The following is a 115343-nucleotide window of genomic DNA, read 5'->3' as shown; positions in this document are numbered from 1 at the left end:
CCAATTCATATATGATCCTAACGGATTCAGGAGGCGTGCAGGAGGAAGCCCCATCATTAGGGAAACCAGTGTTAGTGCTTAGGGATACAACAGAACGTCCAGAAGGGATTGCAGCTGGAACATTAAAGCTAGCAGGAACAGAAGAGGAAACAATTTATGCCTTAGCTAAAGAGTTACTAACAGATAAAAACGCCTACGAAGCAATGGCAAAAGCATCAAATCCTTATGGGGATGGACATGCATCTAAGCGTATTGTAGAGGCATTGCTAGGATTTTTACTAAAAACTAATTAATGTACTAATTTTTATTGTGAAAAATAAGTCTAATGTACCTATTGGAATGGGTAAGCTAATTTACGAGCATAATCATGTCGTAAATTAGCTTTTTTAATGCGTCAAGAAAATAGGAGGTTTTGAAACTATGAAATTTCATACACAAATTTGTCAACAATTTGACAAGAGTATAGAGGCTGTGAAGTTTTTCTCCTTTACCAATTGACTTCAAATATCACCTATTGTATGCTTACAAAGGGTAAGAATGATAAGGGTTTCTGTTCATAAATAGGACGTTGAAACACTTGTTATATCAACTTTCTACTAAATTGACAGTTCAAAATAAAACTGTCGATTTGCAACGTTTTGTGCGTTTCGGTTTTTACCGAGTCGGTAAGGGGTGTAAGTTATTTTTGGGCATTTACACCTGTAATTGAAATGACTCTCCCATTACTATTCCGCTGTGAGTAGTGCTTTTCACTGCTCTTTTCTGATTTCACATAGTGGTCAGCAAACGTTTTCATTACTCGAAAAAATGATTCAGGAGATTACAACCAATGCTAGATTTGCATCACATTTTTGCTGTGCAGAAGAGGGCGTTATTTTTTTTGCTTGCACTCTGCGCATTAGGCTGGGGATTCACTCCCTATCAAACTGTTTTTGCGGGCATCGCAGTAGGTGCATTTTTTGGTACGTATAATTTTTGGATTTTAGTTCGCCGGATGGAAAAGTTTGATCGATCCATTAGTGAAGGGAAGAAAATAGGCTCACTTGGTACAGCGCTTCGCTTTGGATCAGGTGTTGCGGCAGTCGCAATAGCCATTTCGTTGCCAAACTATTTTCACTTAATTAGCACGGTTATAGGGCTAATGATTCCGTACGTTTTTCTCTTTGTCGAGAGAATTGTGTCACATGTAAGGAACCGCTAATGTGCTTTAAATTAGAAAGAGAGGTGAAAAATAACAATGAATCACGGAGCTCCGTTACTAGAAGTCGGTTTTTTAACATTTAACTTATCGACAGTTATGATGTTACTAGTTGCCGCAATTATCGTATTTTTAATTGCTTTTATCTCAACTAGAAGCCTAAAGTTAAAACCTACTGGTATGCAAAACTTTATGGAATGGATTATGGATTTCGTTAAGAATATCATTAAAAGCAACATGGACTGGAAAACTGGTGGTCGATTCCACGTTTTAGGTATTACGCTAATTATGTTTATCGCAGTATCTAACTTACTAGGTCTTCCATTCTCAATCGTATTTGATCATGAGCTATGGTGGAAATCACCAACAGCTGACCCAACAGTAACGATGACGTTGGCAGCAATGATTTTAGTCTTAACGCATTTCTATGGTGTTAAAATGAAGGGTACAGGTCATTATGTTGGTACATTCTTCAAACCAATGTCATTCATGTTCCCACTTAAAATAGTAGAAGAATTTGCAAACACATTAACATTAGGTTTACGTCTTTACGGTAACATTTACGCGGGTGAGATTTTACTTGGCTTACTTGCAGGATTAGCATCATCAGGTGCCGTGGGATTCATCGGAGCAATCGTTCCTATGATGGCATGGCAAGGTTTCTCAATTTTCATCGGCTTCATCCAAGCCTTTATCTTCACAATGTTAACAATGGTTTACATGGCTCATAAAGTGAGCGATGACCATTAATATAAAGCATATATCCTATGCTTGAACCACAAAAAAACAAACAATTCCAAGGAGGAAATTTTCAAATGACAGGTTCATTAGGTTTATTAGCAGCAGCAATCGCAATCGGTTTAGGTGCACTTGGTGCAGGTATCGGTAACGGTCTTATCGTTTCAAAAACAGTAGAAGGTATCGCTCGTCAACCAGAAGCTCGTGGCGTTCTTCAAACTACTATGTTCATCGGGGTTGCATTAGTTGAGGCCCTACCGATCATCGCAGTAGTAGTAGCATTCATCGTAATGAACAAATAATTCAGTTGAACACTGAATTTTACTAGTGGCGAAGCAGGATTCTCCAGATGAAACTTCGCCCTTCATTTTGGAACTGATAAAAGCTATGTGTAAATATAGCTTTTTAAAATAGGTAGTTTTTTAGTTAATAAATTATGTTGAAGTTAAAGCTCTTGAAGGGAGTGAAACAATCGTGTTTTTAGATAATCTTGTACTAGGTGCAGGCGCTGGATTTAATAGCGGAGACATCATCGCAACATTAGTTATCTTCTTAGTATTAATGTTCTTACTTAAGAAAGTAGCTTGGGGTCCACTTATGGGCATCATGCAACAACGTGAAGAATTAGTAGCGAGTGAAATCGAAGCAGCTGAAAAAGCGCGCAAAGAATCGCACCAATTTTTAGAAGAACAAAAGAGCCTTCTTAAAGAAGCTCGTACGGAAGCACAATCGATTGTTGAAGGCGCTAAGAAGCAGGGCGAACTACAGAAAGAAGAAATTCTTACTGCAGCTCGTAATGAAGCAAACCGCTTAAAAGAATCAGCTTTACGTGAAATTGAGTCTGAAAAAGAAAAAGCTATTGCAGCTGTACGTGATGAAGTCGTTTCATTATCAGTACTTGCAGCATCTAAAGTCCTTAGCAAAGAGATTTCTGAGGCAGACAACCGTGCTCTAATTGAAGAGACGATTGCGAAGGCAGGGGAAGCTCGATGAGTAATTCAACTGTAGCAAAACGTTACGCTCAAGCGCTTTTTGAATTAGCGCAACAAAAAAACATGCTTACTGAAGTTGGAGCAGACTTAAGCGAACTAACAAAAGTTATTAAAGAATCGCCTGATTTTTTAACGCTTTTAAATGCGCCTAAGTTCTCCATCGAACGTAAAAAACAAATGGTAGCTGAAATCTTTGCTGGTGCAACACCAGAAGTTTTACACACAGTTCAACTTTTAGTTGAGAAAAAACGTGTAAACGAGATCAAGCTCATTGCTAATGCATATGCTGAACTTGCTGCACAGGCACAAGGCACTGCAGATGCAACAGTATTTTCAACACGTGCACTTTCCCCAGAAGAAAGCGCTAATATTTCGGCAGCGTTCGCGAAACTTGTTGGAAAACAATCATTAAACATTACAAACGAAATCGATCCATCTTTACTTGGTGGTATTCGTGTTCAAATCGGTAACCATATTTATGATAGCTCAGTCGCAAATAAACTTGAGCGTCTAAAACGTGAATTAATCGGTTAATAATTTAGAAATGTGAGAGGTGACATACATGGGCATCAAGGCTGAAGAAATCAGCAGTCTGATTAAACAACAGATTGAGAATTATGAATCTGAACTTAAAGTAAGCGAAGTTGGTACAGTTATCCGTATTGGTGACGGTATCGCTCTTGCTCATGGCCTCGACAACGCCATGGCTGGAGAGCTTTTAGAGTTCTCTAATGGTGTTATGGGTATGGCTCAAAACCTAGAAGAAGGTAACGTTGGTATCGTAATCTTAGGTCCATACACTGACATCAAAGAAGGCGATGAAGTTCGTCGTACAGGTCGTATCATGGAAGTACCAGTTGGTGAAGAACTAATTGGTCGTGTTGTAAACCCACTTGGTCAACCAGTGGATGGACAAGGTCCAATCAACACTACAAAATCTCGTCCAATCGAAAGTCCAGCTTTCGGTGTAATGGCTCGTAAATCAGTACACGAACCACTACAAACTGGTATTAAAGCGATTGACGCATTAGTACCAATCGGTCGTGGTCAACGTGAGTTAATCATTGGTGACCGTCAAACTGGTAAAACATCTGTAGCTATCGATACAATTCTTAACCAAAATGACCAAAACATGATTTGTATCTATGTAGCAATCGGTCAAAAAGAATCTACAGTACGTGGAGTTGTAGAAACTCTTCGTAAACATGGCGCTTTAGATTACACAATCGTTGTGACAGCTTCTGCTTCTCAACCAGCTCCATTACTATTCTTAGCACCATTTGCTGGTGTTTCTATGGCAGAGGAATTCATGTTACAAGGTAAACACGTTTTAATCGTGTACGATGATCTTTCTAAACAAGCATCAGCTTACCGTGAACTTTCACTTCTTCTACGCCGTCCTCCAGGTCGTGAAGCTTACCCTGGTGACGTTTTCTACTTACACAGCCGCTTACTTGAACGTGCTGCGAAGTTAAACGAAACATATCAAAATGGTTCGATTACAGCTCTTCCATTCGTTGAGACACAAGCTGGGGATATCTCTGCATACATCCCAACTAACGTAATCTCAATTACTGATGGACAAATTTTCTTACAATCTGACTTATTCAACTCAGGTGTACGTCCAGCGATCAACGCCGGTCTTTCTGTATCACGTGTAGGTGGATCTGCTCAAATTAAAGCGATGAAAAAAGTTGCAGGTACACTACGTCTTGACTTAGCTGCATTCCGTGAGCTTGAATCATTCGCACAATTTGGTTCAGATTTAGATAAAGCAACACTTGCTAAACTTGAGCGTGGTAAACGTACGGTTGAAGTTCTTAAACAAGACCTAAACAAACCACTAAAAGTTGAAAAACAAGTTGCGATCCTTTATGCATTAACTAAAGGTCATTTAGATGATATTCCAGTACAAGATATCGTTCGCTTTGAATCTGAATTCTTAAGCTGGTTAGATTCAAACCACACAAACGTTTTAGATCATGTTCGTACTACTAAAGAGCTTGCTCCTGATGCGGATTATGAAGCAGCAATTAATGCATTCAAAAAAACTTTCGCTAAATCAGAATAAGTTCAACGAGTCACTTGATTAAAAAACAGAAGGTGGTGAAATACCAGTGGTAAACTTACGCGAAATAAAAGGTCGTATTACTTCAACAAAGAGTACGAAGCAAATTACAAAAGCGATGCAGATGGTTTCTTCTTCCAAGTTACGTCGTGCAGAGCAAAATGCTAAAGCTTACGTTCCATACATGGAAAAAATCCAGGACGTAGTAGGCGCAATCGCTTCAGGGACAAAAGACAGTGGACATCCAATGTTAACTGCTCGTCCTGTTAAGAAAACGGCTTACTTAGTCATTGGTTCTGACCGTGGTCTTGCGGGTGCTTACAACTCAAGTATCCTACGTCAAGTACAACGTACAATTAACGAGCGTCATAAATCAAAAGACGAATACGTTATTTTAGCAGTAGGTCGTGTTGTTCGTGACTACTTTGTGAAACGTGATCATAATGTCATCAGTGATGTTGTCGGTCTTCCTGACCAACCAACATTTGCTGATATTAAAGAAATCGCTCGTAATGCTGTTGGTATGTTCATTGATGGTACGTATGACGAACTTTATATGTACTATAATCACTTTGTCAGCGCTATTGCTAGTGAAGTGACAGAGAAAAAACTTCTTCCATTAACAGATATTGCCCCTGCAAGCGGTAATGCTTCTTACGAATTTGAACCATCTGGTGAAGCAATTCTAGAAGTGTTACTTCCACAATATGCGGAAAGCTTAGTTTATGGCGCATTATTAGATGGAAAAGCAAGTGAACATGCTTCTCGTATGACGGCTATGAAAAATGCAACAGATAATGCAACTGATCTTATTTCAGACCTTTCTTTGCAATATAACCGTGCACGTCAAGCGGCGATTACACAAGAAATTACAGAAATCGTTGGTGGAGCTGCAGCCTTAGAATAGGCAAGCAGCTTCCCAATGTCGTATAAGAATACGATAGGAGGGTACACAGTAATGAATAAAGGACATGTTATTCAAGTAATGGGTCCTGTTGTTGACGTAAAATTCGACAATGGCCAATTACCAGCAATCTATAACGCATTAACAGTTAAGATTGAACGTCCTAATGAAGAACCAACAATTCTTGCATTAGAAGTTGCGCTTCATTTAGGTGATGATTCTGTTCGTACAATTGCGATGTCATCTACTGATGGCTTACAACGTGGAGCAGAAGTAACAGACTCAGGAAAAGCTATCTCAGTACCAGTTGGTGAAGTTACACTAGGTCGTGTATTCAACGTACTTGGAGAAGTAATTGACTTAGGTGAAGAGATTCCAGCTGACGCACGTCGTGATTCAATTCACCGTGAAGCACCAACTTTCGAGAACCTTTCAACTTCAGTTGAAATTCTTGAAACAGGTATCAAAGTAGTAGACTTACTTGCACCATATATTAAAGGTGGTAAAATCGGTCTATTCGGTGGTGCCGGTGTAGGTAAAACTGTATTAATCCAAGAATTAATCAACAACATCGCACAAGAGCACTCAGGTATCTCTGTATTCGCTGGTGTAGGTGAGCGTACTCGTGAAGGGAACGACTTATTCTTCGAGATGAGCGATTCAGGCGTTATCAAGCAAACAGCGATGGTATTCGGTCAAATGAACGAGCCACCTGGTGCACGTATGCGTGTAGCTCTAACTGGTCTTACAATGGCAGAATACTTCCGTGATGAGCAAGGCCAAGACGTGCTTTTATTCATCGACAACATCTTCCGTTTCACACAAGCAGGTTCTGAGGTTTCTGCCCTATTAGGTCGTATGCCTTCTGCGGTAGGTTACCAACCAACACTTGCAACTGAAATGGGTAAACTACAAGAGCGTATCACATCTACGAACAAAGGATCTGTAACTTCTATCCAAGCGATCTATGTACCAGCCGATGACTATACTGACCCGGCTCCAGCTACAACTTTCGCCCACTTAGATGCAACTACTAACCTTGAGCGTAAATTATCAGAAATGGGTATTTACCCTGCGGTTGACCCACTAGCTTCGACTTCTCGTGCATTATCACCTGAAATCGTAGGCGCTGAGCACTACGCAATTGCTACTGGTGTACAACGTACAATCCAACGTTACCGCGAATTACAAGATATCATTGCGATTTTAGGTATGGATGAGTTATCTGATGAAGATAAACAAACAGTAGAACGTGCTCGTCGTATTCAATTCTTCTTATCACAAAACTTCCACGTAGCGGAACAATTCACTGGTCAAAAAGGTTCTTATGTACCTGTAAAAGAAACTGTTCGCTCATTCAAGGAAATCCTTGATGGCAAATGGGATCACCTACCAGAAGATGCTTTCCGTCTAGTTGGTTCAATTGATGAAGTAGTTGAAAAAGCGAAAAGCATGGGCGTAGAGGTTTAATACTAGGGACGAGGAGGAAAAAATATGAAGACAGTTCTAGTCAATATTGTCACTCCCGACGGCCCAGTATACGATTCTGAAGTATCAATGGTAATCGCTAAAACAACTTCAGGAGAAATCGGTGTTCTTGCAGGCCATATTCCAATGGTTGCTCCACTTGCTATTGGTGCAGTGAAGCTTAAAAAAGAAAACGGTTCGACTGATATTGTTGCTGTAAGCGGTGGTTTCATTGAAGTTCGTCCAGAAAAAATCTCAATTTTAGCGCCGTCTGCTGAAATTGCTGAAAATATCGATGTTCAACGTGCTAAAGAAGCCGTTAAACGTGCTGAAGGACGTCTTCAAGGTAAACAAGACAACATTGATTTCAAACGTGCTGACCTAGCATTAAAACGTGCGTTGAATCGTATCAACGTTCATGAGGGTAATATCTAATTCATTTTTAACGGGCAGATATAGCATCTGCCCGTTTTTTAAGGTGACCTAGGAGAAATGGAGGAGGAAACATGGAAGTATATGAAGCGATAGGACAAGAAGCTTTGTTAGGTATTTTATCTCATATCTTTTTTATCGCAATTACTTTTTATGCATTACAGGCTTTTATGTTAGAGAAAATATTTAAGAAGAATCGAGTTTTTCAAATTCAGCTTATTTATATTTTATTAAGTATTGCAATCGGTACAACCGTATCCAATTTCTTTCTTCAACTATCTAATTGGTCTGGCAAACTTCCCTACTTATTTTAAAGCAGTGAACCGTCTATATTAATGAAGATGGTTTACTCTACATGTTTCAAAGGACTTTATAACCCGATTTGTGTGGCCCTTTGAACTATGTAATAAACGTGTTCAACGTTAATTGGGCTTGCCCAAACCGTTTAAAATTACCTGGTATTTGCTATAATCATCGCCCATTCTAAAAAAAAGTGAGAAAAGTTGTTTTTTATTCATTTATCTTGGGGTATGTATTAGAAGCGAACTGGTTATTGGTCATTCACAAAAAAAAATTGGTAGCGTACAATAAATAAATAGCAAAATATCTAATAATGGCTTAAAATAGTGATTTGGACGCTTGAACGAGCGTTAGAAAAGTTGTACTATAGAGTTGTTTGTTTACTGATTATGACATTATACTTCTTTTTAAAATAAAAATTCGATAGGTTAATAGATTGAATTCGGAGGGACATAGGGTGGATAAAATAATAGTGACTGGCGGCCAAAAACTACAGGGAAAAGTACGTGTAGAGGGCGCAAAAAATGCAGTGTTACCAATCCTTGCGGCAGCTTTACTTGCTTCAAAAGGAGAAAACGTAATTAAGGAAGTCCCTAATTTAGCAGACGTCTTTACAATAAACGAAGTACTTAAAAGTTTAAACGCAGCAGTTACATATATACCTGAAGATAATGCCGTGTATATAGATGCATCAAAAGAACTTTCAAGTGAAGCTCAATTTGAATTTGTTAGTAAAATGCGTGCATCCATTTTAGTAATGGGCTCTTTACTTGCTCGTAATGGATATGCTCGTGTTGCTCTACCAGGAGGCTGTGCAATCGGTTCTCGCCCGATTGAATTACACTTAAAAGGCTTTGAAGCAATGGGTGCAAAAATCTCATTTGGTCATGGTTATGTAGAGGCGAAAACAGAAGGTCGCTTAAAGGGGGCTAATGTATATTTAGACTTCCCAAGTGTCGGTGCAACAGAAAATATTATGACAGCTGCATCTCTAGCAGAAGGGACAACTGTCATTGAAAATGCAGCGAAAGAGCCTGAAATAGTAGATCTTGCAAACTTCATTAATAGTATGGGAGGCCGTGTAATCGGTGCAGGTACCAATACAATTCGTATCGAAGGAGTCGATACATTATATGGAGTAGAGCATCATATTATTCCCGACCGTATTGAAGCTGGTACATTTATGGTAGCAGCAGCTATTACTAAGGGAGATGTAGTGATTGAAAATGCAGTACCAGAGCATATGACAGCTTTGATTGCTAAGATGCGTGAGATGGGTGTAGAAATTACAGAGTTGGATGAAGGAATTCGTGTACGTGTTCCACATACATTAAAAGCTGTTGATATTAAAACGATGCCACACCCTGGTTTCCCAACAGATATGCAATCACAAATGATGGCTTTAATGCTAACTGCTGAAGGTACGAGTATTATTACAGAAACGGTATTTGAAAATCGTTTTATGCATGTTGAGGAGTTCCGTCGCATGAATGCTGGTGCTAAAATAGAGGGACGCTCTGTGTTTATCGAGGGGCCAGTTAAACTTCAGGGAGCTGAAGTGATGGCAACGGATTTACGAGCTGCGGCTGCACTAATTTTAGCAGGACTTGTATCTGAAGGAGTAACACGAGTTACAAAGCTTCATCATTTAGATCGTGGTTATGTAGATTTCCATGGCAAATTAGCCGCTCTTGGTGCTAATATTGAACGTATTACTGAAGAAGTTGAAACAATTGAAGAAATTACGGTTGAATTACCTACAAACTAAGCTCATTTCTAAACCCTTTGCTGTTTAAGCAGAGGGTTTTTTGTTTTCTCATAACTAAATGGAGTCTAGCATATTATTCCTTATGAAAAAATGGATGATTAGTATAGGTGTCCTTTGTTTATTGGGAGTATTATATATGCTTCCTGTAGTAGGGTTGAGTGAAAGAAGAGAGGCAGTGAAACCTCCAACTAGTGATGAAAATGCCTGTGAAATATTTATAGAAGTGGAGGGACAAAAGGAAAAAATCCCTTTGGAGACGTATATTACAGGTGTTGTTGCAGCCGAAATGCCTGTTTCCTTTAAAAAAGAGGCATTGAAAGCACAGGCGATTGCTGCACGCACCTATGCATTGAAAACGACAAATTACGGTAAAACAGCCATTGCTCCAACTGTAGCAAGACAGGTTTTTTACGATGAAGAGCAAAGAAAGGCGAATTGGGCTAGCAATTTCCTGGGAAATGAAAAGAAAATTGTCGAAGCCATCAATGAAACGAAAGGACAAGTTCTTCTATATAATAATGAACTAATTACAGCTATGTTCCATTCGACGAGCAATGGGAAAACAGAAAGTGCTTACGGTTATAGTGGTAATAATGTTCCATATTTACAAAGTGTTGCAAGTGTATCAGATCAAGATTCACCAAAGTTTACTGCTGAGCAGGAATGGACATTAGCACAATGGAATAAGCTTTGGCCCGTTCAATGGCAAGCTAGTGATTTTAATCGTGTCCAGCTATTTTACAATGACTCGGGGCGAGTAGATCGTTTGCAGTTAGGGAATAATGTTTGGACGGGAAGAGAGGTACGAACAATACTCGGCATTCCATCTACTGATTTTACAATTAACTATAATAACACGACAAGAAAGGTTCGTGTAAAAACTCAAGGCTATGGGCATGGAGTGGGAATGAGTCAGTATGGAGCAGAAGCAATGGCGAATGAAGGGAAAACCGCAGCTGAAATTTTACACTATTATTATCAAGATATTGAAATAAAAAAAATAGATGCATGTTTAAAATAGCTTCTAGTTGTTCACACTGCAACTAGAGGTGATGAAAATGAGAGAGGATAAAAATAATAAAGCTTCTCAAAACCAAAATCCAAATCAAAAGGAAAATGGTCAATTACAAAAGAAACCTTGGTTTTGGCCAGTAGTTTACACAGGTGGTGCACTGGTTCTAGCAGGATTGTTATTTGGTTACAATAGTCTCGTATCAAAAGTAGAAGAGGCGCCGTTACCAGATTTAGCTGAAGTAGATCCAGGTCCTGTAGTGGAAACAAATGCACTTACGGAAAACATGAAGTATCCATTCAAAGAAGAGAGTTTTAGTAAAGTACAAGTTTTACAAGAATTTTACGAGTTAGAGGCAAATGAAGAGTCTCGCGAAAATGCACTAATGGTATTTAATCAAACATTTACTACTTCTTCTGGTATCTCTATTGCTATGAATGGTGAAGAATTTGAAGTACTAGCTGCTATGAGTGGTAAAGTACTAGAGGTAAAACTAGACGCATTTACGGGTAATAAGATTGTGATTGAGCATCCAAATGGTATGCAAACACATTATAGCTCTGTAAAGGATATCGCTGTGAAAGAAGGCGATGAGGTTACACAAGGTCAGACATTAGGAAAAGCGACTGACAACGAGTGGAATCAAGCGGCTGGCGTCCACATGCATTTCGAAGTTCTTGAAAACGGAAAATATATTAATCCGAAAAAATTACTAGCTTTTTAAGACAAAAAGCTAGTAACGCATAAAAAATCAGCATTTTATCAGGAAAATGCAAAACGTGTTCTGAATAGCTTTGTCCTTACATAAGGTGAAGAAATGCGCAAATGTGCATCTGATTGCCAAAGCATTTTGTGAAATTGTGTGGAAAGGACGAAGAACGTGCATGAGCACATTCGGAAGCGCTGCATACGCCTCGGTGAATTACTGATTGAGACGCGTGAGACTGTGCGTGTCCTCGCGAAAATGACTGGTTATTCAAAAAGTACGGTGCACAAGGATTTAACAGAGCGATTGCCAACAATTCATGAAGGATTAGCTGACCAAGTGAAAGAAATACTCGCCTACCATAAGGCCGTACGTCATATTCGCGGAGGAGAAGCAACGAAAAACAAGTGGAAAGAAAGAGCGAGTCAAGAATGATTCGTTCTTTTTTGCTGTTTGGACAAGCTTAATAGGCAATTTATAAGGATAGTAAAACTATATTATAGCCGTTCACAACCTAAAAAGAAAACAGTCTTATTCACTAAATTTAGGTGAAATTACCAATAGTATATGATAAAATATTCTAGATAAAGAGATAAAATGAACGTTATGTAGTTGGAACTGGCGGGAAGGAGAAATTATAGAATGTTTTCGAAAGATATTGGCATTGACTTAGGAACTGCGAACGTATTAATCCACGTTAAAGGTAAAGGAATCGTCCTAAATGAACCATCTGTGGTGGCGATTGATAAAAAGACAAACAAAGTATTAGCGGTAGGGGAAGAAGCTCGCCAAATGGTAGGGAGAACGCCAGGTAATATCACAGCAATTCGCCCACTAAGAGATGGAGTCATTGCAGATTTTGATGTGACAGAGGCTATGTTAAGACATTTCATCAATAAGCTAAACGTTAAAGGATTTTTGGCAAAGCCGCGAATTTTAATTTGCTGTCCAACGAACATTACAAGTGTTGAGCAAAAAGCAATTCGTGAAGCAGCAGAAAAATCTGGCGGTAAAAAAGTATATTTAGAGGAAGAGCCAAAAGTAGCTGCAATCGGTGCAGGTATGGATATCTTCCAACCAAGCGGCAATATGGTAGTCGACATCGGTGGCGGGACTACAGATATAGCAGTCCTATCAATGGGTGATATTGTAACAAGTGAATCCATTAAAGTAGCAGGAGATGTGTTTGATAACGATATTTTGCAATATATTAAAAAAGAATATAAATTGCTAATTGGTGAACGTACTGCAGAAGCAATCAAGATAACAATCGGTACTGTTTTCAAAGGTAGCCGTGATGATACGATGGATATTCGTGGTCGTGACATGGTAACAGGCTTACCACGTACCATTTCAATTCATTCTGAGGAAATCGAACGTGCTTTACATGAATCAGTAGCAATGATTGTCCAATCAGCAAAAAATGTTTTAGAAAAAACACCACCTGAGCTATCAGCTGATATTATTGATCGTGGAGTGATTATTACTGGTGGCGGTGCATTATTACACGGAATGGATCAGCTATTAACAGAAGAGTTAAAGGTACCTGTCTTTATTGCAGAGCGACCTATGGACTGTGTGGCTATTGGAACAGGTATAATGCTAGAAAATATTGATCGAGTGCCAGCTTCCTTATAAAAATAAATTGAGGTGATTTCTTTGTTTAAAGGGTTTTATACAGTTGCAACAGGTATGATCACGCAACAAAGAAGAACAGAATTATTAACTAATAATTTATCCAATGCGAATACACCAGGATTTAAGGCAGACCAATCCACAATCCGCTCGTTTCCAGACATGTTGATGTCTAGCATTGGAAAAACAAATGCTCCTGCCAATCAACAAGCAGGCGCCGAATATATGAGTCAAGTAGGAGCTTTAAATACAGGGACATATTTACAAGAAACATTGCCAAATTACATACAGGGCCAAATCTATAGCACTGATTTTACAACGGATATGGCGTTGATTGATGGGAACTTACCACAAAATGAAGATGGTGTGTCGGGCTCAATTTTCTTCCGATTAGAACATCCAGCTGGTGGCGAGGCCTATACACGTAATGGTAATTTCACATTAGATGGTCAAGGCTATTTAGTAAATGGTCAAGGTTTATACGTACTTAATGATGCGGGACAGCGTATCCAGCTACCAAATGACGATTTTCGCCTTGCTGAAAATGGAGCCATTTTTGTAAATGATCAGCAAGTAGCACGGGTTGGCGTATCATATGCTGCTAATCCGAACATGCTACTTAAACAGGATAATGGCCTTATTCGTACAGAAAATGGCGAAAACTTACCAACAGCTTATGGAGCAAATGGTGTTTCCTTTACACTTCGTCAAAACTTTTTAGAAGGTTCGAACGTAGATTCTGGTCGCACAATGACAGATTTAATGACAGCCTATCGAGCATTTGAAGCCAATCAAAAAGTATTACAGGCTTATGATCGCAGTATGGAGAAAGCTGTTAACGAAATCGGGAAAATCTAATGAGCGAACAGGAGGCGTTTTATAATGCTACGTACAATGATTACGGCAACGAACACAATGGGTCAATTACAAAATAAAATGGATACGATTAGTAATAATATTGCTAATAGCAATACAACAGGATTTAAAGCAAAGGAAGCATCCTTCAATGAATTACTTTATCAGCAATTCAATAATGATAAGCAGGATCGTGCTGAGCGTCAAACACCTGTTGGTATTCGCTATGGAGCGGGAGCAATGCTTGGACAAATCAAGTCCAATGAAAAGCAAGGTTCATTACAAACAACTAATCGAGATTTAGACTTAGCTTTTACAAAAGCTAAACAATATTTCAATATTTTAATGCCAAATGGTGAAAATGGTACCGAAACAGTGTATACTCGACAAGGTGACTTTTATTTATCTCCGTTAAACAACGGAACAGTGATGTTAGTAACAGCTGATGGTTATCCTGTAGCCGATGCGGCAGGACAAGCCATTACTTTACCAGATACTGTTCAAAAGTTTGCCGTTCGAGATGGTGGTGTATTAGAGGCATCTTATCCAAATGGCGATATTATTCGTACGGATTTAGCTGTAACAGAATTCCAAAAGCCACAGTTAATGGAGCATATAGCTGGTTCTTATATAGGATTGCCAGACAACCTAGCTGAACTTGGCTTTACACAGGCAGAGGTTCTAACAGAGCTAGTTGGTGCCAACCGTCAGCAAATTGGAATGCAAAGTGGTACATTAGAAATGTCCAATGTAAACCTCTCAAAGGAAATGACAGAACTAATACAAACACAACGTTCTTATCAATTTAATGCAAGAGCGGTTACATTAGCAGATCAAATGCTCGGACTAATTAACGGCATTCGATAAAAAGTCATCCAAAACACTTAGTAAGGAATGAAGAGGAGTACAATCTATGACAAACGATTCACGTCGACGTTCTGTGCCGACACAAGAAACCGATACGCAACCAGAAAAGAAAGAACGCCGCTCAAACGATGAGCAACGCGAAGTTCGATGGGTGCAAATCCGACTGATTCCGATTTGGCTACGCATTGTAATTGTTCTCATCTTAGTCGTTGTTGCCGCAGCAGTAGGCGCAATGTTTGGCTTCAGTGTTATTGGAGAAGGCAATGCTATGGATATTTTCAAAAGAGAAACATGGCAACATATATTTGATATTATGAATGGTAAAGAATAAATTTTATTCTTTACCTTACTTTGTGTATACATACTAATTTTGAGGGGGAAATGACATGTTAACAGCAGAACAAATTCAAGCTATTTTACCGCATCGCTATCCTTTTTTATTCGTAGATCGCATTGTTGAATTAGAAGAAGGGAAACGTGCAGTAGGGTTAAAAAATGTTTCGATTAACGAAGACTTTTTTAATGGGCACTTCCCAGGTTATCCTGTGATGCCGGGTGTATTAATTGTAGAAGCATTAGCACAAGTTGGTGGAGTTGCTTTATTAAATGCAGAAGAATTTAAGGGGCGATTAGCATTTCTAACAGGTGTAGATAATTGTCGTTTCAAACGCCAAGTAGTACCTGGCGACCAGCTTAAACTAGAAGTAGAATTCGTAAAACTTCGTGGTGCGATGGGTAAAGGACATGGTATCGCAACAGTTGATGGAGAACTGGTATGTGAAGCCGATATTTTATTTGCGATTGGACCAGAGCAGCCTAAACAAGCTTAATTTGCATTTGTAGACCAAAAGATATAAAATAGATAAAGTCAAGTCTAAAATTGATTAGTAGGTTCTTAAATTGCGATGGCGAAAGTAAAGCGATTGTAAATTAAAATAGATATATGTAATTTTTAGGTTTTACAAACGTAGGAGGATTATTAAGATGTATAAGGAATTGTCTTCAGGTATTAAAATTAGCATTACTCGTTCGATTTCGACATCTTTTGAAACATACTTAGCAAGTATCGGTTGGGATGAAGAGCGCTTTTCCATGGAAGACTTCATTGCAAGCTGGCAAACCTATTTCCAGGAGAATGCCGCATGGATCGAAAAAATCCCTGCTGATACATTGATGAGTGCACAGTTTCATGAAGAGATGGCACAAAAAATCGATGAGGTTATTGCCAAAATTTTAAATGAAGAACCAACAGAGCAGCAAATTGAAACAATCGAAGCATTGCAAAAGGAGCTAGGCACAAACTATAGCTATGACTGCAAAGCAGAGGCAGCATACATTGAACAAGTATTAAAAGAAAAACAAAAATAGTTTGTACAAAAATCGGATAGTTCCCTCCTTTCTCGGGCAATCTATGATGGATCACAAATACACACGATGTATTTGATGACATAGACCTAAGAAAGGAGGTTTTTTACTATGTGGAAAATGTCATTTTTAGCCATTATCCTTGCAACTGTATTCCTTGGAGGATGTAACTGGGGAAATAATGCAGTAGAAGATCACCCTGTAAGAGACGTCGAAAATGACGTTCGTCGTGGTGTAGACGATGTTGAGGATGCATTAACTCCAAATGATCGCGACGACAATGCATACGATCGTAATAATGTGAATGGAAATGGTGTTGATCGAGGTACTGTCAATGATAATACAACATTGCCAGAAGCAACAACACCAGGGTCAAACGCCGATATCAACAGCACAAACGGCTTTGATAACACACCAAATGCAAATGGAGTAAACGGTGTTGAACGTAATGACAACATAAACAGCAACAATAATAATGATGTTGTCGACGATAAAGTCAACGACACTGAAAAGTATCGTGACGGCATGAACAACCGATAATATAAAAAAGAGTGTTTCCTTAACGGAAAACACTCTTTTTTCGTTTACTTTAGGTGAGTAGAGCGGAGTCGGAGTGAATACCCGCGGAAGGAGAGTGAATACCCGCGGAAGGAGAGCGAATCGCCGCGGAAGAAGGAGGAATACCCGCGAAGAGAAGTGAACACCCGCGGAAGGAGAGTGAATACCCACGGAAGGAGAGTGAATACCCGCGGAAGGAGGAGGAATACCCGCGAAGAGAAGTGAACACCCGCGGAAGGAGAGTGAACACCCGCGGAAGGAGAGTGAATACCCTCGGAAGGAGAGTGAATACCCGCGGAAGGAGAGTGAATACCCGCGGAAGGAGAGTGAATACCCGCGGAAGGAGAGTGAATACCCGCGGAAGGAGAGTGAATACCCGCGGAAGGAGAGTGAATACCCGCGGAAGAAAGGGGAATACCCGCGGGAGAGGAGTGAATACCCTGAAAGCAGAAAAAGTTCCCTGAGCAGAACCCTTAAAATCAATAAAACCTTTCCATATGATCCAATAAATTTTCAGGTAAATGATAAACTCGATTTCTATAGGTACCTGTATAAGGAAACTGAAATTTCCGAAGTAATCGTGTGGCTGTATCACTAGAATGAATACCGAAAAATGTCCTTAACTGTTGGTTTGTAATGTTATGACTAACTAATAAACGATAATTTAATAAGGCTTCAGCGAAAATTTTTATACTACTATAATGACAATATGAACATTTCCATGTACCACACTGGAAAGACATCGCATGTTGATAGGAACATTTTGGACACAAAACACCGTGTCGAATTCGTGATGGGGCAATTGATGTTTGCATTCTGGGAGCTGTTTGCTTGGAAAGAAGCATCTGAACCAATTGAGTCAATTGATCCTCAGTTATTATTTTTTGAGGGTATTTTTTGAAAAGCAACTGAAGATGTTTATGAAGACCTGATACATGAAAAATAGGTAAAGCATTAGATGGGTTGATAATGATTGCTGAAGGATTTGCTATAACAACGGCACCTTCAATAGGGAGGGGGTAATTTGCAATTAGACTTTTCAAAAATCGAATATGACGCTCAGTTTGAGTAAGTGCATTCGGAAAGCCTTCAACAGTGCCATCTATTTTTGTACGTGTGCATTGATGTGTGAGTTGATCAAATTCAAGACGGCCATGAATGTTTTTGATCTCTAAAACGAATATAAATTGAGGGCAAATAAAGAGTGTATCCAGCTGATGAATATGCTCAGCAGCATTTTTAAAATGTAAATTATGTAATACATAAAAGGTATTTGGACATATTAATTCATGCCATTCACGATCAACTTTTTGCTCACCAGCAAAACCCGCATCTAACCGTCGATATTGCTCTTGAAAATAATGAAATTCAACATCATCCTTTAAAAGACGCCTCATTAAAGCTTCAAGCCATAATAACTTTAAAGGTTTTTCTCTACTTGCAATAAACACAATAGATTCCTCCTTTTTTAAATTGTATTTTACATAATAACAATCACTTGTCCAATAAAAAACGATGCGAATTTTCGCATCGTTAGTCATTTTTTAATTTTGGTCGCTGCTTCATATCTTTCGTAAAACGTTCAAGTAAATTTTCTAGGGAAACACCTTCAGCAAGGAGCTCTGAAAGCAATTGTTCAGCATATTTAGAGCGTTTAATTTTGAGAGTGCCTTTTAACAGGACAGAAACATGATCACCGATTTCTTGAACAGTATGTACAATTACCTGGAAAGGAGCGGGTTCATTATCTGGGAATGAAATAACCGCGCGTACATTGAAGACAGTATTATTCGCTAATAGCTCATCAAAGGTTGAGCGATATTGTTTAGCTAGAAACAATTCAAGTATCCAAGATTGATGGCTGTTCTCCTGATTAATAATGATGCCATCGACTAAAGGGAATGGTTGCACGCCATCTTTCGTGACAAGGTCAAAGGAAAGCATTTTAAATGTTTTCATTATGTATATTCCTCCTAAGTCTGTCATTCTTTTAGTATAACACATGAAGTAACGGTTGTTTGTTATGCGCACCTGTTACGTTTTTTTTAAACTGCGAAATTGTCGATTTCATGAAATAGCATTTGCCATTACAGTCTAAAGCATTCGGCTAGAAAATTAATAAAAATTACCAAAAATAAAAATGTTAATTTACCCAATTTATGCTTTAAAACTTATGGAAATTAACAACTTCAAATTTTGTCATAACTAGGATCGTTTTGTAAGATAAGAGCAATCAAAAGCAAAGGAGGTGAATACATGAATCAAGTCGGATTGGTTGGAAGGTTTACGAAAGATCCAGTGTTACGTTACTTATCAGGAGATCGAGTACAGACTCACTTTTCACTCGCCATTAATCGCAACTTTAAAAACAGTCGTGGAGAAGTAGATGCCGACTTTATTTTCTGTACAGCTTGGGGAAGGCTTGCAGAGCATATCGTCAAATATTGCGGTAAAGGCTCATTAATTGGTGCAAACGGCCGAATTCAAACAAGGTCTTTTGTTAATGAAGAAAGCACTAAGATTTTTATGACAGAGGTAGTGGTAGAAGATGTTCGATTTTATCAGCTTAAACAAAGGGATAGTGACGAAACAACTCTTATACCGCCACAACCACCGAATGGACAGGAAAACTTAAAAGACTTTGTATTACCATAGCAAGTTTAGCTTTACATACGGGGCAAGAGAAAAAATCATTACCTGAGTCCGCCATTCTCCTTATATCCTTGCACCGTAGCAACAGAAAGGAATGATGTCTACACAAATTATTAAAGCGTTGCTGAAGACCGCACAGCAATGGGGTTTCAATACAACTAAATAAGAGTTATGAAGTAAGTAGGGAAAAGAAGTAACAAGATTCACTAAAAGAGCGCCAAGAACAATTTTGCTCTTGGCGCATCTAATTAGTATATATCTAGTGTTATTAAATCACGAAGTTCTTGGTCTTCCAATTCTGTTAACCACTGGCTTGATTGAATAAGTTCTTCGGATAATGCAGATTTCTGCACAAGCATTTTGTCTATTTTTTCTTCAATTGTGCCGATTGTTACAAATTTATGGACTTGCACAAATTGTGTTTGCCCAATGCGATAAGCACGGTCTGTCGCTTGATTTTCGACAGCTGGATTCCACCAACGATCAGCATGTAATACATGACTAGCTGCTGTTAAATTTAGTCCGGTACCACCAGCTTTTAAAGAGAGAATAAATATAGGGAAATCTCCTGCCTGAAAAGCCTCCACTAAGCGGTCACGCTGCTGCTTAGGCATGGCACCGGTTAAAAACGGTGCGTCAACATTGATTAATTCACTTAAGCAATGCTGTAGCAATTGTCCCATTCCGATATATTGTGTAAAGATGAGACATTGCTCCCCATTGTCCACAATTTCAGCTGCCATTTGTACAATGCGTTCTAGCTTGGTTGAACGTGCAAGCATTGTTTCGGCATCCTCGAAAGGTTCCTTTAAATATAAGGCAGGATGATTACATAGTTGCTTTAATTTACTAAGCATCTTTAAGACGCGTCCCTTTTTCTGAAAGCCTGTTAACTGCTCTAGCTGATCAAGCGTCTCTAAAATATAGCCTTCATAGAGAGAAGCTTGCTCAGCGGTTAATGGGCAATACTCGTTTGTTTCTAGCTTATCTGGTAAGTTCAGCTGTAAATGTGGATCGCGTTTTGTACGTCGTAATAAGAATGGCTGAATTTTAGCTCGTAGCTTTTGCTTATGAGATTCAGATTCATCTCGTTCAATAGGCAAAATAAATTCCTCATTGAAGCGACCAAAGCTACCTAAATAACCCTTATGAATAAAGTCAAATATAGCCCATAGCTCAGATAAACGGTTTTCTACAGGTGTTCCAGTTAAAGCAATGTGATGGTCTCCGAGTAACTTACGAATGGCTTTTGATTGTAATGTCTGCATATTTTTTATATTTTGAGCTTCATCGAGTACAACCGTTGCCCAATCAATATTTTGTAAAAACTCAGTATCCTGTGACACCGTACCATAGGTTGATAAAATCACATGTGGCTTTTCTATTGCCACTAATTGTGTAAAATCTTCATCCTTTGCTCGATTGGTCTGATAATGCGTATGCACATTTAGGGAAGGTGCAAATCGGGCGAGCTCTTTTTGCCAGTTACCAAGCACGGATGTTGGACAAATAATAATGGACGGCTTTTTGTAATCATCTGCTTCCTCATAAATATGAAGTAAGTAGGTAATTAATTGGACCGTTTTACCAAGACCCATATCATCTGCTAGACACGCCCCAAAACCTTGTTGGCGCATAAAGACTAACCATTCAAAGCCTTCTAGTTGATAGGGGCGTAATTCGGTTTGTAAAGAAGATGGAATCGGTACAGCGGGCAAACCTTTCTTCTCCAAAAGCTGTTCCATATACGCTTTTAATGATTGTTGTATTTCCAAGGCGAAGATAGGATCGTCTCTCATGGCATCATCAGCATCTTCCTCTTCAAGAGGTGTAGTCAAGTCCTCTGGCAATTCTCTAAATAACAATTCTCGTACAGTCCAACTTTCATCTTCTGCCTGCTGCATTAATGTACGCATTTCTTGCATCCAATGGGCGTCAACTCGGAACCATTCAGTACCAATGCGAATAAATTCACGTTTCTCATCCACTAGCTTTTTAAATTGCTCAGCAGAAATTGTTTGACCGTTCATAGAGAATTGCCATTTAAATGTTAAAATATCATCTAATCCAGCCACTTTTTTCGTTGAGACATTGCTAGTTGCTACACGGACACGTATTTTGGATTGCTTTAGGTCCTTTAACCAGGCAGGTAGGACAACATCGAAACCAAGTGCCTGTAATCTAGCGAGGTCTTCGCGTAAAAATAATCGCACTTCTGGATCTTCTAGGGTCACCCGTATAAAAGTATCACTGCTGATATCATCGTTAGAAAGTAAATCTGCTATTTGCTGTTGTTGCTGCTGAATTTCAGTTGCAAACATTCGCCATTTTGCAGGAAGTGCATCCTCTATAGGTAAGAATTGCTTACGAATAGCAGGGGTCCAGTAGTTTTTGGTTGTTGCAGTGCTTAGGACTGTTTCTAATAACCAAACATCGGAATCCTCCTCGGGTTCACTTAAGCGTAATGAAACGGATATTCCTCCAGTTTGACGCGTCTGATCTAATGGCCAGCCACCACGCAAGAAAAAGGGTAGTAGCTTTGGTAAATCAGCTATTATTAACCCAACTTGAGCCAGCTTTTGCTGGACGGCTGTTTCTAATAAAGCTGTATCTATGTCCTCAATAGGAAAGGTTAGTGAAGAAAAATCTTCTGCAATGACAGCGTATGACCAAAGTGATGGCTCATGCCAGTATTCTTGTAAAGCCAATACCTTCTCTAGCCAAGCTTGACTTTCTTCATTTGCACCTAGCCAACTGATAAAGGGATGCTGGAAGCTTGATGAAAAAATATCAAGTAACTCAGCAGTAGAAACTTCAATCGTAAAATCAGCTCGATTTGTTAATAAACCATAGATATTTGCTTCATAAGTAAAGAATAGCGAAGAAATTAATGTATCTACGTCGATTGTTGAACCATTTGCAGTAAAACCCTGCAACGTAAAATATCCTTCCCGAGCTACATCAATACGGAGCTGTTGTGTTTTGGAAAAAGGGGAAGGAGCATTTGTTGTCATCATACTAAGTTTCCTTTCTCAATTTCTTCTTGTAACGCACGTAGTCGTTTATATTCTGCACGAATCGTTTGCATGTATGTTTCAAAATAAGCCGTTTTGCCAGCTCGTTTTGCAGCACTCCGCATACTTTTCCAAATACGCACAGCCTGCTTATAATTCATACGAGATTTCTGTGCAATTTCGGCCATTGCATAGACATGATATAAAGGTAAAACAGTAGCAGGTTCAATTTGTAATACATCCTTTAATCCACACATTTCTAAGTAAGATAAGGACGAAGGGTTTAATTGATGGAGAGCAGCCCACTCGCGGTAACGACCTTTTTTTATTAGAAAGTTTGAGAACGGCTGAAGCCCATATACACCAAAGGCACTGTATAGCGTTGCTTCTTCTTCGTCGGTCAGCTGAATATCATCGAACAAAAGTTGAAACTGCCTTACGTATTGTGCTCGCTGAACAACAGGTACGACATCCTGTAGAAACGTTCCTGTCAATGGGAGCATTGATCGCAAAATGACTGCTAATGAATTAGATTCTCCCGCACGTTGAGCAAAAGTAGCCAGTTCAAATAAATCCTGCATTTGCGGTAAAGAAATTTGTGCCAAACTTTCGAGTAGTAACTCCTCTTTTTGTAAAAGCACATAAAATAATAGCCTTAATGATTGCAAAGAGATTTCAGCAGACGGGTTTTCAAGATTATTTAAATAATCTAATTCCTGTTCACGTCGAGGCTTCTCATAAAAAAGCACTGCCCAAAGCAGCATGTATAGACGAAGTCGATTGGCGAACAGCCCTTGTCGTTCTAATAAAAATTCTCTTATGAGCAATTGAATGCCATCATAAAATGGGTCTGTCGCAAAAAGTCGAGATCGATTCGTGAGCTCTGTGAGGATGCTCTCAAATGATTGGGTACTTTGCTCGATAAAGTACTTCATATAAGGTGTATCTAACGAATGTTCAGGTGTTTCATTTAAATGTCGCCATATTGTATTAAAAATGGCCAACTCCATAAAGAGCTTATAAAGGGGTTGCCATTCACGCTCAAAGGGCATATGTCGACGAAGACGCTCTAATGCATCTGTTCTAACCGCAGAGAGACCGTAGCCTTCTAATACTCTGCCAGGTGGTAATAAGCGCTTCATTACCTCATCTACCATGGTAGCCCAGCTTTGAGGGCTACGTTCATCAGCTAAAGATTTTAACTGAACAGATTTTTGAGCGCGCCAAGCACCCGACCAATTTTGAACGGAATCAAAGTATTGGTAGAGAGCGAGTAGTGCACCAACCTGATGTCGGCACCATTTGGTTTGTGGACAGCTACAATATAGCTCTTCTTTGGAAAAATCAATTTCAACAGAAGCGGGTCTGACATCCTGAACACTTGCATATAATATAGAACTTGCTCCATTAAAACGTTCAAAAACAATGGATTTATTTCTTACAGAAAAGACAGCACGACGCACTAGTTCTTCATCTTCCGTAGAGGAAGGATGTAACGCTTGTTCAGCTTCTTTTAATTTAGTCAGCACAAATACTTGATGTTCCTTAGCTAATTGCGAGATAGACAATGCCATAACCTCACTCCTTTCATCATGTATGGCTATGTTTAACATTGTGAGTTGTAAAAAAGGAAAAAAAGACTGTCCTTCCATTATACGATTAAAATGCAGTAATGATAAGCTGAATGATCAGAAAGAAAAAAAGGAAAGAAAGATAGTTAACAAGGCTTTTGATTTATGTTAAAATCTGAATAATCAGATAACTAGGGAGGGATGAAGGATGATGCAAGTTCAATACATGAAGCCGTTTTATACAAAAATTACTGGAGACAAATTACGTCTCGTATTTGCTTATCAATATTTCTCTATTTTAAAAGAGAATGAGATTTTCCATTTCATTCCCATAGAAGGTAAAGAGATGATTATCAACATGAAGACACAGCAAATTGAAAATTTATCTGAGGTATTTGTGTTCCAAAAAGGGAATCGTTTTATCCGATTACCACTTTATCAACTACTGCTCATTACCAATGTTCATGAACATCTAGCACCAATTCTTGAAAGCGCTACGCCGAAGCAACAGATCCCAATGGTGTCTACAGTAACGGTTGGCGAGATTGATCAGCTTATCGCAGAGCTAGAGGAGAAAAATTACGATCATTTAATCGATCAAGCATTATTAGAAAACGATAAAGCACTCTTTTTCGAACTTCTACAGCAAAAGAACCATCAACTTGGAGGGTTCAAAATTGAATAGATGGAACCGCCAGTAAGCACCTACTTTTCATAAATGAGAAGCAGGTGCTTTTATTTCTCTTTATATAATTGCGCTCTAACTAGCGGAGTGTTGTATCTATGGACGTATAACTATAACTTGTAAAAAATAATTAAAATATTAGAAACAATTACCAACTAATTGATTAATAGTATAAAGGATAAACCGATATAAATGACAATAAGGTGGTGATATCATGCTTGGGAAGTGGTCAGCTACAGGGATGTCGATCCTCAATAATATGAATCGGCATTATGGAGCGATGAGTAAGGCGATGCTACGTATTTCTTCAGGCTATCGAATTAATAGTGCGGCGGATGATCCAGCAGGATTGGCGATTTCTGAGAAGATGCGAGCTCAAATTCGAGGCTTGAATATGGCGGCTAAAAATATACAGGATGGCATTTCTCTTGTGCAGACAGCAGAGGGGGCATTGAATGAAACTCATGCGATGATTCAGCGTATGCGCGAGCTAGCAGTGGAGGCGGCAAATGATACGCTAACGGATGAGGATCGTCAACAGCTAGATTTGGAATTTCAAGAATTAAAGAAGGAAATTCAGCGTGTTTCTACGGATACAGAGTTTAATACGAAGACATTACTGAATGGAGATCATGAAAAAGATGGCATTAAAATTCAGGCAGGGGCTAATGCGGGACAGCATATTGAGCTATTTATCAATGGGATGGGGTCGGAAGCACTTGGCTTGAAGGATGTTTCGATTGCTACTCGTGAGGAAGCGGATCAAGCTATTTCTTCCATGGATGATGCTTTAAAGCGCGTTTCCACTGAACGATCTCGTTTAGGTGCTTACCAAAACCGTTTGGAGCATGCCTACAATGCTAATGTTAACACCGCAGAGAATTTACAAGCAGCCGAGTCCCGGATTCGGGATGCAGATATTGCGAAAGAGATGATGAATATGGTTAAGGCCCAGATATTAATGCAGGCAAGTCAATATGTTTTGGCCATGCATATGCAACAAGCACAATCCATTTTAAAATTATTAGAAGTCGGAAAAAAATGATGAATTTCAATTACTTTTGAAATTCATCATTTTTTAATGTTTATTTTGCAAAAGCCTCGAGTGCTAATTTAGCGGTTGCTGTTGCTTCAGTTTGTAAAGGTAGAACGGCCTGACGCATGTTTTCTTGAACCGTTGTATAAGATTCAAGGATTGAGACAGCTTGTTCAAATAATGTTACACCATTCCAATTATCTACTTCAACATGTCCAACAACGGGTTGGCCGACAATGTCAGCAAATGCATCGATTTTTGGATCGTATGAAATCGCAATAAAAGGTGTCGCGTAAATGGCAGAGAAAATTAAGGAATGTAGACGCATTCCAATTAATAATTGGGATTGTCCAATCACGGCAATTTTCTCCTCAATCGATAATTCAGCAGGAGCAGTTATACTCGTTTCTTTCATCAGCCCTGCTACTTCCTGTGAAGTTACAAAATCATGCTCACCATGCATCGGTAAGAAGACAATTTGCTCTCCTTGACGCGCTAATTCGTCTAGGCTGTGAGCAATTTTTTCTTTGTACGCTACTGTTGATGGCCAGTCACGAACACTGACAGCGATATAGCTTTTAGGTGCTAAGGCTACTTTTTCTAGCCAATCACAACGAAAGTCACTACCATTAAGCCCCATAACAGGATCAGGTACAATCGTTGTCTCTTTGCGCACACCAATCTCAGTTAAAAGAACTTGAGAGGCTTTATCTCTTACTGTAATTTGCTCGACCTTATTAAAGACTTTACGAACAATGAATTTACTTAGTGGATGATTAATCGGTCCCATACCTTGGGCGTAGACAAAAACTGGCTTCTTCAACCATTTGGCGATTTGAATAATGCCCGCATAGTAAGGGATGGTTTTCATTCCTGTCTGATCCTGCATAAGACTACCGCCGCCGCTAATAAGTCCATCCGCCGTTTTCAGCAGTTGGCGAATTTCTTTCATCTTCCAACGATTAACGGCTTTGACACCGTATGTTTGCTCAGTAGCTGCTGGGTTATTCGATAATACTGTGATCTCAATATCACTCTGCCATTTCTTTAAAGATTGGATAATGGACAGCAGAATAGCATCATCACCGACATTATCAAATCCATAATAGCCAGATAAAACAACGTGCATTATGACCACCTCGCGATTGTCTTAGAAACCCAACGATAACCAATTTTAAAGATAAAGATAAATACTAATCCAATTACAAAGCCAAGAGATACGCTGTATAAAGTACGTAATACTGAAACAGCTACAGGAATGTGTAAGTGTGTAAAAGTATTCACAATAGATAAGAATCCAATGACACCTGGTACAAGTAGGATGCTACCCCATTTGCGATTGATGCCCATTACATATAACGCTAATACAAAGAATGGGAAACCAATTAAGAATTCCTTCGTTCTTGGTCGTACGTATAATGTATTTTCTAACCATTGTCTAAATGCTAATTCTAAATCACTAACAGAGCCAGAGTTACCTGTTCTGCTAATGTAAAATAATCCGATACCAGCCACGACAATTAGTAGTAGCACATGCCAATATTTTAATTCTTTATTTAACAATGTTACGGTATTAGATAACGATTTTTTAATGTTTTGATCAGCTAATCGGTTGATTTCAATTAATGTAAATAGTAAGACGCCCATAATTGGAATCAGATAAACGAGCTTCACGCCTTTAAACGTAGCAAAGCCTGTCATAAAGGCATTACCATTTAATAAGCCAATAACAATGACAATCCCGATAAGGCTAATCGCTACTGCCTTCAAGTATTGCACAAGTATTTTAGATATTTTCGTAGAACCTTGTGCCGATTTAATGACGGCATAGGTAGGTGCTAGGACTGCAATAATAAGTGCAAATGCTTGTAAGAATAGAGTACTTTTCAGAATAAAGTATGCAATAGCAAGAACCGCCATAAATCCAGCTGCCGCTATACGTAGAGGCATCCATTTAACTAATTCTGAAACGATAAAGGTAAATAAAATTCCTGCTAATAATACTGCTGCAGTAACCCATGCTGGTACAGCTACCTTATCAAACAGCTTTGGCTCGCCAGGTTGGAAATGATCTGGCATGGCGTCATGAACACCATTTAAGTAGTCAATTGTTTCTTCTACATTTTCTTTGGCATTTCCTGTTGTTTTAATATGATAGAAGATCGAGCGAATATTACGCTCTTTGACAGCTCGCGTTGTGCGGTCGATACTTGCATTTAATTTTAATTTTGTCTCTTTGTTGACGTTGATACTGTGCAAACGAATCATATCATAATCGGTCATTTGAGCTATTTTACTCTCGCCTTTAAGTGGGTTACTTTCAATTGTATAGAAGTAATAGCCAGCATCACTTAATTTTTCAACTAATTGATTGCCTTTTTCTTGTCCAAAGCCAATTGCTTCGTCACCTTGGCCAAGCAAGCGGCCAGCAGAAGCTTTCTTTAAGGCTAGTAATTGATCGACTAACTTTTTGTTAGCAACTTCATTATCTGCATTTTCAACTTTAAAGATATGAGCTAGTCCATGCTTACTAATCATGTCAATAGCAGGCTGATCATAGCCGATTGGTGTTTTTAAATCATAATTATGATTAGAAGTTGGAAGGAAATAAAAAGCTTCTTCTCCGATTTGCACTTCTTCTGGTTCCACGCTATCCATGATAAGCTTTCGGTAGCTTTCATTGTCAGGTACTCGAATATAATAGCCACTCTTTGCAATATCAACAGCATCTTTATAAGGTGTAAACAATAATTGTGCTGCTAATTCGTTTTCTTCATAAATTGTAATTAAATTTTGTTTTTCCATTTCCTTTAATGTTAAAGGCTCTAGACTTACTGTATTAAGTCCAGCCTTCTTTAAAGAGGAAAGAATCTCATCCATTGTTAAATCGCTATTTTTATCTGCGGTTTGTATTTCATCATAAGGAATGACAATTTCATAAGCATCATTTGATTGCTCAGCATTCCACCTCATCATAATACCTGTAGAGGAAACGACGAGTAAAAGAACAATGATTCCCCAAAGCCATTTCTGTTTCGACATAAGTGTCCTACCTCTCTTATTTATGAAAATCTTTTTCCGATAACAGGGATTTTCTTTAAATCTTGTTTATGAATAGCTTTCATTAGCCATAGTAGCAGGAAGTAAAGAACTCCTCCAATGATAATGGCAACTGTTAAATAGCCCATTGCCGCCATTCTTGACCACTGTGTAAAATCAAGCCAAAGTGTTGGTAATCCAACTGCTGCCCCCATAACGATCGAAGCCACAATCATTTTCACCGTATTTTTTCCAAGGACAGTAAAGCGAATCATACGATAAATAAAGACAGAATTCACAATAAATAACACAAAATACACAAGCAAAGTCGCATAGGCAGCGCCATCTAAACCGAATGCTTGAATAAAGAAGATGTTAGAAAACACCTTCAGCACAACGCCACTCAAAATAATGAGGGCGCCTGCCTTGGCAGCATTCATTCCCTGTAAAATACCCGTTCCTAGCAATGTCAGGGAAGTAAAGACAGAGCTTAGGTTAATGATTGCTAACATTAAGCTTCCCTCTAAGTCTTTGAAAAGTGCTAGATTTAAAGGCAAGGTTAAGGCTAGCAGTCCTATAGCGGCTGGCCATGAAATAAGATGTGTCATACGATGTGTTTGTTCAATAATGCCACGAGTTTCATCCAATTTACGCTCTGCAAGCTTTGTTGTAATAAGTGGCACCAATGGCAAGATAATGGAAGAAGCAAAAACAGTCGTAATTTGAACTAATGTCAGTCCTCGTCCATATATCCCGTACAGGTAGCTAATTTCACTTGCATCTGCTCCAGCATTTCTCAACCCATATGTGACTGTAAACGAATCAACAAAGTTAAAGAGTGCCATTGTCACAGAACCAATCGCAATCGGAATCGAGATTTTTAAAATCGTTTTACTATATGTGGAGAAATCCTTACCTGAATATTTCTCCTTGCTTGTCACTTTTACCGAAGAACGGAAATATTTAAAGAGTAAATAGAAAAGTGAACCGAGTGCACCAAGAACAGAGCCGGCCATAATGCCACCTGCGACGATGTCATTTGAATAATCCATCGCAACTAGGAAATACGCAACAATTAAAATTAACGCAACCCGTACTAACTGCTCAATCACCTGAGAGATGGCAGTAGGTCGCATATCTCCGAAGCCTTGGAAAAATCCTCGATAGACAGCCATATAGGGAGCAACAAGTAATGTCAGGGCAACAATGATTAACGCAATCTCTGTTGAAGGGCCACCGAGTGCATTCGCTATTTGCTCTGAAAAGCTATAAATGATTGTAAAACTAATGACGCCAAAGGATAGTGCAAGGATTCTTGCCGTCACGTAAATTTTCTTAATTTTGGCAGTATCTTCACTCGTTCTAGCTTCCGCAATCAGCTTAGAAATAGCGATTGGGATACCAGCAACGGATAGATACAGTGCCACCATATAGACAGGATAGACAAGACTGAAAATACCAAGTACTTCATCACCCGCAATATTTTGAAGCGGTATACGGAAAATACTGCCGATTACTTTCGAAAGTAATGTTGCAATCGTTAAGATGAGTGTACTTTTAACAAATGTTGACTGACTCATTTTGTTTTGCCCTGACCTTTAAGCTTTAATGCGAAAACCTTTAAAGCAAAGCGAGGAAGTACAAGCATTCTACCAAAGCGGCTTGGCTGGCGCAGCAGTCGATAGAGCCATTCAAGGTTAAGCTTTTGCCAAATAACGGGCGCACGCTTAACAGTACCTGCAATAACATCAAAGGAACCGCCTACGCCAATAAATACGCCCTTTGAAAACTTCTCAAGATTTTCAGTAATCCATTTTTCCTGTCTTGGTACACCTAACGCTACAAACACGAGATCAGGTTGTAATGTAGCAATCTCATTGGCAAGATCATTGTTATTCCAATCAAAGTAGCCATCATGATAGCCAACAACATCCACATTCGGATAGTCTTTATTAATATTGGCAACGGTCTTTTCAATTGTTTCTTTTTGTGCACCTAATAAATAAATTTTAAAACGCTTCTGCTGACCAACTTCCAGCAGTCGTACCATCGTATCATAGCCTGTTACACGTTCAGGAAGTGAATCTCCCAGTATTTGTGCAGCTTTCACGACACCGATGCCATCCGCACAAATATAAGTTGCCTGCTGTAAATAACTCATCACAGTAGAGTTCTCATTTGCCTGCATGACAACTTCTGGATTGGCTGTCACAACGAAAGTTTTTTCTTGCTGTTCAATACGATTAACGAGTAAATCTACAAACCCTTGCTGACCAATATGTAAAAAGGGTACGCCCATAATCGTTACATGCCTCATATAGTGTTCAAACCTTTCTGTAATTCCTTTTTCACTGCAATCTATCATACCATAAAAGCAATATTGACAGGAAATTTTCGTGAAGGGTTTAACGGTGATGGAGGGGGTATATCAAGGACAAATGAATGGAAAGTGAAAAGAATGTCAATAGTCATAGAGGGAAAGAACCTAGTGCTTAAAATAAAATTTCGTTATCAAGATATGCCTAATTTCCCACTAAATTTTAGGAGAAAAATTTGATATCCATTCCCTAAAATTTCGAGTTTCTTCTATTATATAGTGGTAAAAACGTTGAACGAAAAAATGGCTAAAAAAAGAGTGCGAAACCATATCGCACTCTTCACAATCGAATTATTTTTTTACAATATAATCGCCATGCACCCAGCCTGTTTTTCCGTTATAGATCACCTGATACCAGGCATCCTTTTTAATAAATTCACCCTTATCATCGACAGCACCGATAATAAAGCCATTCGGTTTAACTGTCCCTAAAATTGTACTTGTAGTAGATGGCTCACTTCTTACATTGAGGGTAATATTCATGTTGACAATTTGTAGACCATTTTCAAGGCTTACATAATCATCAAAGACCCAGCCCTCTTGGCCGTTAACATTTACTTTCAACCAACCACCATTTTCGCCAAGTACCTTGAAGGATGTATCCTTTGGCAAATTCGTAATAATTGAAGCATTATCCGTCGTAGTCGGGTACGTTCTCATATTGAGATTGATCGTTGCCTTTCCAGTAGCCCCAGCTAAGCCTGGATCTAGTGCATATTGCTTCGATGGGCTCGGTAAGGATGGAGCAGAAGACTGACTTTGATAAGCTGGCACATCAAACACTAAATTGGTAGTCGTATGAGCTCCAATTAATTCGTAGATATCATAAATTTTCTTCGCCTGAATCACTGCCCACATTATATGTGTTGCATACTGATGCACTGTTGGATTATCTGGATTCCATCGCATTTTATAGAGCGTATCCTGACCCTTACTAATATACTGATCCTTTACAAATTGTGCACCACCAATAATGGCATCTTCAACAGTAAACCAGCCATTTGTATAGGCATTCTCAGCACCATATTTCTTCGCATCAGCATCAATAGCGCCAATACCGTAAGCATTATATGTTTTCTTGATTTCAGTCAATTTATCACGATTTTCAGCTGTCACCATCATCGGTTTACCATTTGTATCTAAACCAACCTCAACGCCTTTGATTAGCGTAGAGCCACCATTAGCTGTTTCATGAAGGGCGTGGGATACCAAATAAATGGCATTGATGTTATTATCAACACCCGCCTGAATAAAGGCTTCAGCTGTCCCCGCTAAGCTTCCTTTATTCGCAAGTACCTTATCATTTAATTCCTTTGCATTCAGGTTGTTTACCACAGTAGATAATTTTAAAAATTGATAATATGATGGGCTATCCTGCATAAAACTTTTTGGGTGTACATAGTATGACACTAGTGCCTCGCTAGCCGTGAAAATGCCAGCACCATCGACCTTTGGATTATTCTTTGCCTGCTTACTGACAACCGTTGAATAATCGTGTGAGTAGTTCGTCGTAGTGTACTGCTTACCACCCGTTTCAGGTGCTTCTAGATGGATTAAACGATAGAGCACGGTAGCTGCCTCTGCACGAGTTGTTTGGGCAAGAGGTGCGAATTGATTATTAGGCTTCCCGACAAGTAGCCCTGTTGTTACGACGGCTTGTACATCTGCATAGGCCCATTTGGCAATACGAGCATTGTCACTAAACGTAATAGGGGAGGAAGATGTGGTGATGTTTTGATAAGTGAGAGCTCTTTTTAACATAGCCGCCATTTCCTGACGATTAATATGAGCGTTCGGGTTAAATTTGCCCTGCTCCTCACCTTTAATCAGACCATGATAGCTTGCTTGCTCGATGACTCCGTAATACCAGTCACCTTTCTTTACATCTGAGAAGGTTCCTTGACTAGAAGCCGCTGGTAAGTTAAGTGTTCGAACTAGAAAAGCGGCAAATTCAGCTCGAGTCACAGCATCATTCGGACGATAATTGCCGAATTCATCACCCTTCATTAAATCGTTGGTAATTAGGTAGTTCATTTCATTGTAGGCCCAGTGCTTAGAAATATCTTCTGCTGAAGCGGAAGTAGGTGCAAGATATAACATACCTGCAAGCACTGCCCCATATAGAGGAAATTTACGTTTCATTTTTTAAGCTCCCTTCAATAGCTGATAATGTTCTATCAAACTATTAAAAGTGTAGCATAAAAAAAGGAAATCTATCATTACAACATAAGGACAGATAGCTTGAGCGTATAAATAATAGAAGAAACTCATGAAGGAGAAGAATGGAAGGCACAATTCGCTAAAAAACGCCTTTTATATTTCTGTTTCTTTACAATTATAACTAAATTATTACGGGAGTCTTTAATTTTTGACAATTTAGTAACCATTCCAGAAAATGCTTGGTTATTATTGAGAGTAAGGTATAATAGGTAACGGAACTATATGTTACCAATACAATTGAGGGGATAATTAGTTGGAATGATATTGGTATCTATTAAATACCATAATAGGTATGGTAAAAAAATCTTCTATAACTAAATTTATGTCCCAATGCTTGAATTTCGGAAAAGATAGTGTTATATTATTGTAGAAAGTGAATAAACTTACTAGAATGGTATTCTACTACGCTTTTTCTAGTAAATTTACTAACCAATTTGCTTTAGTTTTGTATTATTCAAGAAAGCTATAATACATACATTTAGGTAACTAGGCGGTACTATAGTTTTCGTTGGATTAATATCAATTTAAGGAATTTTAGGGAGGAATACATTAATGGCAAAGCAAAACAAAGGCCGTAAGTTCTTCGCGGCATCAGCAACAGCTGCATTAGTTGCATCAGCAATCGTACCTGTAGCATCAGCTGCGCAAGTAAACGACTATAACAAAATCTCTGGATACGCTAAAGAAGCAGTTCAATCTTTAGTTGACCAAGGCGTAATCCAAGGTGATACTAACGGGAACTTCAACCCACTTAACACTGTAACTCGTGCACAAGCTGCAGAGATCTTCACGAAAGCTCTAGAATTAGAAGCTGACGGCGAAGTAAACTTCAAAGACGTTAAAGCTGGCGCTTGGTACTACAACTCAATCGCTGCTGTTGTAGCTAACGGTATCTTCGAAGGTGTAAGTGCAACTGAATTCGCACCAAACAAATCTTTAACTCGTTCTGAAGCTGCTAAAGTTCTTGTAGATGCTTTCGGTTTAGAAGGTAGCGAAAGCCTAGGCCAATTCGCTGACGCTTCTCAAGTTAAACCTTGGGCTAAATCTGCTCTAGAAACAGCTGTAGCTAACGGAATCTTCACTGGTTCTGAAGAAAACGGTAAATTAAACTTAAAACCAAACGCAGCAATCACTCGTCAAGACTTCGCAGTAGTATTCGCTCGTACTCTTGATCTAGTTGACGCTGAAACTCCAGTTGACGCTTCAGTAAAAGCTATCAACAACACAACTGTTGAAGTAACATTCGACGAAGAAGTGAACGTTGATGATGTAAAAGCAGCTAACTTCAAAATCGAAGGATTAGAAGTGAAAAGCGCAGCTGTTAAACAAACTAACAAAAAAGTTGTTGTTTTAACTACTGCTGCTCAAACTGCTGATAAAGAATACGTTCTTTCTTATAAAGACGAAGAAATTGGCAAATTCAAAGGTATTTCAGCTGTAATTCCAACTGCAATCAAAGTTACAACTCCATCTGTACAAGGTACACTTGGTAAAGAAGCAACTGTTTCTGCTCAAGTAACAGTTCCAGAAGGTCAATCTAAAGCTGGTATTCCTGTAACTTTCAACATCGTTACTGACACTAACAACCAATTAAATCAAAAAATCGAAGTAGTAGCATATACAAATGAAGAAGGTATTGCTTCTTATTCTTATACTCGTTACTACGCACACAATGACTCTGTAACTGCTTATGCTACTGACAAAGCTTCAGTATTTGCAAAAGGTACAGTTTACTGGGCTGATTCATTAACACTTACTGAAGTAACACAAGGTAACACTTTAGCTAACGGTTCTAAAAAAGTGTATAAAGTTGTTGCTCCTCAATTCAAAGATAAAAAAGATGCATATGTAAACATTACATTTGCTGAAAATGTTGATGTAACTCCTGACAAACTTGTTCGTGATGTAACTGTTACTGACGTAGGTGCAGATTCAGGTAAATATCCATACCAAGTAACTACAGGTGGAACTCAAGAAGTTCGCGTTAAATTAGACAAAAACGGTGAAGCTACTTTCACTCTAACTGGTTCTAATGCTACTGTAACTCCAATTGTATTTGTCGATGGATACTATGACACTTATAATGTGTTTAAAGCAGGTAATGGTAAATTAGATGCACAAGAATTACAAGCTAAAGCTGCAAGCGTGAAATTCGATCTTAGCCATACTTTAGGTTTAAAAGTTGAAGCACAAGGTCAACAAAATGCAGCTGCTATTACTACTAAAGGTAATGGTGGACGTAACTACCAAGTTACTTTAACTGATAAAGATGGAAAAGTTGCTCCAGATGACACAGCTCTTAAAGTTGTATTCCCTAAAGGATCAATTAGTAAAGATCAACCTGTATACATCACAGTTAAAGGTACTGACGGTAAAGATCTAGCTGCTCAAAAAGTAGTTGAAGATCAAGTTTACACTACTTATGTAAATGGAACTAAAGGTCAAGTTACATTTAAATTAACAGGTAACAAAGATGCATACGCTACTCCAACAGTATTTGTTGATAACGGTTCAGAACCAAATAAATTAGACAAATCTGATTTACAAACAGTTTCTGAAACAACATACTTTGTTGACGCTGTTGTAAATAAATCTAAATTATCTGTTCTTGATGCTGAAGGAGAAGAAGTAAAATCAGTTGCAACTTCTGCACCTGCATTCTTCGAATACAAATCAGTTGACCAAAACGGATTCGATTACTATGCTGAAACTGGAAGCTACGAAGTTTCTTACCAAGTATCTCCACAATTTGGTGATGTAACTGTTTCTGGTAATGGTTTAGCTGCAACTAAAGTTCAAAAAGGTACAACAGCTACAGTAAAAGTAACTGCAGTTAATGGTAAAGCATCATTACGTGTAGTTTCTGCTGATACTGCTATTGCATCAAACGTAACTGTATCTGCTTCTTCTTCACAAATTTCTTTAGAAGATCAACCAGCTACAGTAGAATTCTCTAAATACGCTAATGAATTAGTAACTGATGTTGCTACTAATGTAAATACTACAACTGATGAATTAACAATCAAAGGTAAACTTTACAGTTATAAAGATGCATTCTACAAATATCAAGGTAGTACAATTTCTAAAGATAAATTCGAAGAATATATTGTAGGAAACTCTGCAACTATTTCTGTAACTAAAGATACTGAAGGTAAATTAACATTCAATATTCTTTCTGTAAGTACTGGTGCACAAGGTGCGGTTGATGCATTAAATAATGCTACAACTGTAGGTCAAGTACTTAATGCTCTAAAAGGTTATAAAGATTTCTCAAGCTTGTCATTTGCAGCTCAATCTAAAATTGCAGCTGAAATTGATAATGTACGTACAGCTCCAACAGTATTTACTGCAGCTATTTTAGAAACAGCTTATCAAACTGCGTATAATAATGCTGTTGAATCTTTAATTGATGTAGTTGCAACTAAAGCAACTTATGCTGAAATTATTGCTGCAGTTAAAGATGTACCGGGTGCTTCGGATTCAGTTAAAGCACTTGAAGCTATTACTGATACAGCGGTTCAAGCTGCGATAGTAACTGATAAAGCTGCATTTGCTGTACCAACAACTTCACAAGACTTCAACATTGCTGTTACAAACATTATTAATTCGGCAAAAGCTTCTGTTAATACTGGGGCTATTAATACTGCATTAACTGCTGTAGTTAATATTCTTGATGGTTTAAATGCTGGAACTGCAACTCATGCTGATGTAATCACAGCATTAAATAATAATAAAGCTGTTTTAGGTTTAGATTTATCTGGTTTTGATGTATTAACTACTGCACAAAAAGAAGCAGTTATTAATGCTTTAGAAGATGTTAATACAGCTGCAGATTATACTTCTCCAGCAGTATTAAAAGCTGACATTATTAAATTTGTAACTTCTGCAAAAGATAATGTTAAACCAACAATTTCTTCAGTAGAACTTGATGGCGCTAACTTAACTTTAACATTCAGTGAAGCTGTAACAGCTACTGCTGGTACATTCTCATTAGAATTTAAAAATGGTACTGCTCCTGGTACTGTAACTGGTACAATTGCTGCTCAACAAAATACTGATAAAGTAACGTTAGTAGTTACTGGAGGAGACTCAGCTGTATTTGGTCAAACATTCTCTTCAGTAATTGAATCTATCACTTTAACTGGTACAACAATTACAGACGCTGCAATTCCAGCTGCTAATGCTGCAGTCGTAACTGGTTTAAATCTTTCAGTTAAAAACAAATAATTTTGTTTTGAATATTAAACTTAATATTTGATATTAACATTTATAAAAAGGTTCTATTAAGATAATTATCTTAATAGAACCTTTTTTATTATTAAATTTTTTTGATTTAAAAATTTTGTATGGGAATTCAAATAATCTCCTGGATGCTCCAGTATTACCTGTTGCTGCTGGTGCTACAAACGAATTAGTATTAAGCTTTGCTGACGTTAATGGTACAGAAACTGCTGTAAGTACTTTAACGTACACACCTTCAGTACTATCAACTGAACACCTAACAATTGGTGAAAAAACTATTAGTAATACTTTAAAATCATCTGTAGTCTTGCCAGTGTTGCAAATGGTATTATATTCAATGCTCCTGCATTGACTCAAGATGGTGTAGACTTTAAACAACGTGTAGCTAAAGCTCAAATTGTTTTAGCAACTGGTGTTACAGTAGCAGGTGACTTAGAAGTAACTCTAACTGCAACAGATTTATTAGCTGGTACTCCTCTAGTATTAACTGATCCTGTAGCATAAAATGATACTAAAGATGCTGTAGCAAATAAAGTTCGTTTAGTGCTGGTAATATAAATGTTAGTGAAAACTTCGATGTAACTGGTACTGACGCAGAAGTAATTGTTACCCCAAATGCAGCTACAAATACTTCAAAAGCTGCTAATACAATTTCTTTAACAGTTGCTGCAGCAACTACTACTGGTACTGTTGGTGTTACAGCCACAGCTGGAACAATTAAACCTTTAATTGTTCTAGTTAAACAATTTTTACCATCTGATTTAGTTGGTATCGATCGTTTAGTATCAGTTGCATTAACAACTGCTGATACTACTGCATCAGTGGTAGCAGAAAAAGTAAAAAATGAATTAGCTAAAGATTCAGTTCTTAGAGCTAAATTCGATATCACTGCAGTGGAATGTGTTGCTACTTTAACAAACAAAACTACTGGTGATGTAACTACTCAATCACAATTAACTAATCGTTACTTTATATACTACTAGTTAAAAAAGTAGTTACCTAAAAAGCTGCGATATAAATAGCTTTGAAATAGATAAACATATTTCCAATTTTTGTATGAATTCATAGGATGATTTTCTCTTTGTAAATGGGGCTATTCAGTCTCCCTAAAATATGTTTAAGGCAAAACTACCTTTATGAAAAAACTCTTGATAAATTTCAGAATTATGCTGTACAAAGTAGACTGTTTTAGCTTTACTTTAGTATCATTTTTTCTTATCTATTACTTTATATTCATCAACTACAATACTATTTCTTTTCCCTTCATTAAATTTCTAAACAAACACTTATAGCATTCCTTTCCTATAGAAACATTGTATTTCTAGCATAATACATTTCACTATATTAAAACAGTTTAACTAACTTATTACTTCCGTGACGCGACCCAATCGTTCAATTTCTATAAAGAAAATTGTTAATTATGTAACTTTTTGAGGCTATCATAAGTCTACCTTTAAGAGAGGTTTGATGACTAATAGTGTGAATGTAGCCACGGGAAGTTTTATAGAAATTGTCCATGGTATTTTGGAATATCTTTCACTTTATATAAAGCTTTTGAAGGAGGGAGGTTAGCACTCTAGTACCGTATTCTACTCTTTTCGATAAAAATCCCACATTTTAGGGGTTTTTCATGTTAAGATGATAAAGACTATTGAATGTGAAAAAAAGGAGATTAGTATGTTTAAGAAACTAAGAACTACCTGTATTGTATCGGCAGTTGCTTTGGCTACGATTTTGCCTGGACAAGCGTCTGCAGCTACTAGTAATAATGGAATTCAAATAAAAAACAATGTTTCTATTACCATTAATGGAGAAACGATTCATGTGTATGATCCTATCTTAAATAAGTCGGATTTCTTATTATTGCCAATGCGTGCATTATATGAGGCTGTTGGTGCAAGCGTGGATTGGGATAAGGAAACGTTGACGGCATCGGCTATTCGTAATGGTAAAACAGTCGATTTAACGATTGATTCGATGAAGGCTTTAGTAGATGGACAAGAGGTTGCGATGGATGTTGCGCCATTTATGTATAAGGACCGCACTTACATGCCATTACGTTTCGTCAGTGAAAACTTTGATGGTATTGTCAATTGGGATGAGGCTACCCAATCAGTAGATATTACATTATCCGATGAAACAACAGCACCACCGCAGGAAGACCCATATATCTTACATATCAATAACAAGCGTATTGTGATGAAAGATCCGATTGTTACGAAGGATGGAAGAACATACTTACCTGCTAGCTATATTTATGATTATTTAGATGATTCATCGGGCACATGGCAACCGGATGGTTCCTTTGAATTGTTAGTTGGTGGGATGAGCTTTATTTTCAATGATAATAGCAATCAAGCTTTGATTAACAATGAAGCCGTGACAATGATCGAAAAGCCATTTGTACAAAAAGGCAAAATGTATGTTCCTGCTAAGTTTCTTGTCGATGCATTAGGCGGAAATTTACGCTATATCACGGATAAAAAAGAAATGTATATTTACGTTTATCGATATATGTTCACAAGTCCTTTCCTTGAAAAATCATATGGCTCTACGTCATCACCAGATGTTGTTCCTTCTGCTCGTTTAGAAGGGGATCGTGATTTATTTATTAGTGATAATCCAGAAACGCTAACACGTAAGCTCGTGCCACTGAATAATGCAACGCTTGCACAATATGATGTGAAACCAACAGCCGCAACGAATAAGCATCGTGTCTTTGGCTGGCATTACAACACGTTAGGTACGGATGTCAATCTCGGTATTACGGTTCAAAACAAGTCTACGACAGAGAGCATTAAAGTGACTGACTCGAGAGGCATTAGCCAAAAAACAGGTAATAGCTGGGTAGGTCATGACCTAGGCTTGACGATTGCGGATGCTGTGTTAAATAACAAGCTTCAAAAATCGGAGAGCAGTGGTATTGTTATTGCGCCAGGGGAAACGAAGGTCATCGAAACATATGATTTACACTATGATTATATCATTGGCTTCTTACATGATTTAGATATTCAAGCAGTCAATGGTGGCAAACCAGAGTATACGATTCGTACAGTGCTTACAAAGGATAATAGTGATTTAACGACTATCCAATCTGAGCAGGTAGCTATTGATGAGTATGCTAAACATCCAAGAGGTGCGTGGCCAAGCGCTACGATTCTAGCAGAATTACCAGCCTATACAGTAGATTCTCCTGAGGTAGGCTATAACATTTCTAACGGTCGTACTGACAATTTACAAACGGCTGAAAATTCACTATCCCAAATTAATGGGTCGGTAGGAAATCCAGGTCATTTCGGTATGAACTACAAGGTTTCCATCCCTGTAGTCAATCCAACAGGCTTTACAAAAACGATTAAGCTGAAACTAGCTGGTCGAGGCGGCTTATACAGTGGTGCTATTAAAGTAAATGGCACGGTGTATTTAGTGCCTTCATTAAGAGTAGGGACAGAGTATGTTGAATTACCAGATATCAAGATAAAGGGTTCAAAAGATACGATTGAATTAGAACTGATGCATGCTGGTGGGGTTAATCTTCCAGTTGCTATCTATGTAGAAACAAAATAAAAAAGTCACTGGCACGGGTCATGTGACATGAGATCGTGCCATACTTTGAAAATATTCGGAGTGAAAAAATGGCAAGAAAATTAGTAACAACAGTTGTCGTCCTTTTCATGCTTATGCTGGCAGTTAGTCCTATCAATGGACAAGCTGCTGGTTTAGGCAATAAAGTCAGTGAAGTGAAAAAAGAAGTTTCACCACAAGTAACACATATACAGCAAAGCTATACTTCAAGTTCTTTACGTCAGTTTGTAAATGTTTTAGATGTCAATTTAAATAATACATATACGAAACTAGAAATTGGTATGCCTAATCCTATTAATTCATTAAAAACAACATCAGCGATGGCGAAGCAAAATACATATGATGGTCATCGTGTTGTTGGTGCAGTCAATGCTTCTTACTTTTTAGGCAATGGTATGCCTGCGAACTTGTTAGCGGAAAATAATGAAATTGTGAACTATGGTATTTTAGGAGATACGTATGATAGTCCAACACAAAAGCCAGTTGCCTTTGGTTTATCTAAATCAGGGAAAGCTATTGCAGACTATTATTCTACAAATCTTTCTTTCCAAGTGAATGGCAAAAGCTATCCTATTGATCTCATTAATAGTGAACGAGGAACAAATAAAAACGTTTTATATACACCTGAAAAAAGATCAACAGGTTCGAATACATGGGGTGTAGAACTTGTGGTATCAGGTGCTAGCCAAGATACAAGCGTCTTGCATTTTGGCGATCAATTCTCAGGCACAGTGTCTCATGTAACAACTTATGGAGTGGAAGGTAATTCATCTATACCAGCAGATGGCTTTGTTATTTCAGTTCAAAATAAAGAATTAGCTACTGAATTAAGCAAGATCACAGCAGGTACTAGTGTGGATGTTAGTTTATCGATTGATCCCAAATGGATGGATGCACAATTCATTTTAGCTGCTGGTCCAATGCTTGTGCGTAACGGCAAGGTTGATATTTCAATGCCAACGAATTCTGGCTTTGCTTCAACACGAAGCCCACGTACAGCAGTAGCAGTGGATGCAACAGGTACAAAGGTATCTCTTGTGACGATTGATGGTCGCATTAGCGGTCATAGTAATGGTGTTAATTTATCAGATTTAGCATCTCATTTAATTTCAATGGGTGCATCTTCAGCTATCAACTTAGATGGAGGCGGCTCTACTGCGATGGTGGTGCGTAATCCAGGAGGTTATTTCGCCAATCTAGTGAATAGACCATCAGAGGGTAGTGAGCGTCGTGTATCAGCCATTTTACAGGTTGTGAATACCGCGCCACCAGGCAAAGCAAAATCGATTACGTTAAGTAATGTTGGTCAAGTAATGAAAGGTTCTTCTGTAGAGATGCAGGTTGCAAATTCTTATGATCAATACTTGAATCCAATGACGATTAACCCAGCGAATATGAACTGGACAGTTGAAGGAAATATCGGCAAGATGGACGGTTCTACCTTTACCGCTACACAAAAAGGTGAAGGGAAAATTATTGGAGAGTATGAAGGGATTCGTACGTCCACACCTGTGAAAGTAGTAGACTTAGCAGAAAAACCTATTGTCCTAGATAGCTTCGATAATACGTCAGCGTGGACAACAGAAGTGGCGAAAGCCAATGCTTCCTTAGCAAGCTCTAAAGAGTATGCGAGACAAGGAGCGGCTAGCTTACAGTTAAACTATGATTTCACAACAGCCGGCACAGGCACAAAAGCTGCCTATATGGTTGCTAAAGCACCAATTGCTATTTCAGGGCAGCCTAAAAACATTGGGGTCTGGGTATTTGGTGATGCAGGTAAGCATTGGCTAAGAGGTGTTGTGATTGATGGCGCTGGAACTAAGCATACGATTGATTTCACAAGCCAGGGCGGTTTAGACTGGAGTGGCTGGAAATACGTGACGGCGGATATTCCAAGTGATCTAGCACAGCCATTAAAATTTGAGCGTTTGTATGTCGCGCAACCAACAGCTTCTCTTCAAAAGAAAGGTAAGCTATACTTCGATCAATTACAGGCTGTCTATAAAGACAATCATGAGGAATTAGTTTATACAGATGTAACAAAAGGGCATTGGGCATTTTCAGAAATCCAAAGCCTATACGATAAATCCCTTATTAAAGGGTACTCAAACGGAACATTTAAGCCAGAAGCATCTATTACACGTGCAGAGGCAGCTACAATCATTGCTAGAGCTTTAAATCTCTCAACGACGAAGGATTCAAGCTTTAAAGATGTAAGTAAAAGCCATTATGCCTACAGTGCCATTGCAGCAGTCGAGCAGGCTGGCATTATTAAAGGGCAAGAAGCAGGGAAGTTCAATCCAAACGGACAGCTTTCCCGTGCAGAAATGGCAGCGATTTTAACAAGAGCGTACAAATTAACGGGAACAAGCAAGGTAAACTTCACAGATATTAAACCAACACACTGGGCGTACAGCAATATCCAAGCGCTTGTGGCGAATGATTTAACTGGAGGTTTCCCAGATAATACGTTTAGACCAGATGCACAAATTACGCGTGCTCAATTCGCAAGCTTCTTAAATAGATGCTTATCATTAAAATAAACATGAAAAAATCCTCTGTAGTGGCTACAGAGGATTTTTTTCGTGTTGTTTAAAAAAGGAATGTTTGCGTTAAAACGAGAGTTGATTTCCGTTCCAGGGCTACTTGCTTCCTTGTGGGCGAGCTTCGAGCCTTCGTGTAGGGTCTTGCCAGTCTTGCTATCACACTGAGTCAAGTAGCATTCCACTCCAACGTACAATTTAGCAAAGGTTTTTAAATAATGTGAAGTTGTACACTACTCATTTTATTTTGATTGCTATGGCTAGTAGGAAAGATAAGTAAATGCCACTTTTTTGCAGAATGGTTGATTGGAGTGGAGCCAGCGTCACTCCTAGGGGATTAGCGTCACAGATGAGACCCTGGAGCGAACGCAGTGAGTGAAGCGGCTCATCGGACGCCCCTGGAAAGGACGCTGGCGGAACGGAAATCAACCCCTCGCTTGCTTTTCTCAAAAGGTCTTTTAAATAATAAAAAATCCGCCTAGCCCCAAAAAGGGCGAAGCGGATTTAGATTAGAAAACGATGTATTTCACATATTGTTTCCACGTTAAATCTTTAAAGTGGTTCCATTGTATTTTTTCAACGGGTAATGTTCTGAAGGTATAGGCTTCAATATTACGCTTCTCATTAGTGAGCATTGGCGTTCCTTCATCTACATAGTCCATAAAAATAGCTGACTTAGCAGTATTAAATTGTACATTAATATCGATCAGCTGAATTTTGCCATCCTGATTGATAATATACAGCTTTTTATTGCCCTTTTTAGTCGTTGCTAACCACGATTTATCGACCTTATAGGAATCGAACGCTTCATTGACAATAATAGAAGCTTTACCCGTTGTTGAAAATGGGATGTCCTCTAAAGGAGCGTCTTGTTGTAGTTTGACTTCATAATTTGTTGGTTGTGGCAATGCTGCTGTTTTGGCTAATTCATTTGCCCAAAATGTTTGATCATCTGTCGCAATCATTTGTTTTTCTAATACGACGCCAGATAATGCATCATCTTTAACATGCTTTACCTTAAAATCAACAGTTTGTCCTTCTTCAACCTTTTGCCATTCACTTTCGGATAAATAAGCATACATGGCTTTTTCATTTGAATAGATTTCAAACGTCAGTGCACCAGCATCTTCTTTAATCGCTGACACAACACCATCGATTGGACTGACAATACCTTGACGGGACTGTATTTGTGTAATCTGTGCCTCAATTAGCGCAATTTGACGATTGGTTTCAGCAATATGTCGATTTAACAGGGCAACGGCTGTTGATGGTGAATTTTGCTGAGCAAGCTCTAATTTTAGCGTAACAGAAAGCTTATCATTCATTTGATCTGTATTAATCGAGCTTTTTGGATCAGAGCCATCGCCGTATTCATCCTCAATTTGATCAAGTGCATCCTGTAAATCGCTTAATTCAGTTTCATAGGCTGTACGTTCCGATTCGAGCTTTGTGAGCTCCTCGTCCACTTCTTCCGTTTGATAGGTAGCAAGTAAATCATTCATCATGACTTTCTGGCCGCGCTTTACATTTACTGCTGATAAGCTTGTTGCATCAGCGGTAATAGTATATATTTCAGCAGGTGCTACAATCGTTTCCTTGTTAACACGTTCTTTATTTGTTCCGATGTGAGCCTTTTGAAACTCGTCGATAAAATAGGATCGTGTCACGCTGCTATCATCTTTGAAGACGAAATAAGCATTGATACCGATTACTAGCATCGCTAACATAATGGTCAAACTTGTCCATGGTCTTGCTTTAATCCATGCCATCATCCTAACCCCCTAGCAATCCATTCTTTAATTGGTAGAACACTAATCATGCCAACAAATAGGGCCATAAATAGCTGTAAACCAATCAATTTGACTACTAACATTTTTCTACTAGCTTCTTCCTCCCATTTGGACAGGAATAAATACTGCACAATAATGATTAAAACGGTTGTTACCGTCAATTGATTGATAGTGAATAACACGAAATCTGTTTCAATCAGTTGTAAGGCAGCGGGAGCTAAAGAAAAGAACGAAAACATCGTTGTATAGCCTACAGCGTAGAAAACAGCAAAGAGAATTGCTTTTTCAATAAGTAGAAAGACTACAACGTAGAGCTGGACTCTTTTTATCCAAGTATAAGGAATTTCTGTTAATAAATGTAATAGATAAGTAACCCCATAATAATGGAAGCAAAAATAGAGGGTCGCCCACAAAATGGCACCGAGCATTGACAGTATACGTGCTACAAAGTATTCATTTTGTAAATCCGAAGCGAATAAGGTCGTTAAATTTTCTGTCCCCATTCCCCAATATTCGCGAGCAGCGAATAGGGCGATGAATAGGATAAACACCGTTAATGCGCGTTTTTTATATCCAGTTACTTCGCCTTCCTCTACGACGTTTGTAAAGTATGTAGGATTTTTTAAGCTATGCCAGAACTTATAGTGGTAAAACATAAACAGCGTCCTTTCTTCCAAATTAGGCTATCAAAGTTGTAGTATACACCTTGTAAAGACATTATGACATATGAAAATAGCTGTTTTTTTTCATGAATTTCATTGAAAAAAGCATATTTCGTCAGTGTATGTCGCTTGATGCAAAACACCACATCCATTATGTCTCGGCATACTATGTCCAGATTTTTTCGAGCTTGTCGAAAAGTACCTTTCCAAAATCAGTGACATCTCCCGAAGACTTTTTCTTAATTCAGTAAATGGCCAAATCTTTTGCTGAATCTACATAATTCTATTGTATAGTATAATTGAAATAACTTCCTGTTTTTCTAGCTAGTAATTTAGAAAAACTTCTTTTAAAGCTCAAAATTTTGTAAATGTAGTAGAATGGCTTGAAAACATTTGATTTACACCGATACTAAAGTCATGATTTCTAAATGAAAATGAGCACAATCATTTTTACTATACATAAACGATGAAAGGGTGGTTCGATTGAATCGAAAATTGACAGCAGGTGTCTTAACGAGTCTATTACTAGCACCTACAGCTATAGCAAACGCACAAGAAAATGATGCCCAATCTCGCGTTACAACGCAATCAGAGCAGGTTGCCTATACGAATGAGGTAGCGGCTGCAACGACAAGAGAACAGCTTATTGCTCAATTTGGTAAGCTTTCGGAGAACTCTACGGCTGATGACATGGTCATTGCGAAAGGAGATCTTCAAGTTCTAAGTGCTGCAGGCTTTAATGGAGACGAAGTGGAATTTATTGAAGCGAAGTATCGCTATATCGAGGAGCAACGTAGCCTATTAAGTGAGCTACAAAAATTAGGGAAAGAAATGACGGGAATCTCGTTTACAAGTAAAACATTTATTGCAGAGGTTGCCGCTTTAGATACGAAATATACTAGCTTTTTAAATGATGGCTTGAATGGGCAAAAAGCGTATATAACTGTTCAAAAGGAATTTGAAGCAGCTGTCAATAAGGCGCTAGTGAATAATGCAAAAGATATTGCCAGTACAATTCGCGGCACCTCTTTACAGTACGGTTATACCGATGCTGAACGCAATGCCTACTTTAAAGGCAAGGGTATGGATGTTGATAAATTAAATAAGTTGAAAGTGGATTCAACTAAAGCAGAAGCAACGGCTACCGAATTAGTTCTGTTAGTTGAGTTATTGGAAAAATCCTCGGATTATTCAGCTATTTTGCCAAAAATAAATAGCTTTACGGCGAATTATAATGGGCTATCAGCAGAGCAAAAGAAAGTAGTTGAAGCGTACAATCCAAATGATGATAAGGTTACACCTTTTAAAAAGTATAAGGATACGTTATCAGGTTTGTCTGCTATAGAAAAAGTGACTTCTAGTATTGCCGAGCTAAAAGGGAAGCAGCCAGCAAATTTCACTTCAGCCTCAAGCTTTATTAATGCGGTTGCAGCTATTGATAAAGCATATAATAGTTTGGATGCAGCCTCCAAACAATTAGTAGAAATAGATTATAAGAGTATTGAACAATATCGTCAGGCGGCAACTATTTCGAAAAGCATTTCCGAATTACGTGTATCCAAAGAAGACTCATATCGTGCTGCAGTTACTGAGCTAAAAACAAAATATGATGACCTAACGATTGATAAAGGATTTGTTAAAAACGCGAACGAATTACAATCAGCATTAGCTAATATTACTGCAGCTAAAAGTATCGAAGATCTTATAAAACTAATTGATTTAAAAGCAGATAGTGAAAAAGTAGATGCTATTAAAGCGGCACGTTTAGCTTATGATAATCCACCTGCTCCAGCTGGAACAACGATCAGTGCAAGCGATGTCAAAAAAATCGTCAATAATCTAGCAGAGCTAACAGCGTGGGAGAAAAAGTTAAGTGCGTCATTAAAGGTAGATAAGTTAATTGATAGCTTAGATCCAGCCGCCAAAACATTTGAAAGTAAAACTTTATCTGCGTGGACTGCCTATAACAAGCTGACTGAAAATGATCGAAAACTAGTGCAAGGAGTGACAAAGCTAACGCTGTTTCAAAAATACGCAGAAGCATCGAAAACAATTAATACATTAAAACCTACAGCTGACTATGGCACACAGCTTAGCAAGTTGAAAGAGACAGTGGAGCAATTAGATACGAAAGAACAAGGGCATGAAACAGCTCTTACTAATTTGAAAACTCAGCTGCAAAACAAAGTAGAGGCTTTGATTAAAGAGGAAGAAGCGGTACAGGCTGTTATAACAGAAATTGGTCTGCTAGATAAAAATATAGCTATTGAAGAAATATTGGCTGCACGTTCAGACTATAATGCGTTATCAGCAACAGCTAAAAAGCGCGTGACAAATATTAAAGTATTAACAGATTTAGAGAAATCCTATAAATCTGTTGTTAATGTCATAACACAATTTGAAAAACTGGATCCTTCCTCTAAAAGCTATATTTCTAAAGCAAAATCAGCCTTTACTGCTTATGCGAAGCTAGATGAGTCCAATAAAACGTTTGTCCAAAATTATAAAGATTTAAAAGATGTGATACCTGTAATTGATGTAATGGTTCAAATCAGTACATTAAGTCCATCTAAAAAAACATATAAAGATGATGTGGCAAAAGCTGATGAAGCGTTTAATAAATTGGGTGAAGCTCTTAAAGCAAAGGTAGTAAATAGCGAGGACCTTACAAAAGCACAGGGCTATATTGCTATGGCCAAAGCATTTGACGACCGTGTCACAGCATTGGCAAATGAGGGTCCTGATACATTTGTAAAAAAGGTAGCCGAACTAGCTGCTGAATATAAAGCAATGGATAAAAATGCGCAGAAGCTTGTGGAGCAGGCCAAAACATTAAATGCGTATGAAAAAACCAATAAGGATGTAATCAAGGTTATTCAAATGATCGATGCCTTAAATCCAACAAATAAGGATTATACAAAAAAAGTGCTTGCTGCACGTAAAGCCTATAATGCGCTCGATCAAGTGTCTCAAAAACGTGTAACGAATTATGCTAATCTTACGGCGGTTGAGGATGTTGCTTCATTAATTGGATTGATTTCTTCATTAAAACCAACGAGTAAAACATTCTATCAGGATATGAAAACAGCTCGTGAAATTTACGATGCATTGCCTAAAGAAAAGCAGGAGGCAATTGTGAATTATGATGCATTAGTAGCTGCTGAAAATGAGCAGGGCTTAGCACAAAGCGTCATTGAGCTGATTAATTTAACTGAGGAACAGGATGCAGAGTATTTAACGAAGCTAATGAATGCACGTGTAGCCTATGATAAGCTGTCATCAAACCAAAAGAAATTAGTGACTAATATTAAAGATTTAACAACACGTGAGAAGGCGGTTAAACCGATCTTAAGTGTGATGGTGCAAATTAATGAATTAGATCCTGAATCGAAAAGCTTTGTTAGTAAAGTAAATTCCGCACGCAAGGCGTATGATAAATTATCAAAGGATCAAAAGAAATACATTGATAATATTGATGTCCTATTAAAATATGAGCCTGTATCCAATGTCATGGAATTGATTAGCAAGCTAAAAGCTTCAAGTAATACATTCCTTCAGGATACATCACGAGCGCGTTCACTTTATGATGCATTGCCTGCCGATATGAAACAATATGTAACAAACTATTACTTATTACAAGCGGCAGAAACGAGCATTTTAGGTGCTGGTAATGTGATGCAAATGATTGAAGACTTACCATCTGTTGATCCAAAGCAATATGTGAAACGCGTACAGGAAATTCGTGCTGCCTATAATGCTTTACCAAAGGATCAGCAACGAGCTGTACAAAATTACAGAGTGTTACAGGATCAAGAGAAGCTAATTAAGCCTGTCATTAGTGTGGTGGAGGATATTGACCGACTCCTAACAGCTAAGGATATGAATAGTCAATATCAAAAGATTTTAAAAGCCTACGACAAGCTCAATGCTGATCAACGACGCTATGTTTATAACGACCAGCTATTGCTTTCATTAGACAACGTTATCAAGGTTTATAATAATATTGCTAAATTGAATCCAAAGGACAAGTATTATTTCGGTATGGTTGAAGCGGTGCGTAAAGAGTATGACAGCTTGAATACTACGGATAAACAGCGCATCTCCAATTATGCTATCCTTTTAGAGGCAGAGAAAAGTATGGCTGATGTCAAGAAGGTTGTAGAGTTAATAGCGGGACTTACACCAAGTTCACCTACGTATATAGAAGATGTGGCAAATGCTGTAGCTGCTTATAAAGCGCTGGATTCTAAAATGAGAGGACAAGTCATTAATGAGGATGTCTTAAAGCAGGCAGAAAAAGATGTGGCTTCTGTTCTTAAAGTGGTTCAAGCTATTGGCAGTATTGATCCAGATAGCTCATCATTTGAGAAAAAAGTATTAGCTGCACAAAAGGATTACAGTGCATTGTCGATTGAGCAACAGGGGTTAGTGTATAACTACCGCATTCTTGAAGAATATCTTAAAATGATTGAATAGTTTTTAGTAAAAAGGAGTTTTCCCAATGCATATTACGGGAAAACTCCTATTATAATGAGAAAATAATGACTCCATTGATTAATTTCCAAAAAAGTGAAACTATATCATTTGAAATTCGTACTTTATATTATATGGTGAACTTTTTTACTGTCCCCATTTTATTTCCCATCGTGAGGAGGTAGCTCTGTTGAAAAAAATACTTTGTATAGTAGTACTTTCAATTGCTACAATCGTAGGAAGTTTAGCTAGTTTTAGTCAGGCAGAAGCGGCATCCGTAAAAGCTGTGGATGTGACAAATTCATACTGGGCAAATGCTTCGATTCAACATATGCTCACTAAACAATATATGACTACATACAGTGATAACAAATTCAAGCCTGAGCAAGCTATTACGAGGGCAGAGGCTGCTGCTGCCATTGCACGCTCTCTTCAGACAAACATAGACATTGCGAATTCAGCAAAGTTTAAGGACGTTCCTGCAACGCATCCGTATTACAAAGAAATTTGCCAGCTTGTACAGCTAGGTATCATTCAAAAAAGCGATGCCTTTCATCCAGAGGAGCCGTTACAGCGTATGCAGGTAGCGAAAATGTTGGCATTGGCCTACCAGTTTAAAGTAGACAGCAATAATAACAGCCAATTTGCAGATATTTCTCGCACACATTGGGCAAAAGATTATATCGAATCTTTAGCAGATATAGGTATTATTGGCGGGGTGGATGCAAAACATTTTGCACCTGACAGAATGGTAACGCGTGCACAGTTTGCTGTGTTTGTTGAGAGAAGCATTGCATTTCAACAAAAAGTAAAAAAGCTAGAAGTAGCCTATGACTATTTAGCAAAGGATTATATCCCAACTATCAACCTTTCTACAGAATGGTCGAAAAAGGTCATTGAATTAATTAATGTTGAAAGACAGAAAAACAAGCTGGAACCTGTTGTCTATGATCCAGAGCTGACACAAATTGCGATTATTAAAGCGCAAGACATGGTAAATCGCCATTATTTTGAACATATATCTCCATTTTATGGGGCACCTTGGGATTTAGCGACATTATTTGATTATGACTATACGAGCTTTGGAGAGAATATTGCGAGAAATATTCCAACTCCTGAAATTGCTGTTAAGGCGTGGATGGCTTCACCTAGCCATCGAGATAATATTTTAAAAGAACACTATACGAATACAGGTGTTGCAATAGCACAGGATAGCAAAGGAAATTACTATTGGGTGCAAATGTTCTCTAGTCAATAAGTTGTTATGTAACAATCAGTCTCTAATATTACAGGAATGTTACGAAAGCTCCAAATTATGATAAAAAAATCCCCTTTTTAACGCTGGAAATACCCCCAAACGTTGGTATTACAGCGTTTTTTTGCTGTCTAAAACCGTTACACAATTGAAAAATAACTATTGCTTCTTTTGTGATAGTCTATTTATAGGCAAAAAAGTTTTGAGAGGGGTATAACAAAAGTATGAATAAGAAATGGTTATTACCGATTTTTGCATCTTTCATGTTATTTTCAACTACTAATATAAATACTGCTGAAGCAGCGACTAAAGCAGATGTTACAGATACAGCTTCTAAATATTTAGGTGTTCCATATAAATACGGCGGCACAACGACTAGCGGTTTTGATTGCTCTGGCTTTACTTCTAAAGTATTTTCAGACTTAGGTATTCAACTGAACCGTACGTCAGGCTCACAGTATCAACAAGGTACTGCAGTAGCAAAGAGCGATCTTCAAGTGGGCGATTTAGTATTTTTCAATACAAGTGGTAGTGGTATTTCACATGTGGGTATATACATAGGTGATGGTAAAATGATCCACTCTCAAACTGGCCAAGGTGTAAGCTATTCAAATGTTGATGATCCGTACTATTGGGGTTCTCGTTATGTAGGGGCTAAACGTGTTGCTACATTTGATGCAGCTGAAGTAAAACAAGCAGCCATTGACTTTTCAGTCTATGCTTCTCGTGCTGAGGTAGCTGTACAAATTGCAAAAGCTTTGAGCTTAGATACATCCAATACAACTACTAGTTTCGTAGATGTTAAACCAACAAGTGCCAATGCAGGTGCTATCGCAGCAGTAGAGAAATTAGGAATCTTTGAGGGCGATGCTAACGGTAAGTTCAACCCAGCTTCACCAATTACTCGTGCGCAAATTGCAAAAGTATTAGTTTTAGCATTTGGCCTTGAAAATCAAGGTGACACAGTAGCATTTAGTGATGTACCACAAGATAGCTGGGCTAGTAGCTATGTTTCTATTCTTGCATCAAATGGTATTACAAATGGTGATGGAGATGGAAGCTTCGGATCTGACGAGCTATTAAAAATCAATCAACTAAAAGTATTTATTGATAGAATTCAACAACGATAATTTTCTGTAATTTACAGTAAATTGTGTTATAGATTGCAAGAAATGATCTTTTGAATAACGTATAATGGAAGAAGGGTTTGCAATCGCAGACTCTTCTATTTTTATGATAATTTTGTAGGAAAGGGGTTGCTTGGAAAAAATTAATTTTAACAGTTCTATTGTATGATGCGTAATTTAGCTAATTTTGTTAAAATGGACACGTTAAGAGAACAAGAAGGGAGGAAATAAGACATTGAACATCAAAAAACTTAGTCTTATCTTGTGCGTCTTATTCATTTCGGCTTCTATGTTAACGATACATAGTGCAAGTGTCAGTGCAGCTACTAATTCAAATATAACATTTGAAGATGTCACTAAAAATCACCCAGCCTATGAAGAAATCAATTATTTAGTAAATTTGGGTGTGATTCAAGGCTACTTTGTGAATGGTAAAAGAGTCTTTGGCCCAAATAATAGTGTAACAAGAGGACAAGCAGCTAAAATGGTAGTTGTTGCTTCAGGTAACAAACCATTAGTCGTGAATAAATCAAGCTTTTCAGATGTTACAGTCGGCACAGAAATGTCAGGTTACATAGAACGTGCTGTACAATTAGGATTATTCGACAAAAATATCAAAGGTCAATTCCTACCGAACAAGCCTCTAACTCGTGGTGAAATGAGTTATGTATTAACAAAGGCATTTAATTTAGATACTAGTGAATATGAGGGAATTGACTCACCATTTACGGATGTAGGAATCACACATGAATATGTGAAATATATTAATACTATTTATTATAATGGTATTACAAATGGGACAGGTAAAACGTATTTACCAAGCAGCACAGTAACACGTTCACAATTTTCACTATTCGTTGCACGTGCAAACAATGAAAAATATCGTTTAGAATTGCCCGTGAAAGGCTCGTCTGTGCCTGATACATCTCAAGTGATTGGCTTAGTAAAGGTGACAACAGATGGCTTAAATATCCGTAAAACAATGGATTCTAGTTCTAACGCTAACATTGTAGGTAAAGTGAATACAGGCGGTAAATTATCAGTCTATGCAGTAGAAGGCAATTGGTTAAAAGTAACCTATAAAGGTGCCTACGCTTATGTCTTTAAACAATATGCACAATTTTTAGATGCAGATGGCAATGAATTAGGTTCAGTAGAGAAAGAAGTAACACCTAAATTTAATATCAATTTATATGTGAAACCAACTTCTTCATCTAAAGCCATTTTAACGATCAAAAATAAAGAAAAATTACCAGTTTATAAGCAAGTCGGTGGTTATTACTTAACACAAGTTAATGGTTTACCAGGTTATGTCGTTGCAGCAAGCACAGAAGATGCTGTTGTTGAAGAAAAGCCTGACCCAACACCACCACCAACTACACCTCCAGCTTCAGGAGAAGTACTAGGAAGAGTAACAGTTGATAACCTCAATGTACGTAGTCAAAGTAATTCAACTTCAGCAGTGTTATTTAAATTGAACAAAGGAAAGTATGTCCAAGTTCACAGCATTAATGGTTATTGGGCAGAAATCACATATGATGGTCAAACAGGATATGTTCATAAATCCTATATCAAACTATTAAATCAAAATAATAAGCCTTTACAAAACCGTATTATCATTCTAGACCCAGGTCACGGTGGTAAAGATCCAGGGACTGTAAAAGGTTCTGCTGCTGAAAAGAACATTACATTAAAAGTTAGTACACAAGTGAAGCAATTACTAGAGAATGCTGGTGCCAAAGTTTATATGACACGTACTGGTGATACGTATCCATCATTACAAGATCGTGTAGACTTCACTCAAGCAAACTATGGTGAGATTTTCGTTAGTGTCCATGTCAACTCTGCTGCCAATGCGTCAGCACAGGGTACTGAAACATATTATGCAATATCTACTGGAGATATGTATCAGGAGGACATTGATTTAGCTACATTTGTTAACAACCAAATTGTTAACAATTTAAACATGAAAAACCGTGGTGTGAAGCAAGAGCAATACTACGTAATTCGTAATATGGTCATTCCATCTATTTTAGTAGAACTTGGTTTCTTAACGAATACTGAGGATAACAATAAAATGACAAATGACCAATACGTTAAACTATTTGCAGAATCTATTTACAACGGTATTTTGCAATATTATAAAAAACAATAAGTTTTAAGAAACGATTCCAAAGGTGTACAAGCTTTTGGGATCGTTTTTTCTTACTTTATACATACCCCACTTCGTGAAAATCAAACAAACTATGGAAAGCAGTTAATGGAGATCATTTAAATTTGAGAGTTTGCCTTTGTTTTCTTGGGACGAAGAGTATTATTGAATGATCATAGAGAACGTTTACGATATTTCTCACACAATAAATAAATCTGCGCAAAGCGATAAGAAATCATTGAATGAGTCTTTACAGATGCGATAGAGAAGAGTAAATAGCACAATGAATCGAGTTGAACATCTCGATTCATTGTGTCGACAGTATAAAAATGGCTGCCTTGCTTGAAGGCAGCCATTTGCTATTATTTCACGGTATTGATGAACTTAATATAATCTTTACTAATATAGGCTGGTTCCGTGTGAAGTTTATCTGAAATCACTTGATACCAACCATTTGCACTTGTATCTGTAACAATTACCGGCATATTACTTTTACTAAATGTAAATAATGGGCTTTGACTTGTTGATGCATCTGCACGAACATTCAGACCAGATGTTGTAGTTAGTGCAATTTTATAAGGGTTATTTGCATCTTTAAAGCCTAATGATTTTTCAGCACGATAGTAGTGTCCAGCGATTTTAGCGCCCCAGAAAGGATCAGAGGCATATTTTACGTTAAAGCCGATAGCCTTTGAGCCAACAACTGCACCATTCGTATAACGTCCGCCTGGTGTAATATAATTTGGCTGTAAAAACTTCTCAACAAGCTCATTAATATTGGCGCTAACACTATCAAACTTCTTGTTCAGTGGATTCGTGTCATAAACATATAATCCAAATAGATTGTTCAAGTTTTGAGCGTGATCACTCATACCATAGGCACTCTCATGCTGTGCAAGAGCTAGGATCAGCATAGCGTTGATGTGAGCGTTAGCTTCTATGTCTTTTAATACAGAGCCTAAGCCAATTAGCTTACTTTTTGTTGTAGCATTCTTATAAATAGAAGCACCAGAGCTTTCTACTTCCGCTAGTTTATTCATAATATATTGATCGATCTCTTCGGCTGTATAGTGGGTTGTAGCACGAGCAGGTAAGAATTGATAGTAATTGTAGCCTTCTCCTTTGGAAGAGCCGTTCGCATTGGTGAAATTAATGCCATCCCAGCTAAAGTATTTTTCACCTTGCTTCATAAAGCTAGGAGCCTTACCGTAGACGTAACTAGATGTATATTTATTTGTTTTATAATCGTATAAAGTATGTTTTATTTCGCCATTCTCATTTGTGTAATAAGAACGTCCCTTTACTAAAGCAGAGGGAATTAAGCTAACGTCAGCCTGTTTTAAATAGCCTACATGACCAGCTAAGCGCACCTTTACTTGTGTAGCATCGCTGCCTAGGTATTCCATTTCTGTATTACCAGCAACTGCGATTTGATCCTTAATTGTTTCAGAATTCAGTGCAACATAATTATTCGTTACAACGTAACCTGAAGTCATTTTGATAATTTTATTATTTTGCGTAATCACGAACGAGCTATTTGACATCGCTTTTTCAGCAGCCTCAAAGCTAGTGAAAGTTTGCTTGTCTACTAGAGTACCATTTGAAATTTCTTTCATAATATAGGCAGTTGTATTCTCATCATTCCCCGTATTCCCATTGTTATTGGAATTTCCATTATTCTCAGTATTTCCACTGTTTTCATTACTGCCTGTATCAACTTGGTCAGCAAGAAGAATTAAACGAAGGATGAATGTAGAAGCTTCACCGATTGTGGCATTATCTCTAGGTAAGAACATGCCATTAGAGCTTCCTTTAATAAGCCCTAATTGTGCACCAATTGCAACATCCTGACGGAAATCTTTGAAAATAGTGGCATTATCCTTGAATGTAATAGAGGAAGTGCCTTTTGGTATTTTTAAATAATCAACAGCTCTAATGAGCATAACTGCCATATGCTCTCTTGAAATATTTGCGTCTGGCTTAAATGTGCCATCTGTATAGCCTGTGATAATTCCAGCAGTAGCAGCAAGTTTAATTTCTTTTGCATACAAATATGTGTCAGGGACATCTGTAAACGTTATCGCGCTTTTTGTGTCCAAATCTAAAGCTTTTGCTATGTATGTGGCAAATTCACCGCGTGTAACCGTTGCATTTGGACGATAGCTGCCATTTGTATCTTTAAGTAAAGCCTCTTTGGAAATTAAATAACGCAGCCCGCTTTCATGCATATGTCCTGACAGCTCATCAGCATAGGCTGATTGTGGTTGCCAAATAACTAGACCAACAAGCATCATGAGCAACATAAAAATTGATAGTTTTTTCATAGTTTTACCCTCCTAAACTGATATCATTTTAACAAAGTTATACAATCAATATAAGGGTCAAATGTTAGAAATCACTTAAAATATACCAGCTTATTATAGGTAAATAGTATTCTTTCGGCATGTGTAGAGAGAATTAGACAAGAAGCTAAACAGGGGAGTGAACGAAAAATTACATGAGTTTCTTCTATTATATATGTTATTTATGTTAGTACATAAAAATAAAGCCATACTTGTTTACTAAGAAACAATGTATGGCTTTTATGGGAAATGCTAATTAAAGCATTTCTGAAGTTGTTTTAGCTTGCATATGCAGTTGTAGGTAGTCTGGGCCACCAGCTTTTGAGTCTGTACCTGACATGTTAAAGCCACCAAATGGTTGGTAACCTACGATTGCACCTGTACAGCCACGGTTGAAGTAAAGATTTCCTACATGGAAGTCTTGACGAGCTTTTTCTAAGTTCATACGGTTTTTCGTGATAACTGCACCTGTTAAGCCGTATTCTGTGTCGTTTGCGATGTCAATTGCTTGGTCAAAGTCTTTTGCTTTTGCAATCGCAACAACTGGTCCGAAGATTTCTTCTTTCATAATACGAGCTGAAGGATCAACGTCAGCGAATACTGTTGGTTGTACGAAGTAACCTACTGAATCGTCAGCTGTACCACCAGCTACTAGACGGCCTTCGCCTTTACCGATTTCAATGTACTCAGTAATTTTGTTGAAAGCGGCTTGGTCGATAACTGTTGCCATGAAGTTGCTGAAGTCTGTTGGGTCTCCAACTGTTAAAGCGTTTGTTAATTCAACCACGCGCTCTACTACTTGGTCATACACATCTTCTACGATGACTGCACGAGAACATGCTGAACATTTTTGACCTGAGAAACCAAATGCTGATTTCACGATCGATTGTGCAGCTAACTCTAAATCCGCTTCTTTATCGACAACGATCGTATCTTTACCGCCCATTTCAGCGATAACACGTTTAATCCAAATTTGACCTTCATTTAATACAGAAGCACGTTGGTTAATACGTAAACCAACATCACGTGAACCTGTGAAGCTGATGAAGCGCGTTTTTGGATGATCGACTAAGTAGTCACCCACTTCAGCACCAGAACCAGGTACGAAGTTAACAGCTCCAGCTGGAAGACCAGCTTCTTCTAATACTTCAATAAATTTATATGCTACAACTGGAGTTGTTGACGCTGGTTTTAATAACACTGTGTTCCCTGTTACTAATGCAGCTACTGTTGTACCAGCCATGATTGCAAATGGGAAGTTCCACGGAGAAATAACAATACCGATTCCTAATGGAATGTAGTCATAACGGTTGTATTCACCTGGACGGCTTTCTACTGGTTGTCCATCTTTAATGCGTAGCATTTGGCGACCATAGTATTCTAGGAAGTCGATAGCTTCTGCTGTATCTGCATCAGCCTCTGCCCATGGTTTACCAGCTTCTTTTGTTAATAATGCAGAGAATTCATGTTTGCGACGACGGATAATCGCTGCTGCTTTGAAAAGAACATCTGCACGAATAGCTGGATCAACTTTTTTCCAAGTTTTAAATGTTTCATCTGCTGCTTGCATTGCTTTTTCAGCTAAATCTTTGCTCGCTTTAGAAACGCGGCCAATCACTTCTGTTTTCTTTGCAGGGTTATATGAAACGATTTTATCTTCTGTTGTAATGCGTTCGCCACCGATAATTAGTGGGTAGTCTTGACCTAAGTAACCTTCAACTTTATTTAAAGCCTCTACATAAGCATTATAGTTTGCTTCTTGTGAAAAATCTGTAAATGGTTCGTGTTTGTATGGAATCATGTGAGTTTCCTCCCCTGGATAAAGAGTGCCAAATGATTATGCACCTTTAAAGATTTTATTAATTATATAATGCAATATTATTTGGCATTAATCAACTCAAATATTAAAACTTTTTTTAATTTTTGTATCTGTCTTTCTTATTGGTGTTAGAATAAGCTTAATGGAATGCAGGAGGACAAGATGGATAATAATGTATTACAAAGTATTTATAAATACGTCATTGAAAAAGGTGATATGGGAATTTGCGTAGTAGATACAGAAGGCAAGTTACTCATCTACAATAAAAAAATGCGAGAATTAGAAGGCGTTAATGAAGACGAGTATGAGGAGAGACGAGCCTTAGAGATTATTGATTTCGAAATTGAAAAAAGTGATATTTATAAGGTCCTAAGTTCTGAAACGCCAATTCTCAATGTTAAAAAAACGTATTGGAATAAAAAAGAACAAGAAGTGACCTACATAAGCAATATTTATCCGTTGCACTATGAAGGTGCTTTAGTGGGGGCTGTGGAATTTGCCCGAGATATTACACAGCTTGAATATATGATGTATCAGCCATTAAGAAGATATGGTGCCCCTTTGACATTTGATATCATTACGGCTGTATCGTCAGTTATGAAGGATGTTATTGAAAAGGCAAAGATTGTAGCGTTAAGTAGAATGCCTGTTGTGCTAATAGGAGAGTCAGGCACAGGGATTGATATGGTGGCCGAGGGTATTCATCATGATCTAAAGGTGCAAAATGATATGTTTATTGCTTTAATTTGCCGTCGAGACGAGAAAACGGTGTTAAAGCAATTCGAAAAATACATTGTTGAAAAAGAAAAAATCACCTTCTTTGCCGAGCGAATCGAATATTTATCGCTTGAAGCCCAGGAAAAGATTGTTGAGCTTTTCAACAACCATCCAAATCATCAGCATGTTTTAATCGCAAGTGTTGGCAAAGACCCGATAGATTTAATTCAAAAGCAAGAGTTATCCAAAAAGCTTTACCGACTATTTTCAGGGATCACCATTTATGTGCCACCGTTACGGGAAAGAAAAGAAGATATTATGCCCTTTATTGACGATTATTTCAAAAGGCATCGTGACAGCTTTGGCTCTTCCATCCAAGGGCTTTCCGAAGAAGTGCGAGAAACGTTTTTAAAGTATGATTGGCCAGGGAATTTAAAAGAATTAGAAGTTCTTTTGGATGAAATCACGTCATTGATCACAAATGAAACGATAGTGGAATCGCATATGCTGCCCGTTCATTTCAAGTGGAAAATCCAAAGCTCCTGTGAGGAAGCGGAACAAGAAGTTCCAACGAGTGACTTGTTTGTTATTAAAAATCAACAGGACATTCGACCGTTAGATGTCTACATGAAGGAAGTAGAGGAGTATTATATTTCAAAAGCATTAGACTTTCATCAAGGGAATATTTCTAAAACTGCAGCAGCACTGGGCATTCGTCGACAAAGCTTACAATATCGTGTGAAAAACTTTAAGCTCAATAAAAAAAGCGAAAACATTGATTAACGATGTTTTCGCTTTTTTGATGTAATGATAGAGCTAAGTATTTAACCCTTCAGTTTTTATTTTCCTTTTTTAGAAAGACGGCCAAGTGCAAATGCTGCTGCACCGATGCCGATTGCTACGTTCGTTTTTTTATTAAACACTTGTTTTGTTACAAGCGTTAAATTTTGAGGACGTTCAGCTAAACGGCGCATAAAGTATCCATACCAATCGTTTCCAAATGGTAAGTATGTGCAGAAGTTATAGCCTTCACGAGCAAGATCTAATTGCATTTCTTTACGGAAACCGTATAACATTTGGAATTCAAATTTATCATTTGGAATATTGTGCTGTTTCACAAATTGCTTCACATGGTTGATCACATTATGATCGTGTGTAGCGATAGAAGTGAATTTACCATGTAACAAATGATGTTCAATTAGTTTTAGGTAGTTACGGTCGATATCGACTTTTGATTGGTACGCTACATTTTCTGGCTCTTTGTAAGCACCTTTTACAATACGTAAACGGAAGTTTTTGTATTTTTCAATATTTTCTTCTGACTCAAAGAAGTAAGCTTGAATAACTGTACCTACGTTATCAAATTCTTTGTGTAACTCCTCCAATAATTCAAAAGAGCTGTGTAAACGTTCGTAGTTTTCCATATCGAAATTCACGAAAATATTATATTGATGTGCAAGAGCTACAATCTCTTTTAAGTTTTCGTAGCAGAATGCATAATCAATATCTAAACCTAATTGTGAAGGCTTAAGTGAGATGTGCGCATCAAGCTGCTCATCATGAATCGCTTGCACGACAGCTAAGATATTATTTTTTGCAGCAGTTGCTTCTGATTTTTCGTAAACGAATTCACCTAGGTTATCGACTGTACAAGAAATATTAGCTTTGTTTAATTCTTTAATCGATTGCACAACTTCAGGTAAGCTTGTACCGGCAACAACACTTTGAGCACCCATTTTTAGCCCATATTTTTGTGCAGCACTATTTAATAATTTGTTCTCTGATAAGTAAATGAAAAAATCACGTAATACCATCATATGCCTCCAAAATTGAAAATTTTAAATTCTTGGCGATTATAACACTTTTTCTGAAAAGTAAAATGGTTTGATTTTTAGAAAAAAATTTTTTTGAGGGAGGGAAATGGGCTAAAAGTATTGTGGGGATTGACTTTTTATGAGCTAAATATACAAACAAAAAAATTTTTTTCAAAAAAAAAGACTTTTCAAAATAATAGATTTGCATTATGTTGGTAAGTATATGTGTAAAATGATATTATTGTAATTTTCGGAAATTTAAACGAGTAGGTTTTTGGCACTAAACTATTATTTTGACATAATTTTATGTGAAGAAGAATAGTGGATATCTTAGAAGAAATTCTTGGATATCCACTTTGTATTTATCGATGTAAACAGCATATAAATATTAGTTTATAGTAAAAAAAGGAGGGTGTATTCTTAGTAAATAGTGTATAATTATGGTTAAATTATGAACAAATTGTTAAAAATAGTTACTTTTGATTTAGAATAGTGTGTCTATCATACAGAAGATATATGATTACTCTAAACTAAGATAAGGTGGAAAGTATGCCGAGAGGGAGAAAATTTAATTCAAATGGTGAACGAAGCAAACAACTATTACTTGAAAAAGCGATAGAGCTTTTTTCCGATAAAGGTTATCATCATACAAAAATTAGTGACATTGTAAAGGCAGCTAATGTAACACAGCCAACCTTTTATTTGTATTTTAAAAGTAAGGATGCACTTTATAACGATTTGAATACACAATTTCAAAGTGGATTTTTTGACGTGATGAATAATAAGTCAGCAGAAATTGTTGAAAATGGATTGCAGGGCTTTGTCGCTTTGCTAGAGCAAAAGTTAGTAAACCTATTTGTTTACATCGTTGAAAATCCGAAATTAACGAAAATAGGTTTTATTGAATCGGAGCAATCAAGCTTAGTGAAAATCCAATTGACACAGCAATTGATCCATCTTATTTATCTTCATGATTGCGACAAAGATTTGCAGCTGTGTAATGTGGATATCAAAATAATGATTGATAGTTTAGTAGGTTCAATAGAAAGATTAATAGTAACCAATTTATTAGAACGTAAAAGATTACCTGCTGAACTAGCGAATGACATTGTCCAATTATATTTTTGGAAAACAAAAGAAGTGGTATAAAAAATCCTCTCATCGATATTTGCTATCGCTGAGAGGATTTATTTATTTATTTATTTTTATATGCTGATAGTAGCCTTTTTGTACTTTGCTATGTGTATTTGGATGAATAAGTAGCATATATTCTTGGTCTGGTGATAACGGCTTTGTTGGTGTAACAATAAGTGTTTGCCCCTCAACTTTAGCAGTTGCCGAAACTTCATTAGCCCCTAAAGCAACAAGCTGAACACGACCCTTAGTAATTTGCGATGAGACTGGTAACGAAACTTTTACCGTTATTTTTTCTTTATTTGCGACGTTCTTCACAGTAGAGAGTTTTTTATATTTTGGATATTGCTCCTTTATTGCATCAAAATGTGCTTGAAAAATGGGAGCGGTTGTCGTTTGAATATTTGGTTTGACACCTACTTCATGAATAGTCTGACGAGCAGGTCCTGTGAATCTACCGACAGTTAGCTTTAGGTAGCTTCCATCATGAAGCGTATAAAAGCCCTGCATAGCACCTTTACCATATGTTGTTTCACCGTATAAAATAGCGGCTTTTTGGTCTTTTAATGATGCAGAAAGCATTTCCGAAGCACTAGCACTATAACGGTTGACTAAAATACGTGTATTTGCTGGGAACTTCGTATTTTGCTGAACTGCTGGGATTGTATAGGAGTCATGTGCTTCCTCCAACAAATAAGCTACTTTTGCAGATGGGAATAGTCCTGTCATTTCTTCCGCTGTTGTCACGTAGCCGCCACCATTATTTTGTAAATCCAAGATGAACGATTTAGCACCAAGCTGTTTTAGGTCAGTAAGAGCTTTTTTGACGAGCTGTGCACCATCTTCAGAGAATGAAGACATTGCTATATAGCCGACATTACCAAACAGTAATTCAGAGTGTACATTTGGTAATGTAAACTGTTTACGGGTAATCGTTTTAATCGATGTCGTTTCATTACTATGTTTCAAAGTAACATTCACCTTAGTACCTTCATCACCGATTAAGAGGGAAGAGGCTTCCTGCGTAGAGCGCCCCGCTATGGTCTCGCCATTTATACCGATAATGATATCTCCTGCCTGAACACCTGCCTCAAAGGCACCGCTGCCTTCAATGACTTGTAAAATATGAATGCCATCTTCATGTTCTTCAATCACTACACCAATCCCAATCGTTGATAGATTGATACTGTTCATGTAATCTTCAAATTCTTTTTTTGTAAAATAAGTTGAATAGGGATCGAGCATATCGATGATTTCTTTGATGGATGTGGCATTCTCTAAATCTCCATTGATTGTCCCCACATACGTATTACGAATAATTTCCTTCATTTCTTTGACTAGCTGTGGTTCATTACTAGCAGCGTGAGTAGTCGCGAATGGTAAGAGGAAAAAGCTTAAAACAAAGACAAAAGACCATATTAATTTTTTCATAGGACACCTCTTTTCTAGAGCTCAATCTTTAAATGCACCATTCTACTAAGGTGTAAGTAGATGGATACATTTAACAATTGACTATCTGATTTTTATTATACATCAAGCGAAGTTGATATGGGGGCTTTAATAAACAGAAAAAATCTACTTCCTACTAAACAGGAAGCAGATTGAGAGGACTATTTTTTGAAAAGCTTATGAATAATAAAACCAATGAATGCACCGATAATCGCTGGCAATAACCATCCTAGATTTTGCTCATAGAGCGGCAATGCTTTAAGCACATTTTCATATGGTTCGATTGTAATTTTCATTTGCTTGAAGCCATCGTATAGACTGACAAAGAAAGTTGGAATAAGCGCTAAAATATAAACAACTTGTCCACCTTTAAAGAAATGATCAGCTAACGATAACACCATCAATACCATAGCTAATGGATAAATAATTAACAGGACAGGTAGAGATGCACTAATAATTGTTGAAAGTCCAACATTTGTAATGGCTGCACTTAAAATAGTGAATACAATTAAAAATGTTTTATATGAAATTTTAGGGAACAGCTTATGAAAATATTGGGCATTGGCCGTCAGTAAACCGACTGCTGTTGAAATACATGCTAGTAAAATAGTCGCAGACAAAATAATACTTCCAAAACTACCGAAGAGCACTTCAGCAGATTTTGCAATAATATCTCCACCATTTGTGGAGGAACCAATTGCCTGAATACTTGTGTTACCGATATGGCTAAGTGAGATATAAACAAATGATAAGCCGATAGCAGCAACGACACCTGCAAAAATCGTCGTATTGACTTGCTTTTTCGTATCTTTCATTCCCATATCACGCAATGCTTGTAAAATAACGATACCGAAAACAAGTGCACTTAGTACGTCCATTGTTAAGTAACCTTGTACAAAGCCTTCTGCAAAAGGAGACCCAATATATTTTCCTACAGCTTCTCCTGGCTCGCCCATTGGAGAGATAAAACTTTTAACAGCTAGTAATAAAATAACAAGAAGCAATGCGGGTGTTAGGATTTTTCCTACTCGGTCGACAAGCTTCGAAGGATTAATAGATAAGTAAAGAATTAAAGCAAAAAACAAAATAGATGTGATGAATAGGGGTGCCCAATGATCCTTCATAGCCTCAGGAAGAAATGGCACAATACCTATTTCATAGGACACGGAGCCAGTTCGTGGTACAGCGAAGAATGGCCCAATGGCTAAATAGACAATTGATGTAAAGATCACTCCAAATGCAGGGCTGACGCGATTGGCTAACAGTTGTAAATCGCCCCCTGCTTTTGCGACAGCAACAATTGCTAGTAATGGTAAACCAACACCTGTAATTAGAAAGCCGATCATGGCTATCGTAATGTTCTCGCCGGCTTGTTGACCTAATAACGGTGGAAAAATAATATTACCAGCACCCAAGAACAAGGCAAATAGTAGTAATCCTACTGCTAAATTTCCTTTGATGAAATGCAAGATGTTTTTCATAAGTATAAAAACTCCTTTAAGATTGAAAAGATAAAACTTTCTAAAAATTTTAAATACAGAAGTGTATGTTATCATAGGAACGCTAATCTTGCAATGTATACATTATCGCAATATAGTCGGATTTCGTCGTATTTTATAGGTTTGCTAGAATGTTTGAAAAATAGTCAGTATTTCCGATTTTTCTTCAGGTAGTTATCTAGTATGATAGACACACAAGGAAATATTCTAGCACGAACGGAGGCACTTTGGAATGCAAAATACGAAAAAATGGAGAATTCTTGTTTTAAGCACTATTGCAACTTCATTTTTAGCACTACAACCAGCAGAAGCAGCAACATATACCGTACAAAAAGGAGATACTTTATCCAAAATCGCCCATAATCACCAAGTCACGATTGAGGATATCATGAAGTGGAATAATCTATCAAAAGATACGATTTATGTAGCACAAAAGCTTGAGATTCAAAAGCAAGCAACGAATGAGGGGAAAAAACCTTCAGCACCATCACCATCTGTGAAACCAACAGCTAGCTCTCATACTGTAGCGAAAGGTGACACATTATCAAAAATAGCAAAACAATATAATGTGACAATTAAGGATATCAGGGATTGGAACAAGCTTGAGTCAGACATCATCTATATTGGACAGGTGTTAAAAATTACTTCAGCAACAGTGAAACCCGACAGCAATCCTATACATAATAATGTAACTTCAGATGCGGGCACACCATCCAACGTAACAGCTAAAGACCCTACAGCAAATGGACAGGCAATCTATAAAAAAACAGTTGAAGTTGCCAATACATTGGTTGGCACTCCATATCTATACGGTGGTAATACACCAGTAGGATTAGACTGTAGTGGCTTTATTTTTTATGCCTTTAATCAGGGGGGCTTAAAAATAGCAAGAGCAAGCAGTGAAGGATACTATAATGGCAATACAACGCATGTAGAAAATCCGGTACCTGGGGATTTAGTATTCTTCGAGAATACCTATAAAGAAGGAATTTCTCATATGGGCATTTATCTTGGCGATAATAAATTCATCCATGCGGGCACAGATGGGGTAGAAATTTCGGATGTGACATATTCGTACTGGTCTTCTAAGTTAGTAGGCTATAAACGTTTTGATGGCGTGAAATAAGAAAAGAAGCGATTTTTGCTTAGGCAAAGATCGCTTTTTTGTGAGTTCAATGAAACATAAAACCCCCTTCCAGTTAAGTTAGAAGGGGGTTACATGTTATTGTGTTACACGTGCTGTCCAACGAGAAAGGTCAGCATCTTTTGCATCAACAAGCTCGGCTGGGAAAATAAATGTCCAAGGCTTTGTTGAATTAGGTTGTACAGTTAAGATTGGATCCATTTTAAATGAACCCTTGGCAATTTGTTTGCCTGTAGCATCGATAATTTCTAATGGTAATTGTTCTAGATTAATCGCTTTATTGTGACCATTACGGATAAAAATAGAGACGTTTAAATTACCATTGTCAGCTAATTTAGCCTGTAAGCCTGTGAAGTTTACCTCTGTTTCACCTAGCTTCGGTAGTGTTTTTACAATTTTTTCAAGCTCTTCTTTTTGAGCTGCTGGTAGTTGTTTTTCCCATGATGGATCTAATTCTAATTGGTGACCACGAAGGGAAATAAGATTAAAGGCAATTTTCCAGCCATCTTCAGGTACTTCATCTACTTTAATTGAAGATTTTTCGAATTCAAAAACCCAAGGACGAGCACTTTCAGCAGGGATTGTGCCAAGTTCTTTAAAATCGAATTTTTTAGAAGCTACAAGCTCATCATTTTTATTCATGATGAAAAGTTCAATTTCACCTAGTTCAATCGCTTGTGGTAAAGAAGAACGGAAAAATGCACGCACTAGCCATTTTCCACCACGTGCTTCTTCAATACTAATAGAAGAAAGCGATAATTGATTTGGTTTCAATGGTTCTAGCTCATTAGCTAGGAAGTTAAAAATATATTTTTGCTCCTGAGGTACGTCCCATTCTGGGTGGAAGGACAGCTTTGTTTCAACATCACGGTTATCACCTTTATTTGTTGAAACATTTCCTAGTAAGTCCTTAGAGTCAATTGTGTTTTCTTGAACGACTTTGTCCGATTTTTTAAAGAATGAAAATAAGCCCATTATTGTTCCTCCTGTTGTGCCTCAACTGTTTTCATGAAGCCTGTAATTTCTATAATGATAGAACGGCGTAATTCTTGGAAGTTCTTCCCGAATAATTCAAGCCCTTCTCGTTGGTAAATTCGCATTGGATCCTCTTGTTGATAATGACGTAAGCCAATACCTTCTTTTAAATGTGTCATGGCCTCTAAATGCTTGACCCAGCCACTATCGATGTAGCTAAGCATGATTTGAGGTAATACTTCCATGACTCTTTCGTTTTCAGCAAACCTCTCCATATGGTCGAGTAGTTCCTGTTCAGAAGGCTGAATATCAGCTAGGATTTGCTTTACTTTTCCTACTTCACGATCGATTGAAACAGGTGTAATGAACAGAGAGTTAAGAGCTTGCTCCATTTGATCATAATCCCACTCCATAGATGATACATCTTCTGGTGCAGCGTCATGCACAGCAAAATCAACAGTTTCACGCAGCATTTTTTTTAGCTCGCCCATCAAATCTTCACCAGCTAAAATTTTATCGCGTAGTCCATAAAGCACGGTACGTTGATCATTTATAACATCATCTAATTTTAAGTTATACTCTCGCATGCCATATTGTGAACCTTCAACAATACGCTGTGTACGGTCAATAAGCTCTTGAACCTCTTTATTTTGAATGATTCCATTTTCGTCTACGACCATTTTTGCAGAGAATTTTTCAACTTCTTCTTTTGCGTAACGACGGAACATATCATCTTCAATAGAGAGAATGAAGCGGCTTTCGCCTACGTCACCTTGACGACCAGAACGACCTCGTAGCTGATTGTCCACACGACGGCTTTCATGCTTTTCTGTACCAATTACATATAAACCACCGAGTTCATGAACTTCTTCACCTAGCATAATATCCGTACCACGACCAGCCATATTTGTCGCAACTGTAATACGACCCTTTTGACCTGCCTGTGAAATAAGCTCAACCTCTTGCTCAACGGTTTTTGCATTCAGTAATTGGAATGTTAATTTTTCTTTTTTCAGATAGTCAGCCACTGTTTCAGACTGTAAAATCGAAGTTGTACCAATCAGAATTGGCTGGCCTGTTTCATGACGTTTTTTAACCTCAGCTGCAACATACTTATATTTTGCTTCTTGTGTGCTAAAAATAATATCAGGCTGATCGACACGCTGACGTGGACGGTTTGTTGGGATTTGCACAACTTCCATCCCGTACACTTCTCGAATTTCTTTTTCCTGTGTTTTCGCTGTACCCGTCATCCCGGAAAGCTTCGGATACATACGGAAATAGTTTTGAATCGTAATTTGCGCTTGTGATTTATTTTCATCTGTAATTGTTACGCCTTCCTTGGCTTCAATCGCTTGATGTAAGCCATCAGAAAGTGAACGGCCTTCTAAAATACGGCCTGTAAACATATCGACAAGTTCAATTTTATCTTCTTTCACAATGTAATCTACATCGCGTTTGAACATAACGTGTGCACGAACAGCTTGGATTACATAATGGAAAAGTGTTTGATGTTCTAAGTCATAAAGATTGTCAATATTGAAGGCAGCCTCAACCTTTTCAATACCTTTATCTGTTAGGGAAGTAGCTTTCGTTTCTTCATCGAAATCGTAGTCTTCTTCTTTCTTGAAACGTTTAGCTAACATAGCAGCAATGCGATGTAATTCATCGTTAGAAGGCATTTTACCTGCGATAATTAACGGTGTTTTTGCTTCATCGATTAATACACTATCCACTTCATCAATAATGGCGAAGTGATAAGGACGTTGCACTTTATCTGCTAGGCTATAGGCCATATTGTCACGTAAATAATCGAAACCAAATTCAGTCCCAACACCGTATGTAATATCTGCATTATAAGCTTCTTTTTTCGCATCAGCTTCCATCATCGGTACATTTAAACCAACAGTTAAGCCAAGGAAACGATGGATTTGACCGACTAGCTCATAGTCACGCTTTGCTAGGTAATCATTTACTGTGATGACATGAACACCTTTACCTTCTAATGCACGCACATAGGAGGGAAGGGAGGCAACTAGTGTTTTACCTTCACCTGTTGGCATTTCAGCAATATTACCTTCTGTTAATACAAGACCACCGATAAGCTGTACATCAAAATGACGCATTCCTAATACACGCTTTGAGGCTTCGCGTACAACAGCAAATGCGTCCGGGATGATAGATGTAATAGGCTCACCATGCTCTAATTGATCTTTGAAAATAAAAGTCATTTCTCGTAATTCGGCATCTGACTTGTTGACATATTTTTCTTCAAGATTGTTAATTTGATCTACTATTTTATAGTAGCGTTTTAATTGACGAGCACTTGTTTGCTCTTTGTTACTTTTGAAAATTGAGAACATGAAATATACGCTCCTTTAAAGTTGTCTAAATGCTAGACACTCCATTATTCTATCAAATTTTGCGAATGGTGACTACAATTGACTATATAGGAATCTATTAATGCTAAAATGTACAAAATATTTGTGAAATCGTGGAAAATGTTTAGAAAAAGTATATTTCAATGCTTGTTCATGCTATAATCAATGTGGATTTCAATGTAGATTATATTTTTTTGAGGAGGAGAGACATGCTTTACGTGTCTTTAATAGCAGCATTTGTTGCATCCATTTTGTTAACTCCATTAGTGAAACGTTTAGCGTTTAGAATAGGTGCAGTTGACGCACCAAACTATCGAAAAGTACATGCTCGAATTATGCCAAGACTTGGCGGTTTGGCGATTTTTCTTGCCTTTATCATCGGTGTGACGATTTTATATTCGTTTTTAGTCGATACGAAACATGGTAGTAATGAAGCTTTATTAGCTATCATTATTGGTGCTTGTATCATCGTTGTTACAGGTGTTATTGATGATATGCGTGAGATTTCCGCTAAAGCAAAAATGCTTGGTCAGCTAATTGCTGCACTGATTGTTGTTTTTGTAGGCGGTATTGATATTGATATGGTTAATCTACCGTTTTTAGGTACATTAGACTTTGGTTTACTGAGTATCCCATTAACAATTATTTGGATCATCGGTATTACCAATGCCGTAAATTTAATTGATGGCTTAGACGGTTTAGCTGCAGGTGTTTCTACGATTGCACTTATTACTTTAGCTGTAATGGCATTTATTATGAGCAATGTATTTGTATTAGCGTTAGCAGCCATTTTAGCTGTAGCTTCACTTGGTTTCTTATTTTATAATTTCCACCCAGCAAAAATCTTTATGGGTGATACAGGGGCACTGTTCCTTGGATTTATGATTTCCGTTCTAGCATTACTTGGGTTTAAAAATGTTACATTCGTTTCGTTAATCATTCCAATTATTATTCTTGGTGTACCGATTTCTGATACATTCTTTGCGATTGTTCGTCGCGTACGTATGAAGAAAAAATGGTCTGATCCAGACAAATCACATTTACACCACCGTTTATTGGATATGGGCTTCACACATCGTCAAACGGTACTAATTATTTACGGTATCGCGATGATGTTTGGATTAGCAGCGATCATTTTCTCTATGGCAAAAGTTTGGGGCGCAATTTTACTAGTAGCTGTCATCCTAACAGCCATTGAAATCTTCGTTGAGATCATAGGGCTTGCTGGTAAAAACTATAAACCATTATTAAACTTTGTACGGATCTTTAGTAAATAAAATATATCAATCATACATATTGTGTGATTGCTCCGACCGTAGTCAAACTCAAAAATTTGAGAGTTTGACTACGGTTTTTTTATAGCCATGGCTCGAACTGTTTTTATCCAGGGTTTATGGATCCTGCTTTTCTATTATAGGATTGTTGCTCTAATTTTTTTTTACATAAACACCTTCTATTAAGTACGAAATTAAATCAATGGAGAAATGTTAACAATTGATTAACTGGTACTGCAACAACATAGGAAAGAATATTCAACACAGTTTTATGTATAGGAAATGAAAGGGGAGAGAAACTAAGTGAGCTAGTTTATTTGTGTTATGACAGGGTAAGAGAAAAGGGTAGCCAATTATCAAAGGATTGTAATACAAAAAGACCATAGACAAGAAAGTTTGTCTACGGTCTAAAAAGTTTTTATTGTTTATTCAATGACTGAATCATCATCACTAGCAGCACTGTTTGTTCCTGTATTGCCACTTGTTAGGCTTGATGATTGTTCATTTATGCCAAGATGGTTCTTGAAAATTTCTTTTACTTCTTCAACAGAATCCTGATTTAACTGGTAATAATAAATACCAGTTGACATATCGTCTGTACCGTCCAATGTTAAAGAGTCGATACGTGGTGCGCCTTTTGATAAATAAGATATGAAGGATTTCATTTCAGTGAATGTCATATCTGTTTTCATATTATTACCAAGAGCTTTGATTACATCATCATATTTTGTGATGCCATCAATAGAAGCGACTTTTTTAATAATCGCTGAAAGAATTTCTTGTTGACGTTTACCACGCTCGATATCGCTATCTTGCTTACGTGTTCTTGCGAGTGCAAGTGCTTGGCTACCATCTAAATGCTGTAAGCCTGGCTGTAAGTTAATTGTATACTTATCGAATTCATCTAATTCATGTAAAGCATAAGGTACTTCTGCTTCAATACCGCCTAAAGCATCAACTACATCAATAAAAGCATTGAAATTCATACGTACATAGTAATTGATAGGAATATCAAATAGGTCTTCTACTGTTTCAATAGTAGTAAGTGTTCCACCCATTGCATGCGCATGAGTAATTTTATCTTTATAGCCTACTTTAGGAATATAAACGTAAGAATCACGAGGAATGCTTAACATTTTAATTGTATGGGTTTTATTATTTAGTGTAGCTAAAACAAGAGCATCGGAACGTGAATGATCCGAACCTTGTCCACGATTATCACTATCATCAACCCCGACAAATAAAATAGATACATTATCATGTACCGGTTCTACTTTTTCTACACTTTGCTTAGAAACCTGTCGACCTTCTAATTCCTCATATGCTGAGTCTGCGGCATGCTCTACCTGTTTAGTAAGGTAAACAGCATAAGCCGTTACACAAATTACCAAGCTGGCAACTAATAGTAGTGTAACTTTTATAATTAATGAAGCTTTAGAAGACCTCTTTTTGTTCGGACTTACAGATCTTTTTTTCATAATAGATATATTCTCCTCTAATTATTGGGAATAATAATGCGATAAAGCTAAATTTTATTCAATTACTAAGAAGTAAACATGTGGTCAATAAAATAGCCTAACAAAAAAATTATACTATGCGTATTTAGTTTCGACAATTAAAACTAATCATTTGACAATAAATTCTACAAATTGAGCATCTTCGAATGTGATGGCTGCTTGTCCATTTGTCATTTCTGTTATCCAACTTCGGAACTGTTCTTCTTCCTCTTTTAGGACAGAAACTATGATTTCTACACCCTCTAAATAGCGAATTTCCTCTAACGTATAGGACGAACCTCTTATTTCATTTTCTACTTTTCCGAGCCAAGTGTAATCAATGCCAACATTCAGGAAATGATGAAGTTTGCGTTCAACCACCTGGGCAGCTATAAGACCTTCAGTTGTTGCTTTTCCATAAGCGCGAATAAGGCCACCGCCACCTAATTTAATTCCTCCAAAATAGCGAGTCACGACGACGACAGTATCTTTTAAGCCTTGTTTTTTTAAGACCTCTAACATAGGGACGCCAGCCGTACCACTAGGTTCCCCGTCATCATTCGCTTTTTGAATATGATCATGCTCTCCAATAATATAGGCTGAGCAATTATGAGTTGCATTATGATGCAATTTTTTTATACGATCTATAAAAGAAATTGCATCCTCTTCCGTTTCTGCACGTTCTATATAAGTGAGAAAGCGGGATTTTGAAATGACAATTTCGCTTTCACCATAACCTTTTACTGTTAAATAGTTTTCTCTCATCCGTATCAATCTCCTTTTAACTAGAGTTCTATTCTATAATTTTCGTGAAGAAAAAGCATTAAATTTTAGCATGGTAATGCTATAATAGGTGTAGACTATGGAATATATGAATTTGGTCTATTAAAATAGTAAGTAATCATAAGACATTAGACTGGGGAGTATACTATGTTTTCAAATGATACCTTCGATTTAAAGTCGCTTGATGACATTTTTAATCGAATGTTAGATACAATAATGAGCTCGAAGGACGATATCTTTATTATAAGTGAACAGAGCCGAAGAAGCTTTGAAGATATGCAAAAAGAGCTAGAAATTGTTCGAAAACAAATATCAATCGTCATTGATGAAGGCGATGCTTTGGAAAAAAGTACGCAGCTTGCTAAGCAACGACTTGTATTAGTGAGTAAAGCTTTTGATAATTATACCGAAGAACAAGTTAGAGAAGCATATGAAACTGCACATGATTTTCAAGTAAAGCTCTCCGTTATGAGAACACAAGAAAAGCAGCTACGCGATAAAAGAGATGATCTAGAGAGAAGATTAAGAGGGTTACTCGATACGATTGAACGAGCTGATCATATTGTCAATCAGGTAAATGTCGTTTTGAATTACTTAACTTCTGATTTAAAAAATGTTGGTTTAGCGCTTGAACAAGCAAAAATGAAGCAAGATTTTGGCATACGAATTATTGCAGCTCAAGAAGAGGAGCGTAAGCGTTTATCGCGAGAAATTCACGATGGACCTGCTCAAATGCTTGCAAATGTACTAATGCGCACTGATTTAATAGATAGAACGTATCGTGAAAAAGGTATTGAAAATGCATTGGCTGAAATGGCCGATTTAAAGAAAACGGTGCGGAATGCTTTATCAGAGGTGCGACGTATTATTTATGATCTACGACCAATGGCACTTGATGATTTGGGAATTGTTCCGACATTAAAGAAGTATTTATCGACAGTGACTGAATACAATCCTGGTGTTGAAATTCATTTCCAATCGAGAAGTACAGAAAAACGTATACCTTCAAATTATGAAGTATCCATTTTCCGATTAGTACAAGAATGTGTAACAAATGCCATGAAGCATGGAAAGTGTAAAGACATTTGGGTAAAGCTTGAATGGTTAAAGGATGCAGTAAATGTTGTTGTAAAAGATGACGGCATCGGTTTTGACCCACAAGTAGTGAAAGATCATTCCTTTGGGATTTTAGGAATGAAAGAACGTATTGAAATTTTAAATGGTACAATTACCATTACGAGTGAAATCAATCGAGGGACAACGGTGTTATTTAAAATACCGTTAGAAGTAGAATGATGTAACTGTTGCAGAAATTTAGGGGGTAAAGACAAATGACAAAGATTATTATTGTAGACGATCACCAGCTATTCCGCGAAGGAGTAAAACGTATTTTAGACTTTGAAGATACGTTTGATGTAGTAGCTGAAGGTGACGATGGTACAGACGTGGTTACGTTATATGCTGAAAACGAACCAGATGTTGTACTTATGGATATTAACATGCCAGGCAAAAATGGTGTAGAAGCAACATCGGAGTTAATCAGTGAATTCCCAGATGCAAAAGTGATTATGCTGTCCATTCACGATGATGAAACATATGTGACACATGCTTTAAAATCAGGTGCACTTGGTTATATGTTAAAAGAGATGGATGCAGATGAAATCGTTGAGGCGATTAAAGTCGTTGCCAATGGTGGCTCTTACTTACATCCAAAAGTAACGAAAAACCTAGTAGCAGAATTTAAACGACTATCAGAGCACGAAAATAAAGGAAACTTCCATCAAACAGAAATTCGTCGTCCATTCCATTTACTAACGAAACGTGAATGTGAAGTTTTACAGCTGTTAACAGATGGACAATCTAACCGTACAATTGGTGAGACATTATTTATCTCTGAAAAAACAGTTAAAAACCACGTATCAAGTATTCTACAAAAAATGAATGTGAATGACCGTACACAAGCTGTTGTAACAGCCATTAAAAATGGTTGGGTTGAAGTACGATAATTGCAAAAACTGTTTTTAAAAGCTACTTTATTATGAAGTAGTTTTTAAAACAGTTTTTTATTTTTTTATGGTAATTATTTGTATAGCAGTTACTCTTGGGATAGCGAGTCATTCACAATTTTGTAACATCGCAAAAGGTGCATTTAACAAGAAAACTAACAGACCATGCAACATTTTACAGCCTAATGCGTCATAAGGAAGATGTAGCACCTAAATGTTGAAAATGCACAACAAAATTCCTACGACAGCATTTATATGCTACAATATGCGCGGGAGGTTTTTTGATGTTAAAGAAAAGTTTTCTAGCAGTTTTAATCTTATTAGTGTTAACTGCCTGTGGTAATAAAGATGAGAAAATGAGTGACGAAGAACGAGAAAAAGTAATAGATGATGGTACAGTAGGCTTTGAGATGATGGGTGGTAACGTAGAAAAAGCTGAAAACGTACCAGCAGCAGATGAAAAAGCTATATTAGCATCTTTTGATGAGTATATTGCAGCGTTGAACGCTGAAGAAATTGATCGTTATATGAAGACCATTTCGAAAAATCCAAAAGGTTTTAAATACGATGAAGAAAAAACATATGCATCAGAAGTATTTGAGCAATTTGATATTAAGCGTGATGTAGAAAACGTAACGATTGCTAAATATGAACCAGAAGAGGCTCAAGTGTTTGCCAATATGAAAATGCACTCTCTTCAACTTGAGACAAATGTCGAGCATGAAAGTGCAGGACGTCAAGTAACCGTCTTTGTGAAAGAAGACAACGATTGGAAAGTAACAAGTGTCTTTTATATTGGTGATGACTCACAATCAAGTACAGGCAATTAACAGGAGCTATCTTCATTCAACCTAATTGAGTGAAGATAAGCCTATATACATAAAAAATGAATGTGAAATGGAAGCTGCTTACTAGCACCATTCTGAATGGCAAAAAACGTGAACGTCATTCATTTCACATTCATTTCTTTTTGTTTTCATTTAGTGTAACGACACAACAACAATTGCAGCGAGAAGGAATAGATTGTAAACTAAGAATCATAGGAGAGTGGACTTAGATGAGGACGGCAATCGTAACAGATAGTACTGCATATATTACGGCTGAGGAACGTGCACGCTTAAACATTCATATGATTCCTTTAAGCGTTAATATCTCAGGTCAATTATTTGCAGAAGAAGTAGATATCACAGCATCTGAATTTTATGATAAGGTGCGTGGTGCAAAGGAATTTCCGAAAACAACACAGCCTCCAATCGGAGAATTTGTCGCTCTCTTTGATGAGCTGGCGAAAGAATATGACGAGGTTATTTCCATTCATTTATCGAGCGGTATTAGTGGAACATATCAAGGTGCAATACAAGCAGGTGAAATGGTAGAAGGTATTAAGGTTCATGCCTTTGACAGTGAAATATCCTGTGCGGTTCAAGGCTTCTATGTTTTAAAAGCAGCTGAAATGGCGAATGAGGGCTATTCAGCAAAAGATATCCTTGCAGCATTAGCGGACATGCAGCAATATATTCGTGCTTACTTCATTGTAGACGACTTAGCACATTTACAACGTGGTGGACGTTTATCTGCAGCAGCAGCTTTAATCGGAGGTCTTTTACAAGTGAAGCCAGTCTTGCATTTTGTGGACAAGGTCATTGTACCTTTCGAAAAAATTCGAACGCGTAAAAAGGCATTAAAGCGAGTTGAAGAGCTGCTAGCAGAGGATGCGAAAAAGTATGATGCACTGGATGCGGTGGTCATTCACGGTAATTGCCAAGCAGAGGCACAAGAATGGCTTGAACAATTAGCGAAAACGTACCCACATGTAAACTTTAAACTAAGCTATTTCGGTCCGGTCATCGGAACACATTTAGGTGAAGGATCTCTAGGCTTAGGCTGGACAAAAAAATAATTTGAATTGAATGAGTCTCTACTGCAAAAGTAGAGGCTTTTTTCTATGAAGGGAGAAAGATTAATGAGATATAAAGGCTGGATAGTACCGCCCGCAATGCGTGATTTCCATGAAGGTCGCATTTGGCTGAAAAATCATGCTCCATTTTCAAAAGATGATATGGATAAAGCAATCAATCATAAATACTTCTGTTTTATAGAAGGAGTTCAAATGAAGCCAGTTATAAAATGCAATCGTTGCCATAATACAAATCGACAATTATTCACGATATTTGATTGTTCAAAGTGTCAGCAACCATGTATTTATTGTCGGCATTGTATCAAGATGGGGAGGGTAAGTAGCTGTACACAATTAATGGTTTGGACAGGTCCTAAGGCGATAAAGACGAGCAACCATATCTTACAATGGACAGGACAATTTACTACATTACAAGAACAGGCTGCAAATGAAGCATTAGCAAGTGTGCAAGCACAACGCTCGCATCTAATCCATGCGGTTTGCGGCGCTGGTAAAACGGAGCTGCTATTTCCTATGGTTCATGATGCCTTAAAGCGTGGTTTGCGTGTTTGTATTGCAACACCACGCACAGATGTTGTACTAGAGCTCTATCCACGCTTTCAGCAAGTTTTTCCTAAAACGATCATTCATGCATTGTATGGTGGGGCATCCAAGCAAGCTGGTTATGCTCAGCTTGTCATTGCGACGACCCATCAGCTCTACAGATTTGAACAAGCATTTGATGTCATGATTGTAGATGAGGCAGATGCTTTTCCTTATACATTTGATGAAACATTGCAAAGAGCGGTTGAAAAAGCGAAAAGAAATGATGCTCCCATTGTATATGTCACTGCAACCCCTGCACAAAAGTTACTTCAGTCTTTTCACAAAGAAAGCTACTCTTTTATCCCAAAGCGCTATCACAATTACCCATTACCAGTCCCTCAATTTCATGCTTTGTGGGGCTATGAAAAAAGCTTTAATAGAGGTAAGATTCCTAAGAAGCTTAAACAATGGACAGAGGAGCGTTTGAGTCGAAATGAACCATTTTTAATATTTTTCCCGACAATTAGTTTAATGAAGATAGCAGCACCACTTTTTCAATTAATAAATGAACATATACTTGCTGTGCATGCAGAGGATTCGGAGCGTAAAGAGAAAGTGGTGAAACTGCGAAATAAAGAAGTGCCAGGATTATTAACGACAACTATTTTAGAAAGAGGCATTACGATCAGCAATGTCCAGGTGGCTGTTATTGGGGCTGAATCCCCCGTTTTTACAGCTAGTGCACTTATTCAAATCGCAGGCCGTGTCGGACGAAATATTCAATTTCCTGATGGGGACGTCCTATACTTTCATCACGGTATTACGACAGAGATGGACGAGGCGCGTGCAAAAATTCTTTTTTATAATAAGAAAGGATTTTTCAATGAATAAAATAGAAACGCGTTGTTTAATATGCTCTCAATCATTAAACACCATGATTTCCTGGAACACACTTTTAATAAAGCAATTCTCTCCGACTATATGTGAAAGATGTACCTCTCACTTTCAACGCTCAAACTCCTCTACCGCTCTCTATCAATACAATGATCCCATGAAAGATTTCTTACACCAGTTTAAATTTCTACAAGATGTAGCCCTCGCAAAAGTATTTCGTCAGGAGCTATATACTCGCTTTAAGAAAGAAAAGGCGACTTTTATTCCAATTCCCATGCATCCCCTCAAACAACAGGAACGCACCTTTTCGCATACAGAGGAACTATTGAAGGCTGCTCATGTCCCATATATTCAGCTACTAGAAAAGACTACTACCGAGACACAAAGCTCTAAAAATAGAGAACAACGGATACATGCGGCTCCTCTTTTTCGCTTGTTGACGGATGTACACGTGGAGCATAAAGATTATCTTCTATTTGACGATATAAAAACTACAGGAACGACTTTACAGCATGCTGCAGATGTGTTAAAACAAGCAGGTGCTAAAAATGTCCAATACTTCACATTAATTGAAGGTTAAAAATACCAAAGTGTAATGTATAATAAATAACATTCATAGATAAGAAATGTTGTAAGAGGAGGAAAATAGATGGCAGAGGTTCGTAATTGTCCAAAATGTAATGAATTTTTCAATTATACAGGGGTCCGAGAGGTTTGTCATAAATGTGCACAATCAGAGGAAGAACTGTATCAAATCGTCTATCGCTTCTTACGTAAACGCGAAAACCGTGCAGCAACAGTTGAACGCATTGTGGAAGCAACAGGCGCAGAAGAAGAGCTATTATACAGATGGGTTCGCAAAGGTCGTTTGCAACCAGCCATGTTCCCTAACCTTGGCTATCCATGTGATAACTGTGGTCACCTGACAACGAAAGGCAAGCTTTGTACGAAATGTCAGGATGAATTAAAGGCCGATTTGCGTACATTTGAAGCGGCAAAGGAATTCCGTGAAAGTGTAGAGCAACGTGATCGTGTCACGTATCACTCAGAGCGAAAACGTTAATAACTGGAATTGTGTGTTAATTTTAAACAAAATTAGCACACTTTTTTATATGTGAAAACTTAACATTATGTGAGACAATCCGAAATAATAGTAAGATAAGATTTTTAGATAGGGGGTTTCGATATGAAAATTACATCTTATGGAATTAATGCGGTGAACGCCTATAAAAACCAAGTGCGCAATGTAAAATCAGATACAAACAAAGCTTCTTTTGCAGATAAAATTGAAATTTCAAAGGCAGCGCAGGAATTGCAAGGAGTTTCAACCTACAGTACAGAACGAGCTGACCGCGTACAGCAATTGAAAAAAGACATTGAATCTGGTGAATACAAAGTAGATGCTCGTAAAGTAGCGGAGGATATGCTGAAATATTATCGTTTCTAGGGAATAGCAGAAAGGGTGTATAGCGATATGTCTGTAGAAGCGATTAGTTCTACACTAACGATGCTAGAGAGAATGCATAAAAGCTTACTTGAACTAGCCTATAAAAAAACAGAAATCATCAAAGCTGGCGATATCGAAGCTCTAGACCAATTGCTCAAGGATGAGCAGGCACACATAGCAGCCATCGATAAGCTCGAGCAACAGCGTCAGAAACAGGTAACGGACTACCTTGAAGCAAAGGGACTTGCTTCAACTGACAAAACAACTGTAGCAGATGTCATCGAGGCTGCTGAACAACAAGCTGACAAAGCAACACTATCAGCAGTTCGCGAACGCTTAATACAAATCATCAAAGACCTACGAAAACAAAATGATCTAAATCAAAAACTCGTTTTCCAATCTCTACAAATCGTCAACCTAACACTAGACGCCGTAAGACCTCGCACAGAGCAAATGAATTACTCTAGCAATGAGGTCCGCGGCACAAACAATATAGCTAAAAAATCATATTTCGATTCACAAGCATAACAAGGGAGGAAGAAACATGCGCTCAACATTTATGGGCCTAGAAGCAAGCAAACGCGGCCTCTTCGTACAACAAACAGCTTTATACACAACAGGACACAATATCTCAAATGCTAACACGTTAGGTTACTCTCGCCAACGAGTAAATATGCAGGCGACACCAGGTTTTCCAACAGCCGGCTTAAACCAACCTACTTATCCAGGACATCTTGGTACTGGGGTTGAAGCAAGTTCAATCCAACGTATTCGCAGTGAATTTATCGATCGCCAATATCGTCAAGAAACAAATAAATTTGGTTATTGGGAATCTAGAACAAATGCTATAGCACAAATGGAAGATGTCATGAATGAACCTTCGGAATTCGGTTTAGATAAAGCATTCGAGCAGTTCTGGAAAGGGCTTGAAGATGTGGGGACTAAGCCTGCAGATGGTGCTTCACGTCAAGTAGCTATTAGCCGTGCAGAGCACTTAGCTGAATCTTTTAATTACCTTGATAAACAATTAAAAATGATTCAGGGCAATCTTGGAAATGAACTTAATGTTTCGACAACTCAAATTAATACCATCCTTAAACAAATTGCAGCGGTTAATAAACAGATACAAGAGGTCGAACCAAGTGGACATGTACCGAATGATTTATATGATGTTCGTGATACTTTAGTCGATAAATTAAATGAGTATATCCCAGTATCAATTGAACGTATTCCTTCAGGTGGTTTAGCATCAGAGGTTGCAGAAGGAAGTTTGAAAATTACCTTTAAAGGGACAGATGGTATTGTCAGAGATCTAGTAAACGGTAAAGATTTCGCTCAATTTACAGCAATGGGTACAAATGGCACTAAGGTGACAGGCGACGATATTACAAACTCTTTTTCTGAATTACAATTAACAGGATTGGAATCTTTAGATGTACATGAGGCTGGCACTGTCACTAGTACACAAACGGCCATTAAACAGCAAGATTTTGAAGCATCGAAAGGGAAATTACTTTCATTAATTAATTCATTTGGTTATCAAAGTGCGGGTGGCGATGTTAAAGGATACTACCCAGAAACTTTACAAAAATTAGATCAATTAGCCAATGCATTTATTAAAGAATTCAATGCACAACATGCAAAAGGTTATACACTTGAAGAAAAAGATGCAAATGGAAACATCATCAATGCTTCTGTACAAGGAGGCGTTTTCTTTGAAGGTACTGGTGCTGGTGGAATCAAGGTTAATGAAGATATCCTAAAAAACCCCAACCTATTAGCTGCATCTTCTAACCCAACAGAAGAAGGAAATGGTAAGAATGCTTACGAACTTGCAAATATGCAACATAAATTATATGCAGATATAGATAACGCAAGCTTACAATCATTCTATCAAGCTATTGTCGGAAAAGTTGGTGTAGATGGTGAAGAGGCGTTACGTTTAGCTGCGACATCTGAATCCCAGCGTCTTATGGTATCTAATAGCCGTGATGCTGTAAGTGCAGTTTCCTTAGATGAAGAAATGACAAATATGATTACATTCCAACAAGCGTATAATGCAAATGCACGTATGATTACGGTTGTCGATGAAACATTGGATAAAATCATTAATGGTATGGGTCGAGTTGGTCTATAACCATAATATATAGAGATAACTCTCTTAAACTTACAAGAAGGAGGTTTTTTTCAGAATGCGTGTAACACAATCTATGCTTTCAAATAACATGCTACGCAATTTAAATAACAGCTATGGTAAAATGTCAAAGCTCCAAGACCAAATCAACTCCGGTTCAAAAATTACTCGGCCATCTGACGACCCAGTAATTGCAGTTAAAGGAATGGGTTATCGCCGAGATTTAGCTAAAGTTGAACAATATACTCGTAATATGATTACAGCAAGTAGCTGGTTGGATTCGACGGATGAATCACTTAACCAGGTTGGTGAGCAAATGAAACGAGTTCGCGAACTTGTTATTCAAGCAGCTAATGATACAAACACACCTGAAGAACGTGAAAAAATTAAAAGCGAAATTGACCAAATTCGCCAACAATTACAGGATGTAGGGAATACTAATATTGGTGGTAGTTACATATTTAGTGGAACAAGAACTAACGAACCTTTATTTATAGGAGGTGCCATAAATCCAAATACTAATCAAGAGAGCGTAAAAGTAGAAATATATGATGGTATTCAGCTCTCTGTGAATACACCAGGAAATGATTTGTTTAAGAATATAGATGATATGATGGGGAAAATTTCTGATTTACTAGGTGATCCTACAAAAACAGGTGAAGAAATTGCTAGCATGCTTGGTGGTGTATCCTCATCAACTACGAATGATGATATAACAGCCATGCATAATAAAGTTTTAGAAGCACAGGCAGATATTGGTGCGCGTCAAAATCGTGTAGAGATGATGGAAAATCGACTAGGTATACGTGAGGTTAACGTCACAAAACAGCTTAGAGACAATGAGTCTGTCGATTATGCAAAAGCAATTACTGAAATGGTGACACACGAATCTATTCATCAGGCTGCTCTTTCAGTAGGTTCTAAAATCATTCAACAAACATTAGTGGATTTTATTCGTTAATATGTTAAAAGCGTTTGGACACTTTTGTTCAGACGCTTTTCTTGAAGGAGGGATATTATTGTGAGGCTACCCCAAATACAAATTCGGACAATAGATGCCAAGATTGATCTTCATATCGCTAAACCTCAACAGCATATTGAACAACCTAAAGCGACACAACATATTGAACAACCAGCCGCTATTTTAGATATAAATACAACGAGAAGTGTTTTGAAAATTGACTCCTCACAGGCGAGAAGAGATATAGGAATGATCGGTCCTTTAGAATCAAGTGCAAATTACGCTGAAAAAGGGAAACAAGAGGCAATAAAAGGAATGGCACGAAGAGCAAGAGAAGGACGACAAATTATGGAGAATTCAGGGAAAGATCAAGGGCGTGCAGTAATTCAAAATATCGCTCAGCAAAACCACGGTCCCCACCGTGTACAATTTAATGTTAAATTTGTACCATCAATAGGATCGGTCAAAATTAATTTCACTCCAGGTACAACGGATATCAATATTCAACGAAGAGACCCAGTAATTGACGCCAAAGTGAACAAACCTATACATGAATACACACCAGGAAAAGTAACTGGTACAATGATACAAAGACCAGATGTTGACATCGATGTCATTATTTAAAGGAGAGTTTATAAATGAAAATTGCTACTAAATTTTTGGGAGAAGTCGAGATTGGTGAACAAGATATCCTTACATTTGAACACGGCTTACTTGGATTTGAGGGGGAGAGAAAATTTGTATTGCTACCGATTGATGCAGACCTTCCGTTAGCAATATTACAATCAGTTGAGCGGCCTGAAATTGGTTTTATCATTGCATACCCTTTTGCTTTCAAAAAAGATTATAGCTTTGATATAAGTGAAGATGATCTTGAGCAGCTATACCTAGAGAAGGAAGAGGATGTGTTAACATACTCAATAGTAACAATGAAGGACACATTCCAAGATTCAACTATTAATTTACTTGCACCTTTAATCATTAATATCGAAAAAAAATGCGGTAAACAAATTGTCCTTCAAGATAGTAAATCCTATCCATTACGTTACCCAATGCAGTCATTGGAAGGAAGTGCAAAATAATGCTAGTCCTTTCACGAAAAAAAGATGAGTCGATCATGATTGGTGATCAAATTGAAATAAAGATTTTAGCCGTAGAAGGCGAGCAAATTAAACTAGGTATTGTTGCTCCAAAAACGGTAAAAGTACATCGTTCGGAAGTTTTTGAAGCAATACAAGCTCAAAATAAAGAAGCTCTTTCTTCAACAACTAACTTCTTAGAGCAGCTGAAGAAAAAATAAGAGATTAATGTTCATTTTGAATCTATTACATAAAAAATAAAAAATCTTTAAAAAAACTATTAAACATTTCCAACTAATTACGATATATAGTTTGTAAGGGGCGGGAAGTAAATACATACTACCTAACCCGAATTCCACACGGATGTGGAATAACAAAACAATTATTCAAGGAGGAATTCCAAATGAGAATTCAACACAACATTTCAGCTTTAAACACACACCGTAACCTTACTTTCAACAACACTCAAGCTTCTAAAAACCTTGAGAAATTATCTTCAGGTTACAAAGTAAACCGTGCTGGCGATGACGCTGCTGGTTTAGCAATCTCTGAAAAAATGCGCGGACAAATCCGTGGTCTTGATATGGCGACTAAAAACGCTCAAGACTCAATCTCTTTAATCCAAACTGCGGAGGGTGCTCTTAACGAAACTCATGCAATCTTACAACGTATGCGTGAATTAGCAGTTCAATCTTCAAATGACACAAACGTAACTTCTGATCGTGATGCTTTACAAAAAGAAGTGGATGCACTAGCTTCAGAAATTACACGTATTGCTAATAATACAGAATTCAATACTCAAAAGTTACTTAGCGGTAGCTTCTCTGGTAAAAAATTCCATATCGGTGCTAACACTGGACAATCAATCAGCTTAAGTATTTCAAGTATGACAGCAGCTACATTAGGAGTTTCAGGTGTTGATATTAGTACTCAATCAGGTGCTAATGTAGCAATATCTACATTTAATAAAGCATTAGAAACAGTATCTACTCAACGTTCGGCTCTAGGTGCGGTACAAAACCGTTTAGAACACACAATTAACAACTTAGGTGCAACTTCTGAAAACCTTACTGCTGCTGAATCTCGTATTCGCGATACAGATATGGCAAAAGAGATGATGGGCTTCACGAAGAACAATATTTTAATGCAAGCAGCACAATCTATGTTAGCTCAAGCAAACCAACAGCCTCAAGGCGTATTACAATTATTACAATAATTTTTGTAAAAGAAGGTTCTCTCAAAATTATGAGAGAACCTTCTTAATAATTTTAAGAGAATGTCGATATAACTTGTGAGGTGTATTATAAATGGATAATTTAGCAATTAAGTTTATACCAACACGTACAGGTAAAGAGACAATGGAAATAAATGGTTTTTTAATACATAGTAAATATGATCCTGAAAAAGAAGCAAAACGGATTTTAGAAAAAGAACTTAAGGATGGGTTTATTAATATCATTTTTGGATTTGGCCAAGGTTTTTTAGCAGAAGAATTAAAAAAACAAAAAATTGACGCTAAAAAAATTTTATTTATTGAACCGCTTAAAGAGTTAATTAACAATAATGTCGGACCATATACAGTTTATAATGGTATGGATTTAGATGAAATTGAGAAAGAAATTGATAAAAAACTAAGATTTTATAGTCAAAAAATAAATATTATTTGTTTACCCAATTATGATAAAATTTTCCTTGATTTTTATAGGGATTTACTGTTAAGAATAAAAGATAAACAAAGCTTTAATGAAATTTTTACAAATACTATTCGATGGAAGAGTGAAGCTTGGCAAGAAAATCAAATTAAAAATACTTTATATTCTTATGTAGATTTATCTTTAAATGTACTAGAAAAAAAATATAATTGTCCAATTGTAATAGCTTCTAGCGGTCCTTCTCTAACTAAACAATTGTCTTTATTAAAGGAAATATTACCCAATGTTATTTTAATAGCGGCTGGCTCTACACTTACAACATTATTGAAAAATGGAATTGAGCCAGATTATATTATATCAATTGAAGGCGCTTTATCAAATTATGAAAAGCACTTTAAAGAACAAAAGTTGAACAAGGCACAATTAATTTATTCTTGTGATAATAATTATATGATTCAAAAAAATTATAAATTACCACGTTATGCTTTTTTAGATTCTTTAAGTTCTAAATTACACAATTATTTAAAAAGAAATTTTAATATTGATCTTCCCTTAATACATGGTGGAGGATCAGTTGCAAATTTTGCTTTAAGTATTGCAAGATTTTTAACAACGGGAGAAATCGCTTTAATCGGCCAAGATTTAGCATATTTAAACAATGAAACACACGCTAAGGGCAATAAAAATAATCAAACAATTACCCAAAAATTCTTGGAAAAAGTAAAACCTTTTGAAGTTGAAGGTTATTATGGTACACCAGTTTTGACAAACCATAGCTTTATAACAATGAAACATTGTTTTGAAGAAATAATTCAAAGTATAGAGTTAAAAGACAAAATATATAATTGCACTGAAGGCGGATTAAAAATTAATGGAATGAAACAAATGCCATTTTTAAAATTTTGCGATCAATTTGTTAAGAGAGAAAACATTGTTTCTTTATATGAAACTACTAATAAACAGAATGGAAGTTATATACACTATCGAAATGTGATTAATAAAGATATTTCAATTTATAAGGAGATTTTAGTAGAACTTAAAAAAGGACAAACGGCTCTTAAAACAAATAATTCAAATCATGAATTTTCCCAAAAAACACTGACGGCTTTGGATAAAGTAGACTCAAAAGTAGAAAAATTGAAAACAAAAGTTCCATCTGAAAAAATCTTTGATCCTATTACTTTAGATATTATGAATTTTTATGAACCTAAAGGTAAAGAAACACGTGAAGAAATGTATTCTAGAGTATATCGACAAAATATTGATTTATACTCTAAAACTATTGAAGCTATAGAAAAAACGATTGATTTTGCAAAGGAAGCTAAAGAAGATGCAGAAAAGTTACTAGGAGAATAAAAAAATGGATATTTTAGATATTATAGATACTTATAACCAATATATACAAAAAGTCCCTCGCGGAGCTATGTACATAGTGGAGAACTTTAGAAATGAAAATATTAATGCAGCGTTAAATGCTGTAAGTGATTTCTCAGAAGGTACCCTTTGGCTTTCAGAAATTAGCACACTATTAAATAGTAACCAAGTGAGTGTTATTTTTGATGTAACTAAAATAAATGATTTTTTAATAGAAATAAATGAGGGTTTAAACAAGCAAGATTATTTACTAGTTGCAGATATTTTCGAATATGAAATTATACCTTTTTTTGAACAATTACTACCTATACAATTCATGGTGTAAATAATGAAATATAAAATAATACCAACACGTAACAAACAGTATACTCTTTTAGTTAATGATATTTCTATATATAGTCATTATGAACCAAAGCAGGGTGCTAAAAATTGGATAGAAAAAGAAATAGACTTAAGCAAAGATGCTTATTTTTTAATAGGTTTAGGAATTGGTTATCACATTGAAGCTCTCTTAAATTGCCTTAACAGTGAAAAAAAAATAATTGTATATTATTTTGAAGATGAAGAGTATCGAATTTTTAAAAAATATGGCTTAGTCCAATTTGAAGGAAAATCAAATTTAATAATAACAAATACGTTAAAAGATATTAAATTTGAAGAAAATATACAGATTTTAATTCCTGATGTATGGATAAGGGCTATTGGACAAATGCATCCGCTTTTTCCAATTCTTGAGGTAATGAAAAATACACAACGTTCTTATAAAATAAATAAAGATTTATTACGTGAAAACTTTAACTTGAATTATAAATTAGGAGATAGTTTTTACTATCCGCAACCACGACATGAAATTGCTTGCCTAGTTGCAGCTGGCCCTTCTTTAAATGAAACTGTGCACTGGCTAAAAAAAATTGAGCACTCTGTAGATATTTATGTGTGTGGAGCAGCTCTAAATGTAATAGAGAAACAAGGTATAACTCCGATGGGAGTTTTTATTACAGATGCTAATGATACAATGCAAAAGCAACTTCTATACACAAAATATGTGGGGGCTTTATTTTATCTTTCAACAGCAAACCATACAGCTATAAGACTTCATAGAGGAAAGCGCTACATTCTTTTACAAGAAGGCTATTTATCTGCTGAAAAATATGCAAAGGCAAATAATGCTACCCTAATTGAAACAGGTGGTTCTGTTAGTACAACTATTTTTAGTTATATAGAGAAACAGAATTACCAAGCTGTTATTTTATTTGGTCAAGATATGGGGTTTAAAGGTGAATATACACATGCTCAAGAATCCACATCTGGAAAGACAGTACAAAATACAGAAAAACTTCGTAAATTGAAAAGTAATGATGATGATTATATTTATACTAACCCAACATTATATGCATTTTTTTATTGGTTTAGTGAAAAACTGAAGAATTCAAACTTAAAAGTATATAATACTGCCAAGAATGGAGCTAAGCTTATAAATGCACCATATATTAATGAATTACAATTAATAAGAATTGTTGGCGACAGGGGGATTGTTGTATGAAAATACTACATTTAGCGAGTTTCTCTGGGAATATTGGAGATGTAGCAAATCATTCAGGTTTTTACTCCCAACTCTCCCGTTTAATTGGTAAAGAAATGAAGGATTTAGAAATTACTAGGTTAGAAATAAGGAAGTTTTATCGAAGTTGGGGTCAAATGGAGTTCGATAAAAAATTTGTTGAAATGGCTAATGAACATGATATTTTAGTTATTGGTGGTGGGAATTTTTTTGAACTCTGCTGGGATTATTCTGCTACAGGTACAACTTTTGATATTTCTGAAGAAAATTTAAAGTCCATAACTAAACCAATTTTTATAAATGGAATAGGAATTGATGATAATAAAGGCTTGAATAAAGATAACATTGAAAAATTCAGGAAATTTTTATATATATTAAAAGAAAAAAAGAATGTATTCTTTACTGTACGTAATGATGGTTCTTATGAAATAGTAAAAAAGTACTTTTCAGAGTTTAGTTCTTTTATCCATGTTATTCCTGATCATGGATTTTTTGTTAAAGATTTAATTGACACATCTTCAAAAGTAGATTCAATTGGATTTAATATTGCATTAGATATGAAAGAAACCCGCTACAAAAATATAACATATTTACAATTTTTAAGTATAATAGGTGAACAAATTAATCGCATTTGTAAAGAAACAAACTATAATATTATATTTTTCCCACATATTATTTCAGATTACCAAGCTATTATGGATGTTTTACCTTACATAAAAAATGAATATACACGTACGAGAATTTCAATTGCTTCTCTTATTCAGGATGAAGAGTTAAAGACTTTTGAATACTATACATCTTGTAAAACAATTTTTGCTATGAGATTCCACGCTAATATATGTGCATTATCATTAGGAGTCCCTGTTATACCTATAATTTCTTACCCAAAACATGAAAAGTTGTACAAAGAGATTGCAGCATCCAATTGGATACTTAATATAAATAATGATAATTTTAATACGGAGATCTCTAAACAAACGGAATTAATTTGTAATAAACAAACAGCCGGTCATTTATTAAGTGAAGGAAACAAAAATCAAATATTAGTTAAGCAAAAAGAAATTGTATATCAATTATTAGAAAAATGGTTGAAGGAAAATGGTTTTAAATTATAAATCTTAAAAGGATGTATGAGAAAGGTGGGAATGAAAAAATGGTAAATCCATTTATAGAAATTTGCGGACGCAAAATAGGACAAGATTATCCGCCAATTGTTATTGCTGAAATTGGGATTAATCATGAAGGCTCACTTGAAGTGGCAAAAGAAATGGTAGATGCTGCATGGAAGGCAGGAGCAGAAATTATTAAGCATCAAACTCATATTATAGAAGATGAAATGAGTCCAAGTGCAAAAAATGTAATTCCAGGGAATACAGATGTTTCAATTTATGAAGTAATGGAACGTTGCTCATTAAATGAAAAAGATGAACGATTATTAAAGGAATATGTTGAAGAAAAAGGTATGATTTTTATAAGTACTCCTTTTTCAAGAGCTGCTGCTGATCGATTAGAAAAAATAGGTGTAGAAGCATATAAAATTGGATCAGGTGAATGTAATAACTATCCTTTAATAGAACATATAGCCTCCTTCGGAAAACCTATGATTGTTTCTACCGGAATGAATGATATTAATAGTATACAGAAAACTGTAGAAATTTTAGAAGCTTATGAGATTGATTATGCATTATTACATTGTACTAATGTATACCCTACACCTGCACACTTAGTTAGATTAGGTGCAATGCAGGAATTAAAAGATACATTTCCGAATGCAGTAATAGGTTTGTCAGACCATACATTAAATAATAATGCCTGCATAGCAGCCACTGCTTTAGGAGCAAGTATTTTAGAAAGACATTTTACAGATAGTAAATCACGCTTAGGACCGGATATTATTTGTTCAATGACACCTAGTGAGCTTACTCAGCTTATCCAGGCATCCAAAGAAATTGCGCTTATGCGTGGAGGAAAAAAAGAAGCTGTCGAAGAAGAACGGGCGACGATTGATTTTGCATTTGCTACTGTAGTAGCTATTAAAGACATCGCACCAAATGAAAGTTTTTCAAAAAGCAATATTTGGGTTAAGCGTCCTGGTATTGGGGAAATAGCGGCAGCTGATTTTCAGAATATTTTAGGGAAATTTTCGAAAAGAGAAATAAAAAAAGGACAACATTTAAGTTATGATGATATTAGCAATAGGTGATAATTAGTGAAGAAAATTTTATTTTTAACTGGTACACGGGCAGACTACGGGAAATTGAAAACATTAATGCTAAAAGTACAGGAGCATGAAAATTATGAATTATATTTATTTGTAACAGGAATGCATCTTATGCCTTTGTATGGATCAACTTGGAGGGAAATTGAGAAAGATGGATTTAAAAATGTGTATCATTTTGCTAATCAATTTACTGAAACGAGTACAGATCAAGCGTTAGGTAATATAATAAAGGGGCTAAGTGAATACATATTAGAAATTCGCCCTAATTTAATTGTAGTACATGGAGATCGTATTGAAGCATTAGGAGGAGCTATTGTAGGCGCTTTAAATAATGTACTTGTTGCGCATATTGAAGGTGGTGAGGTATCAGGTACGATTGATGAATCAATTAGACATGCTATCACTAAATTTGCACATTTTCATTTAGTAAGTAATCAAGAAGCAAAAGAAAGAATTTTACAGCTAGGTGAAAGTGAAGAAAATATACATATTATAGGATCACCTGATATAGATATCATGAAATCTAAACAATTACCCTCTTTATGTGAGGTAAAAGAAAGATATGAAATTAATTTTGATAAATATGCAATTGCAATGTATCACCCGGTTACCACTGATGTTGAGAATATAAAAAATAAAGCAAAGTCTTTTGTCGATGGTTTAATTTCTTCAAAAAGAAATTATATTGTCATTTATCCCAATAACGATTTAGGAAATAAAGAAATTATAAAAGAATATAATAGATTAGAGAAATTATCTAACTTCTTATTGTTTCCTTCTATTCGGTTTGAATTTTTTTTAACATTATTAAAAAATGCTGAATTTATTATTGGTAATTCTAGTTCAGGAATACGAGAAGCACAAGTATACAATATAATGGCCATAGATGTAGGTACCCGTCAAAATGGTAGATACAATGAAAGTCATAAACATATAATTCACTGTGATGAAATCGTAGATGAAATGGTGGAAAGTGTAAATTACGTTTTAGGAAGAAAAGAAGCAACATACAATACGCAATTTGGCCAAGGAAATAGTGATGAATTATTTTTGAAGGTTATTAATGATGAACTTTTTTGGAAAACCTCTTTACAAAAAAGCTTCATTGATAGAAAGGTGTTAAAGTATACATGATTGGAAGGAAAAAGGTGTTAGCAATTGTTCCTGCAAGAGGAGGTAGTAAAGGTATAAGGAATAAAAATATTGTAGAGATAGAAGGAAAGCCACTTATTCAATATACCTTAGATGAAGCAAAAGCTTCTAAATATATCGATCGAATATATATATCTACAGATTCTCAAGAAATTGCTGAAACTTGTGAAAAATTAGGTTTTATAGTATCTCAATTACGACCTCCAAATCTTGCTACTGATTATACAAAAATAATTGAAGTTATCATGTATATTTTAAAACAATTAAATAAACTAAATGAATATTACGATTACATAGTTTTATTACAACCAACGCAACCATTGAGAAAATCTAAACAAATTGATGAGGCAATTGAATTAATTTACGAAAAAAAAGCCGAATCACTAGTTAGTTTGTCTCCAGTTATAGATCATCCTATTCTTATAAGAAGGGTTGGTCAAAACAATCAAGTTTTTCCATTATTAAGTGGCGGTAGCACTGTAAGAAGACAGGATTTTCCTCTTTACTATATTGTCAATGGGGCAATTTATATAAATAGCGTGAGTAATCTAACAATAGATACAAGCTTAAATGATAATCAAATTGGGTATCTCATGGATAGATCTTATCATTTAGATATTGATGAACATAGTGATCTTGAGACTTTAAAAAGAATGCTGAAACAAAAAAATAAAGGTATCTAAAAGTTAACTGAGTCAGTATATTGGGTGGCGTGATACTGCTTTTTAAAGCCAGTATAAAAAAGTGGCACTAGATTGAAATGATAATTGATTTCAAATGAAAAGTTTTTCATCCGTTAGTATTGAGTTTCTTAAATTTTTTTCGATTTATGGTAAAAATATTAAATAGAAGAATCAAATTGAATGTAAGTATTTTTATCATGCTCATGGCTATAAAAGAAATAACAGTCAATGTCAATTTTTTTGTTGAGCATTATCTCTAAATTTACTCTGAGGATTTACATGAATGGTCGGCATTACTCAATTTCACTAATTCTTGAAACATTTATTAATAATTTGTATTTGTATTCTTAACTTAGTTTGCTCTTTTTTCAAACTGGTACAGTATAAAATTAAATTTTAGAGGTCAGGTTAGTAAAAAGAGAGTTTTCGCGAAATGAAAATTAATACGATGGAAAAAGGTGAAATATGAAAAATTTAGCTATTATTGGTGCTGGCCAATTAGGGAGTCGTCATCTTCAAGCTTTAGCTTTAATTGATAATGTAAATTTATTTATTGTAGACCCTTTAGAAAAAGCATGGAATCTTTGTAAAACTAGATTAAATGAAGTGAATCTGTGTAACACAAGAATAACATATTTAAAAAATATTAATGAATTACCAAATGAATTGGAATTCGTAGTAATTTCAACTAATTCTAAACAAAGACTTTTAGTCTTAAAACAATTAATTTCACATGCATTAGTAAAATATATTTTATTGGAAAAATTTCTTTTTCCGAATTATGAAGAATATAATGAAGCAAATGAACTTTTAAATAGAGTAAACACAAAAGTTTATGTGAATTGTTCTAGACCAATGTGGCAGTCATATAAAAAATTGAAAAATGAAATTGAAATATCTCATTCAATAGAGTGTAAAGTTTCTGGCGTGAATTGGAATATGTCATCCAATGCTATTCATTTTTTAAATTTATTCTTGTTTATTGTTGAAGAGAAAAATGCTGACGTTGATATTTCATTGTTAGATAAAGAAATTATGGAAAATAAACGACCTGGCTATGTGGATTTTACTGGTAGAATAACAATTACTACACCAAAAAAGCATAAATTAGTACTTGAATCATTCAAAAGTGGTGAAAAACCATTATCAATATATTTTTCATCTCAAACACAAAAAATAAAAATTTATGAATCAAGAGGAATCTATTCTATAAATGATTTGGATTATTCTTTTAATGTAGAGTATCAAAGTCAATTGACAAATTTAGTATATGAACAATTACAACAATATAATAATTGTGATTTGGTAAGTTACTCTCAAAGTAAACAGGAACATATAATGTTATTAAAAGCTTTTAATAAGTTTCTAAATGGTAGAGGTGGCGCGATAACATAATGGATGTATTATTAGTTGGTGCAGGAAACATGGCAAAGTGCTACGCGGAAGTTTTAAAAGATTTAAATGTAAAATTTGAAGTAATCGGAAGAAGTGAGAATAGCGCTAATTTATTTGAAGCTGCTACAGGCATTCCTGTAATTAGAGGTGGTATTGAACAGGCTTTTGATAGACTTACCAGTATACCTGATTACGCAATTGTTGCTACTAATGTTGAGAATTTAGAAGTAAATTCTAAGTATCTAATTAAAAAGGGAATAAAAAATATTTTAATTGAAAAACCAGGCGCTTTTACATATAAAGATATATCTTCTTTATTCATATTAGCTCAACAAATGAATTCAAACGTTTATATTGGATACAATAGAAGATTCTATTCCTCTATATTAGAAGTTCAAAAAAGAATTGAACAAGAAGGTGGATTAACATCTTTCTTTTTTGAGTTTAATGAATGGGCATATCGTTTAAATGATGGTAACCGTTCAATTTTTAAACTCAACAATTGGTTTATTGCAAATTCAACTCATGTTGTAGATACTGCTTTCTTTTTAGGGGGGATACCAAAAGAAATTAAAACAATAACACAAAGTCACATTGATTGGCATCCCAGAGGCAGTGTTTTTGTAGGGGCTGGAATTACCAAAAAGGAGATTTTATTTTCATATCATGCTAATTGGAATTCACCAGGTAGTTGGAATCTAGAATTAATGACTAAAAGTAGCCGTTATTTATTAAGGCCATTTGAAAAATTAAAGAAGCAAAAAATAGGAAATTTAAATATTGAAGCCGTTGAATTAGATGATTCACTAGATATTCGCTATAAGCCAGGGGTTTTTCGACAAACTGAGGCTTTTTTATATGGTGGGGAATTTTCTGAAAATTTATTGTGTATTAATGAAGCAACTGAATTATTCCTTATGTATGAGAAAATTAATGGAGGTTTATAGATGAGAATTTTAATAGCCGGAGATTCCTTATCCTTACCTCGCCCGCATAGAATTAATTCTTTTTCATTTGATGAAAAAGAATTAGCTGTCGGTTATGAGCAAACTTATCCAGCAATTATTATTAAAGACTTATTAATGACATATAAGTTTAATCCCTATATAGAACTAATAAATAAATCTAAAAGAGGCCAAACCATTGCTGGAGTATACTCGGAATTCATAGATTACTTATTCTTCCACGAACCTGAAATAATAATTTTACATGTAGGTATTGTAGATTGCTGGTTTAGAGATGAACTAAATGGAAAACAACGGGTACCTAAAGATGAGTTTGCTGTTTATTTGGATAGAATATTGTCATATTTAAAATTTAGAGAAGAATGTAAATTAATTCTTATTGGAATAGCCCCTACATCCTTAAAAATGGAAAGTAGATTTCCTAAAATAAACGAAGCTATTAAAAGTTATAATAAAATATTAAGTTCTAAGGAAGATTATAAAAACATCTTTTACGTACCCTTAGAAAATCAAATAGATATTAGAGAAATTCAAAAATATTTATTACCAGATCACCAGCATTTAAATGTAGAAGGAAACCGATTAGTTGCAAATGAATTATTAAAAATAATTAAAGGTATAGTAAATACAAGACAAGGTTATATGATTCATAAAGAGACTAATTACAATGAATTGAAGGAGATTTTTTACAGTTCGTATAAAGAGTATCCAAAAAATATTGATACAATCTACAATTTAATGGTCACAGCATATGAAACTGAGGATACTGATCTTTTATATGAATTAATAAACTTTATTAACGCATCAAATATTTATGATTATGAATTAGGTATTTTAATAAATGAAATCTATAAACAAGTAAAAAATTAGAAATTAACCTATATTGTTGGCATAATTATCTTAAGTCCTGTTATAAATAATCTTTTTTAGGTTAGTTTTAATAAAATTTAACTTGCAACTAAATGTTAAGTTGGTCATGTCTGATTATCGCTTTTCCTGCGTTACTTATAATATAAATAAGAGAATTTCAGTTTTTTATTGATGTTTTATAGAGAAACTGAAATTCTTTTTTTTTTAACCGATATTACCAATAGTCAGATTTGAAAAATTCTAGGAGGGTGGAGAAATGCGTATTACAGAAAATGTAAATATGGAAGCGGTGGCTACAAATAAATCTATCTTCAACAATATACCTACAGTTGCTAAGCAAGAAAGTATAACTACAGAGAAGATACCTGTAGCCAATGTTGAACAAATAAAATTTGAAAATAATGATGAAATGAGAGTAAAAGTACAAGAGGCTGTAAAAAAAATGAATGAGATGCTAGAAGTGAACAATAGTGCTTCAAAATTTAAGTATCATGAAGGTTTAGAACGTTACTATGTAACAGTGGTAAATAAGGATACAGATGAAGTAGTAAAAGAAATCCCCCCAAAAAAGCTTCTAGACGCTTTTTATGAAATGCAAAAAATGCTTGGTATGATTGTAGACGAGAAAATATAAGATATCCTAAATAAGGAGGAAATAAAATGGTAAATAGAATTGGTGGATTAGCATCAGGAATGGATATTGATGAAATTGTAAAAAAATTAATGTCTGCGGAAAGGGCTCCATTAAATAAGTTGTATCAACAAAAACAAAAATATGAATGGCAACGTGATGCTTACCGTAGTATAAATACAAAGCTTAAAACATTTGATACTTATATTGCTGATAATTTAGTTCTTAAAAATTTAATTTCAAAAACTGCAACTAGTTCAAATTCTAGCTTAGTTTCAGCTACAGCAACGGGAACAGCAGCAGGGTCACTTTCAATAGAAGGGGTTTCACAACTTGCAACAGCAGCACGTTCCATTGGAAAACAAGTAAATGCCGTTGGTTCTACTAAGATGGCTGATTTAGGCGCAAATGGAACAATAGAAATTAAGGCGATTCAAAGCAATGGTAAATTAGCTGTGAAAGCAACAAAAATTGAAGTTACTGAGGATATGACAGTAGATCAGTTCATTAGTAAAGTGAATTCTAGCAGTGCAGGAGTTAATGCAGTCTTTGAAAATGGACGTTTTTCCTTTACAGCTAAAAATACAGGTGATATTAAAGAAGGAGAAGAAATTCAAATTGTTAGTGGCCAAGATATTTTCAAAAAAATAGGTTTTTTTGAGGATGTAAACGGTAATGTAACTAGTAAATTCCAAACGACTGATGGGAAAAATGCTATTTTCACTGTAAATGGTATTACTACAGAACGTTCAACAAATACTTTTACAATTTCGGGTTACAATGTTACTTTGAAAGACACATTTAATAGCGTTCATACTATTGCGGATAAATATAAAGCTGCTGCTGTAGAATTAGAAAATGCAAAAATAAATTTAACAAATAAGCAATCAAATTACGATACAAAGAAAACAAATTATTTTGGTTCAAATAGTATTAAAAATTATACAGATGACCATAATAATGCCTATGTATCAGCATTTGGTAATACATTGAGTTTGGCAGAGCAAGAGGATTATCGAAAATTAGGTGGGGATTTTTGGAGAGATTTATCTGATGAAGAGATTACTTTCATAGATAATATAACTCCTGGTCAATCAGTATCAGATATTAAGTCAGCAATAGATGGAAGTAATTTAAGCGATGAAAGTAAAGCTAAGTTGAAATCTTTATCAGATGAAAAATTACAAAATTTACCTTCATTAAATACACAACAATTGACTGATTTTAGACTTCAAGCCAACTATGAAAAATATGGTATAAAATTAAAAGATTTTGATACAGATGCAATTATTGCTTTGAAGAATTTTTCATATAATAGTGATGATTCCATTCAAAAAATACATCAAGATATTGACAATAATACGAATTTTTCTGATGAGGTAAAAAAAGCATTAAAATCTTTAAGTAAAGATGATTTAACAAATTTAATAGCTACAGATTCATCAACTTTAGAAACTTATCAACAAAAGGCACTAGCTGATGACTTAAAGCAAAAGTATAGTCAGTTTGGTGATAGATTGTTAAAACAATTAAAAAGTGGAGAGAAAACTGTTAGTGATTTAACTGAAAAGCAAGCTGGAATTTGGAATGAGCTTACACCGGAGCAAAAGGATAAATTTTATGCATTGGCAGAACAAAACACATTGCGTTCAGAATATTTGAATGCAGATGCAGAATTAAAAGCTGCGCAAACACGTCTTACAGATGCAGAAAATACAAAAATTACTTCACAACAAGATGCAGAAGAAGCTGGTATTTTAAATCCAGATGGTACAGTAAATGAAGATACTGTAAATGATGCACCAAAAGCACAAGCAGTTACTATGACTTCAACTACAAATATAGATGAAATAATAGATAAAATAAAAGATTTTGTTACCACATATAATGGTTTAATAAAGGATCTTAATGATCAATTAAAACAAACTAAATATAGAGATTATACACCGTTAACTAGTGAGCAAAAAGACGAGATGTCTGAAAATGAAATTAAGCTTTGGGAAGAGAAAGCAAAAAGCGGCTTACTTCGAAATGATACTATTTTGCGAAATGGTTTGTCAGACATGAGATCTTTAATCTATCAATCTAATCCAGCTATTGATGATTCTAAATACAATACACTTTATAGTATAGGTATTACCACAACTAAAGATTATAATGATGGCGGGATGTTAGAAATTGATGAAAAGAAATTACGTAAAGCATTAGAAGAAAACCCAGAAGCGGTGGAAAAACTCTTTAAAAATAGTGAAGGTAAAGAGGAAGATATAGTTGATGGTAAAACTGTAGATACACGTGGCTATCTAGATAAATTAAGATTTGGAGCTATGAAATCTTTAGAGATTAATATTGAGAAAAAAGCTGGTCGCTCTACAATGACAGACTCTCAATACTCAATAGGCAAAAATTTAGTAGATACTGAAAGTCGTATTGATACATGGAAGAGAAAACTCGAAACGGTTGAAGCTCGATATTGGAAACAATTCACAGCGATGGAACAAGCAATAAACAAAGCAAATCAACAATCTAGCATGTTCATGCAAGGCTGAGTTTTCTAAAAAGGTAGGAGAAAAATATGCAGCAAACAGAACAACTATTGCAGGTGTCAGCTAATTTATTTAAGCATTTGGGTGAAATTCCTAAAGGTGAAGACCGCGATGAATATATCGAAACAATCAACAATATGCTGGACAAGCGTGAATTGATTGTTTATAAGTTAATGAACGATGGATTTCAATTCGATGAACAAAATCGAATTCATCGCACATTATTAGAACTAGATAATGGCATTAAAGAACGGTTAGCGGCTGTTATGGATGCAGTTAAACAAGATATGGCAAACTTACAAAAAACGAAAAAAAGTGAACAGCAATATTTCAATCCTTATTCGAATGTTCGTGTGATGGATGGCATGTATTATGACAAAAAGAATTAATATTTACCTATTAGCTTTTCTTCGGAAAATGGTTTAAACTAGTAAATAAGTAACCTTTCAAAGGAGTTGTCCTTTATTGGCAGCAAATTTAACAGCACAAAACGCGTATAAACAAAATAGTGTAACCACTGCTTCCCCTGGTGAGTTGACGTTAATGCTTTATAACGGTTGTTTAAAATTCTTGAATAAAGCAAAACTTGCGATACATGAAAAAAGTATCCAAGAGAGAAATATGAATCTTCAAAAGGCCCAGGCAATTATTGCCGAGCTAATGTCTACACTCAATATGGATATTGAAATTTCGAAACAAATGCTTCCTCTTTATGAATATATGAATCATCGTTTAGTCGAAGCGAACATTCAAAATGATGTAGCCATTATTGAAGAAGTAGAAGGATTGGTGACGGAATTCCGCGATACGTGGAAGGAAGTTATTCGCATTAATCGACAACAGCAGTTTGGTCAAGGAAACAGCGGACAAATTTAGACACAACGAGAGGCCATCTTCAATGGGTGGTCTCTTTTTTATGGCAAGAATCATCAACTAAAAATTATCACTAAATAGTCATAAATTAGGCTATTCAACGGTAAAATATGTTACTTATTCCCTCTGGTTGTAAGTAGGGCAGCGTGTCATAATCAAAGCAATATCAATGTTTAATATAGTACTGGGGTGGGAATATGATCTTTAAGCGTCAAGAAGGCTTCCGCTTTAAATTCGAGGAGCCTATTCAAATAACTTTTGCTATGTATGAGAATGGAAAGGTCAATCATGGACAGACAGCCATGGCAGACTTGCTGGATATTAGTCCGCGTGGATTAAAAATGTTTACTGAAGTGGATTTAGGCGTCAACCCTCCACCATTGGACCTCCGATTTGTACTTGATACACTTGAGGTGCGAGCATATGGGGATGTCATTTGGAGTCGCCCGTTTGGTAACGGTAAGCAATATGGCATCCATTTCAATGATCAAGGACCAGTAGAAGATTTGATTGTTGAAGAATTAAAGCTGCGACGTAAAAAGGAAGCGGCAGAAGCGAAGAAACAAAATGATTTTTAATCATAATACTTTCACTGCCATATGACAGTGTGTCTCCATACAGGAGTAGTTTGAACGCACGGTAAATTCACTGATAGAAAATAGAGTTTTCTACTAAATTAAAATAAAAATATTTTGTAAAAAAAAGAATGATTTTAGAGGAATTTCACACACTTGTGTAGAAATATATAGTATAGCAGTTATAAAGGAGGAGTTTACATGTTAAACTTTAACATTCGTGGTGAAAATATTGAGGTAACTCCAGCTATTCGAGAGTATGTTGAGAACAAAGTCGACAAAGTGGAACGTTATTTTAACGAAGATGTTAACGCCAACGCTAATGTCAATTTAAAGGTTTACAATGACAAGCAAACTAAAGTGGAAGTCACAATTCCAATGAAAAACTTAACTCTGCGTGCTGAAGAGCGTCATAACGATATGTATGCTGCTATTGATCTAATTGTTGATAAATTAGAGCGTCAAATTCGTAAGCATAAAACAAAAGTAAACCGTAAATTCCGTGAGCGTGAAGGTGCAGGCCTTTATTTTGCTACTACACAAGCAGCCGCTGATGCCGCTACAGAGGAAGAAGAATACTCCATTGTGCGTACAAAGCAATTTGATTTAAAACCAATGGACCAAGAAGAGGCTGTTTTACAAATGAATATGCTTGGACATGATTTCTATGTCTTTACAGATGCTGAGTCAAATGGCACAAATATTGTGTATAAACGTAAAGACGGAAAATATGGCTTAATTGAAACAACTTAAACTTCATGATGACAAAGGCTCTCGCGATGGCGAGAGTCTTTTTTTGTATGGCTACTACTGTAAACGGGGTGACCGTTTGCATGAAACTGTTACACAATGGTAAAATGAAAGTTGAATCTATATAGGAAGTGAAAAACATTCATGGCAAACCTATTAAATAAATTATTTGATTTCAATAAACGTGAGTTAAAAAAATTAGAAAAAATCGCTGACCAAGTTGAGGGTTTCGCTTCTCAAATGGAACAGCTTTCAGATGATCAATTACAAGCGAAAACAGACGATTTTAAAAAGCGCTATGCCGATGGAGAGAAGTTAGATTCGATTCGTGCGGAGGCTTTTGCTGTTTGTCGAGAAGCGGCGAAACGTGTTTTAGAAATGTACCCATTCCGTGTTCAAATTATGGGGGCTGCTGCGCTTGATGAAGGTAATATCGCAGAAATGAAAACCGGGGAAGGTAAAACATTAACGGCGACGATGGCTGTTTATTTAAATGCGATCACTGGTAAAGGTGTACATGTTGTTACAGTCAACGAATATTTAGCAAGTCGTGATGCTGCTGAAATGGGACAGCTGTATAATTTCTTAGGTTTATCGGTTGGTCTTAACCTAAACAGCCTTTCAAAAGAGGAAAAACGAGCTGCGTATGAGGCGGATATTACGTATAGTACAAACAATGAGCTAGGGTTTGACTATTTACGTGATAACATGGTGCTTTATAAAGAGGAACGTGTACAACGTCCGTTGCACTATGCTGTTATTGATGAGGTCGACTCGATTTTAATTGATGAAGCGCGTACGCCATTAATTATTTCGGGTCAAGCTGGGAAATCAGCACAGCTTTATAAGCAATCGAATGCCTTTGTACGTATGTTAAATGCGGAAACGGATTATACGTATGAGGAATCAACGAAAGGTGTTACGTTGACGGATGCAGGTGTTGAAAAGGCAGAAAAAGCTTTCGGCATTGATAATCTGTTTGATTTGACACATGTTCGTTTAAATCATGCAATCAATCAATCATTAAAGGCGCATGTTAGTATGCATAATGATGTCGATTATGTTGTGCAGGATGGCGAAATTGTGATTGTTGATGGCTTTACAGGTCGTTTGATGAAGGGCCGTCGTTATTCTGATGGCTTACACCAAGCAATTGAAGCTAAAGAAGGCGTTGAGATTCAAAATGAATCGATGACGATGGCGACCATTACTTTCCAAAACTACTTCCGTATGTATCAAAAGCTTGCAGGGATGACAGGTACGGCGAAAACAGAGGAAGAGGAATTCCGAAATATTTACAATATGAATGTTGTAGCTATTCCGACGAATAAACCGATTGCTCGTGATGATCGTGCTGACTTGATTTTTGCAACGATGGAAGGGAAATATAAAGCAGTTGCTGCTGATATTGCAGAGCGCCATAGAGCTGGCCAACCTGTTCTTGTTGGTACAGTTGCGATCGAAACATCTGAGATTATTTCTAAACTATTGGATAAGCATAAAATTCCACATAATGTCTTGAATGCGAAAAACCATGAACGTGAAGCAGAAATTATTGCGAATGCTGGTACAAAAGGTGCCGTGACGATCGCGACAAACATGGCGGGGCGTGGTACAGATATTAAACCAGGTGAAGGTGTACTCGAAATTGGTGGTTTAGCGGTAATCGGTACAGAACGCCATGAGTCACGTCGTATTGATAACCAGCTTCGTGGACGTTCTGGTCGTCAAGGGAATCCAGGGGTTACACAATTCTATCTATCTCTAGAAGATGATCTAATGCGTCGTTTCGGCTCCGATAATATGAAGTCTATGATGATGCGCCTAGGTATGGATGATTCTCAACCTTTACAATCTAAAGTTGTGTCGAGAGCTGTAGAATCAGCGCAGAAACGTGTCGAAGGTAATAACTTTGATGCACGTAAGCGTTTATTACAATATGACGATGTTCTACGTCAGCAACGTGAGATCATTTATAAAGAGCGTTATGATGTATTGGAAACAGAAAATATGCGTGTGCTCGTTGAGTCCATGATTCAAGAAACAATCGATAATGTTGTTGGCCTATATACGCAAGGTGAGCAAAAAGATTGGAACTTGAAAGCTATTGAAGATTTTGTAGCGGCTAACCTACTTGATGAAGGTCAACTTAAAGTGTCTGATTTCCAAGGCAAATCTGCTGAAGACATTAATCAAATGATTTCTGATGCTGTTCATGTTCGCTATGATGAAAAAGAGGCAGAATTGACACCAGAGCGTATGCGTGAGTTTGAAAAGGTTATTCTATTACGCTCTATTGATACGAAATGGATTGATCATATTGATGCAATGGATCAATTACGTCAAGGTATCCATCTACGTGCCTATGGACAAAATGATCCTCTTCGTGAATACCAACAAGAAGGTTTTGCGATGTTCGAGGATATGGTTGCTTCTATTCGTGAGGATGTTGCGAAGTATGCGATGAAGGCAGAAATTCGCAATAATCTAGAGCGTGAAGAGGTGGCAAAGGGCCAAGCAGTTAATCCAAAGGAAGAAGGCGGCGGCTCAGCTCCGAAAAAGCAACCAGTTCGTAAGGCTGAAAACATTGGTCGTAATGATTTATGCCCTTGTGGAAGTGGCAAGAAATTTAAAAACTGTCATGGTGCAGCTCAATAAAATAGGTGAAAAAGATCATTTTAACTTTATGTTGAGATGATCTTTTTCTTTGTGAAATTCCTCCATTTTGAAGGAAATTTAGTATAAAAAGTCAGAATTTATAGACAATTGGAAATTATCGGTATACAATAGCTGTAATAATAGGAGGTTAGTTGAGGGAATGAATCCTATTATTATCCTAAATTAAGTTGTTAACATTAAGTCTTAAGGAGGATGAGAAAAATTGAGAGAAGCTTTCTTTGAAAAAGTTGAAAGATTGTTTGCGAAGATCAAGATTCTTAAGCAATCTTTCTCGTCGGTAGTATTTGGAATGTACGGATTTTGGTATATTCCTTTTTATTTTGGTTGTAAAGGAAACATAAACTGTTTAAAGGGGGACTATGGATGCATAAAAAAGATATTATGAGTAGTGAAACCATGTTGTATATGCCTGTATATGATTCCTTTGGAAATTTATGTACGCGGGTGTACGAGAAAAATAATGAATATATATCTAAACTAGCTCCGACAAAGTTATTGGACTATAATCTTCGTTATTTTGGTTCTAGTTTAAGAGGAGCTTTCGATGGATCAAAAATGATTCTAGGTAAGCTTAATAAAAACCCAATCATAGTAGATGAACGCGGGAATATTTTATGGTGTCCAAGCAGGTCACCACTACATCCGCTATGTATATGGTTTGCTGTTCATCATATTGATGAATATTCAGCTGTGGATAAAAAGAGGACGAAGATCACTTTTGTGAATGGCAAGGAAATTATTGTGGATATCAGTGAGAAAGTTCTTGAGTACCGGATACAGAGAGCATTTTTATTAAAGTATAGATTAGAGAAACGCACAAAGCATTTACTTGTACAGTATGATCGTGTGAAAGTATTTCAGCGAATGGTTCTTAATATGCTTGAGGACGAGAAATAAGATCGTTGAATTAATACAATTAACAGCTGCTAGATAGTATGTTTTCCTTTGTAAAAACGTTATAATAAAAAAATACGGAGCTTTGTAAATGAATTTTTAGCTCCATTACTAACGTTCGGAGGATTTAACAATGATTGAATTAGCAGATGTACGCAATGTGTTAGACACTACAGCCAAAAAATTGGCAGACTTTAGGGGGTCTCTTTGACTTAGAAAACAAAGAGGCACGTATTCAGGAGCTAGATGAAATGATGCTAGAGCCAGGTTTTTGGGATGATCAACAAGGTGCACAGGTAATCATCAATGAAGGAAATGGCTTGAAAGCAATCGTCAATGAATATAAAGATTTAGTGGAAACACATGAAAATTTAGATATGACACTGGAACTTTTACGTGAAGAGCCAGATGAAGAATTACAGGAAGAACTAGGCAAAGAGCTAGCAGAATTCCAACAAAAAATAGGAGACTTTGAGCTCCAATTGCTATTAAGTGGTCCATATGATCAAAACAATGCCATTTTAGAGCTACATCCTGGTGCAGGTGGAACGGAATCACAGGACTGGGGTTCTATGCTGTTACGTATGTATACTCGGTGGGCAGAAAAACGTGGCTTTAAAGTGGAGACAGTCGATTATCTTCCAGGTGATGAAGCTGGGATTAAATCGGTTACCTTGTCTATTAAAGGTCACAATGCTTTTGGTTATTTACAGGCTGAAAAAGGTGTACATCGTTTAGTACGTATTTCACCATTTGATTCGTCTGGTCGCCGCCATACATCATTCGTTTCTTGTGATGTTATGCCAGAGTTTGATGACAATATTGAAATCGATATTCGTACAGAGGATTTAAAAATTGATACGTACCGTGCAACAGGTGCAGGTGGTCAGCATATTAATACGACGGATTCAGCAGTTCGTATTACACATATCCCGACTGGTACCGTTGTACAATGTCAAGCAGAACGTTCACAGATTAAAAACCGTGAAAAAGCGATGACTATGTTAAAGGGTAAATTATATCAATTAGAGCTTGATAAGCAGCAGGCTCAGCTAGATGAAATACGTGGTGAGCAAAAGGAAATCGGCTGGGGCTCACAAATTCGTTCTTATGTGTTCCATCCATACTCTATGGTGAAGGACCATCGTACGAATGAAGAGACAGGTAATGTCGGTGCAGTAATGGATGGCGATTTAGATCCATTTATTAATGCCTTTTTACGATCTAAAATTAATTAATAAACATATCCCCCAAGAGTGAGGTGCTCTTGGGGGATTTTCTATTTAAAAGGGTGGATGATAGGGTGCATCTTGGTTAAGTTGTTTTCGTTCATTCATGTAGTATTTATAGAGCATGGATGCGTTCACAAACTGTTTACTAATAGAAGCATACTGAATAGGTAACTCAATTTGTTTCTCATTTTTTAATGTAACGATACACCCCGATTGACTAGGTGTGATATTAATAATTGCATGTAATCCAATCCATATATTGTGAATGGAATTCGGTGAATAGGTTGGTAGAAATATACAGGGATACCCATAATCAAAGGCCACGACGATTGGTAGCTTATGTTGATTGCCAAAGAAACGTTTAGCCGATTGTTTTGCCGCTTCATAGGTTGTGCCTAAAGAGATACAAGATTTGCGAAGCACGTGCATTGGTTTGCGTGTAACAATTAGTTCATTATGTTTGTCAATCACATGGGTGAAAATTTTTGTTTCGTGCTGAATAGGTTGTAGCATGTAAGTATTAAATGAAATTAAGTAACCATTTACAAAATTGCCAGTCATATGGGAAATGCCTCCTTTTTCTATTGTTAACGGTAGTGTAGAACAGAAAATGGATTTATTGAAATAGAGGAAATAGCTAAAGGGCACTCAGAAAAGAATGAAATGCTTAGAGAATTTGCTTTAAATCTCAAGAGATTAATAGCGAATCCAAGTTATTTTCGATTCGTAAGCATTGCATTTTAGTTTCAATTTTCATATAATTTAGAAAAGGATCGAGGTGAGATCGTTGGATAAATATTATTCGTATACCGATTTTCTAAAAGCCGTTGGTCAGTCAAAAAAAGTTGATGAGGCAGAGAAATTATTAAACGAGATTTATTTAGATCTATTTTTAAATCGTATCCAGCGTATGCATCGTCAAGAGCAGCTCATGGTTCTGATTGATAGAGCACTCGATGAAAAGGATGAACACGCATTTTATCAATACGCAGCCGAACTAAATTCCTTGCAGCAAACAGAAGAATAATCATATGGACGAACCCGCTCTCAGATCTATTGGAGAGCGGGATTTTTTATTGGAGTGATAGTTGGTGAGTTTATTGATGATAGGTTTTTGTTTGAAAGAGGGGGAAGTGATTTGAGGGAGAATATAGAAAACCTACTCGGGGATTAGTGACTTTGCTCGTAAAATAAGAAGAGCGCTCCAAAAGTGTAGTCCTCCGCTCATAATAGGAAGAGAGCCGCTCCAAAAGTGAATGTCCCCGCTCATAAAAGGAGGAGACCCGCTCCAAATGTGAGTGAACCCGCTCATAAAAGGAGAAGAACCGCTCCAAAAGTGAATGCCTCCGCTCATAAAGAGAAGATAACCGCTCCAAAAGAGAGTGACTCCGCTCATAAAGGGGAAAGCCGCTCCAAAAGTATAGTCCTCCGCTCATAAGTGGAGGAGAACCGCTCCGAAAGTGTAGGATTCCGCTCATAAAAGGAGAAGAGCCGCTCCAAAAATGTATGACTCCGCTCATAAAAGGAGAAGAGCCGCTCCAAAAGTGAATGAACCCGCTCATAAAAGGAGTAGAACCGCTCCAAAAGTGAGTGACTCCGCTCATAAAGGGAGAAGAGGCGCTCCAAAAGTGAATGCCTCCGCTCATAAAAAGAGGAGACTCACTCCAAAAGTGCAAGCCCCTTGCTCATAATAGAAGCGTCCCCGCTCCAAAAATGCGTGTCCCCCATAAAAGAAGACAATCAGCTCCCCGAAAAGACTAACGTCATCCCAAAAGATAGTGACTACCACTCTAAAATTAAAATCTAATGAATAGAAAAAGCTTGAAAACCTGATGAAGCGGCTATTATGAGGGTAACAAGTATTAATGGCTTCACGGTTTTTTTTACAAGTTTACGAGATGAAAAAATTTTTTACAAACATTCGTTCGTTAAATGTTCGATATTTTAATACTGCTATGCTAAAATATATGTACAAATTGGAAGGAAAGGGCGGGGACATGTGTGCAAACATTTGATTTACAAGCGCCATATCAGCCTAGTGGGGATCAGCCACAGGCAATTGCGGAATTAGTGGAGGGTGTGAAGGCAGGTAAGCGTCATCAGACATTGTTAGGGGCTACGGGAACAGGTAAAACGTTTACCATTTCGAATGTCATCCAGCAGGTTAAGAAACCAACACTTATTATGGCGCATAATAAAACACTAGCTGGTCAGCTATATAGTGAGTTTAAAGAATTCTTCCCAAATAACGCGGTTGAATATTTTGTCAGCTATTATGATTACTATCAACCAGAAGCCTATGTACCGCAGACAGATACCTATATAGAGAAAGATTCTAGCATTAACGATGAAATTGATAAGCTACGTCACTCTGCTACTTCTGCATTATTTGAGCGTGATGATGTCATCATTATTGCATCTGTGTCCTGTATTTATGGTTTGGGGTCTCCTGAAGAATATCGAGAAATGGTTGTATCGATTCGCACAGGCATGGAAATTGAGCGGAATCAGCTACTGCGCAAACTTGTAGATGTTCAATATGAGCGTAATGATGTTAGTTTTACACGCGGAACATTTCGGGTACGTGGAGATGTAGTGGAAATTTTCCCAGCATCACGTGACGAGCATTGTATTCGTGTGGAGTTTTTTGGTGATGAAATTGATCGTATTCGTGAGGTAGATGCCTTAACGGGAGAAATTATATCGGATCGAGATCATGTAGCTATCTTCCCTGCCTCCCACTTCGTTACACGTGAAGAAAAAATGAGAAAAGCCATTGAAAATATTGAAAAAGAATTAGAGGAACGTCTTGCGTTGTTACGCGCTGAGGATAAGCTACTTGAGGCGCAACGTCTAGAGCAACGTACACGCTATGATTTAGAAATGATGCGCGAAATGGGCTTTTGCTCTGGGATTGAGAACTATTCACGTCACTTAACTTTGCGTGAAGCAGGTGCCACTCCATATACGTTGCTTGATTATTTCCCTGAAGATTTTTTACTTGTAGTCGATGAAAGTCACGTTACGCTTCCACAGGTTCGTGGAATGTACAATGGTGACCAAGCTCGTAAAGGAGTGCTAGTAGAACATGGCTTCCGTTTGCCATCTGCTCTTGATAACCGTCCATTGCGTTTTGAAGAATATGAAAATCGAGTGCATCAAGCTATTTATGTATCAGCAACACCAGGACCTTATGAGCTGGAGCACACTCCAGAAATGGTCGAGCAAATTATCCGTCCTACTGGATTATTAGATCCAGTAATTGATGTTCGTCCTATCGAAGGACAAATCGATAATTTGATCGATGAGATTCAAGATCGAATTGCGCGAGATGAGCGAGTTTTAGTGACAACGTTAACGAAGAAAATGTCTGAGGATTTAACCGCCTATTTGAAGGAAATGGGCTTAAAGGTTGAATACTTGCATTCTGAAATTAAGACACTAGAACGTATTGAGATTATCCGTGAGCTACGTAAAGGGACGTATGATGTCTTAATTGGTATTAATTTATTGCGTGAAGGACTTGATATTCCAGAGGTATCACTTGTAGCAATTTTAGATGCTGATAAAGAAGGATTTTTACGTTCAGAACGTTCATTGATTCAAACAATTGGTCGTGCTGCACGTAATGCGAATGGTCATGTCATCATGTACGCGGACAATATGACAGACTCAATGAAAAAGGCGATTGATGAAACGAAACGTCGTCGAGCATTGCAAATGGCTTATAACGAGGAGCATGGTATAACGCCTCAAACGATTATTAAGAAAATTCCTGATGTGATTCGTGCAACACAAGTAGCGGAAGAAGAAGAATCTTATGTTACGAAGGCTACAAAAGGCAAAAAGCTGACAAAGGCAGAAAAAGAGCAGCTGTTGGCTTCTTTAGAGGTAGAAATGAAAGAAGCAGCAAAAGCGCTTGATTTTGAACGTGCTGCTGAACTGCGAGATACAATATTTGAATTGAAGGTAGAAGGGTGAATGGCTTGTGAAAAATACTGAAATTGTCGTGCAAGGTGCACGTGCTCATAATTTAAAAAATATCAATGTCACAATTCCACGTGATCAATTAGTCGTATTAACAGGTTTATCAGGCTCAGGGAAATCTTCATTAGCGTTTGACACAATTTATGCGGAGGGGCAACGACGTTATGTCGAATCCCTATCCGCCTATGCTCGTCAATTTCTTGGGCAAATGGATAAGCCGGATGTCGATGCAATAGAAGGTTTATCGCCGGCTATTTCAATTGACCAAAAAACAACGAGCCGGAACCCTCGATCGACTGTTGGTACAGTAACAGAAATCTATGATTACTTACGATTACTTTATGCTCGGATCGGTAAACCGATTTGTCCCAATCATGGCATAGAAATCACTTCTCAAACGATTGAGCAAATGGTGGACCGTTTATTAACTTATCCTGAAAGAACGAAAATGCAGCTCCTTGCACCGATGGTTTCTGGACGTAAAGGAACACATGTTAAACTGCTGGAGGATTTAAAAAAGCAGGGATTTGTACGTGTGCGTATAGATGGTGAATTACGTGATTTAGATGATGCGATTGATCTTGATAAAAATAAAAAGCATTCGATCGAAGTAGTAGTGGATCGCGTGGTCATGAAGGAAGGTATCGCTGCTCGTCTAAGTGATTCTCTAGAGACGGCTTTACGATTAGCTGATGGCCGAGTACTTGTGGATGTGATGGAGCACGAGGAACTACTATTTAGTGAACATCATGCCTGCCCGTTATGTGGTTTTTCTATTGGTGAGCTTGAGCCTCGTATGTTTTCATTTAATAGTCCGTTTGGTGCTTGCCCAAGCTGTGATGGCTTAGGTTCAACACAAGAAGTGGATTTAGATTTGGTCGTGCCTGATTGGGACCGTTCCTTGTTAGAGCATGCCATTGCACCGTGGGAACCAACTAGTTCGCAGTATTATCCACAATTACTAAAAGCGGTTTGTGATCACTATGATATTCCAATGGATGTGCCTGTGAAGGATTTACCAAAAGACAAGATGGATAAAGTTCTATATGGATCTGGAAAAGACAAAATTCACTTCCATTATGAAAATGAGTTTGGCAATGTGCGAGATCAAATGATTGAATTTGAAGGGGTAGTCCGTAATGTTGAGCGTCGTTTTAAAGAGACAACGTCAGATTATGTTCGTGAGCAAATGGAAAAATATATGGCTCAACAAGCTTGCCCTTCATGTAAAGGTTATCGCTTAAAGCCTGAAACATTGGCGGTAAAAGTAGCGGACAAGCATATTGGTGAAGTAACACAATACTCGATTCAGGAAGCGGACACATTTTTCAAAGAGCTTAATCTCACTGAAAAGGATTTGCAAATAGCTCGCCTAGTTTTACGAGAAATTGAGGAACGATTGGGCTTCCTTGTCAATGTAGGCTTAGACTATTTAACATTGAGCCGCGCTGCAGGTACTTTATCAGGTGGAGAGGCGCAACGTATTCGATTAGCTACACAAATCGGTTCACGTTTAACTGGAGTTCTCTATATTTTAGATGAACCTTCGATTGGTTTGCATCAACGGGATAATGATCGTTTGATTAGCACATTACAAAATATGCGTGATATCGGAAATACGCTAATTGTGGTAGAACATGATGAAGATACGATGCTAGCAGCAGATTATCTCATTGATGTAGGACCGGGCGCAGGCGTTCATGGCGGTCAAATTGTAGCAGCCGGAACACCACAAGAAGTTATGAATAATGAAAAATCGTTAACTGGGCAATATTTAAGTGGTAAAAAATTTATTCCATTGCCAATTGAAAGACGTCAACCGAATGGTCGTAAGCTTTCCATTAAAGGTGCCAAGGAAAATAATTTGCGTAATGTCAAAGTGGATGTTCCACTAGGTTTATTTGTAGCAGTGACAGGAGTTTCTGGCTCTGGGAAGTCTACACTTATAAACGAAATTTTATATAAATCATTGGCACAAAAGCTGAATCGTTCTAAGGTCAAACCTGGCGAGCATAAAGAAGTGACGGGTATGGATGAGCTTGAAAAGGTTATTGATATTGACCAATCACCAATTGGGCGTACACCTCGTTCAAACCCAGCAACATATACTGGTGTCTTTGATGATATTCGCGATGTTTTTGCTGCAACAAATGAAGCGAAGGTACGAGGTTATAAAAAGGGCCGTTTTAGCTTTAATGTCAAGGGCGGTCGCTGTGAAGCATGTCGTGGGGATGGCATTATTAAAATCGAAATGCATTTCCTTCCAGACGTTTATGTACCTTGCGAAGTATGTCACGGTAAACGTTATAATCGTGAAACACTTGAAGTGAAGTATAAAGATAAGAGTATTGCAGATATTCTCGATATGACCATTGAAAATGCAGTCGTGTTCTTCGAAAATATTCCAAAAATTCAACGTAAGCTACAAACGATTGTTGATGTTGGATTAGGCTATATGAAATTAGGACAACCTGCCACAACCTTATCGGGTGGTGAGGCACAACGTGTAAAATTGGCCTCCGAATTACATCGACGCTCTACAGGAAAGTCCTTCTATATTTTGGATGAACCAACAACAGGCTTACATGCCGATGATATTGCACGATTACTAGTCGTGTTACAACGACTTGTTGAAAATGGCGACTCTGTATTAGTAATTGAACATAATTTAGATGTTATTAAAACGGCCGATTATCTTATCGATTTAGGACCAGAAGGCGGAGACAAAGGCGGGACGATTGTTGCGACTGGCACACCGGAAGAAGTAGTAGAAGTTGCTGGCTCTTACACAGGGAAATACCTAAAGCCGATTTTAGAACGTGATCGTTTGCGAATGGATGCATTGCTAGCAGAGGCCTCTCAATCTTAAAAGGTGTTTCACTCGGTAGCTAATCAATTGGGTGAAAAGTGATCCAAAAGTAGAGAAACCCGCTCAATCAAGGTTGAAAAGTGATCCAAAAATGGAGAAACCCGCTCAATCAAAGGTCAAAAGTGATCCAAATAGGAGAGCCCCGCTCAAACTAGTTTGGAAATTTAACCAAAAAGACAGATGCCCTATAAATTTTTCTGAAAGAAGTAATGCTAGGTTGCTGTAATGAAAAGACCCAATTTATTCAATTTTGCAGTGAAACTTTTCACATGATGAATCGTATAAATAGTATAACGAACTGAGGGAGGCTATTTATTTATGCAAAATGAACGTCAACGAATTTTAGAACTTGTAGAAAAAGGTACGATTTCGGCACAAGAGGCGATTACATTATTGGAAGCATTAGAGCAACCTGGCAAGTCTACTCAAAATGTTATGGATGATGTGACAAAAGAGACACCGTCCTTTTCAACTGAAAAAGAGTCATTCTTTGAAGAAAAACCAAAAGATAATGATAAGAAAAAAGATGATTTTATGAAGCATTTCCAAGATGAAATGCAGGATTTTCGTAAAGATTTAACACAGATCGGTTCTCTTTTTATGGATATGATGAATACGGCTGTTAAAAAGGTTAAGGAATTTGATGTAGCCTCTCCATTTGGAGATAAAATTGAGTTTACACATACTGAAGAAGTGGCTGCTGCCCATGTAGACAATGTTATTGTTGAATTACCAAACGGTAACTTTTCATTGGAAGCTAGTGAAGGAGACACAATCCAAGTTATTTGCAAGGTGAAGGCACCACTGATGAACGATAGTGAGGAAGAGACACGTAATCACTTTTTAGAGCAATTTGTTGTGAAAGAGGATGAGCGTTCACTGCGCATTTTAAGCCAATTGAAGCTTGTTCAAGTTAATGTAAAGGTGTTAGTCCCTAAGGAAAAGCTTGAAAAATTATCTGTTCGTCTTATGAACGGTAGTGTTTCTTTACAGGATACAGAGTTTGAAGAATTAAAAGTGAAAACGTTAAATGGGGCTATTAAAGGTACGAAGTTTAATTTTGGAAAAGCGGAAGTTGATTCATCTAATGGCTCCATTGAATTGACAAATGTCCGTGGTAAAGATTTAGAAGCTGAAACATTAAATGGACGTGTTTATTTAGATGGTGCTTTGGATGAAGTGGAAGCTAAATCTGTCAATGGACATGTAGTGGTGACGACTTGTTCGACAAACTCATCGAAAATAAAGGCACAGACAGTTGCTGGGGCAGTCGAATTATATGTCCCACGATCAATTTCATTAAGCGGTAAAGTTGTCACGAATTTTGGGAAAGTGGATGTAGGAATTCAGGATGT

The 115343-nt window shown here is 36.8% G+C and carries 98 protein-coding genes (2 of these 98 cut by a window edge); 76 read left to right on the top strand and 22 right to left on the bottom strand.

Translation table 11 applies throughout. The features are described from left to right. The 22 genes from wecB to ABC382_RS12600 form a co-directional block, all read left to right on the top strand. A protein-coding gene (gene wecB, locus ABC382_RS12705) for a non-hydrolyzing UDP-N-acetylglucosamine 2-epimerase (protein ID WP_412926897.1) crosses the window boundary here: on the top strand, window positions 1-293 show its 3' portion. 829 nt of this gene lie to the left of the window's left edge; the window shows 293 of its 1122 coding nt (coding positions 830-1122); its start codon lies off the left edge, out of view; its stop codon occupies window positions 291-293. Between the two features lie 536 nt (window positions 294-829). Continuing rightward, window positions 830-1201, top strand: a complete 372-nt coding sequence (locus ABC382_RS12700) for an ATP synthase subunit I (RefSeq protein WP_004269472.1) — start codon at window positions 830-832, stop codon at window positions 1199-1201. Between the two features lie 36 nt (window positions 1202-1237). Then, window positions 1238-1948 (top strand): F0F1 ATP synthase subunit A, encoded by a 711-nt coding sequence (gene atpB, locus ABC382_RS12695; RefSeq protein ID WP_412926896.1) that lies wholly within the window; start codon window positions 1238-1240, stop codon window positions 1946-1948. Between the two features lie 65 nt (window positions 1949-2013). Beyond that, window positions 2014-2238 carry a F0F1 ATP synthase subunit C gene (gene atpE, locus ABC382_RS12690; RefSeq protein WP_004269474.1) on the top strand — a complete coding sequence of 75 codons (225 nt, stop codon included), beginning with the start codon at window positions 2014-2016 and terminating at the stop codon, window positions 2236-2238. A 172-nt stretch (window positions 2239-2410) separates the two neighbouring features. Further along, on the top strand, window positions 2411-2929 hold the full coding sequence (gene atpF, locus ABC382_RS12685) for a F0F1 ATP synthase subunit B (protein WP_274795558.1): 519 nt from the start codon (window positions 2411-2413) through the stop codon (window positions 2927-2929). Beyond that, window positions 2926-3462, top strand: coding sequence for a F0F1 ATP synthase subunit delta (locus ABC382_RS12680; protein ID WP_412926895.1), 537 nt, complete (start codon window positions 2926-2928; stop codon window positions 3460-3462). Before atpF ends, ABC382_RS12680 begins: the two co-directional genes overlap by 4 nt. A 28-nt stretch (window positions 3463-3490) precedes the next feature. Continuing rightward, on the top strand, window positions 3491-4999 hold the full coding sequence (atpA, locus tag ABC382_RS12675) for a F0F1 ATP synthase subunit alpha (RefSeq protein ID WP_274795560.1): 1509 nt from the start codon (window positions 3491-3493) through the stop codon (window positions 4997-4999). Window positions 5000-5045: 46 nt separating this feature from the next. Further along, window positions 5046-5903, top strand: coding sequence for an ATP synthase F1 subunit gamma (gene atpG, locus ABC382_RS12670; protein ID WP_274795561.1), 858 nt, complete (start codon window positions 5046-5048; stop codon window positions 5901-5903). Window positions 5904-5954: 51 nt separating this feature from the next. Then, window positions 5955-7370, top strand: coding sequence for a F0F1 ATP synthase subunit beta (gene atpD, locus ABC382_RS12665; RefSeq protein ID WP_274795562.1), 1416 nt, complete (start codon window positions 5955-5957; stop codon window positions 7368-7370). Window positions 7371-7394: 24 nt separating this feature from the next. Further along, on the top strand, window positions 7395-7802 hold the full coding sequence (locus ABC382_RS12660; protein ID WP_274795563.1) for a F0F1 ATP synthase subunit epsilon: 408 nt from the start codon (window positions 7395-7397) through the stop codon (window positions 7800-7802). A gap of 71 nt (window positions 7803-7873) precedes the next feature. Beyond that, complete coding sequence (locus tag ABC382_RS12655) at window positions 7874-8113, top strand: DUF1146 family protein (RefSeq protein WP_274795564.1); 240 nt, start codon at window positions 7874-7876, stop codon at window positions 8111-8113. 443 nt (window positions 8114-8556) lie between these two features. Next, on the top strand, window positions 8557-9867 hold the full coding sequence (gene murA / locus ABC382_RS12650) for a UDP-N-acetylglucosamine 1-carboxyvinyltransferase (protein ID WP_312504963.1): 1311 nt from the start codon (window positions 8557-8559) through the stop codon (window positions 9865-9867). 136 nt (window positions 9868-10003) lie between these two features. After that, window positions 10004-10888, top strand: coding sequence for a stage II sporulation protein D (spoIID, locus tag ABC382_RS12645; RefSeq protein WP_412926894.1), 885 nt, complete (start codon window positions 10004-10006; stop codon window positions 10886-10888). Between the two features lie 37 nt (window positions 10889-10925). Next, window positions 10926-11603, top strand: a complete 678-nt coding sequence (locus ABC382_RS12640) for a M23 family metallopeptidase (RefSeq protein ID WP_274795568.1) — start codon at window positions 10926-10928, stop codon at window positions 11601-11603. A gap of 156 nt (window positions 11604-11759) precedes the next feature. Next, the gene (locus ABC382_RS12635; RefSeq protein WP_004269485.1) at window positions 11760-12020 is read left to right on the top strand and encodes a sporulation transcriptional regulator SpoIIID; all 261 of its coding nucleotides are present in this window, start codon (window positions 11760-11762) and stop codon (window positions 12018-12020) included. Window positions 12021-12227: 207 nt separating this feature from the next. Then, window positions 12228-13223, top strand: a complete 996-nt coding sequence (gene mreB, locus ABC382_RS12630; protein ID WP_274795569.1) for a rod shape-determining protein — start codon at window positions 12228-12230, stop codon at window positions 13221-13223. A 21-nt stretch (window positions 13224-13244) separates the two neighbouring features. Next, window positions 13245-14078 carry a flagellar hook-basal body protein gene (locus tag ABC382_RS12625; RefSeq protein ID WP_274795570.1) on the top strand — a complete coding sequence of 278 codons (834 nt, stop codon included), beginning with the start codon at window positions 13245-13247 and terminating at the stop codon, window positions 14076-14078. A gap of 24 nt (window positions 14079-14102) precedes the next feature. Further along, complete coding sequence (locus ABC382_RS12620; protein ID WP_274795571.1) at window positions 14103-14942, top strand: flagellar hook-basal body protein; 840 nt, start codon at window positions 14103-14105, stop codon at window positions 14940-14942. A gap of 46 nt (window positions 14943-14988) precedes the next feature. Then, window positions 14989-15273 (top strand): DNA-directed RNA polymerase subunit beta, encoded by a 285-nt coding sequence (locus ABC382_RS12615; RefSeq protein ID WP_274795572.1) that lies wholly within the window; start codon window positions 14989-14991, stop codon window positions 15271-15273. A 55-nt stretch (window positions 15274-15328) separates the two neighbouring features. After that, window positions 15329-15772: a 3-hydroxyacyl-ACP dehydratase FabZ gene (fabZ, locus tag ABC382_RS12610; RefSeq protein WP_274795574.1), complete on the top strand. Its 444-nt coding sequence runs from the start codon at window positions 15329-15331 to the stop codon at window positions 15770-15772. A 154-nt stretch (window positions 15773-15926) separates the two neighbouring features. Beyond that, window positions 15927-16310 carry a hypothetical protein gene (locus ABC382_RS12605; protein ID WP_274795575.1) on the top strand — a complete coding sequence of 128 codons (384 nt, stop codon included), beginning with the start codon at window positions 15927-15929 and terminating at the stop codon, window positions 16308-16310. A 108-nt stretch (window positions 16311-16418) separates the two neighbouring features. Beyond that, on the top strand, window positions 16419-16847 hold the full coding sequence (locus ABC382_RS12600; protein ID WP_274795576.1) for a hypothetical protein: 429 nt from the start codon (window positions 16419-16421) through the stop codon (window positions 16845-16847). Window positions 16848-17344: 497 nt separating this feature from the next. Here ABC382_RS12600 and ABC382_RS12595 read toward each other — a convergent pair whose 3' ends face one another. Together ABC382_RS12595 and ABC382_RS12590 are read right to left on the bottom strand one after the other, a co-directional pair. Further along, the gene (locus ABC382_RS12595) at window positions 17345-18316 is read right to left on the bottom strand and encodes a nuclease-related domain-containing protein (RefSeq protein ID WP_412926893.1); all 972 of its coding nucleotides are present in this window, start codon (window positions 18314-18316) and stop codon (window positions 17345-17347) included. Between the two features lie 82 nt (window positions 18317-18398). Next, window positions 18399-18824 carry a YwpF family protein gene (locus ABC382_RS12590; RefSeq protein WP_274795578.1) on the bottom strand — a complete coding sequence of 142 codons (426 nt, stop codon included), beginning with the start codon at window positions 18822-18824 and terminating at the stop codon, window positions 18399-18401. Window positions 18825-19121: 297 nt separating this feature from the next. On the opposite strand from ABC382_RS12590, the gene ABC382_RS12585 reads away from it, so the two are divergent. Then, the gene (locus tag ABC382_RS12585; protein ID WP_274795579.1) at window positions 19122-19520 is read left to right on the top strand and encodes a single-stranded DNA-binding protein; all 399 of its coding nucleotides are present in this window, start codon (window positions 19122-19124) and stop codon (window positions 19518-19520) included. 245 nt (window positions 19521-19765) lie between these two features. Here ABC382_RS12585 and ABC382_RS12580 read toward each other — a convergent pair whose 3' ends face one another. Together ABC382_RS12580 and ABC382_RS12575 are read right to left on the bottom strand one after the other, a co-directional pair. Next, window positions 19766-22534, bottom strand: a complete 2769-nt coding sequence (locus ABC382_RS12580; RefSeq protein WP_274795580.1) for a DEAD/DEAH box helicase — start codon at window positions 22532-22534, stop codon at window positions 19766-19768. Next, window positions 22531-24105 carry a hypothetical protein gene (locus tag ABC382_RS12575; RefSeq protein ID WP_412926892.1) on the bottom strand — a complete coding sequence of 525 codons (1575 nt, stop codon included), beginning with the start codon at window positions 24103-24105 and terminating at the stop codon, window positions 22531-22533. Before ABC382_RS12575 ends, ABC382_RS12580 begins: the two co-directional genes overlap by 4 nt. A 205-nt stretch (window positions 24106-24310) precedes the next feature. On the opposite strand from ABC382_RS12575, the gene ABC382_RS12570 reads away from it, so the two are divergent. Together ABC382_RS12570 and ABC382_RS12565 are read left to right on the top strand one after the other, a co-directional pair. Then, on the top strand, window positions 24311-24787 hold the full coding sequence (locus ABC382_RS12570; protein ID WP_274795582.1) for a transcriptional regulator: 477 nt from the start codon (window positions 24311-24313) through the stop codon (window positions 24785-24787). A 214-nt stretch (window positions 24788-25001) separates the two neighbouring features. Further along, window positions 25002-25832, top strand: a complete 831-nt coding sequence (locus ABC382_RS12565; protein WP_322611266.1) for a flagellin N-terminal helical domain-containing protein — start codon at window positions 25002-25004, stop codon at window positions 25830-25832. A gap of 40 nt (window positions 25833-25872) precedes the next feature. Here ABC382_RS12565 and csaB read toward each other — a convergent pair whose 3' ends face one another. The 5 genes from csaB to ABC382_RS12540 all read right to left on the bottom strand — a co-directional run bounded on the left by csaB (window position 25873) and on the right by ABC382_RS12540 (window position 33381). After that, window positions 25873-26952: a polysaccharide pyruvyl transferase CsaB gene (gene csaB, locus ABC382_RS12560; protein ID WP_412926891.1), complete on the bottom strand. Its 1080-nt coding sequence runs from the start codon at window positions 26950-26952 to the stop codon at window positions 25873-25875. Then, window positions 26952-28865 (bottom strand): DUF5693 family protein, encoded by a 1914-nt coding sequence (locus ABC382_RS12555; protein ID WP_412926890.1) that lies wholly within the window; start codon window positions 28863-28865, stop codon window positions 26952-26954. Before ABC382_RS12555 ends, csaB begins: the two co-directional genes overlap by 1 nt. 20 nt (window positions 28866-28885) lie before the next feature. Further along, the gene (locus ABC382_RS12550) at window positions 28886-30442 is read right to left on the bottom strand and encodes a putative polysaccharide biosynthesis protein (RefSeq protein ID WP_412926889.1); all 1557 of its coding nucleotides are present in this window, start codon (window positions 30440-30442) and stop codon (window positions 28886-28888) included. Then, window positions 30439-31161 carry a WecB/TagA/CpsF family glycosyltransferase gene (locus ABC382_RS12545; protein ID WP_412926888.1) on the bottom strand — a complete coding sequence of 241 codons (723 nt, stop codon included), beginning with the start codon at window positions 31159-31161 and terminating at the stop codon, window positions 30439-30441. The genes ABC382_RS12550 and ABC382_RS12545 overlap by 4 nt, the downstream gene beginning before the upstream one ends. Window positions 31162-31530: 369 nt before the next feature. Further along, on the bottom strand, window positions 31531-33381 hold the full coding sequence (locus ABC382_RS12540) for an S-layer homology domain-containing protein (RefSeq protein WP_412926887.1): 1851 nt from the start codon (window positions 33379-33381) through the stop codon (window positions 31531-31533). Between the two features lie 630 nt (window positions 33382-34011). On the opposite strand from ABC382_RS12540, the gene ABC382_RS12535 reads away from it, so the two are divergent. From ABC382_RS12535 to ABC382_RS12525, 3 genes are all read left to right on the top strand, one after another. After that, window positions 34012-37686, top strand: coding sequence for an S-layer homology domain-containing protein (locus tag ABC382_RS12535; protein WP_412926886.1), 3675 nt, complete (start codon window positions 34012-34014; stop codon window positions 37684-37686). A 115-nt stretch (window positions 37687-37801) separates the two neighbouring features. Then, complete coding sequence (locus ABC382_RS12530; RefSeq protein WP_412926885.1) at window positions 37802-38053, top strand: hypothetical protein; 252 nt, start codon at window positions 37802-37804, stop codon at window positions 38051-38053. After that, window positions 38050-38205, top strand: a complete 156-nt coding sequence (locus tag ABC382_RS12525) for a hypothetical protein (protein ID WP_412926884.1) — start codon at window positions 38050-38052, stop codon at window positions 38203-38205. The genes ABC382_RS12530 and ABC382_RS12525 overlap by 4 nt, the downstream gene beginning before the upstream one ends. Window positions 38206-38212: 7 nt before the next feature. Here the strand turns inward: ABC382_RS12525 and ABC382_RS12520 are convergent, their stop codons facing one another. Continuing rightward, the gene (locus ABC382_RS12520; protein WP_412926883.1) at window positions 38213-38623 is read right to left on the bottom strand and encodes a hypothetical protein; all 411 of its coding nucleotides are present in this window, start codon (window positions 38621-38623) and stop codon (window positions 38213-38215) included. Between the two features lie 755 nt (window positions 38624-39378). Here ABC382_RS12520 and ABC382_RS12515 point away from each other — a divergent pair. Together ABC382_RS12515 and ABC382_RS12510 are read left to right on the top strand one after the other, a co-directional pair. Then, complete coding sequence (locus ABC382_RS12515) at window positions 39379-41268, top strand: copper amine oxidase N-terminal domain-containing protein (RefSeq protein WP_412926882.1); 1890 nt, start codon at window positions 39379-39381, stop codon at window positions 41266-41268. A gap of 68 nt (window positions 41269-41336) precedes the next feature. Further along, complete coding sequence (locus ABC382_RS12510; protein ID WP_412926881.1) at window positions 41337-43829, top strand: S-layer homology domain-containing protein; 2493 nt, start codon at window positions 41337-41339, stop codon at window positions 43827-43829. Between the two features lie 509 nt (window positions 43830-44338). Here the strand turns inward: ABC382_RS12510 and ABC382_RS12505 are convergent. Further along, window positions 44339-45598 (bottom strand): efflux RND transporter periplasmic adaptor subunit, encoded by a 1260-nt coding sequence (locus ABC382_RS12505; protein WP_412926880.1) that lies wholly within the window; start codon window positions 45596-45598, stop codon window positions 44339-44341. Next, a complete protein-coding gene (locus tag ABC382_RS12500) occupies window positions 45598-46275 on the bottom strand; it encodes a hypothetical protein (RefSeq protein WP_412926879.1) in 678 nt (225 codons plus the stop codon). The genes ABC382_RS12505 and ABC382_RS12500 overlap by 1 nt, the downstream gene beginning before the upstream one ends. A 489-nt stretch (window positions 46276-46764) precedes the next feature. Between ABC382_RS12500 and ABC382_RS12495 the strand changes: the two genes are divergently transcribed. The 4 genes from ABC382_RS12495 to ABC382_RS12480 all read left to right on the top strand — a co-directional run bounded on the left by ABC382_RS12495 (window position 46765) and on the right by ABC382_RS12480 (window position 55291). Continuing rightward, complete coding sequence (locus ABC382_RS12495) at window positions 46765-50757, top strand: cell wall-binding protein (RefSeq protein WP_412926878.1); 3993 nt, start codon at window positions 46765-46767, stop codon at window positions 50755-50757. A 187-nt stretch (window positions 50758-50944) separates the two neighbouring features. Beyond that, entirely contained in the window at window positions 50945-52012 is a 1068-nt protein-coding gene (locus ABC382_RS12490) for a CAP and S-layer homology domain-containing protein (RefSeq protein WP_412926877.1), read from the top strand. A 221-nt stretch (window positions 52013-52233) separates the two neighbouring features. Then, complete coding sequence (locus ABC382_RS12485; RefSeq protein ID WP_274795596.1) at window positions 52234-53139, top strand: C40 family peptidase; 906 nt, start codon at window positions 52234-52236, stop codon at window positions 53137-53139. Between the two features lie 232 nt (window positions 53140-53371). Further along, window positions 53372-55291 carry an N-acetylmuramoyl-L-alanine amidase gene (locus ABC382_RS12480; protein WP_312504927.1) on the top strand — a complete coding sequence of 640 codons (1920 nt, stop codon included), beginning with the start codon at window positions 53372-53374 and terminating at the stop codon, window positions 55289-55291. 359 nt (window positions 55292-55650) lie between these two features. Here the strand turns inward: ABC382_RS12480 and ABC382_RS12475 are convergent, their stop codons facing one another. Then, a complete protein-coding gene (locus tag ABC382_RS12475; RefSeq protein WP_322611277.1) occupies window positions 55651-57612 on the bottom strand; it encodes an S-layer homology domain-containing protein in 1962 nt (653 codons plus the stop codon). A gap of 274 nt (window positions 57613-57886) precedes the next feature. Next, window positions 57887-59431: an L-glutamate gamma-semialdehyde dehydrogenase gene (gene pruA, locus ABC382_RS12470; protein WP_412926876.1), complete on the bottom strand. Its 1545-nt coding sequence runs from the start codon at window positions 59429-59431 to the stop codon at window positions 57887-57889. A 180-nt stretch (window positions 59432-59611) separates the two neighbouring features. Here pruA and ABC382_RS12465 point away from each other — a divergent pair, with 180 nt between their 5' ends. Further along, a complete protein-coding gene (locus ABC382_RS12465; protein WP_412926875.1) occupies window positions 59612-60949 on the top strand; it encodes an AAA-type ATPase lid domain-containing protein in 1338 nt (445 codons plus the stop codon). A 56-nt stretch (window positions 60950-61005) separates the two neighbouring features. On the opposite strand, the gene ABC382_RS12460 is transcribed toward ABC382_RS12465, so the two are convergent. Then, window positions 61006-61980: a proline dehydrogenase family protein gene (locus ABC382_RS12460; RefSeq protein WP_274797265.1), complete on the bottom strand. Its 975-nt coding sequence runs from the start codon at window positions 61978-61980 to the stop codon at window positions 61006-61008. Between the two features lie 549 nt (window positions 61981-62529). On the opposite strand from ABC382_RS12460, the gene ABC382_RS12455 reads away from it, so the two are divergent. Beyond that, the gene (locus ABC382_RS12455; RefSeq protein ID WP_412926874.1) at window positions 62530-63129 is read left to right on the top strand and encodes a TetR/AcrR family transcriptional regulator; all 600 of its coding nucleotides are present in this window, start codon (window positions 62530-62532) and stop codon (window positions 63127-63129) included. Between the two features lie 42 nt (window positions 63130-63171). Here the strand turns inward: ABC382_RS12455 and ABC382_RS12450 are convergent, their stop codons facing one another. Beyond that, window positions 63172-64545 carry a S41 family peptidase gene (locus tag ABC382_RS12450; protein ID WP_412926873.1) on the bottom strand — a complete coding sequence of 458 codons (1374 nt, stop codon included), beginning with the start codon at window positions 64543-64545 and terminating at the stop codon, window positions 63172-63174. A 179-nt stretch (window positions 64546-64724) separates the two neighbouring features. Then, complete coding sequence (brnQ, locus tag ABC382_RS12445) at window positions 64725-66044, bottom strand: branched-chain amino acid transport system II carrier protein (RefSeq protein WP_274795603.1); 1320 nt, start codon at window positions 66042-66044, stop codon at window positions 64725-64727. 250 nt (window positions 66045-66294) lie between these two features. Here brnQ and ABC382_RS12440 point away from each other — a divergent pair, with 250 nt between their 5' ends. Continuing rightward, window positions 66295-67188 (top strand): C40 family peptidase, encoded by an 894-nt coding sequence (locus ABC382_RS12440; protein WP_407132829.1) that lies wholly within the window; start codon window positions 66295-66297, stop codon window positions 67186-67188. 96 nt (window positions 67189-67284) lie between these two features. On the opposite strand, the gene ABC382_RS12435 is transcribed toward ABC382_RS12440, so the two are convergent. Next, entirely contained in the window at window positions 67285-68181 is an 897-nt protein-coding gene (locus tag ABC382_RS12435) for an accessory Sec system S-layer assembly protein (protein WP_412926872.1), read from the bottom strand. Further along, window positions 68181-70544 (bottom strand): accessory Sec system translocase SecA2, encoded by a 2364-nt coding sequence (secA2, locus tag ABC382_RS12430; RefSeq protein ID WP_412926871.1) that lies wholly within the window; start codon window positions 70542-70544, stop codon window positions 68181-68183. Before secA2 ends, ABC382_RS12435 begins: the two co-directional genes overlap by 1 nt. Window positions 70545-70771: 227 nt before the next feature. On the opposite strand from secA2, the gene ABC382_RS12425 reads away from it, so the two are divergent. Next, a complete protein-coding gene (locus tag ABC382_RS12425; RefSeq protein ID WP_312504916.1) occupies window positions 70772-71839 on the top strand; it encodes a glycosyltransferase family 4 protein in 1068 nt (355 codons plus the stop codon). 422 nt (window positions 71840-72261) lie between these two features. Here ABC382_RS12425 and ABC382_RS12420 read toward each other — a convergent pair whose 3' ends face one another. Next, window positions 72262-73314: an LCP family protein gene (locus ABC382_RS12420; RefSeq protein WP_412926870.1), complete on the bottom strand. Its 1053-nt coding sequence runs from the start codon at window positions 73312-73314 to the stop codon at window positions 72262-72264. Between the two features lie 147 nt (window positions 73315-73461). Continuing rightward, the gene (locus ABC382_RS12415; RefSeq protein ID WP_274795609.1) at window positions 73462-74097 is read right to left on the bottom strand and encodes a YigZ family protein; all 636 of its coding nucleotides are present in this window, start codon (window positions 74095-74097) and stop codon (window positions 73462-73464) included. A 165-nt stretch (window positions 74098-74262) separates the two neighbouring features. Here ABC382_RS12415 and ABC382_RS12410 point away from each other — a divergent pair, with 165 nt between their 5' ends. From ABC382_RS12410 to prfB, 34 genes are all read left to right on the top strand, one after another. Beyond that, window positions 74263-75411 (top strand): sensor histidine kinase, encoded by a 1149-nt coding sequence (locus tag ABC382_RS12410; RefSeq protein WP_274795610.1) that lies wholly within the window; start codon window positions 74263-74265, stop codon window positions 75409-75411. 35 nt (window positions 75412-75446) lie between these two features. Continuing rightward, window positions 75447-76121 (top strand): response regulator transcription factor, encoded by a 675-nt coding sequence (locus tag ABC382_RS12405; RefSeq protein ID WP_274795611.1) that lies wholly within the window; start codon window positions 75447-75449, stop codon window positions 76119-76121. 284 nt (window positions 76122-76405) lie between these two features. Continuing rightward, window positions 76406-76951 (top strand): nuclear transport factor 2 family protein, encoded by a 546-nt coding sequence (locus tag ABC382_RS12400; RefSeq protein WP_312504913.1) that lies wholly within the window; start codon window positions 76406-76408, stop codon window positions 76949-76951. 227 nt (window positions 76952-77178) lie between these two features. Next, window positions 77179-78021 carry a DegV family protein gene (locus ABC382_RS12395; RefSeq protein ID WP_274795614.1) on the top strand — a complete coding sequence of 281 codons (843 nt, stop codon included), beginning with the start codon at window positions 77179-77181 and terminating at the stop codon, window positions 78019-78021. Window positions 78022-78066: 45 nt separating this feature from the next. After that, the gene (locus ABC382_RS12390) at window positions 78067-79455 is read left to right on the top strand and encodes an ATP-dependent helicase ComFA (protein WP_412926869.1); all 1389 of its coding nucleotides are present in this window, start codon (window positions 78067-78069) and stop codon (window positions 79453-79455) included. A 160-nt stretch (window positions 79456-79615) separates the two neighbouring features. Then, window positions 79616-80038 carry a ComF family protein gene (locus ABC382_RS12385; protein ID WP_412926868.1) on the top strand — a complete coding sequence of 141 codons (423 nt, stop codon included), beginning with the start codon at window positions 79616-79618 and terminating at the stop codon, window positions 80036-80038. A 69-nt stretch (window positions 80039-80107) separates the two neighbouring features. Next, window positions 80108-80521, top strand: a complete 414-nt coding sequence (locus tag ABC382_RS12380) for a TIGR03826 family flagellar region protein (protein ID WP_274795618.1) — start codon at window positions 80108-80110, stop codon at window positions 80519-80521. A gap of 123 nt (window positions 80522-80644) precedes the next feature. Next, complete coding sequence (flgM, locus tag ABC382_RS12375; protein ID WP_274795619.1) at window positions 80645-80905, top strand: flagellar biosynthesis anti-sigma factor FlgM; 261 nt, start codon at window positions 80645-80647, stop codon at window positions 80903-80905. Window positions 80906-80932: 27 nt separating this feature from the next. After that, a complete protein-coding gene (locus ABC382_RS12370) occupies window positions 80933-81433 on the top strand; it encodes a flagellar protein FlgN (protein ID WP_412926867.1) in 501 nt (166 codons plus the stop codon). 16 nt (window positions 81434-81449) lie between these two features. Further along, window positions 81450-83042 (top strand): flagellar hook-associated protein FlgK, encoded by a 1593-nt coding sequence (flgK, locus tag ABC382_RS12365; protein ID WP_274795621.1) that lies wholly within the window; start codon window positions 81450-81452, stop codon window positions 83040-83042. A 55-nt stretch (window positions 83043-83097) separates the two neighbouring features. After that, window positions 83098-84000 (top strand): flagellar hook-associated protein FlgL, encoded by a 903-nt coding sequence (gene flgL / locus ABC382_RS12360; protein WP_322611287.1) that lies wholly within the window; start codon window positions 83098-83100, stop codon window positions 83998-84000. 60 nt (window positions 84001-84060) lie between these two features. Further along, entirely contained in the window at window positions 84061-84624 is a 564-nt protein-coding gene (locus ABC382_RS12355) for a DUF6470 family protein (protein ID WP_412926866.1), read from the top strand. Window positions 84625-84638: 14 nt separating this feature from the next. Then, window positions 84639-85082, top strand: coding sequence for a flagellar assembly protein FliW (gene fliW, locus ABC382_RS12350; RefSeq protein WP_322611289.1), 444 nt, complete (start codon window positions 84639-84641; stop codon window positions 85080-85082). Then, entirely contained in the window at window positions 85082-85300 is a 219-nt protein-coding gene (gene csrA / locus ABC382_RS12345; protein WP_008178850.1) for a carbon storage regulator CsrA, read from the top strand. The genes fliW and csrA overlap by 1 nt, the downstream gene beginning before the upstream one ends. A 182-nt stretch (window positions 85301-85482) precedes the next feature. Then, the gene (gene hag / locus ABC382_RS12340) at window positions 85483-86295 is read left to right on the top strand and encodes a flagellin Hag (RefSeq protein WP_412926865.1); all 813 of its coding nucleotides are present in this window, start codon (window positions 85483-85485) and stop codon (window positions 86293-86295) included. 91 nt (window positions 86296-86386) lie between these two features. Beyond that, window positions 86387-88087, top strand: a complete 1701-nt coding sequence (locus ABC382_RS12335; protein ID WP_412926864.1) for a motility associated factor glycosyltransferase family protein — start codon at window positions 86387-86389, stop codon at window positions 88085-88087. 4 nt (window positions 88088-88091) lie between these two features. Next, window positions 88092-88430 carry a DUF8042 domain-containing protein gene (locus ABC382_RS12330; protein WP_412926863.1) on the top strand — a complete coding sequence of 113 codons (339 nt, stop codon included), beginning with the start codon at window positions 88092-88094 and terminating at the stop codon, window positions 88428-88430. 3 nt (window positions 88431-88433) lie between these two features. Next, window positions 88434-89648: a 6-hydroxymethylpterin diphosphokinase MptE-like protein gene (locus tag ABC382_RS12325; RefSeq protein ID WP_412926862.1), complete on the top strand. Its 1215-nt coding sequence runs from the start codon at window positions 88434-88436 to the stop codon at window positions 89646-89648. After that, window positions 89645-90781, top strand: coding sequence for a polysaccharide pyruvyl transferase family protein (locus ABC382_RS12320; protein WP_412926861.1), 1137 nt, complete (start codon window positions 89645-89647; stop codon window positions 90779-90781). Before ABC382_RS12325 ends, ABC382_RS12320 begins: the two co-directional genes overlap by 4 nt. A 38-nt stretch (window positions 90782-90819) precedes the next feature. Further along, window positions 90820-91869, top strand: a complete 1050-nt coding sequence (locus ABC382_RS12315) for an N-acetylneuraminate synthase family protein (protein WP_412926860.1) — start codon at window positions 90820-90822, stop codon at window positions 91867-91869. Window positions 91870-91875: 6 nt separating this feature from the next. After that, complete coding sequence (neuC, locus tag ABC382_RS12310; RefSeq protein ID WP_412926859.1) at window positions 91876-93021, top strand: UDP-N-acetylglucosamine 2-epimerase; 1146 nt, start codon at window positions 91876-91878, stop codon at window positions 93019-93021. A gap of 14 nt (window positions 93022-93035) precedes the next feature. Further along, window positions 93036-93722, top strand: a complete 687-nt coding sequence (locus ABC382_RS12305; protein WP_412926858.1) for an acylneuraminate cytidylyltransferase family protein — start codon at window positions 93036-93038, stop codon at window positions 93720-93722. Window positions 93723-94187: 465 nt separating this feature from the next. Continuing rightward, the gene (locus ABC382_RS12300; RefSeq protein ID WP_412926857.1) at window positions 94188-95117 is read left to right on the top strand and encodes a Gfo/Idh/MocA family oxidoreductase; all 930 of its coding nucleotides are present in this window, start codon (window positions 94188-94190) and stop codon (window positions 95115-95117) included. After that, window positions 95117-96064, top strand: coding sequence for a Gfo/Idh/MocA family oxidoreductase (locus tag ABC382_RS12295; RefSeq protein WP_412926856.1), 948 nt, complete (start codon window positions 95117-95119; stop codon window positions 96062-96064). Before ABC382_RS12300 ends, ABC382_RS12295 begins: the two co-directional genes overlap by 1 nt. Then, window positions 96065-96952 carry an SGNH/GDSL hydrolase family protein gene (locus ABC382_RS12290; RefSeq protein WP_412926855.1) on the top strand — a complete coding sequence of 296 codons (888 nt, stop codon included), beginning with the start codon at window positions 96065-96067 and terminating at the stop codon, window positions 96950-96952. It abuts the gene before it with no gap. Window positions 96953-97208: 256 nt separating this feature from the next. Next, window positions 97209-97586: a flagellar protein FlaG gene (locus tag ABC382_RS12285; RefSeq protein WP_412926854.1), complete on the top strand. Its 378-nt coding sequence runs from the start codon at window positions 97209-97211 to the stop codon at window positions 97584-97586. Between the two features lie 26 nt (window positions 97587-97612). Beyond that, window positions 97613-100132 carry a flagellar filament capping protein FliD gene (fliD, locus tag ABC382_RS12280; protein WP_412926853.1) on the top strand — a complete coding sequence of 840 codons (2520 nt, stop codon included), beginning with the start codon at window positions 97613-97615 and terminating at the stop codon, window positions 100130-100132. Between the two features lie 26 nt (window positions 100133-100158). Beyond that, complete coding sequence (gene fliT / locus ABC382_RS12275) at window positions 100159-100518, top strand: flagellar protein FliT (protein WP_412926852.1); 360 nt, start codon at window positions 100159-100161, stop codon at window positions 100516-100518. Between the two features lie 76 nt (window positions 100519-100594). Next, window positions 100595-101005, top strand: coding sequence for a flagellar export chaperone FliS (gene fliS, locus ABC382_RS12270; protein ID WP_322611311.1), 411 nt, complete (start codon window positions 100595-100597; stop codon window positions 101003-101005). A 194-nt stretch (window positions 101006-101199) separates the two neighbouring features. Beyond that, complete coding sequence (locus tag ABC382_RS12265) at window positions 101200-101580, top strand: PilZ domain-containing protein (RefSeq protein WP_274795656.1); 381 nt, start codon at window positions 101200-101202, stop codon at window positions 101578-101580. Between the two features lie 198 nt (window positions 101581-101778). Then, window positions 101779-102330: a ribosome hibernation-promoting factor, HPF/YfiA family gene (gene hpf / locus ABC382_RS12260; protein ID WP_274795657.1), complete on the top strand. Its 552-nt coding sequence runs from the start codon at window positions 101779-101781 to the stop codon at window positions 102328-102330. A gap of 141 nt (window positions 102331-102471) precedes the next feature. Then, window positions 102472-104985, top strand: coding sequence for a preprotein translocase subunit SecA (gene secA / locus ABC382_RS12255; RefSeq protein ID WP_312504871.1), 2514 nt, complete (start codon window positions 102472-102474; stop codon window positions 104983-104985). A 384-nt stretch (window positions 104986-105369) separates the two neighbouring features. Then, window positions 105370-105903 carry a competence protein ComK gene (locus ABC382_RS12250; RefSeq protein ID WP_412926851.1) on the top strand — a complete coding sequence of 178 codons (534 nt, stop codon included), beginning with the start codon at window positions 105370-105372 and terminating at the stop codon, window positions 105901-105903. A gap of 130 nt (window positions 105904-106033) precedes the next feature. Further along, a protein-coding gene (gene prfB, locus ABC382_RS12245; RefSeq protein WP_396631728.1) for a peptide chain release factor 2 occupies window positions 106034-107138 on the top strand; the annotation gives its coding sequence in 2 pieces (ribosomal slippage) (window positions 106034-106108 and window positions 106110-107138; 1104 coding nt in all). 45 nt (window positions 107139-107183) lie between these two features. Here prfB and ABC382_RS12240 read toward each other — a convergent pair. Then, entirely contained in the window at window positions 107184-107693 is a 510-nt protein-coding gene (locus tag ABC382_RS12240) for a competence protein ComK (RefSeq protein WP_412926850.1), read from the bottom strand. 226 nt (window positions 107694-107919) lie between these two features. Here ABC382_RS12240 and ABC382_RS12235 point away from each other — a divergent pair, with 226 nt between their 5' ends. The 4 genes from ABC382_RS12235 to ABC382_RS12220 all read left to right on the top strand — a co-directional run. Continuing rightward, window positions 107920-108159 (top strand): IDEAL domain-containing protein, encoded by a 240-nt coding sequence (locus ABC382_RS12235; protein ID WP_274795661.1) that lies wholly within the window; start codon window positions 107920-107922, stop codon window positions 108157-108159. Between the two features lie 974 nt (window positions 108160-109133). Next, window positions 109134-111113, top strand: a complete 1980-nt coding sequence (gene uvrB, locus ABC382_RS12230) for an excinuclease ABC subunit UvrB (protein ID WP_412926849.1) — start codon at window positions 109134-109136, stop codon at window positions 111111-111113. A 7-nt stretch (window positions 111114-111120) separates the two neighbouring features. Then, window positions 111121-113988, top strand: a complete 2868-nt coding sequence (uvrA, locus tag ABC382_RS12225; protein ID WP_412926848.1) for an excinuclease ABC subunit UvrA — start codon at window positions 111121-111123, stop codon at window positions 113986-113988. A gap of 318 nt (window positions 113989-114306) precedes the next feature. Beyond that, a protein-coding gene (locus tag ABC382_RS12220) for a DUF4097 family beta strand repeat-containing protein (protein ID WP_412926847.1) crosses the window boundary here: on the top strand, window positions 114307-115343 show its 5' portion. 151 nt of this gene lie beyond the right edge of the window; 1037 of the gene's 1188 nt are visible here — the first part of the coding sequence; it begins with the start codon at window positions 114307-114309; the stop codon falls past the right edge of the window.

It is taken from the genome of Lysinibacillus phoenicis, assembly GCF_047238325.1.
Taxonomy (GTDB): Bacteria; Bacillota; Bacilli; order Bacillales_A; family Planococcaceae; genus Lysinibacillus; species Lysinibacillus irui.
Note: the sequence above shows the minus strand (reverse complement) of the source record. Positions and strands in the feature narration are given on the sequence as shown.

Bases quoted from the DNA above. Each gene is read 5' to 3' on its own strand.
- ABC382_RS12700 (WP_004269472.1), top strand. From the start codon at position 830: ATGCTAGATTTGCATCACATTTTTGCTGTGCAGAAGAGGGCGTTATTT.
- atpB (WP_412926896.1), top strand. From the start codon at position 1,238: ATGAATCACGGAGCTCCGTTACTAGAAGTCGGTTTTTTAACATTTAAC.
- atpE (WP_004269474.1), top strand. From the start codon at position 2,014: ATGACAGGTTCATTAGGTTTATTAGCAGCAGCAATCGCAATCGGTTTA.
- ABC382_RS12680 (WP_412926895.1), top strand. From the start codon at position 2,926: ATGAGTAATTCAACTGTAGCAAAACGTTACGCTCAAGCGCTTTTTGAA.
- atpA (WP_274795560.1), top strand. From the start codon at position 3,491: ATGGGCATCAAGGCTGAAGAAATCAGCAGTCTGATTAAACAACAGATT.
- atpD (WP_274795562.1), top strand. From the start codon at position 5,955: ATGAATAAAGGACATGTTATTCAAGTAATGGGTCCTGTTGTTGACGTA.
- ABC382_RS12660 (WP_274795563.1), top strand. From the start codon at position 7,395: ATGAAGACAGTTCTAGTCAATATTGTCACTCCCGACGGCCCAGTATAC.
- ABC382_RS12655 (WP_274795564.1), top strand. From the start codon at position 7,874: ATGGAAGTATATGAAGCGATAGGACAAGAAGCTTTGTTAGGTATTTTA.
- spoIID (WP_412926894.1), top strand. From the start codon at position 10,004: ATGCTTCCTGTAGTAGGGTTGAGTGAAAGAAGAGAGGCAGTGAAACCT.
- ABC382_RS12640 (WP_274795568.1), top strand. From the start codon at position 10,926: ATGAGAGAGGATAAAAATAATAAAGCTTCTCAAAACCAAAATCCAAAT.
- mreB (WP_274795569.1), top strand. From the start codon at position 12,228: ATGTTTTCGAAAGATATTGGCATTGACTTAGGAACTGCGAACGTATTA.
- ABC382_RS12620 (WP_274795571.1), top strand. From the start codon at position 14,103: ATGCTACGTACAATGATTACGGCAACGAACACAATGGGTCAATTACAA.
- ABC382_RS12615 (WP_274795572.1), top strand. From the start codon at position 14,989: ATGACAAACGATTCACGTCGACGTTCTGTGCCGACACAAGAAACCGAT.
- fabZ (WP_274795574.1), top strand. From the start codon at position 15,329: ATGTTAACAGCAGAACAAATTCAAGCTATTTTACCGCATCGCTATCCT.
- ABC382_RS12605 (WP_274795575.1), top strand. From the start codon at position 15,927: ATGTATAAGGAATTGTCTTCAGGTATTAAAATTAGCATTACTCGTTCG.
- ABC382_RS12600 (WP_274795576.1), top strand. From the start codon at position 16,419: ATGTGGAAAATGTCATTTTTAGCCATTATCCTTGCAACTGTATTCCTT.
- ABC382_RS12590 (WP_274795578.1), bottom strand. From the start codon at position 18,824: ATGAAAACATTTAAAATGCTTTCCTTTGACCTTGTCACGAAAGATGGC.
- ABC382_RS12585 (WP_274795579.1), top strand. From the start codon at position 19,122: ATGAATCAAGTCGGATTGGTTGGAAGGTTTACGAAAGATCCAGTGTTA.
- ABC382_RS12580 (WP_274795580.1), bottom strand. From the start codon at position 22,534: ATGATGACAACAAATGCTCCTTCCCCTTTTTCCAAAACACAACAGCTC.
- ABC382_RS12575 (WP_412926892.1), bottom strand. From the start codon at position 24,105: ATGGCATTGTCTATCTCGCAATTAGCTAAGGAACATCAAGTATTTGTG.
- ABC382_RS12570 (WP_274795582.1), top strand. From the start codon at position 24,311: ATGATGCAAGTTCAATACATGAAGCCGTTTTATACAAAAATTACTGGA.
- ABC382_RS12565 (WP_322611266.1), top strand. From the start codon at position 25,002: ATGCTTGGGAAGTGGTCAGCTACAGGGATGTCGATCCTCAATAATATG.
- csaB (WP_412926891.1), bottom strand. From the start codon at position 26,952: ATGCACGTTGTTTTATCTGGCTATTATGGATTTGATAATGTCGGTGAT.
- ABC382_RS12555 (WP_412926890.1), bottom strand. From the start codon at position 28,865: ATGTCGAAACAGAAATGGCTTTGGGGAATCATTGTTCTTTTACTCGTC.
- ABC382_RS12550 (WP_412926889.1), bottom strand. From the start codon at position 30,442: ATGAGTCAGTCAACATTTGTTAAAAGTACACTCATCTTAACGATTGCA.
- ABC382_RS12545 (WP_412926888.1), bottom strand. From the start codon at position 31,161: ATGGGCGTACCCTTTTTACATATTGGTCAGCAAGGGTTTGTAGATTTA.
- ABC382_RS12540 (WP_412926887.1), bottom strand. From the start codon at position 33,381: ATGAAACGTAAATTTCCTCTATATGGGGCAGTGCTTGCAGGTATGTTA.
- ABC382_RS12535 (WP_412926886.1), top strand. From the start codon at position 34,012: ATGGCAAAGCAAAACAAAGGCCGTAAGTTCTTCGCGGCATCAGCAACA.
- ABC382_RS12515 (WP_412926882.1), top strand. From the start codon at position 39,379: ATGTTTAAGAAACTAAGAACTACCTGTATTGTATCGGCAGTTGCTTTG.
- ABC382_RS12510 (WP_412926881.1), top strand. From the start codon at position 41,337: ATGGCAAGAAAATTAGTAACAACAGTTGTCGTCCTTTTCATGCTTATG.
- ABC382_RS12505 (WP_412926880.1), bottom strand. From the start codon at position 45,598: ATGGCATGGATTAAAGCAAGACCATGGACAAGTTTGACCATTATGTTA.
- ABC382_RS12500 (WP_412926879.1), bottom strand. From the start codon at position 46,275: ATGTTTTACCACTATAAGTTCTGGCATAGCTTAAAAAATCCTACATAC.
- ABC382_RS12485 (WP_274795596.1), top strand. From the start codon at position 52,234: ATGAATAAGAAATGGTTATTACCGATTTTTGCATCTTTCATGTTATTT.
- ABC382_RS12475 (WP_322611277.1), bottom strand. From the start codon at position 57,612: ATGAAAAAACTATCAATTTTTATGTTGCTCATGATGCTTGTTGGTCTA.
- pruA (WP_412926876.1), bottom strand. From the start codon at position 59,431: ATGATTCCATACAAACACGAACCATTTACAGATTTTTCACAAGAAGCA.
- ABC382_RS12465 (WP_412926875.1), top strand. From the start codon at position 59,612: ATGGATAATAATGTATTACAAAGTATTTATAAATACGTCATTGAAAAA.
- ABC382_RS12460 (WP_274797265.1), bottom strand. From the start codon at position 61,980: ATGGTATTACGTGATTTTTTCATTTACTTATCAGAGAACAAATTATTA.
- ABC382_RS12455 (WP_412926874.1), top strand. From the start codon at position 62,530: ATGCCGAGAGGGAGAAAATTTAATTCAAATGGTGAACGAAGCAAACAA.
- ABC382_RS12450 (WP_412926873.1), bottom strand. From the start codon at position 64,545: ATGAAAAAATTAATATGGTCTTTTGTCTTTGTTTTAAGCTTTTTCCTC.
- brnQ (WP_274795603.1), bottom strand. From the start codon at position 66,044: ATGAAAAACATCTTGCATTTCATCAAAGGAAATTTAGCAGTAGGATTA.
- ABC382_RS12440 (WP_407132829.1), top strand. From the start codon at position 66,295: ATGCAAAATACGAAAAAATGGAGAATTCTTGTTTTAAGCACTATTGCA.
- ABC382_RS12435 (WP_412926872.1), bottom strand. From the start codon at position 68,181: ATGGGCTTATTTTCATTCTTTAAAAAATCGGACAAAGTCGTTCAAGAA.
- secA2 (WP_412926871.1), bottom strand. From the start codon at position 70,544: ATGTTCTCAATTTTCAAAAGTAACAAAGAGCAAACAAGTGCTCGTCAA.
- ABC382_RS12425 (WP_312504916.1), top strand. From the start codon at position 70,772: ATGCTTTACGTGTCTTTAATAGCAGCATTTGTTGCATCCATTTTGTTA.
- ABC382_RS12420 (WP_412926870.1), bottom strand. From the start codon at position 73,314: ATGAAAAAAAGATCTGTAAGTCCGAACAAAAAGAGGTCTTCTAAAGCT.
- ABC382_RS12415 (WP_274795609.1), bottom strand. From the start codon at position 74,097: ATGAGAGAAAACTATTTAACAGTAAAAGGTTATGGTGAAAGCGAAATT.
- ABC382_RS12410 (WP_274795610.1), top strand. From the start codon at position 74,263: ATGTTTTCAAATGATACCTTCGATTTAAAGTCGCTTGATGACATTTTT.
- ABC382_RS12405 (WP_274795611.1), top strand. From the start codon at position 75,447: ATGACAAAGATTATTATTGTAGACGATCACCAGCTATTCCGCGAAGGA.
- ABC382_RS12400 (WP_312504913.1), top strand. From the start codon at position 76,406: ATGTTAAAGAAAAGTTTTCTAGCAGTTTTAATCTTATTAGTGTTAACT.
- ABC382_RS12395 (WP_274795614.1), top strand. From the start codon at position 77,179: ATGAGGACGGCAATCGTAACAGATAGTACTGCATATATTACGGCTGAG.
- ABC382_RS12390 (WP_412926869.1), top strand. From the start codon at position 78,067: ATGAAGGGAGAAAGATTAATGAGATATAAAGGCTGGATAGTACCGCCC.
- ABC382_RS12385 (WP_412926868.1), top strand. From the start codon at position 79,616: ATGAAAGATTTCTTACACCAGTTTAAATTTCTACAAGATGTAGCCCTC.
- ABC382_RS12380 (WP_274795618.1), top strand. From the start codon at position 80,108: ATGGCAGAGGTTCGTAATTGTCCAAAATGTAATGAATTTTTCAATTAT.
- flgM (WP_274795619.1), top strand. From the start codon at position 80,645: ATGAAAATTACATCTTATGGAATTAATGCGGTGAACGCCTATAAAAAC.
- ABC382_RS12370 (WP_412926867.1), top strand. From the start codon at position 80,933: ATGTCTGTAGAAGCGATTAGTTCTACACTAACGATGCTAGAGAGAATG.
- flgK (WP_274795621.1), top strand. From the start codon at position 81,450: ATGCGCTCAACATTTATGGGCCTAGAAGCAAGCAAACGCGGCCTCTTC.
- flgL (WP_322611287.1), top strand. From the start codon at position 83,098: ATGCGTGTAACACAATCTATGCTTTCAAATAACATGCTACGCAATTTA.
- fliW (WP_322611289.1), top strand. From the start codon at position 84,639: ATGAAAATTGCTACTAAATTTTTGGGAGAAGTCGAGATTGGTGAACAA.
- csrA (WP_008178850.1), top strand. From the start codon at position 85,082: ATGCTAGTCCTTTCACGAAAAAAAGATGAGTCGATCATGATTGGTGAT.
- hag (WP_412926865.1), top strand. From the start codon at position 85,483: ATGAGAATTCAACACAACATTTCAGCTTTAAACACACACCGTAACCTT.
- ABC382_RS12335 (WP_412926864.1), top strand. From the start codon at position 86,387: ATGGATAATTTAGCAATTAAGTTTATACCAACACGTACAGGTAAAGAG.
- ABC382_RS12330 (WP_412926863.1), top strand. From the start codon at position 88,092: ATGGATATTTTAGATATTATAGATACTTATAACCAATATATACAAAAA.
- ABC382_RS12325 (WP_412926862.1), top strand. From the start codon at position 88,434: ATGAAATATAAAATAATACCAACACGTAACAAACAGTATACTCTTTTA.
- ABC382_RS12320 (WP_412926861.1), top strand. From the start codon at position 89,645: ATGAAAATACTACATTTAGCGAGTTTCTCTGGGAATATTGGAGATGTA.
- ABC382_RS12315 (WP_412926860.1), top strand. From the start codon at position 90,820: ATGGTAAATCCATTTATAGAAATTTGCGGACGCAAAATAGGACAAGAT.
- ABC382_RS12300 (WP_412926857.1), top strand. From the start codon at position 94,188: ATGAAAAATTTAGCTATTATTGGTGCTGGCCAATTAGGGAGTCGTCAT.
- ABC382_RS12295 (WP_412926856.1), top strand. From the start codon at position 95,117: ATGGATGTATTATTAGTTGGTGCAGGAAACATGGCAAAGTGCTACGCG.
- ABC382_RS12290 (WP_412926855.1), top strand. From the start codon at position 96,065: ATGAGAATTTTAATAGCCGGAGATTCCTTATCCTTACCTCGCCCGCAT.
- ABC382_RS12285 (WP_412926854.1), top strand. From the start codon at position 97,209: ATGCGTATTACAGAAAATGTAAATATGGAAGCGGTGGCTACAAATAAA.
- fliD (WP_412926853.1), top strand. From the start codon at position 97,613: ATGGTAAATAGAATTGGTGGATTAGCATCAGGAATGGATATTGATGAA.
- fliT (WP_412926852.1), top strand. From the start codon at position 100,159: ATGCAGCAAACAGAACAACTATTGCAGGTGTCAGCTAATTTATTTAAG.
- ABC382_RS12265 (WP_274795656.1), top strand. From the start codon at position 101,200: ATGATCTTTAAGCGTCAAGAAGGCTTCCGCTTTAAATTCGAGGAGCCT.
- hpf (WP_274795657.1), top strand. From the start codon at position 101,779: ATGTTAAACTTTAACATTCGTGGTGAAAATATTGAGGTAACTCCAGCT.
- secA (WP_312504871.1), top strand. From the start codon at position 102,472: ATGGCAAACCTATTAAATAAATTATTTGATTTCAATAAACGTGAGTTA.
- ABC382_RS12250 (WP_412926851.1), top strand. From the start codon at position 105,370: ATGCATAAAAAAGATATTATGAGTAGTGAAACCATGTTGTATATGCCT.
- ABC382_RS12240 (WP_412926850.1), bottom strand. From the start codon at position 107,693: ATGACTGGCAATTTTGTAAATGGTTACTTAATTTCATTTAATACTTAC.